Annotated in this window: 95 protein-coding genes, 2 pseudogenes and 1 riboswitch (2 of these 98 cut by a window edge); of the genes and pseudogenes, 80 read left to right on the top strand and 17 right to left on the bottom strand. The window is 47.3% G+C overall.

Features of this window, described 5'->3' with window-relative positions; genetic code table 11:
• A protein-coding gene (locus B4V02_RS18470) for an MBL fold metallo-hydrolase (RefSeq protein ID WP_094155891.1) crosses the window boundary here: on the top strand, nucleotides 1-369 show its 3' end. 402 nt of this gene lie to the left of the window's left edge; only the last 369 of its 771 coding nucleotides appear in the window; the start codon falls outside the window, past its left edge; it ends in the stop codon at nucleotides 367-369.
• A gap of 9 nt (nucleotides 370-378) precedes the next feature.
• Here B4V02_RS18470 and B4V02_RS18465 read toward each other — a convergent pair whose 3' ends face one another.
• The gene (locus B4V02_RS18465; RefSeq protein ID WP_094155890.1) at nucleotides 379-1,902 is read right to left on the bottom strand and encodes an aminotransferase-like domain-containing protein; all 1,524 of its coding nucleotides are present in this window, start codon (nucleotides 1,900-1,902) and stop codon (nucleotides 379-381) included.
• A 132-nt stretch (nucleotides 1,903-2,034) separates the two neighbouring features.
• On the opposite strand from B4V02_RS18465, the gene B4V02_RS18460 reads away from it, so the two are divergent.
• Nucleotides 2,035-2,946 carry a DMT family transporter gene (locus tag B4V02_RS18460; RefSeq protein WP_094155889.1) on the top strand — a complete coding sequence of 304 codons (912 nt, stop codon included), beginning with the start codon at nucleotides 2,035-2,037 and terminating at the stop codon, nucleotides 2,944-2,946.
• Between the two features lie 124 nt (nucleotides 2,947-3,070).
• Here the strand turns inward: B4V02_RS18460 and B4V02_RS18455 are convergent, their stop codons facing one another.
• Both B4V02_RS18455 and lplA read right to left on the bottom strand, forming a co-directional pair.
• The gene (locus B4V02_RS18455) at nucleotides 3,071-3,871 is read right to left on the bottom strand and encodes a Cof-type HAD-IIB family hydrolase (RefSeq protein ID WP_010349389.1); all 801 of its coding nucleotides are present in this window, start codon (nucleotides 3,869-3,871) and stop codon (nucleotides 3,071-3,073) included.
• Between the two features lie 162 nt (nucleotides 3,872-4,033).
• Nucleotides 4,034-5,035, bottom strand: coding sequence for a lipoate--protein ligase (gene lplA / locus B4V02_RS18450; protein WP_094155888.1), 1,002 nt, complete (start codon nucleotides 5,033-5,035; stop codon nucleotides 4,034-4,036).
• A 161-nt stretch (nucleotides 5,036-5,196) separates the two neighbouring features.
• Between lplA and cobD the strand changes: the two genes are divergently transcribed.
• The 10 genes from cobD to B4V02_RS18400 all read left to right on the top strand — a co-directional run bounded on the left by cobD (nucleotide 5,197) and on the right by B4V02_RS18400 (nucleotide 15,701).
• Nucleotides 5,197-6,300, top strand: coding sequence for a threonine-phosphate decarboxylase CobD (cobD, locus tag B4V02_RS18445; protein ID WP_094155887.1), 1,104 nt, complete (start codon nucleotides 5,197-5,199; stop codon nucleotides 6,298-6,300).
• Nucleotides 6,290-7,261 (top strand): adenosylcobinamide-phosphate synthase CbiB, encoded by a 972-nt coding sequence (gene cbiB / locus B4V02_RS18440; RefSeq protein WP_094155886.1) that lies wholly within the window; start codon nucleotides 6,290-6,292, stop codon nucleotides 7,259-7,261. Before cobD ends, cbiB begins: the two co-directional genes overlap by 11 nt.
• Before the next feature lie 14 nt (nucleotides 7,262-7,275).
• Nucleotides 7,276-8,046: a histidine phosphatase family protein gene (locus tag B4V02_RS18435; protein WP_094155885.1), complete on the top strand. Its 771-nt coding sequence runs from the start codon at nucleotides 7,276-7,278 to the stop codon at nucleotides 8,044-8,046.
• Between the two features lie 78 nt (nucleotides 8,047-8,124).
• Nucleotides 8,125-8,334, top strand: a riboswitch (cobalamin riboswitch).
• Nucleotides 8,335-8,536: 202 nt separating this feature from the next.
• Nucleotides 8,537-9,544: an ABC transporter substrate-binding protein gene (locus tag B4V02_RS18430; protein ID WP_094155884.1), complete on the top strand. Its 1,008-nt coding sequence runs from the start codon at nucleotides 8,537-8,539 to the stop codon at nucleotides 9,542-9,544.
• Entirely contained in the window at nucleotides 9,541-10,587 is a 1,047-nt protein-coding gene (locus B4V02_RS18425; RefSeq protein ID WP_094155883.1) for a FecCD family ABC transporter permease, read from the top strand. The genes B4V02_RS18430 and B4V02_RS18425 overlap by 4 nt, the downstream gene beginning before the upstream one ends.
• On the top strand, nucleotides 10,584-11,417 hold the full coding sequence (locus B4V02_RS18420) for an ABC transporter ATP-binding protein (protein ID WP_094155882.1): 834 nt from the start codon (nucleotides 10,584-10,586) through the stop codon (nucleotides 11,415-11,417). The genes B4V02_RS18425 and B4V02_RS18420 overlap by 4 nt, the downstream gene beginning before the upstream one ends.
• A 45-nt stretch (nucleotides 11,418-11,462) precedes the next feature.
• Nucleotides 11,463-12,533, top strand: a complete 1,071-nt coding sequence (gene cobT / locus B4V02_RS18415; protein WP_094155881.1) for a nicotinate-nucleotide--dimethylbenzimidazole phosphoribosyltransferase — start codon at nucleotides 11,463-11,465, stop codon at nucleotides 12,531-12,533.
• Nucleotides 12,530-13,165: a bifunctional adenosylcobinamide kinase/adenosylcobinamide-phosphate guanylyltransferase gene (locus tag B4V02_RS18410; RefSeq protein ID WP_094155880.1), complete on the top strand. Its 636-nt coding sequence runs from the start codon at nucleotides 12,530-12,532 to the stop codon at nucleotides 13,163-13,165. Before cobT ends, B4V02_RS18410 begins: the two co-directional genes overlap by 4 nt.
• Nucleotides 13,162-14,043: an adenosylcobinamide-GDP ribazoletransferase gene (gene cobS / locus B4V02_RS18405; RefSeq protein WP_094155879.1), complete on the top strand. Its 882-nt coding sequence runs from the start codon at nucleotides 13,162-13,164 to the stop codon at nucleotides 14,041-14,043. Before B4V02_RS18410 ends, cobS begins: the two co-directional genes overlap by 4 nt.
• 38 nt (nucleotides 14,044-14,081) lie before the next feature.
• Nucleotides 14,082-15,701 (top strand): cobyric acid synthase, encoded by a 1,620-nt coding sequence (locus tag B4V02_RS18400; RefSeq protein WP_094155878.1) that lies wholly within the window; start codon nucleotides 14,082-14,084, stop codon nucleotides 15,699-15,701.
• Nucleotides 15,702-15,801: 100 nt separating this feature from the next.
• On the opposite strand, the gene B4V02_RS18395 is transcribed toward B4V02_RS18400, so the two are convergent.
• Nucleotides 15,802-17,502: a methyl-accepting chemotaxis protein gene (locus tag B4V02_RS18395; protein WP_094155877.1), complete on the bottom strand. Its 1,701-nt coding sequence runs from the start codon at nucleotides 17,500-17,502 to the stop codon at nucleotides 15,802-15,804.
• Nucleotides 17,503-17,959: 457 nt separating this feature from the next.
• Here B4V02_RS18395 and B4V02_RS18390 point away from each other — a divergent pair, with 457 nt between their 5' ends.
• From B4V02_RS18390 to B4V02_RS18235, 31 genes are all read left to right on the top strand, one after another.
• Nucleotides 17,960-19,126, top strand: coding sequence for a PTS transporter subunit EIIC (locus tag B4V02_RS18390; protein ID WP_094155876.1), 1,167 nt, complete (start codon nucleotides 17,960-17,962; stop codon nucleotides 19,124-19,126).
• Nucleotides 19,127-19,346: 220 nt separating this feature from the next.
• Nucleotides 19,347-20,180, top strand: a complete 834-nt coding sequence (licT, locus tag B4V02_RS18385) for a BglG family transcription antiterminator LicT (protein ID WP_094155875.1) — start codon at nucleotides 19,347-19,349, stop codon at nucleotides 20,178-20,180.
• A gap of 166 nt (nucleotides 20,181-20,346) precedes the next feature.
• Entirely contained in the window at nucleotides 20,347-22,251 is a 1,905-nt protein-coding gene (locus B4V02_RS18380) for a beta-glucoside-specific PTS transporter subunit IIABC (protein ID WP_094155874.1), read from the top strand.
• Nucleotides 22,252-22,487: 236 nt separating this feature from the next.
• Complete coding sequence (locus tag B4V02_RS18375; RefSeq protein ID WP_094155873.1) at nucleotides 22,488-23,885, top strand: L-cystine transporter; 1,398 nt, start codon at nucleotides 22,488-22,490, stop codon at nucleotides 23,883-23,885.
• 198 nt (nucleotides 23,886-24,083) lie between these two features.
• Complete coding sequence (locus B4V02_RS18370) at nucleotides 24,084-24,782, top strand: queuosine precursor transporter (RefSeq protein WP_094155872.1); 699 nt, start codon at nucleotides 24,084-24,086, stop codon at nucleotides 24,780-24,782.
• A 152-nt stretch (nucleotides 24,783-24,934) separates the two neighbouring features.
• Nucleotides 24,935-25,192: a hypothetical protein gene (locus B4V02_RS18365; protein WP_007429414.1), complete on the top strand. Its 258-nt coding sequence runs from the start codon at nucleotides 24,935-24,937 to the stop codon at nucleotides 25,190-25,192.
• Between the two features lie 126 nt (nucleotides 25,193-25,318).
• Nucleotides 25,319-26,371, top strand: a complete 1,053-nt coding sequence (locus B4V02_RS18360) for a hypothetical protein (protein WP_094155871.1) — start codon at nucleotides 25,319-25,321, stop codon at nucleotides 26,369-26,371.
• A 22-nt stretch (nucleotides 26,372-26,393) separates the two neighbouring features.
• Entirely contained in the window at nucleotides 26,394-26,828 is a 435-nt protein-coding gene (locus B4V02_RS18355) for a DNA polymerase III subunit gamma/tau (protein WP_094155870.1), read from the top strand.
• A gap of 125 nt (nucleotides 26,829-26,953) precedes the next feature.
• Entirely contained in the window at nucleotides 26,954-27,172 is a 219-nt protein-coding gene (locus B4V02_RS18350; protein WP_094155869.1) for a hypothetical protein, read from the top strand.
• 65 nt (nucleotides 27,173-27,237) lie between these two features.
• Complete coding sequence (locus B4V02_RS18345) at nucleotides 27,238-28,029, top strand: hypothetical protein (protein WP_094155868.1); 792 nt, start codon at nucleotides 27,238-27,240, stop codon at nucleotides 28,027-28,029.
• Nucleotides 28,030-28,084: 55 nt separating this feature from the next.
• Nucleotides 28,085-28,702, top strand: a complete 618-nt coding sequence (locus tag B4V02_RS18340) for an S-layer homology domain-containing protein (protein WP_094155867.1) — start codon at nucleotides 28,085-28,087, stop codon at nucleotides 28,700-28,702.
• Nucleotide 28,703: 1 nt separating this feature from the next.
• Nucleotides 28,704-29,753: a hypothetical protein gene (locus tag B4V02_RS18335; protein WP_094155866.1), complete on the top strand. Its 1,050-nt coding sequence runs from the start codon at nucleotides 28,704-28,706 to the stop codon at nucleotides 29,751-29,753.
• A gap of 11 nt (nucleotides 29,754-29,764) precedes the next feature.
• Entirely contained in the window at nucleotides 29,765-33,256 is a 3,492-nt protein-coding gene (locus B4V02_RS18330) for a peptidoglycan DD-metalloendopeptidase family protein (RefSeq protein WP_094155865.1), read from the top strand.
• A gap of 114 nt (nucleotides 33,257-33,370) precedes the next feature.
• Entirely contained in the window at nucleotides 33,371-33,790 is a 420-nt protein-coding gene (locus B4V02_RS18325) for a hypothetical protein (RefSeq protein WP_007429422.1), read from the top strand.
• Between the two features lie 3 nt (nucleotides 33,791-33,793).
• On the top strand, nucleotides 33,794-34,180 hold the full coding sequence (locus tag B4V02_RS18320) for a hypothetical protein (RefSeq protein WP_025682897.1): 387 nt from the start codon (nucleotides 33,794-33,796) through the stop codon (nucleotides 34,178-34,180).
• A 17-nt stretch (nucleotides 34,181-34,197) separates the two neighbouring features.
• Nucleotides 34,198-36,516 (top strand): PKD domain-containing protein, encoded by a 2,319-nt coding sequence (locus B4V02_RS18315; protein ID WP_094155864.1) that lies wholly within the window; start codon nucleotides 34,198-34,200, stop codon nucleotides 36,514-36,516.
• Nucleotides 36,517-36,555: 39 nt separating this feature from the next.
• Entirely contained in the window at nucleotides 36,556-37,980 is a 1,425-nt protein-coding gene (locus B4V02_RS18310) for a hypothetical protein (RefSeq protein ID WP_094155863.1), read from the top strand.
• Between the two features lie 37 nt (nucleotides 37,981-38,017).
• A complete protein-coding gene (locus B4V02_RS18305; RefSeq protein WP_094155862.1) occupies nucleotides 38,018-39,853 on the top strand; it encodes a hypothetical protein in 1,836 nt (611 codons plus the stop codon).
• A gap of 30 nt (nucleotides 39,854-39,883) precedes the next feature.
• Nucleotides 39,884-43,444, top strand: a complete 3,561-nt coding sequence (locus B4V02_RS18300; RefSeq protein WP_094155861.1) for a hypothetical protein — start codon at nucleotides 39,884-39,886, stop codon at nucleotides 43,442-43,444.
• A gap of 14 nt (nucleotides 43,445-43,458) precedes the next feature.
• Nucleotides 43,459-44,544: a cell adhesion protein gene (locus B4V02_RS18295; protein WP_208618733.1), complete on the top strand. Its 1,086-nt coding sequence runs from the start codon at nucleotides 43,459-43,461 to the stop codon at nucleotides 44,542-44,544.
• Between the two features lie 14 nt (nucleotides 44,545-44,558).
• Nucleotides 44,559-45,392, top strand: coding sequence for a hypothetical protein (locus tag B4V02_RS18290; RefSeq protein WP_094155860.1), 834 nt, complete (start codon nucleotides 44,559-44,561; stop codon nucleotides 45,390-45,392).
• Nucleotides 45,393-45,498: 106 nt separating this feature from the next.
• Nucleotides 45,499-46,719 carry a hypothetical protein gene (locus B4V02_RS18285; RefSeq protein WP_094155859.1) on the top strand — a complete coding sequence of 407 codons (1,221 nt, stop codon included), beginning with the start codon at nucleotides 45,499-45,501 and terminating at the stop codon, nucleotides 46,717-46,719.
• A gap of 259 nt (nucleotides 46,720-46,978) precedes the next feature.
• The gene (locus B4V02_RS18280) at nucleotides 46,979-47,473 is read left to right on the top strand and encodes a hypothetical protein (RefSeq protein WP_010349351.1); all 495 of its coding nucleotides are present in this window, start codon (nucleotides 46,979-46,981) and stop codon (nucleotides 47,471-47,473) included.
• A gap of 36 nt (nucleotides 47,474-47,509) precedes the next feature.
• A complete protein-coding gene (locus B4V02_RS18275; RefSeq protein ID WP_094155858.1) occupies nucleotides 47,510-48,127 on the top strand; it encodes a hypothetical protein in 618 nt (205 codons plus the stop codon).
• The gene (locus B4V02_RS18270) at nucleotides 48,112-50,916 is read left to right on the top strand and encodes a filamentous hemagglutinin (protein ID WP_094155857.1); all 2,805 of its coding nucleotides are present in this window, start codon (nucleotides 48,112-48,114) and stop codon (nucleotides 50,914-50,916) included. The genes B4V02_RS18275 and B4V02_RS18270 overlap by 16 nt, the downstream gene beginning before the upstream one ends.
• Nucleotides 50,917-50,952: 36 nt before the next feature.
• Nucleotides 50,953-54,957 carry a DNRLRE domain-containing protein gene (locus B4V02_RS18265; protein WP_094157032.1) on the top strand — a complete coding sequence of 1,335 codons (4,005 nt, stop codon included), beginning with the start codon at nucleotides 50,953-50,955 and terminating at the stop codon, nucleotides 54,955-54,957.
• Between the two features lie 914 nt (nucleotides 54,958-55,871).
• On the top strand, nucleotides 55,872-56,408 hold the full coding sequence (locus B4V02_RS18255) for a sigma-70 family RNA polymerase sigma factor (RefSeq protein WP_043890851.1): 537 nt from the start codon (nucleotides 55,872-55,874) through the stop codon (nucleotides 56,406-56,408).
• 168 nt (nucleotides 56,409-56,576) lie between these two features.
• A complete protein-coding gene (locus B4V02_RS18250) occupies nucleotides 56,577-57,029 on the top strand; it encodes a hypothetical protein (RefSeq protein ID WP_094155856.1) in 453 nt (150 codons plus the stop codon).
• Nucleotides 57,030-57,067: 38 nt separating this feature from the next.
• Nucleotides 57,068-57,403 (top strand): hypothetical protein, encoded by a 336-nt coding sequence (locus tag B4V02_RS18245; protein WP_094155855.1) that lies wholly within the window; start codon nucleotides 57,068-57,070, stop codon nucleotides 57,401-57,403.
• A gap of 65 nt (nucleotides 57,404-57,468) precedes the next feature.
• Nucleotides 57,469-57,816: a hypothetical protein gene (locus tag B4V02_RS18240; protein WP_007429438.1), complete on the top strand. Its 348-nt coding sequence runs from the start codon at nucleotides 57,469-57,471 to the stop codon at nucleotides 57,814-57,816.
• 86 nt (nucleotides 57,817-57,902) lie between these two features.
• Nucleotides 57,903-58,862 (top strand): sigma-70 family RNA polymerase sigma factor, encoded by a 960-nt coding sequence (locus tag B4V02_RS18235; RefSeq protein ID WP_244188555.1) that lies wholly within the window; start codon nucleotides 57,903-57,905, stop codon nucleotides 58,860-58,862.
• Between the two features lie 145 nt (nucleotides 58,863-59,007).
• On the opposite strand, the gene B4V02_RS18230 is transcribed toward B4V02_RS18235, so the two are convergent.
• Both B4V02_RS18230 and B4V02_RS18225 read right to left on the bottom strand, forming a co-directional pair.
• Nucleotides 59,008-60,096 carry a M24 family metallopeptidase gene (locus B4V02_RS18230; RefSeq protein WP_094155853.1) on the bottom strand — a complete coding sequence of 363 codons (1,089 nt, stop codon included), beginning with the start codon at nucleotides 60,094-60,096 and terminating at the stop codon, nucleotides 59,008-59,010.
• Nucleotides 60,097-60,164: 68 nt separating this feature from the next.
• The gene (locus B4V02_RS18225) at nucleotides 60,165-60,893 is read right to left on the bottom strand and encodes an MBL fold metallo-hydrolase (RefSeq protein WP_094155852.1); all 729 of its coding nucleotides are present in this window, start codon (nucleotides 60,891-60,893) and stop codon (nucleotides 60,165-60,167) included.
• Nucleotides 60,894-61,095: 202 nt separating this feature from the next.
• Between B4V02_RS18225 and B4V02_RS18220 the strand changes: the two genes are divergently transcribed.
• Nucleotides 61,096-61,617, top strand: coding sequence for a GNAT family N-acetyltransferase (locus tag B4V02_RS18220; protein WP_094155851.1), 522 nt, complete (start codon nucleotides 61,096-61,098; stop codon nucleotides 61,615-61,617).
• Nucleotides 61,618-61,714: 97 nt separating this feature from the next.
• Here B4V02_RS18220 and B4V02_RS18215 read toward each other — a convergent pair whose 3' ends face one another.
• The 3 genes from B4V02_RS18215 to B4V02_RS18205 form a co-directional block, all read right to left on the bottom strand.
• Entirely contained in the window at nucleotides 61,715-62,158 is a 444-nt protein-coding gene (locus B4V02_RS18215) for a threonine/serine exporter family protein (protein ID WP_007429443.1), read from the bottom strand.
• A 20-nt stretch (nucleotides 62,159-62,178) separates the two neighbouring features.
• A complete protein-coding gene (locus B4V02_RS18210; protein WP_094155850.1) occupies nucleotides 62,179-62,934 on the bottom strand; it encodes a threonine/serine exporter family protein in 756 nt (251 codons plus the stop codon).
• A 112-nt stretch (nucleotides 62,935-63,046) separates the two neighbouring features.
• Nucleotides 63,047-63,904 (bottom strand): hypothetical protein, encoded by an 858-nt coding sequence (locus B4V02_RS18205; protein WP_007429445.1) that lies wholly within the window; start codon nucleotides 63,902-63,904, stop codon nucleotides 63,047-63,049.
• Between the two features lie 277 nt (nucleotides 63,905-64,181).
• On the opposite strand from B4V02_RS18205, the gene B4V02_RS18200 reads away from it, so the two are divergent.
• Together B4V02_RS18200 and B4V02_RS18195 are read left to right on the top strand one after the other, a co-directional pair.
• Nucleotides 64,182-64,931 (top strand): HAD family hydrolase, encoded by a 750-nt coding sequence (locus tag B4V02_RS18200; protein WP_094155849.1) that lies wholly within the window; start codon nucleotides 64,182-64,184, stop codon nucleotides 64,929-64,931.
• A 93-nt stretch (nucleotides 64,932-65,024) separates the two neighbouring features.
• Entirely contained in the window at nucleotides 65,025-65,705 is a 681-nt protein-coding gene (locus tag B4V02_RS18195) for a hypothetical protein (protein WP_007429447.1), read from the top strand.
• Between the two features lie 82 nt (nucleotides 65,706-65,787).
• On the opposite strand, the gene B4V02_RS18190 is transcribed toward B4V02_RS18195, so the two are convergent.
• Together B4V02_RS18190 and speD are read right to left on the bottom strand one after the other, a co-directional pair.
• Nucleotides 65,788-67,206, bottom strand: coding sequence for an NAD-dependent malic enzyme (locus tag B4V02_RS18190; protein WP_094155848.1), 1,419 nt, complete (start codon nucleotides 67,204-67,206; stop codon nucleotides 65,788-65,790).
• A 224-nt stretch (nucleotides 67,207-67,430) separates the two neighbouring features.
• Nucleotides 67,431-68,237: an adenosylmethionine decarboxylase gene (gene speD, locus B4V02_RS18185; protein WP_094155847.1), complete on the bottom strand. Its 807-nt coding sequence runs from the start codon at nucleotides 68,235-68,237 to the stop codon at nucleotides 67,431-67,433.
• Nucleotides 68,238-68,801: 564 nt separating this feature from the next.
• Here speD and B4V02_RS18180 point away from each other — a divergent pair.
• Nucleotides 68,802-69,650 (top strand): hypothetical protein, encoded by an 849-nt coding sequence (locus B4V02_RS18180; RefSeq protein WP_007429450.1) that lies wholly within the window; start codon nucleotides 68,802-68,804, stop codon nucleotides 69,648-69,650.
• 79 nt (nucleotides 69,651-69,729) lie between these two features.
• Here B4V02_RS18180 and B4V02_RS18175 read toward each other — a convergent pair whose 3' ends face one another.
• The gene (locus tag B4V02_RS18175) at nucleotides 69,730-70,743 is read right to left on the bottom strand and encodes an RluA family pseudouridine synthase (protein ID WP_094155846.1); all 1,014 of its coding nucleotides are present in this window, start codon (nucleotides 70,741-70,743) and stop codon (nucleotides 69,730-69,732) included.
• Nucleotides 70,744-70,961: 218 nt separating this feature from the next.
• On the opposite strand from B4V02_RS18175, the gene recQ reads away from it, so the two are divergent.
• From recQ to B4V02_RS18160, 3 genes are all read left to right on the top strand, one after another.
• A complete protein-coding gene (recQ, locus tag B4V02_RS18170) occupies nucleotides 70,962-72,860 on the top strand; it encodes a DNA helicase RecQ (RefSeq protein ID WP_094155845.1) in 1,899 nt (632 codons plus the stop codon).
• Between the two features lie 13 nt (nucleotides 72,861-72,873).
• A complete protein-coding gene (locus B4V02_RS18165; protein WP_094155844.1) occupies nucleotides 72,874-74,787 on the top strand; it encodes a B12-binding domain-containing radical SAM protein in 1,914 nt (637 codons plus the stop codon).
• A 181-nt stretch (nucleotides 74,788-74,968) separates the two neighbouring features.
• Entirely contained in the window at nucleotides 74,969-76,282 is a 1,314-nt protein-coding gene (locus B4V02_RS18160; protein ID WP_094155843.1) for an alkaline phosphatase, read from the top strand.
• 211 nt (nucleotides 76,283-76,493) lie between these two features.
• Here B4V02_RS18160 and B4V02_RS27240 read toward each other — a convergent pair whose 3' ends face one another.
• From B4V02_RS27240 to B4V02_RS18140, 4 genes are all read right to left on the bottom strand, one after another.
• Nucleotides 76,494-76,550, bottom strand: coding sequence for a hypothetical protein (locus B4V02_RS27240; protein WP_419179378.1), 57 nt, complete (start codon nucleotides 76,548-76,550; stop codon nucleotides 76,494-76,496).
• A 207-nt stretch (nucleotides 76,551-76,757) separates the two neighbouring features.
• Nucleotides 76,758-77,048: a hypothetical protein gene (locus B4V02_RS18155; RefSeq protein ID WP_043890852.1), complete on the bottom strand. Its 291-nt coding sequence runs from the start codon at nucleotides 77,046-77,048 to the stop codon at nucleotides 76,758-76,760.
• A gap of 924 nt (nucleotides 77,049-77,972) precedes the next feature.
• Nucleotides 77,973-78,578, bottom strand: a complete 606-nt coding sequence (locus tag B4V02_RS18145; protein WP_094155841.1) for a DedA family protein — start codon at nucleotides 78,576-78,578, stop codon at nucleotides 77,973-77,975.
• A gap of 17 nt (nucleotides 78,579-78,595) precedes the next feature.
• Nucleotides 78,596-79,171, bottom strand: a complete 576-nt coding sequence (locus tag B4V02_RS18140; protein ID WP_007429457.1) for a class I SAM-dependent methyltransferase — start codon at nucleotides 79,169-79,171, stop codon at nucleotides 78,596-78,598.
• Between the two features lie 266 nt (nucleotides 79,172-79,437).
• On the opposite strand from B4V02_RS18140, the gene B4V02_RS18135 reads away from it, so the two are divergent.
• From B4V02_RS18135 to B4V02_RS18025, 23 genes are all read left to right on the top strand, one after another.
• Complete coding sequence (locus B4V02_RS18135) at nucleotides 79,438-80,271, top strand: hypothetical protein (RefSeq protein WP_094155840.1); 834 nt, start codon at nucleotides 79,438-79,440, stop codon at nucleotides 80,269-80,271.
• Between the two features lie 51 nt (nucleotides 80,272-80,322).
• A complete protein-coding gene (locus B4V02_RS18130; RefSeq protein WP_094155839.1) occupies nucleotides 80,323-80,676 on the top strand; it encodes a FlxA-like family protein in 354 nt (117 codons plus the stop codon).
• 270 nt (nucleotides 80,677-80,946) lie between these two features.
• Nucleotides 80,947-82,413: a hypothetical protein gene (locus tag B4V02_RS18125; RefSeq protein ID WP_094155838.1), complete on the top strand. Its 1,467-nt coding sequence runs from the start codon at nucleotides 80,947-80,949 to the stop codon at nucleotides 82,411-82,413.
• A 241-nt stretch (nucleotides 82,414-82,654) separates the two neighbouring features.
• A complete protein-coding gene (locus B4V02_RS18120; RefSeq protein WP_007429461.1) occupies nucleotides 82,655-83,083 on the top strand; it encodes a GNAT family N-acetyltransferase in 429 nt (142 codons plus the stop codon).
• 101 nt (nucleotides 83,084-83,184) lie between these two features.
• Entirely contained in the window at nucleotides 83,185-83,676 is a 492-nt protein-coding gene (locus B4V02_RS18115) for an 8-oxo-dGTP diphosphatase (protein WP_094155837.1), read from the top strand.
• Nucleotides 83,677-83,678: 2 nt separating this feature from the next.
• A complete protein-coding gene (locus tag B4V02_RS18110) occupies nucleotides 83,679-84,707 on the top strand; it encodes a phosphotransferase family protein (RefSeq protein ID WP_094155836.1) in 1,029 nt (342 codons plus the stop codon).
• A gap of 19 nt (nucleotides 84,708-84,726) precedes the next feature.
• Nucleotides 84,727-85,245 carry a GNAT family N-acetyltransferase gene (locus tag B4V02_RS18105; RefSeq protein ID WP_094155835.1) on the top strand — a complete coding sequence of 173 codons (519 nt, stop codon included), beginning with the start codon at nucleotides 84,727-84,729 and terminating at the stop codon, nucleotides 85,243-85,245.
• A gap of 177 nt (nucleotides 85,246-85,422) precedes the next feature.
• A complete protein-coding gene (locus B4V02_RS18100) occupies nucleotides 85,423-86,925 on the top strand; it encodes a thiol-activated cytolysin family protein (protein WP_094155834.1) in 1,503 nt (500 codons plus the stop codon).
• A gap of 235 nt (nucleotides 86,926-87,160) precedes the next feature.
• The gene (locus B4V02_RS18095) at nucleotides 87,161-88,195 is read left to right on the top strand and encodes an NAD(P)/FAD-dependent oxidoreductase (RefSeq protein ID WP_007429466.1); all 1,035 of its coding nucleotides are present in this window, start codon (nucleotides 87,161-87,163) and stop codon (nucleotides 88,193-88,195) included.
• A 205-nt stretch (nucleotides 88,196-88,400) separates the two neighbouring features.
• Nucleotides 88,401-89,090, top strand: coding sequence for an HD domain-containing protein (locus B4V02_RS18090; protein WP_094155833.1), 690 nt, complete (start codon nucleotides 88,401-88,403; stop codon nucleotides 89,088-89,090).
• 120 nt (nucleotides 89,091-89,210) lie between these two features.
• Complete coding sequence (locus B4V02_RS18085) at nucleotides 89,211-90,191, top strand: ABC transporter substrate-binding protein (RefSeq protein ID WP_094155832.1); 981 nt, start codon at nucleotides 89,211-89,213, stop codon at nucleotides 90,189-90,191.
• 10 nt (nucleotides 90,192-90,201) lie between these two features.
• On the top strand, nucleotides 90,202-91,209 hold the full coding sequence (locus B4V02_RS18080; RefSeq protein ID WP_094155831.1) for a FecCD family ABC transporter permease: 1,008 nt from the start codon (nucleotides 90,202-90,204) through the stop codon (nucleotides 91,207-91,209).
• Nucleotides 91,202-92,224: a FecCD family ABC transporter permease gene (locus B4V02_RS18075; protein WP_094155830.1), complete on the top strand. Its 1,023-nt coding sequence runs from the start codon at nucleotides 91,202-91,204 to the stop codon at nucleotides 92,222-92,224. Before B4V02_RS18080 ends, B4V02_RS18075 begins: the two co-directional genes overlap by 8 nt.
• Nucleotides 92,225-92,343: 119 nt before the next feature.
• Nucleotides 92,344-93,114, top strand: coding sequence for an alpha/beta hydrolase (locus B4V02_RS18070; protein ID WP_094155829.1), 771 nt, complete (start codon nucleotides 92,344-92,346; stop codon nucleotides 93,112-93,114).
• A gap of 317 nt (nucleotides 93,115-93,431) precedes the next feature.
• Nucleotides 93,432-94,217 carry a 2,3-dihydro-2,3-dihydroxybenzoate dehydrogenase gene (locus B4V02_RS18065; RefSeq protein WP_094155828.1) on the top strand — a complete coding sequence of 262 codons (786 nt, stop codon included), beginning with the start codon at nucleotides 93,432-93,434 and terminating at the stop codon, nucleotides 94,215-94,217.
• Between the two features lie 81 nt (nucleotides 94,218-94,298).
• Nucleotides 94,299-95,585, top strand: a complete 1,287-nt coding sequence (dhbC, locus tag B4V02_RS18060; protein WP_094157031.1) for an isochorismate synthase DhbC — start codon at nucleotides 94,299-94,301, stop codon at nucleotides 95,583-95,585.
• Between the two features lie 33 nt (nucleotides 95,586-95,618).
• Entirely contained in the window at nucleotides 95,619-97,244 is a 1,626-nt protein-coding gene (locus B4V02_RS18055; protein ID WP_094155827.1) for a (2,3-dihydroxybenzoyl)adenylate synthase, read from the top strand.
• 76 nt (nucleotides 97,245-97,320) lie between these two features.
• Nucleotides 97,321-98,370 (top strand): isochorismatase family protein, encoded by a 1,050-nt coding sequence (locus tag B4V02_RS18050; RefSeq protein WP_094155826.1) that lies wholly within the window; start codon nucleotides 97,321-97,323, stop codon nucleotides 98,368-98,370.
• A 14-nt stretch (nucleotides 98,371-98,384) separates the two neighbouring features.
• A complete protein-coding gene (locus tag B4V02_RS18045; protein WP_094155825.1) occupies nucleotides 98,385-105,839 on the top strand; it encodes an amino acid adenylation domain-containing protein in 7,455 nt (2,484 codons plus the stop codon).
• A gap of 38 nt (nucleotides 105,840-105,877) precedes the next feature.
• Nucleotides 105,878-106,096, top strand: a complete 219-nt coding sequence (locus tag B4V02_RS18040) for an MbtH family protein (RefSeq protein WP_007429477.1) — start codon at nucleotides 105,878-105,880, stop codon at nucleotides 106,094-106,096.
• Between the two features lie 296 nt (nucleotides 106,097-106,392).
• Nucleotides 106,393-107,454 (top strand): SPFH domain-containing protein, encoded by a 1,062-nt coding sequence (locus B4V02_RS18035; RefSeq protein ID WP_094155824.1) that lies wholly within the window; start codon nucleotides 106,393-106,395, stop codon nucleotides 107,452-107,454.
• Entirely contained in the window at nucleotides 107,451-108,452 is a 1,002-nt protein-coding gene (locus tag B4V02_RS18030; RefSeq protein WP_094155823.1) for an NAD(+)/NADH kinase, read from the top strand. Before B4V02_RS18035 ends, B4V02_RS18030 begins: the two co-directional genes overlap by 4 nt.
• 75 nt (nucleotides 108,453-108,527) lie before the next feature.
• Nucleotides 108,528-108,707 carry a hypothetical protein gene (locus B4V02_RS18025; protein WP_007429480.1) on the top strand — a complete coding sequence of 60 codons (180 nt, stop codon included), beginning with the start codon at nucleotides 108,528-108,530 and terminating at the stop codon, nucleotides 108,705-108,707.
• 69 nt (nucleotides 108,708-108,776) lie between these two features.
• On the opposite strand, the pseudogene B4V02_RS18020 reads toward B4V02_RS18025, so the two are convergent.
• A pseudogene (locus tag B4V02_RS18020) lies at nucleotides 108,777-109,860 on the bottom strand (LuxR C-terminal-related transcriptional regulator).
• A 141-nt stretch (nucleotides 109,861-110,001) separates the two neighbouring features.
• On the opposite strand from B4V02_RS18020, the gene B4V02_RS18015 reads away from it, so the two are divergent.
• From B4V02_RS18015 to B4V02_RS17985, 7 genes and pseudogenes are all read left to right on the top strand, one after another.
• Entirely contained in the window at nucleotides 110,002-110,844 is an 843-nt protein-coding gene (locus B4V02_RS18015) for a class I SAM-dependent methyltransferase (protein ID WP_094155822.1), read from the top strand.
• Nucleotides 110,831-111,916 (top strand): saccharopine dehydrogenase family protein, encoded by a 1,086-nt coding sequence (locus B4V02_RS18010; protein ID WP_094155821.1) that lies wholly within the window; start codon nucleotides 110,831-110,833, stop codon nucleotides 111,914-111,916. Before B4V02_RS18015 ends, B4V02_RS18010 begins: the two co-directional genes overlap by 14 nt.
• A 214-nt stretch (nucleotides 111,917-112,130) precedes the next feature.
• On the top strand, nucleotides 112,131-112,310 hold the full coding sequence (locus B4V02_RS18005; protein ID WP_094155820.1) for a hypothetical protein: 180 nt from the start codon (nucleotides 112,131-112,133) through the stop codon (nucleotides 112,308-112,310).
• Nucleotides 112,311-112,334: 24 nt separating this feature from the next.
• The gene (locus tag B4V02_RS18000; RefSeq protein ID WP_094155819.1) at nucleotides 112,335-113,048 is read left to right on the top strand and encodes an HAD family hydrolase; all 714 of its coding nucleotides are present in this window, start codon (nucleotides 112,335-112,337) and stop codon (nucleotides 113,046-113,048) included.
• Nucleotides 113,045-113,653, top strand: a complete 609-nt coding sequence (locus B4V02_RS17995; RefSeq protein ID WP_094155818.1) for a GNAT family N-acetyltransferase — start codon at nucleotides 113,045-113,047, stop codon at nucleotides 113,651-113,653. The genes B4V02_RS18000 and B4V02_RS17995 overlap by 4 nt, the downstream gene beginning before the upstream one ends.
• Nucleotides 113,654-113,834: 181 nt before the next feature.
• Nucleotides 113,835-114,343 (top strand): annotated as a pseudogene (locus B4V02_RS17990) (ribosomal maturation YjgA family protein).
• 60 nt (nucleotides 114,344-114,403) lie between these two features.
• Nucleotides 114,404-115,343 carry the 5' portion of a rhamnogalacturonan acetylesterase gene (locus B4V02_RS17985; RefSeq protein WP_094155817.1) on the top strand. 272 nt of this gene lie beyond the right edge of the window, so the window shows 940 of its 1,212 coding nt (coding positions 1-940); it begins with the start codon at nucleotides 114,404-114,406; its stop codon lies beyond the right edge, outside the window.

Here is a 115,343-nt window from a genome sequence, read left to right as displayed (position 1 = left end):
GCCGGGTGGAATATTCGAGGCTGGCGTGTGAATCACGGCAAGAACGGATACGCTTACGCTTATCGACTGGAAAAGGACGGCTTCTCGTGGGCCTATTGTTCAGATTCGATTGGATTGAATGAGGCAGAAATCCTGCCCTTGCATAATCTGAATTTACTCGTGCTGGGAACGAGCTTTTATCATGAGGAGGCCGAGTATTCGACCCGCTCGGTATATGACATGCTGGAGGCGCAGGAGCTTGTAGGAAGGCTTGAGCCTGATCGTACGGTATTCACACATATGTCCCATGATGTGGATGTCACACGCAACTACGGGCTTCCGGAAGGGATTCGCTTGGCACAGACCGGCATGAGCCTGCCGCTAGAATAGCGATATCCATTACATCGACTGGCTGATGCGAAGAAGTCTGGAGATACCTTCTTGGATTTGCAGCTCGTTGGCGTATGAATAGGACAGCCGTATATGCGTTTTACCCTCTGCGCCAACGGGATCAAATACATTCCCTGGTACAAAGGAAATGGACTCCTGTATGCTTTTGGCAAGCAGTTCATTGGGTTTCAGCTCAGAAGGCAACTGGAGCCACAGGCTGAGTCCTCCTGATGGGCTGGTCCATGTCCAGCCGGAATCGCGGAGACAGTCTTCCATCGTTTCCTTACGAATCTGGAGCGCAATACATAGCTTTTTAATATGCTGCTGCATACGTGGAGATTGAAAGTATTGTAAAAACAGCTTTTGATTCAGCAGCGGCGATCCGTTGTCCACCAACGCTTTGACGCTTAGCAGGCTATGCATGAGCTGACGCCGACAGGCCACGGCTGCGATTCGCAGACCGGGTGCGACATATTTACTGTAGCTGCGAATGTAGACGACGCTTCCCGAGATATCATAGGCGAATATTGGAGAAGGCGGCTTTTGCCCAAAGCTGATGTCATAGGTGCTGTCATCCTCGACAATGAGGCAGCCGTAGCGCTCGGCCAGTTCGGGCAGCTGTTTGCGCTGCTCATCGGGTACCGTAAAACCGGTCGGATTGTGGAATGTCGGATTCATATAAAAGAGACGTGGTTTTTCTGTTTTCATGCACCATTCAATCTGGTCCATATCATAACCTTCCGGTCGAATATCCGTCATCGTCAGCCGCGCGCCTTGTCTACGGAATATTTCCATGGCAGGGCCATAGGCAGGACGTTCGATTAATACACGGTCCCCTGTACGGATCAGAGATCGGGAAATCAAATCGATGGCTTGCTGTGCGCCGGAGGTAATCAGCACTTCGTCCGTTGATAAAGCAAAATGCTTATCCGCGCTAAAATGCTGGGCCATGGCAGCACGAAGCTCAGCATCCCCTTGTACAGAAGAATAGGTAGCGGCCACTTTCGGATGCTTTTCAAAAACCTGCACCATTAATTCTCCCCAATAGCGGTTGGGCAGGAGAGACGGGTCTATTAGCGCTTTGGAAAATTGGAAATCGGCGTTGACGGACTGAACACGGGTAAGTCCATCCATCCCCCTCCAGGCGGAAACAGACGGATCATCAGCCGCGTGGGCAGATTCCGAGTACAAGCCTCGTTGTATGGATGAACATTCAGAGTAGGCAGCAAACTTTTTTAGTCCGGTTGCATGGGAAGCATGAGCGTAATACCCTGATTTATCCTTTACATAGATACGCCCCTGCTGCTTTAACTCCTGATATGCCCGGAAGACGGTTAACCGATGCACACCCAATTCCTGAGCCAAGCTTCGTACAGAAGGCAATTTAACGTCTGCTGGCCAGTCCCCGCGATCAATCCGCACAATTACATAATGAATGACCTGCTCATACAGCTTTAAGGACTGATCGGTCGAAACGTGCTCTGTTGAAACACGCTCTGTTGAAAACAGTAATTCGCTGTTATTCTTGCCCATGCTGTCCACGCTCCTTTGTGTGTATTGTACTATACATCACTTCAATATTGCATACAACTGTTCTGTGGTTACACATCTGTTCTGTCTGTCTCCTTGTATGCTTGTGAGTAACAGAAGGGAGAGGGAAGTGTCATGATTGGTATCGCCTTTACAGTTATGTGTCTTATTTTTGGCACAACATTTTTGGCTATAAAAGTGGGAGTGGAAGCCGGACTTCCGCCATTTCTATCGGCAGGTATTCGTTTTTTCGCGGCAGGAGCGATCTTGTTTATTGCGATGAGGCTAACCGGAAAGGTGCGATGGTCGTTATTATGGCGTAAGGAAATGGTATGGATTGGAGCAGGAACGACCTTCGGTACCTTTTCGGCCTTGTATTGGGCAGAGCAATATGTCAGCTCGGGGATCGGAGCCATTTTGTCAGCTACCGGACCGATGATGATCGTGATTATGCAATCGATGCTGCTACGGCAAAAAACGTCACGGATTACGGTCATTGGCTGCATGATCAGCTTTCTTGGTGTGGCACTAGTTGTGCTGCCCGGATTGGCAGTTCAGATCAGCGGCCTGTGGCTGGCGGGATGCCTTATCATTTTGCTGGGGGAGCTGTGTTATTCCGGGGGAGCTCTTTATTCCAAGCGGGTGATGGATGTATTTCGTGAAACAAACCCGATTGTTCTGAATGCGGTGCAAATGATTCATGGAGGATGGATGCTGCTAGTACTGTCTGCGATCACGGAACCGTGGAGCTCTGGGGAATGGCAGTACCTTCCTGCCATGGGGTCGTTATTTTATCTGATCCTGTTTGGTTCGATGATTGCACATACACTGTTCTACTGGCTCATGGAGCGTACGAATCCACTGTTTCCGACGACCTGGCTCTATATTTCACCACCGATTGCTGTAGGCCTGGGGGCTTTTTTATATGGAGAGCACGTAAGCTGGTGGATGCTGGCAGGGGTACTGCTCATTGTGATCGGGTTGATGTGCATGAACAATGGCATCATCCGTCTGGTGAGCAGACGAAAGCTGCGTACGGCTCCCTGAAAATATGAGTCATTTACATTCAGGCATCGCATTATAGACACAAACACAAACACAAAAACCTCCAAAGCTGCCGCATGTTCATGGAGTCAATCCCATGCGACGCTTGGAGGTTTTCAGCTTAAAATCATTCAACATTCAGTACGAATTTGTCGATGGCGTGCTTGACGCCGTCTTCGTTATTGCTGGTAGTGATGTAATCAGCCAGCTTCTTCAATTCAGGAATGGCGTTCTCCATAGCTATGCCGAGACCGGCACATTCAAGCATTTCATGGTCGTTCCATGAATCACCGATGGCAATCGTTTCCGACAGATCACAGCCAAAATGGTTTGCAAGGAAGGCGAGAGCGTGGCCCTTGGTGCCTTCATGATGCATGATTTCCAGAAAATGAGGCTTGGATTTCGTAATATGCACTTCACTGCCCAGCAGCTCGCGCAGCTCGGGAATTAGTTCGTCCAACACTTCCGGCTCGTCAATGATCAGCAATTTAGGAGCCGGCTGCTCTATCACTTTACTGAATACAGGCTCTACAAAATATTCCGTATTGTTCAGCGCGGTATAATCCTTGATTTTCTGATTATCTTCACGTGTGTACAGCTTGTCATCTATATAGGTTTGCAAATGCAGATTGCGTTCCAGGCAGAATTCATACAGGCGGCGTGCAGCTACGAGTGGAACATAGCGCTCATACAGCACATTTTCATCCAGCAGGTTTTTAACCAAAGCTCCCTGGTACGTAATAATCGGCACGTTCAATCCGGTTTGACGGGCAATTTTATGTGCGGAGGCGTAAGCTCGTCCAGTAGCGAGAGTAACTACAACACCTTTAGCTACAGCAGCTTCCAAGGCCTGTTGTGTCGCCGGAGTAACTTCTTTCTGGTCATTAATAAGTGTATCATCAATATCAATAGCAATTAATTTATACATATCTGTATTCTCTCCTTTATCTCTATCATGGGGCAATGCTCAAATTGTATCTCATAATATTCAAAATGACAATATCACAAAGAAAAGGGGACGACTCCTATAAGAGCCTGTCCCCTTATAACTACTGAAGTATTGGCTTGAAACCATGGGAAAAAGTAACTATTAGTCTTCCAAAAATACAAGTCCCACAAAATCGTCCAGCTCAATATTACCGAAATAATGTTTTAAATCGAGAGAGGACAAGGCTTGACGAACCTCGCCTTCATCATAGCGCTTGCCGCGCAGGGTATTCTCTATATCAGCGACGTCGCCCACACCGAAGAAATCACCGTAGATTTTAATGTCACGGATATGGCCTTCCTTAAGGTCCATGCGGATATCAATAATACCGACTGGAAATTTACGGGTGTGCTTGATATTGCTCTCTGGGGATTGACCGTAGTTCCAGTCCCAGGATTGATAGCGTTCTTTGGAAATTTCATGGATTTTAGCCCAATCGGCATCGGTGAGCTTATATTGAGGCACCTGATCCAGGTCTGCTCCGAATATGAAGCGCAGCAGCTCCTCACGAAATTGTTCAATAGTCATCTCACGATCCATCAGCTCGCTGATGTTGGCAACACGGCTGCGGACGGATTTGGTGCTTTTTGATTTAAATTTTTCAGGGTTGGCATTTAGGGATGCGGCTACATTGTCCAGATTCAGGTTAAACATCAATGTACCGTGGCTGAACATGCGTCCGCGTGTGGAAAACTGGGCGTTTCCTGAAATTTTGCGTTCACCGACTTGAAGATCGTTGCGTCCGGTCATTTCGGCTTCCACACCCATTTGGCGCAGGGCATCAATAACAGGCTGCGTAAATTTGAGGAAATTATGAAAGGATTCTCCGTCATCCTTGGTAATAAAGCTGAAGTTTAAGTTGCCGAGGTCATGATAGACAGCTCCGCCGCCCGACAGGCGACGAACGACCTGAATATGATTGTCTCTGACAAACTCGGCGTTGATTTCTTCAATGGTGTTTTGATGCTTGCCTATAATAATAGAAGGCTGATTAATGTAAAACAACAGATAGCTGTCGTCCAGCGGTAGATTCTTGAGCGCATACTCCTCAATGGCAAGATTAATGGCTGGATCGTGTATGCCCTGGTTGTCGATGAACAGCATGTCCATTCCTCCGTATATACAAACTGTGTATTTTATGTGTGCCTTCTTCTATTGTAACCCAAGTGGGCGATGTACAAAAGCTCATTTGCATTGACGGGACGCAAAAAACAGCCCCATAATGGAGCTAAATGAACAGGAACGGCCGGAAAGGATGATAGGCAATGATAGAGGTTTACGGTCATGGCGGAGACAGGGAGACGGCTGCGGCGACATTTGGCGGAGCAGCTGCGGATTTTGTAGATTTTAGCGCCAATATTAATCCGCTTGGACCGCCGCCCGAGGTGCTGGAGGTGCTGCAAAGTGCGTTGGATACGGTGATTCGCTATCCAGACCCAGGACACCGGAATTTTAAAAATATGCTGGCACGGCGACTGCAAGTTCCACCCGAGTCGCTGAGTATCGGAAACGGCGCGGCTGAAAGCATGGCGTTATTGCTGCTCGGACTGACTCCCAAACGTGTGGGCACGGTGGAGCCATGCTTTTCGGAATATGCAGAGCTGGCGGGCAAATTCGGGGCTGAGGTTAGCCGTGTGTACGGCAAGGCTTCCTTGCAATGGAAGGCGGATGTGGAGGACATACTCCAGCTCATGGAGCAGGTGGACGTTCTATTTTTGGGGCAGCCGAATAACCCAAATGGTGTACAGTACGGCGAGCAGGAACTGCGCGCGCTGGCAGAGGCGGCTGGCCAAACGGACACCGTGCTGGTGGTGGACGAAGCCTTCATTGATTTTATCCCACTGGAGCAGAGAATTTCACTGCTGCCTGTGTTGGATCGGTATCCTCATGTGATTTTGATCCGGTCGATGACTAAATTTTATGCCATTCCTGGTCTGCGTCTAGGCTATGCGATTGCTCATCCAGACTATATCCGGCGCATGACGGCCAAACAGGTGACCTGGAGTGTGAACGGATTGGCGTTGCTGGCTGGGGAGGCGTGTCTGCGAAGCGGAGAGGTCTACGAGCGGCGCACCCAGGAGCTGATTGCAATCGAACGTGGTCGTCTGCTGACCACGTTGGCGGAATGGGGCTGCGGTGTCATTCCCGGCGAAGCAAATTATATACTGGCAAGGGCGCCGGGAACGTGGAGTGCATCGGCTATACAGCAGGCGCTTGGACAACGCGGGATTCTTATCCGTAGCTGTGCCATGTATCCAGGGCTGACGACAAGCCATTTTCGGATTGCGGTCAAGGACGCGGAATCCAACGGCATACTCCTGTCTGTATTGGGTGAAGTGCTGGAGGAGGAGCGTTGGCGTGACAATTAGCTTGATCATCATGGCGGCCTATTTTCTGGACAGGCTGATTGGCGACCCGAGGTGGCTGCCGCATCCGGTCATCGGCATGGGGTATGCCATTTCAGCGTTGGAAAAAGCGATTCGCCGTCAGGTCAGCAGTGACCGGGGGTTGAAACGCGCAGGCATACTGCTTCCATTCCTTGTGGCAGGAGGCTCTTTTGCGGTCGCCTGGGGGCTGCTGCGCTTGCTTGCTTGGATTCACCCGTGGCTGTCTGTCGGAGCAGAAATCGTTCTGATCGCAACCACGATCGCTTCCAAAGGACTCAAGGATGCGGGGATGGCAGTCTACCGCCAGTTGCAGGTGGGTGACCTGCCTGCGGCACGTCGGGAGCTGGGGATGATTGTCGGGCGGGATACACAGCAGCTGGATGAGCCAGAGATTGTGCGCGGAACCGTCGAAACGGTCGCTGAAAACATCGTCGACGCGATTATTTCTCCGCTTTTTTATGCCCTGATCGGGGGGGCACCCTTGGCGCTGGCTTATCGTGCCGTGAATACGCTCGATTCGATGGTCGGCTACAAAAATGAAAAGTATCTGCATTTAGGCTGGGCCTCGGCACGTCTGGATGATGTAGCTAACTACATTCCGGCACGCCTGACAGCGGTTATGCTTGTGGCAGCGGCGTGGATGTTTCGGCATGATGCGGCAAGAAGCTGGCGTACAGTCAAGCGGGATGCTCGTCTGCATCCAAGCCCGAACAGCGGCTTCCCGGAATCGGCCGTTGCCGGTGCACTGGGGATTCGACTCGGAGGCTATAACGTCTATCACGGCGTGCGCTCCTTTCGTGCATATATGGGTGAGGGGCTACGACCGCTGGAGTCGGAGGATATCCGGCACACGATCCGGCTAATGTTCACTGTGTCCAGTATGTTTGCAGGATTGTGTCTGCTAGGAGCCGCAGGCTGTTTTGCCTTGGAATGGATACAGTGAGGAGTGACGCCATCTTGAAACAAGCTATAGAAGGAAAAAGGGAACCAGTATGCGAACAAAGTCTGAACTCGCAGCAGGATATGGAGCCGTATCATGCTAATGAAGATTCGCAATGGGATCTGGAGCTTGTGCTGGTACGTCACGGCACAACCCTGTGGAACAGAGAGCGTCGATATCTGGGACACTCTGATATCAGTTTGCTGGCGGGAGCAGAGCAGGAATTGGAGCCAATGCGTGAGAGGCTTCAAGGTCGGTCATTTGCTCGAATTTATTGCAGTGACTTGATGCGGTGTCGCCAGACCTTGCAGATCATTTTGCCGGAATCAGCATTGAAATCTGGACGTGCCCTATCGGCTAAGCCTCCTATTATGGACCCACGCCTGCGAGAGCTTGATTTTGGCGAATGGGATGGAAAAACGTATGACATGCTTAAGAGTGTGGCATTGTATCGCGCTTGGATTGATGAGCCGCAACGCATCACGCCTCCTGGAGGAGAGTCTTGGACAGATTTTGAGCATCGTTTGCGCGATTTTCTGGACTCTCTGTATGAGTGGCGTTTTGCTATGGAGGCTCAGCCAATAAGTTTGGCTGATGCTCCTCCCTCTGTTCTGGTCGTCACGCATGGCGGCGTCATTCGTCAGTTGGCTTGTATGCTGAACCCTGGGCATGATTTTTGGAGCCTAAACCCGGAACCGGGAGCTGCACTCAGCATCCAGTTGAGGTTGGCAGAGCCGCACAAGTTCATAGCGAATATACTTTCTCATTCGTTAGACAAGGGCTGGTAAATAGGCTGTTTGGGTTGTAAGCAGTCTCTTTTTAACCTATAATCATCAAGTAAAAGAACGGCTTGACTAACACTACATCAAATATCCAGCAGACGAGGTCAGCGCAGTGTAATCGAATTTCCCTTCACGCGCTGTTAAAAGGGAAGCCGGTGTGAATCCGGCGCGGTCCCGCCACTGTAAATGGAAAATGCCTGTTAAAGCCCTGCTTTATGTGCCATCAAGCATATAAAGGACATAGGCTGCGGCATCTGCCATAAGTCAGGATACCTGCCCGTCCGCCTCTCACCATAATCCTTCGAGGAAAGGATGCGTGTTCGCAGTGACTGTCCATGCGGAAGAAGCTGCCGCCTGCGCAATGATCTGCGCTAACGTGACCCCTGTGTCCTGATATAAGGATACGGGGTTTTTTTGAAGGGAAGGAAGGCTGGATTTAGAAGATATCGGATGAGGTTCAAGCGCTCTTACGATTTATTATGGAGGGGTGTAAATCATGTCAGAGAAAAAAATAAAGGTCTGGACAGCAGGCTTATTGGCTTTAGTCTTGGCGGTTGTACTGAGTGCATGTGGCGCGAATGGAAAAAACGCCGAAAATCAAGGGAATCAGGCTTCTTCGCAGCAGGCAGGACAGACAGCGACTGCACAAGAGCCTCCGGGCAAAACGGTTTACCCGTTAACGATTAAGGACGCAACAGGGCAGGAGTTTACGTTCAAAAAAGCGCCGGATAAAATCGTTTCCGTCTCCCCGGCAGAAACCGAGGCTTTGTTCGCTATCGGGCTGGATAAAGAAATTGTCGGCGTAGACGACTATTCCGATTACCCGGAAGCGGCTGGGAAGAAGCCCAAAATGGGCGGTATTATGAAGCCGAATGAAGAAGCGATCATTGCTGCGAATCCAGATGTTGTTTTTGCAGGGATATCTCTTAGCGAGCAGGCTACGACCAAGCTGCGTGACATGGGAATTATGATTTTTAAAACTGAACCCAAAACAGTTGAAGATGTCATAGCCAACATCGAATTATATGGGAAAATCACCGATCATCAGAAGGAAGCAAGAACGGTGACCGACAAGATGAGAGCAGACGTAGCGGAAGTGAAGAACGGTGTTAAAAATATCGGCAAAGGGCAGAAGCTGCGAGTGTACGTTGAGTTTTCACCTGGCTGGACGGTTGGCAAGGGTGAGTTTATGGACGAGCTGATTACGCTGGCGGGCGGCGAAAATGTAGGTGCGACGCAGAAGGGCTGGTACCAGATCAGTGAGGAAAATATTATTGCTGCGAATCCAGACGTGATTTTGTATAGCAAAAGTGTCAAGGATGACAAAACAGGTCAAACGCTCGGGGAGATCATCAAAGCCCGCAGTGGATGGGATCAAATCTCGGCTGTTCGCAATAACCGTGTTTTTGCCGTGGATGATAATTTGGTCAGCCGTCCGGGTCCACGCGTGACAGAAGGTCTCAAGGAAGTGGCCAAGGGCGTGTATCCTGAAATTTTCAAATGAACCGTAGACTGATCGGCTTTGGAGGGACAGGTCTGGTCTTGCTGCTGTTGACGCTGCTGCTCTGTCTCGGCATGGGCTCAGCCAGGCTTCCGGTCAGCCAAATCATAGGTATTCTGATCAATCATCTACCGGGGTTAGGTGAGACGTTTACACCGGATTGGAATACGTCCTCAGAACAGATTATTTTGAAGGTCAGACTGCCACGGGTGTTACTCGGAATGCTGGTAGGCGCTGCGCTTGCGCTGGCAGGAGCCGGATTTCAAGGTGTGCTGCGCAATCCGTTGGCTGATCCGTACACGCTTGGGGTGTCCTCGGGTGCTTCGGTAGGAGCGGCGGTGCTGATTTATTGGGGGCTTCAGTTTTCTTTTGTTGGCATATGGACGCTGCCGCTGGTGGCGTTTTTCACCGGAATGCTGACGCTGTGGATGGTGCTGACGCTGGCACGGGAAGGTGGAAAGATTCCGACACAAAGTCTCATTTTGTCGGGTGTGGTGATGCAATCTTTTCTGGGAGCGGTTGTTTCCTTCCTGACAGCCATGTCGAAGGAGACGGTCAATGAAATATTGTACTGGACGATGGGGAGCCTTAGTCTGCGTGGTTGGTCGTATACGGGAATCCTTTTACCTTACGTGGTTATAGGCTTGGTGTTTCTGTGGAACCGGGCACGGGTGCTGAATATTCTGGCTTTGGGTGAGCGTCAGGCGGCTCATATGGGCGTTCATGTAGATGCCACGAAGCTATCTGTGCTGATCGTATCCACGCTGCTGACCGCTGCTGCTGTCTCGGTATGTGGAGTCATTGGTTTTGTAGGACTCGTCGTACCGCATATCATCCGTCTGGTCACAGGTCCCGATTATCGGATGATTGTTCCGCTATCCGCGCTGGGGGGAGCTATTTTTATGGCTTGGGCAGACACTGCGGCTCGCACACTGCTAGCTCCAACAGAAATCCCTTTGGGTGTAATGACGGCCTTCGTCGGTGCTCCGTTCTTCGCGTACCTCCTGTATCGGAACAAAAAGCTGCGCAGGGGGGAACTGCTGTGACAGAACAAAGTGAATCACAGAAGACGCATATTCGAGCATTAGAGGTAGCTGGCCTGACTCGTGCTTTTGGAGATTTCCATGCGTTGAAGAATATAAGCTGGAGCGTAGATGAGGGGTCTTGGTGGGGGATTATTGGTCCGAACGGCAGTGGAAAATCGACCTTGCTGCATTTGCTTTCCGGTGTAGATCAGCCAACCTCGGGCAGTGTTCATATCTATGGTAAAAAGGTCGGCAGCTACAGCAGAAAAGAGCTTTCCCGACTTGTAGCCGTACTCCAGCAGGAGGGACTTCCTCCCGTAGGATACACCGTCAGGGAAGTTGTAGAAATGGGACGGTTTCCTCATCAGGATTGGCTGGGCAGGGAAAAGGGGGTGGATGTTGGCTTTATCACGGGTCGCGTGCTGGAGCGTTTGGGCCTTGCCTCACTGGCGGACAGAGCATTGGATCGCCTGAGCGGGGGGCAGCGGCAGCGTGTAGCTTTGGCAAAGGTGATGGTGCAGGAGCCACAAATATTGCTGCTGGACGAGCCCACGACCTATCTGGACCTGCGCTATCAGCTTGAATTTATGGAGCTGCTGGCAGAATGGAGGCAGGAAACGGGTGTGACGATCATTGCGGTCCTGCATGATCTTAATTTGACGGCCCAATTTTGCGACGATTTGCTTGTGCTCAAGGATGGAATGATTGAAGGGGTGGGAGCCTCAGCGGAGTTGTTAACCGAGGAGCGAATTCGCCGTGTATACGGTGTTGAGCCTGTGATGCTTCCTCATCCTGACAGCGGTGTACCGCAGCTTTTGCTGCGCAGAAGCGCTCGTAATACATGTAGATGAGTAGGAGATTTTATAACACTATAAAAGAAGCAGGGAGTGGAAGGTATGAGCGAAAAGCTGCGTCAGCTGATTAATAGCATAACCCCGCCGGATGAGGTGGCGGCTTCGGCCGCATCACAGCATCTGGACCAATTAACAAAGCCGCCGGGAAGTCTTGGAAAGCTGGAAAGCCTGGCCATCCAGCTGGCAGGAATTACAGGGGTGGACAAGCCAGAATTTAATCATAAGACCGTTATGGTTATGGCTGCGGATCACGGTGTATGTGAAGAAGGGGTCAGCGCCTTCCCGGCTGAGGTTACGCAGCAAATGCTGTATAACATGCTGTCAGGAGGCGCTGCTATTAATGTGCTTGCACGTCATGCGGGCGCAGACGTCAAGGTTGTAGATGTTGGCGTCAATGCGGATGTCGCACACCCGGATTTGGTGAGCCGCAAGGTGCGCATGGGCACTTCGAATATGGCCAAAGGGCCAGCCATGCTGCGTACGGAAGCGGAGCAGGCGATTTTGGCCGGAGCTGAAGCTGTAGCCGAAGCGTTCGAAGATGGCACACGGCTATTCGTTACCGGGGAGCTGGGCATCGGGAATACGACAGCCAGTGCTGCGGTCGTATGTGCCCTTACCGGACTGGAGCCGGAGGTTATCGTAGGCCGGGGCACGGGGGTAGATACGGCTGGGCTTGCCCGTAAAATAGCGGTGGTCTGCCGCGCATTGGACGTGAATCAGCCGGATGGAAATGACGCGCTCGACGTGCTGACCAAGGTCGGCGGTCTGGAGATTGCCGCCTTGGCGGGCGTCATCCTCGGCGCAGCCGCACATCGCTGTCCAGTCGTGCTGGACGGCTTTATTTCCGGCGCAGCTGCCCTCGCTGCGCGCGCTCTGGCGCCCGCAAGCGCGGCGTACATGCTCGCCTCGCACGCCTCGGACGAGCGCGGGCACGCAGCGGTGCTACGCCAGCTCAAGCTGGAGCCCATGCTGCATTTGGACATGCGGCTCGGGGAGGGCACAGGTGGGGCGCTGAGCCTGCACCTGATTGATGCGGCGTGCCGCATTATGCGCGAGATGGCGACCTTTGCCGATGCTGGCGTATCGGACGGTCAGGGAGCCGCGCAGCGATGAAGGCGCTCGTGACCGGCGGGGCACGCAGCGGCAAAAGCGGCTTTGCCGAGCGCTTATGCATGACGCGCGCGCCGCGCGCCTGCTACATTGCCACGGCACAAGCCTACGACACGGAGATGAAGGAGCGCATTGCCCTTCATCGGTTCCAGCGCGAGTCTGCCGGGTATGACTGGCAGACGCTGGAGGAAGCGCAGGCACTGCCGGAGCTGCTGCGGCGGCTTGGCGGCCTCCCTGAAATAGCACAAGTAGAGGCAAGGTCGGCTGCGCAAGGCAGCCAGCCTGTCAGCCTGCACGCCAGCCGAGCACCGCAGCCATCACCCGCGCCTATGGTGCTGGTCGACTGCCTGACCCTCTGGCTGTCGAACGTGCTGCTGGCCGCTGGCGAGGACGGCGAGGCTGCGTCCCGAGCCGCCATTGATGAATTGGCGGCAGCTGTGGCGCAGTATCCAGGCCCGCTCGTCATCGTAACCAATGAGGTCGGTGACGGGATCGTGCCCGAATATCCGCTAGGACGACTGTATCGGGATTTGGGCGGAATCATGAATCAGCGAATCGCCCGTCTGTGCGATGAAGTATTTTTGGTGACGGCGGGCATTCCCATAGAACTTAAACAGTTGGAATATAAGCTATGAGCCGCGAACGTCAAGCTGTCGCTGCGGCCTTTCAATTTTTGTCCCGTCTTCCCGTCAAGGCGGAGCTGGACTTTTCCCCGGAATTGCTTAAGCATAGTGCAAGCTATTATCCACTGGTTGGAGCAGTGATTGGCCTCATCGTCTGGTGCTTTGCAGCGCTCGTTTCTTTGGTGCTGCCGCCGTTGCCATCTGCGGTTCTTACGCTCGTCGTGTGGGTTTGGCTGACGGGTGGACTGCATTTGGATGGCTGGATGGATGCGGCTGATGCTTTGTTCAGCTACCGATCCCGTGAGCGGATGCTGGAGATTATGAAGGATAGCCGTGTAGGAGCAATGGGCGTCATTGCTTGTGTGCTGCTGCTCATGCTTAAGGCTTCCTTACTGTATATTGTACTGGATAACACGCTGAATGAAGGGAATCTGTCCGGCTTGCTGCTGCTTCCGATGGTTTGGAGCCGCTGGTTTATGGTGCATGCGATGAAGCGCTGGCCCAAAGCACGCAACGATGACGGACTGGCAGCACGTTTTGCCGATATGAGCGGTGGACGTGTCGGATTGGCTGTATTTTGGGCTGTTCTGGTGACTCTGGGAGCGGCCGCAGGACAGTATTTTCTTGCAGCGTTACCCGTAGGAACAGGCGGCATCGGGAATTTGTCAATGGCAGGAGCGTATCTGCGGACGTTCCTTTTGTATTCAGAGAACCTTCCAATCTGGATAGGCTTTGTGCTGCTGCCCTGGTTGGCTTACGGTGTTGGAACCTTCACGGCCAATCGTATTAACCGCCGTTTGGGCGGGCTGACGGGCGATATTTATGGAGCCTTGAACGAATTGCTGGAGACTGTTTTATTGCTGCTTATTGTAATTTTGTACGGGCTGTGATCTGTTTTAAAATGAATTCGTTAAAGGGGAAGAGTCCATTGTCAACTTTCGAACCGTCCTGCACAAACCCGGCAGCCGTGTTGATGCTTCAAGGAACTGCATCGGATGTGGGCAAAAGCGTAGTGACGACTGCCCTGTGCCGTATATTTGTACAGGACGGCCATCATCCCGCACCGTTTAAGTCACAGAATATGGCGCTCAATTCTTATGTCACAGAGGACGGCAAGGAAATTGGACGCGCTCAGGGGGTGCAGGCTGAGGCCTGCGGTATTGAAGCGACCACCGATATGAATCCAATTTTGATTAAGCCAGTCAAGGATATGCACTCACAAATTGTTGTACACGGTGTACCTTTTGCCTATATGAGCGCCTCTGATTATCGGAAGGACTTTTTGCCAAAAGCCAAGCAGACGGTCATGGATGCTCTGAATCGGCTGCGTGATACCTATGATATCGTGCTTATGGAAGGGGCGGGCAGCCCGGCAGAGATTAATTTAAAGGATCGCGATATTGTAAATATGAATCTTGCAGGCTGGGCGGACGCTCCCGTATTACTTATTTCGGATATCGACCGGGGCGGCGTTTTCGCTTCGCTGGTAGGAACGATCGAGCTGCTGGAACCGCATGAAGTGCAGCGTATCCGGGGATTCATTATTAACAAATTTAGAGGCGATCTGTCTCTGCTTCAACCGGGACTGGACTGGCTGGAGAAACGAACCGGTATTCCGGTACTCGGTGTACTGCCTTATCTGCCGGACATTCGCATTGAGGCAGAGGATTCCGTGGTACTGGACAAGAAGCCCCGGCTGTCTGCAAAGGATAAGGAACTGGACATTGCGGTCATTCGATATCCGCGTATTTCCAATTTTACGGACACGGATGCTTTGGCTGCTGAGCCTGATGTGAGCGTACGTTATGTCACGGAAGCCGGAGAATTGGGCGTGCCGGACGCCATTATTTTACCCGGGACCAAAGACACGATCGGCGATCTGCTTGAATTGCGCGCAAGAGGTCTGGAGGAAGACATAAGACAGGCCATGAAGGCAGGACGCACGCAGCTGGTCGGTATTTGTGGAGGCTATCAGATGCTGGGCACGGCTTTATATGATCCCCAAGCAGTAGAATCCGGGTTGCCACAGCAGGCCAGAGGCTTGGGGTGGCTGGCTTTATCCACGACCTTTTTAAAGGAAAAACAAACCGTGCGCGTACAAGGAACCCTGTCTATTCATTGCCCGCTGTTGCTAAGCACTGCATCTGATTCGGCGTTTGATCCCAAGCCCAATATTGAAGGCTATGAAATACATATGGGTGTTACAGAATGTGTTACGGGACCGCTATCGTCTACAGAGGGAACTTCAGGTATGGAGAAAATGCGTTCGCTATTCCATATCCGGCGTGGGGATGGAACAGGCTTTGAGGAAGGCTGGGGTACGACAGATGGTAAAGTATGGGGAACCTATTTGCATGGTGTGTTTGATAATGACCGTTTTCGTCGTTCCTGGCTGGATGGGTTGAGACAGGCCAAGGGCTTGACACCGCTTGATAGCACCTTCACCGTGCGTGAAGCCAAGGAACAGGAGTTTGACCGTGTTGCAGAGGTGGTACGGGCTCATTTGGATATGGATCAAATTTATCGCATTATGGGGATGAACTCTTAGACGCTATAGGTGCTCCAAAGAATATGCTTAAAAAAATAAAGAGGTATCTCTATAGCCATTGTATTCATGACTAAGAGACACCTCTTTTTAGGTTGCCTGCTTACACAATTTTGAATTTTTGCACGGCTGCTTGCAGTTCAGTCGCTTGCTTGCTTAGTTGACGTACTATTTCGCTGTGACTTTCCATTTCATTCAGTTGCTCATCTGCATTTAAACCGATTTCCTGGATCATGTTCTGTGCATTGGCAGCGATAAGGGCCGTCTCCTCTACGGATGCCGATACCTCCTCCGAGCTGGCGGATACTTGTTCCGTTGCTGCGGATACCGTTTGAATCGTAGCATTGATTTCTTGCATAAGCTCGCTGAGCTGGTTAAAGGCTGAACTGGCTTGCTGAACCATTTCCGTGCCCGAATGAATTTCACGACTGACTCGGGTGACGGAATCCACGGATTGCTGCGATACTTCCTGAATGGCAGCCAAATAGTCGGAAATCTCCTGTGTTGCTTCCTTGGATTGCTCGGCGAGCTTGCGTACTTCTCCGGCTACTACGGCGAAGCCGCGGCCATGCTCACCCGCACGTGCAGCCTCAATCGAGGCATTCAGGGACAGCATTTGAATCTGTTTCGTAATATCGAAAATAGCTGAAACGATGCTGCCAATGGCTTCGGAGCGCTCATTCATACTATGAATGTATCGCAGCGATTCATCGGCGGCTCGTCCTACCTGTGTCATTTGGGCTACCGCATTTTGAGCGAGCGTATTACCGTTAACCGTTTCCTGGGTCGCTTCACTGATTTGATCGGATACATCATTGGCAGAGGAGGCAATATGCTGCACTCCTTGAGCGATTTCCTCCATGGCTTGTGCATTTTCGGCAGCAGCCGAAGCAATGCTGGTACTTCCCTTGGCCACTTCCTCTGCAGCAACTGTTGAATCCTGCACTTTAACACTCATAACCTCAGTTCGACGAAGCAACTCGTTGGAGCCTTCTACAACCGCACCGGATGTAGAAAGCACATGACCGATCATCTCCTTGAGGTTATAAGACATGGATTGGAAGCTGCGGGCAAGCTGAGCAATTTCGTTGTCGCCATGAACCTTCGCTTCCTGTGAAAGGTCTCCTTGAGCGATTTTTTCACTATGACGAACCAATTCGGCAATGGGCCCCACCACATTACGCACGATGAGGGTAGAAATAATTCCGCTCAACAGGAGCGTTGCGATGGTAATACCTATGCATATCCATAAAATTTGTTGGGATTTTTCCTGTACAAAACCGACATCTTCGTTCACACCAAGAATCAGATTACTGCCCGATATAGCAAAGAAGGCGGTTTTGTGTACCCCGTATGCGTCGCTGTAAATTTCACTGACATTCATCTCGCCTTGTTTGGCCTTTTTAATATCCTCTACAGGAACGAGAGCATCCTTGATCTTATAGGCTGATTTGACATTACGTGCGACAATTTCGGCTTTGCCATCCTTCTCCACCGCAAGATATGCCGATTCTAACTTGAGGGTATCGATCTTCTCCTGAAGATAAGATTCCATCTGTATAACGGAGCCTGAATCAGAACCGCTTCCTTGCCCAGCCTGAACAGCTAAAGAAATATTGAGATCCTGATACACATTTTTGGCTCCGGTTTCCAGCATTTGATCTACCTGAGGCAAGACACTATTATTAATGATATTCATGGATACTGCATAGAAACTGATGCTGAACAGAAGGGATGCAAAGATTTGAATCAATAAAAACATAACTCGCAATCTTGCACCAATGGAACGATTAAAACGCTTCATGAAAAATCTCCTCTCACATAATGGTAGTAAAAAACAGACGAATTCCCCTGCTTGATGTAGTCTGCTTGTCCATTTGCAATACTGGACATGCCATGATCTACTTGTTTTCCTTTCTTTGCTTGAAGAAGAAACTGAAAATGTTCGGGTTCTATGTATATTTCAGCTATATTCAAGAGACAAGAATGAGAAAGGGAAGTAATCCATGATTTACTAAAAAGTAGGATAGACCTATTTTACCTAATTAACAAGCGGTTGAATAGTAAAATTTGCCCAAAAACAAACAAAAAACATATAACTATGGTCTTGGGTAATTTCGCTCCTTCTTAAAAACTATTGTAAAAAAGAAGTAATATAAGTAGTATAAGGAATAGAACTTTTTATAGAGCTTCTTTTAAGCTTGCTTTAGTAAGTTCGAGTGTGGTCTTCAATATACATATAAAAGGGGAAAAAGGCATCTATGAATCAGGAACTACTTTCCAAAAGAATAATTTCACAGGTAGAAGGAGAAGATAGACAGGAGCCGACTTCCGGTAGCCCTAAAGCTGCCGCAGAAGGAAATCCGATAAGTCGCCTGTTTGATTTTATATCAGGTGCATTCACTCCGATCTTGCCGGCAATGATTGGAGCAGGAATGATCAAGGCAGTTATATATGTTTTAATGTCCTTCGGCTTTTTGTTGTCTGATCCGCAGATGTATACTATTTTATTGGCCATCAGCGATGGGATATTTTATTTCCTGCCCATTTTTGTGGCGGCAAGTGCGACAAGAAGGCTGGGCAGCAATATGTTTGTTGCGGCAGCCGTCGGAGCATCCGTATTCCATCCTCAACTAACAGCTTTGCTCCAGTCGGGTGAGGAGGTCCGTTTTGCTGGTCTGTCAGTTATTGAGCCGCAAGCTGCTTCTTCCATAATACTAATACTTGTTGTTGTCTGGATTGCATCGTATGTGGAGAAGTGGTTGGACAGATATATCCCTTCTTGGCTTAAATTGATGGCTGTCCCAACTTTGACACTGGTGATCACTATACCTTTGATGATGTTCGCTTTTGGACCGCTGTGGACTTATCTCGGCCAACATATATCCGATGGACTCGGCTGGTTGTTTGACAATACAGGAGTGCTTGCAGGGCTGTTGCTCGGGGGCATAATGTCTGTGCTGATTATTGCAGGCATGCAATATATCATGATTCCGATTATGGTTAGCTCGCTTGCAGCCTTGGGTTATGATCAAATATTCCCTGTGGTAGTGGCAGCGGCCCTTGCTCAGGCGGGTGCAGCATTTGGTGTGCTGTTTAAATCCAAAAATGGCAAAGTGAAAACGCTGGCCTTTTGGACAGGCCTGCTTGCCTTGCTGGGGGTGACTGAGCCAGCGATGTATGGGGTCACCATGCGCTTGAAAAAGCCTTTTGTTGCAGTGTTGATCGGAGGAGCGCTGGGTGGCGCTTTTATGATTCTATTTGAAACCAAGTCAATTGCTATTGGTGGTGTATCAGGTCTGCCCAGCCTGGGACTAATTCTCGGATCCACATGGGCATATGCCATTTGGGGGATGTTGATTTCGTTTGTTAGTGCAGGCGTAATTACGTATTTTATGGGCTTCGTGGATAAGAACATAAACAGCTAAAGTGCACCAATCGTCCGGAAACCACATGCCAGAAATCACATGAAAGTGTTTACAAAAAAATGTTGTAGGCTGTGTTTTTATGTGATATTATGGTGACAGCTTTTCAAAACTGCACAATCGTGGGTTGTTACTGAGCATATCGGGCAAAACCATAAGCAGGCACTGAGTGTCAGTTTTGGTATTGCCTTTTTTACTACTCCAAGTGGCTTAAGGTGATGGAATGAAGATAGAAAAGGTGCTGAATAATAACGTCGTGACGGTGATTGATGAGCATCAGAAAGAACTGGTCATCATGGGGAGAGGAATTGCTTTTAAGAAAAGCACAGGCGATGAGATCGATGAAGCGCAAATCGAGAAAATTTTCAAGCTTGAAAGCACCGAGGTTTCCCGCAAGCTGATGAGCCTGATGTCTGATATCCCTATTGAATACGTTGAAATTTCTGATGAAATCATCCAATATGCCAAAACGATACTTGGTGTACAGTTGCATGACAGCATCTATATTTCGCTGACGGATCATATCCATTTTGCCATTGAGCGTTATCGTTTGGGTATGGATATCAAAAATGCTCTTTACTGGGAAATCAAACGCATGTACCGCAAGGAATTCTCAATCGGGACCAAAGCACTACACATGATTCAGGACAAGCTGGGAGTTACACTTCCGGATGATGAAGGAGCGTTTATCGCTCTGCATTTGGTGAATGCACAGCTCAACAGTGAAATGCGTGAAACGATTGCCCTGACGAACATCGTCAAGGACATTATGAATATTGTAAGCCGCTTTTTTGTGATGGAGCTGGATGAAGAGTCGCTAAGCTACTACCGCTTTATTACACATCTCAAATTTTTCGCTCAACGGGTAATGAACGGGACCCCAGTACAACATGCAGACAATTCCCTTCATGATATGGTTAAGGTCCAATATAAGGATGCTTATGCCTGTGCGGAGAAAATAAGGGATTATACAACTAAAATCTATAGTCGAAGTTTGTCCCAGGATGAGATGTTATATCTCACCATTCATATCGAACGTATCGTTAAAAATCAATGATGTATCGATAATCAGGGATTTAGGATTGCTACTTCTAACCGGAAGGCAAAACCTGAATGCTGAAAGAAGATTGGCTTTCTATAAAGCTGACTGCTTTCTGTATTCAGGTTTTTTTTATTGGCAAATTCGCGTGTTATATACCTTAAATAGAAAAGAGGAACACCTCATGGATCGAAATCAATTATCCAAAGAGATACTTACACTGGTCGGTGGTGAAGAAAATGTTGAGCAGGTAGTTCACTGCATGACCCGCCTGCGCTTTAACCTTCATGATGATAAGAAAGCTCAGAAGGAGCAGCTGCAAAAAACGGATGGCGTCATGGGAATCATGGAAAGCGGCGGCCAGTTCCAGATCATTATTGGTAATGATGTAGCTAATGTGTACAAATCGTTGGTAAGCAACATGTCCAAGGCGCCACAAAGTGAAGCAGGCGCAAGCGATGTATCGAAGAAAAAGCAAAACCCGATCAGCAGTCTGTTTGACTTTATAGCTGGTATGTTTACACCGATTTTGCCGGCGATCACCGGCGCAGGTATGATCAAAGGGATTATTGCCCTCTTGGTGGCTATGCACTGGATGTCCGACAAAAGCCAGACCTATACGATTTTGGCGGCCATAGGTGACGGTGCATTCTACTTCCTGCCGATTATTCTGGCTGTGAGTGCTGCTAGAAAACTGGGAAGCAATCTGTTTATCGCAGCAGCGATAGGTGCCTCTATTTTGCATCCGACGATTACGGCCTTGCTGGCATCCAATGTGAAGGTTAGCTTTATCGGTCTGCCGGTGACGGCAGCCACTTATTCTTCGACCGTTATCCCAATCGTTATCGCGATCTGGCTGGCGTCCTACGTTGAAAAATTCATTGATAAGTATACACATGCCTCACTGAAGCTGCTTGTTGTTCCGACACTGACGCTATTGATTATTGTACCCTTGACGTTGATTGCAGTAGGGCCACTGGGCTCCATTATTGGGAATGGCCTGTCGGGCGGTATTTCCTGGCTGTTTGAAAATACAGGTGCGCTTGCAGGTCTGCTGCTTGGTGGTACCTTCTCCCTGATCATCATGACAGGTATGCACTATGCGTTGGTTCCGATTATGATTGGCTCGATTGCAACGTTGGGCTTTGACTACATGATTCCGATTATGGGCGCAGCTAACCTGGCTCAGGCCGGGGCTGCACTGGGTGTATTTTTGAAATCCAAAAATGACAAAGTTAAAACAGTGGCTTTCTCCACGAGCTTGACAGCTATTATGGGTGTAACCGAGCCTGCAATGTATGGTGTAAACATGAGGTTTAAAAAGCCATTTACTGCAGCGTTGATCGGCGGAGCCGTCGGCGGGGGCTTCATGAGCTTGTTTGGTACAAAAGCGTATGTTATGGGTGGATTGGTTGGTTTGCCTGGTCTGGCAATGTTTATTGGACCGACTTTCTTGTACGCAATCCTGGGTCTTATTATTGCTTTTGTAGTTGCTGCGGTGGTTACCTATTTGATTGGTTTTACAGATGAAAAGAACGAAGAAGCACCACAAACAACAACAGATGCTGCTGGAGACACCACTGCTGACGAAGCAGCACAATCTGCTGTAGCTTCATTGCCGAAAGGCGAGAAAATTTCGGTATACAGCCCGATTATGGGTGAAGTTAAGCCGCTCAGCGAAGTCAATGACCCTGCATTTTCTCAAGAAATCATGGGCAGAGGGTGGGCTATCGAGCCATCTGAAGGCCGCGTTGTTTCTCCAGTTGAAGGCACCGTATTCTCTATTTCCAAAAGTGGACATGCCGTAGGTTTAGTGAGTGATTCAGGACTTGAAATGCTCATACATGTTGGGATGGATACGGTTAAGCTGAAAGGCCTTCATTTTACGGCTCATGTGAAAGCGGGGGATCGAGTGAAGGTAGGCGACCTCATGCTGGAGTTTGATCTGGTAGAAATCCGCAAGGCTGGCTACGAAACGATTACACCTGTTATTGTTACGAATGTAGCTCAGTTTAGCGAGCTGGAGCCTGCTGGAAATCAGCATAAGGTGATTAAGGAACAGGAGCTTTTATATACCGTGATCGTCTAACGACAACAAAAGGCTTTACGTAAAAGCTGAACATCAAGCGTTGGATTCAAGAAAAGGCAAGTCTTCGATACAGGAAGGCTTGTCTTTTTGCGTTTTCAATTTAACCCGAAGAAGCTGAGCTGGCTTCAATTCATTTATTGGAATAAAATCCTACAAAAATAGTTGGCTTTGTGATATAGTAATTAACGGATTTGAGGGTCATCTTACACAACATCATCTGTCTGGAGGAAAAATATATGGATACCTTCTTTATTATTTTGAATGTGCTCGTGCTGCTTGCACTACTCGGCGTGTTGGTCTGGATGCAGAAGAAGCATATCTCCTTTACAAAAAGGGTATTTGCCGGTCTGGGCTTCGGTCTGGTCTACGGGGCTATTCTTCAGTACGCCTATGGCTCCGGTTCCGAGGTGATTACGAAATCGGTTGATTGGTTCAACATTGCAGGCAATGGTTATGTCCGTTTGCTGCAAATGGTAGTTATTCCGCTCATCATGGTGTCGATTTTTTCGGCTATTATGAATTTGAAGGGAAGACAGAACCTTGGCAAAATAAGCGTGTCCATTATTGCTGTACTGCTGATTACAACGGCTATTGCTGCTTCCGTCAGTATTGTAACCAGTCTGTCGTTCGATCTAAAAGCGATTGAGATTCAAAGCGGGGAAAAGGAGCAGGCGCAGGGCCTGAAGATGGAAGAGCGTCTTGGAACGGTTCAGGATATGACCATTCCACAGCAGGTGCTGGAATTTATCCCTTCCAATCCTTTTGAGGATATGACGGGCGTGCGTCGTACTTCGACGCTGGCAGTGGTTATTTTCTCGGCCTTTATCGGGGTGGCTGTGCTTGGGCTGGATCGCAAAAAACCGGAGCAGGCGCAAACCTTCCGCAAACTCATCGATGCCGTATACGCAGTGGTGATGCGGATTGTGGCGCTGGTGCTAAGATTGACGCCTTACGGCATTTTGGCATTGATCACCAAAGTTGTAGCTACGACCAATCCGGATGAAATCTTGAAACTGATCAAGTTTGTACTCGCTTCCTATGTGGCTTTGCTGGTTATGTTCGTCATTCATCTTATTTTGCTGGCCTTGTTCGGCTACAATCCGGTGACCTATGTGAAAAAGGTATTGCCTACACTGGTTTTTGCCTTTACTTCCCGTTCCAGCGCGGCGACCATTCCGTTAAATGTTGAAACACAAACGAAAAAGCTCGGTGTGTCCGACGGCATCGCGAATCTGTCTGCGACCTTGGGAGCGACCATTGGGCAAAACGGCTGTGCAGGGATTTATCCGGCGATGCTGGCAGTCATGATTGCTCCAACCGTGGGCATTGATCCGACGAGTTGGGATTTTATCCTCACGCTCATTCTGGTCGTTACGGTCAGCTCGTTTGGCGTGGCCGGGGTAGGTGGTGGTGCCACCTTCGCTTCCCTGATCGTGCTTTCTACGATGAATCTTCCAGTGGCTTTGGCGGGTCTGCTCATTTCAGTCGAACCGTTGATTGACATGGGACGTACAGCGCTGAATGTGAATGATTCGATTACAGCAGGACTCATTTCCGGCAAGGTGCTCAAGGAGAATGATCACGACGTGTTCAACGACCGTGGTCTGGATTTAGATGCGACGGCACGCTCTTAAGTAAACAATAAAACGTATCGTGCACCTCAATGTTCAGAGTCGGCCATCAGGCCGGCTCTTTGTTGTGGTTTTATCGCAATGTAATTATAGCTGTTCACAAATCCTGATCTATGATACATTAAAATAATGTTTTTCCGGCTTGCTTCGGATGAACCGCGGTTCGCAACCATCCCGCGCTATCAAAACTAGGAGGATTTCATGTTTAATCTGTTATGGGGGGCAGCCTTTGTCCTCGTCAATTTTATGTTCTTTTTGTTATGCTATCGTTTGTTCGGTAAAAAAGGATTGTACGCCTGGATCGGTGTTGCTACTGTACTGGCCAACATTCAGGTTACCAAAACCATTGATCTGCTCGGCATTACCACAACCTTGGGAAATACGATGTATGTTTCCATGTATATGGCCAGTGATTTGCTGAATGAGAAATACGGGCCTAAAGAGGCGCGCAAAGCTGTGTGGTTTGGCTTTTTTACACTGATTATGACGACGATCACGATGCAGATGGTTCTGCTGTTCCAGCCGACTGCAACGGATTTTGCCCAGACGCCGATGCAACAGCTGTTCGGATTGCTGCCTAGACTTGCGCTTGCCAGCTTGACAGCCTATGCGGTCAGTCAATTGCTGGATGTGCGTCTGTACGCCTGGATTCGCAAATTTTTCCCGAAGCGTCATCAGCTCTGGATTCGCGGCAATGGCAGCACGATGATCAGCTCGTTTATAGATACGCTTATTTTCTGTAGTATTGCATTTTACGGTTATGCATGGGGAATATGGCTGGAGCTGTTGTTCACGACCTATATTCTGAAATTCGTACTGACTGCGGCGGGTACACCGGTTTTGTATATCGCGCGCAACTTCCGCTTTATAGAAGAGGAGGGGCAGACTCTCAAGCCATAATTGGCTTGGGGGCGCCCCTCCTTTTTTTTGCATAATTATGTAATCGCTTTCGAAATTGTGTATAGATGAATTGTTCAATGAAGCTTACAGTTGCTTATATTGAAGTATGTGGCTCGTCTAATCAAACTTTTGCCAAGAAGGAGGCCATGGGAATGAAGCAGTTTACCCTATGTACCCAATGTAAATTTCGCTATGTGACGCAGAAGGCCAGAGAAAGTTTTACACAGGAGAAAATGGCAGGAGAAGCCTTGCTGTGCCTGCATTGTATCGCCGAACTCACAGGTAAAGTAATAGATCAGTCCGGGAGTCTTGTTTATCCTCATGAGGTTGAAGCGTCTAGCCGGCAGCAGCATATTCCAAGGTCGTCTATTAAGGGCTGCAGACCCTGTATGAAGAAACGTAGGAAATGAAGGGGATCAAGTACGCCGATACAGTTAAAACCTCGAATGCTTCACTTATATTGATACCGTCAGGAAGGTGGTTTGCTCAAAATCGGGATGCCATTGGAATGGAATAATAAACTGGAGGTTTTAAAGATGGGGATAACGAAGAACAAAAAAATGTTGATTAAAGGCGCGGGCAAGTTTATGGCTAAAATTCCGAATCGAGATGAACTCATCACGATCGGAACACTGAACAACATGCTTCTGGACATCCAGCTTGATATGCAGGATATCGAGGGTGGAGATTCCAGTGTGCCCTTGGATGCTTTGCTTCGTAAAAAGACGATTGATATTACGGCACAAGATGCCAAATTTGACTTAAATCTGGTCCGTCTCGTCCTCGGTTCCAAGCTGCGTGAAGGTGTTAGCGGAGCGTCTTACCGACTGGTAACGGAAACGGTGACGGTTCCGGGGGAATCCCCATACCAGGTGCTGCTCACAGAAGCCGCAGCGACAAGCCCCGCTATTAAGGCCTACGAGGATGTGATTACTGGCACTGATGTAACCACAGGAGTTACCGTGACAGGTAATAAGGCAGTATTCGAGACAGCCTTGGCCGGGAAAAAAGTAGTGATTGTTTATCCTGTTGCTTTGAGTGGAGTTCAGCAGGATGACGATGGATTTGTGTGGGAACTGGAAGAGAAGCACGTGATTCAGGAAGTGAACGGGAAGTGTGAGGCAGAGCTTGTCTTTGGCACCTCGCTGTACACCACGCCTGAAATTTCAGTGCGTACGTTAACAGGAAACAAGCTTCTCAAACAATTGTCCAACGGAACCCCTACCGAGGAGCAGTATCTTGTTGAAGGGGGCAAGCTGATTTTCAATGCGGCTTTGAAGGATGTAGCCATCTATGTCAACTATAAACGCAATGAAGTGGTGGATGTTCTGGATATTTCGAGCAGGGATTTACCATTGACGGTTCATCTGGTTCATGATGGCCGTTTTGAGCAAAAGGACGGTTCTGTACAGGGATACCAAACGGAACTGTATCAATGTCGCGTGAAATCCAATTTCACGATTGATGCTCAGCGCCAGCAGGCGTCTACGCATAGTGTAACCTTGACGGTCATTGATCCGGAACGCTTTGATAACAAGCTAGGTACGATCAAGCGTTATGAGGTTGCAACGGCATCTGCTAACAACTGATACGTAAGGATGTGTGTTCAGAATGAACGATAGAGAGCTCACCATTCCATCTCAAAATGAGCTTCCCAAATCAGCTGAAGTTGCGGAAGATGCAAAGAAGATTTTGACAGAAGAGGAAGCTCAGATCAGAGAAAAAGCATTCTTTGAAGAAGATGAACAGGTGCGTCTACGTGACGGTAAAACGTATTATTTACCCCCGCTTGGGTTAAAGGATGCGCGCAAGCTGATTAAAAAGCTGAATGCTATTGATTCCGGCATTATTATTGCAAATCTGATCCCGGATGATCCGGAAGGTACGGATCGTTATCATGAGCTGATCGATGTGCTGATGATGGGCTTCAAGCCTTATTACAGCTGGATGACTCCTGAGCATTTGGAAGAGTATGTTGACCTCGAAACGGCCAAACAAATTATTGATGCCATGATCGGACTGAATGGAATAAAAAAGTCCATGTAGCCACTGAGGATGAGGAGCTGGAGTATGATCGGCAAGCTCCCATTGACTGGGCGGATCTTTTTTTTAAGCTGGCCCATTATTGTCACCTGGACAAGCATCAGGTTTGGGACCTTACCCTCCCTCAGTTGGGCTACTATCTGGAGCAGTGTCATGACCATATCGAATTTACAATTAAAGTATCCTCTATGTCTGCCTTTGGGCTATGGAGCGGGGCTGATCAAATGGATCGTTTGGATACCCGCCATACAGGCCGTGAAGAAGTCAGGGAAGACGGCTCATATATGGGCAGCTATAAGATAGCGGACGAAGAAGATATGGCATTTCTGGCCAATATGCTTGGTTGAAGGACACTCCTGCTCTGCTCCATATGGAGGGGCGGGAGTTTCATTTTATAAAAGGTGGTGAAAGTATGGGCAATATAGAGACTGATGTGCTTGTGGAGCTGCAGGCATTTATTCAGACACTAAAGCATTCTTCTCGTGAGGAGAGGCAGGGATTGGAATTACGCTTTGAGCGTTTGGAGGAACACAAGCGTACGTTAAGTACCTTTTTAAATTTTAGGACAAGGCCGGAAGCAAACCAGCAAGAACCAGATCAGGCACCAGCAGATCCGAGTCAGAGTATGCAATATGAGATGAATGGTACAACGGAGTCGCCGACCCTCCCCATGCATGAATATGTGAGCAAAATGCAGAGGGCTCAAAGCAGGAAGATGCAAAACGCTGAAATAGCAGCTGTACGAACAGACGCAATGGAGTACATCCGTATACGAAAGCATCAAGCTCAGGGCTTGCAAAGTGTACTCAGTCAACAGCGCACATTTCGTATGAAGCCGGAAGCTTCATGGAACTTCCAGGAGCAGTACAGCGAATGGAGAGGGCAGTCCCTGCAAGCCCAATTGGGGATTTGGGCTGGGATGGAGTCATTAGCGGGAACGTTTCATATGCCAGGGGGCGTTACGGAGCTGACCCAAAATGAATATCTGACACGTACAAACGTGCAGCCATCGTATACGATCAACTCCGGTGATGTTGTTGTCCATGTGACATTGCCTAATGTTACGAATAACGTAAGTCCGACCCAACTGGAGACGATTGGTAACAGGCTGGGAAGAGGTCTACAAAACGGTAGAGTGGGAAGCTTGCGCGATCAGCTTCTTATGAATCCGACCACTGCTTATCGTAGCAGTACATCCTATTAATCCATCATCCGTCGTAGCGGAGTAAACATCATTTTTAATGACAGGAGGTATACATTTGACTCAGCAAAGTCCCCATAAATCAGAAGATATGATCTACAAAAAGCGACTATTTTACGATAATGGAATTCGTTTTGTCGAGGTCAAGGCTAAGCTAATCAACGAGTACAAGCCACCGGCTCCGAATCTGAAATCATATGTTCATGAGACGTTTTCCTACTCGGCAGGTCTAGTCAATCGTGGAACCTCGCATTATACAGCTACCCTAACACTTTTATTTTACAGTAAAAAGGAATATGCGGACTGGCTATCTTTTATAGGCTCAGAGCACAAATATTATGATGAAAAAGGCGCAATTTACCTGGGGATTGTGACAGGTAAGCCAGATATTCAAACAGCGGAGATGGAGACGAAATATATCATCAAAGTCCAAATGTCGCTTATTCGCAAGCAAAGCAATGATTCCCGTTGCAAAAGCCAATTCATCGACCTCAAAGGCCATTGGGCATCCAGCTATATCGAGGAAATGGAGCAGCGTGGTATGGTCACCATCCCTGCAGATGAAGGGGAGGTTAGCCCTTATTTCAGGCCGGACGAGAGCTGTACCCGGGCAGAGGGAATCACCTTTTTGATGAGGTCCTACAGGTATGTGGACCGGATTCTAAGGGGGTATTGAGATGAAACGCTGGATTGATGCAGATCCACTGGATTGGTTTTATAGAGATATGCTGGATATCGCACGATTAGGTCTGGATGCTCCAAGCGAGCACAGCTTTATAGAGGGAATGGCCTACGACACTTTTGAACAAGGACATGAACGCATGATCAAGCGCTATGTCACGTTCGATGGTCAACAGGAGTTTGCTATTCCCGGCTATCAGGTGCATATTGAAAATCCGGTTTTTGTTCTCATCGATGGAGTTCAGGTACAGCCTGAAAAAGTGGAGAACGAAAAGATAACGATGCCCAATCCTTTATCTGGCGGACTTGAGGTGCTATGCATCGCATATGGCAGGCCTGCTTATCGGGAGGATGGCTGTGTTCAAGGGCCTTATGTTGAGACGGACGAAAGTGCGATTTTCCTCCCTTCTGCGACCTTGTCCATGGCGGCTGATTATCAGGACCAAACGAAATATCAGGCGGAGACGGTCACAGTTCTGGGAACCAAGCTCAAGCGGCTGTCTGTGAAGATTTTATCGGAAGAAGTTCCGAGTGAAGCTATAAAGAAGGCATTCGGGTTCAGACAGGATGTATTTGCGATTCATCAAGGAATTGTATATCTCCCCTTCAACTATAACGGATTTACCGCAATTGTCGGATATAACTATCGTAATGCCGGAAGGGTGCAATTCAAACAGGAGACCATTGTTGTAAGCACTGCACACGCCCGCTATCATGATCGTTTCTTTCCGAATGTTCGTATGAAACGAGCACAATTTCTTGTGCTTCTTCAACAGATGCGGGTGGATACCTATAACAGATATACCGACCGTGGATTGGAGAGCAGTACGTATCCACAGAGAATCATACAGGATCGAAGCTCCTTATCAGGCCAATGGTATGAGCAGGATGTTATGGACTTGATGAGTGAGCAGTTCCTGGACGGAAGCTGCGTATTTCCACTTTATGAAAACAATATGCTGGAGCCTGAAAAATGTATTACACGTGCGGAAGCCGTTGTATTTTTAAACCGGTTCATAGAATGGGCCTTGGAAAAATTTAGATAGGAGATGAAAAAATGACTTTTGTATCCGATGTACGTAATCCCTCTAACCAATTGCTTGAATCCGCGATGAAGCGTGTACAGGCTCTAGGCCGTCAGCCACGCGTCATTGTAGAGCTGGACAAAATGTCCTATGTCCGCGGATCGCGGCCAAACCAAGACGTCGTTCAATATGTAAAAGATACGTCCGTTAAAGACTTTTTATCCATTGATGGTGTGACCCAACTAACAAGTGAAAAGGAAGCAATAAAGATTAGCGAGATAGCACGTCTCTCCAATTTTCCGATGTCCATGCCTATCCTTTCAAGTGCAAAATTGCGTGAACATGTTACCGATTCGAATCACATTCAGGGCATGCTGGTCACCAGCCGCCACTGGTCAGTGAATCCCAAGCGTCCTCTCCACAAAGGATTGGACCTGGATTGTAACAAGGGTGACACCATCCATGCTGTATGGGACGGAAGAATTACTGCCGCAGGTGCCGTAAAGGGTTATGGTCACGCTGTATATATTGATCACGGCAATGGCTGGACGACCCGTTATGCTCATTTGAAACCGGGTGCCATGATGGTCAAGGTTGGAGATCATGTGAAGGCTGGAGACCCGATTGCTGTAGCATGGAACTCGGGTCACAAGAATAGTAGTGGAGACGGAGATGGAGATAGAGCACATCTTCATTTTGAGGTTCGCAAGGATGGCAAGGATTTGAACCCCGAAGCTTTCCTGCGTGGGGAAAAAGCCATACAATTGCCCATTCGAACGCTGGATACGGCTGTTCAGAATAAAAGCGTGGCCGCTTCATCGTTGGAAGCCAGCGCTGCCGAATCCTACACCGAATATAGCATGGAAGCGTGGGCTTATTATGTGAATCCTGCAAACTCTGAAGGCATTACAAGAGGCGGAACGGATGTACGGGAGTGGAAGGACTACAAAATTATCGCTGTCGATCCTTCGGTCATTCCTTTGGGAAGCAAGGTTGAGCTATGGATAGAGGGGGAAAATTGGGGTGAATATGTGGCCGATGATACGGCTGGCTCCACGAAGGGCAAACGCATTGAGATTTTAATGGAAAATGCGGAGAAATGCCTTCAATTTGGACGAAAACCTGTCATTGCAAAAATCAAGCAGTGGGGAGACGGAAGAACTCGCAGCGCAAATTCAGAAGTAGATCAAGCCCTCGTATCCTACCAGATCAATCGGACCACGGAGAAGGTATCGTACTTCAAGGATTTTACGGCTCAAAAAACGAGTCTTGATCCTTCGAAATTTGTGGATATCGCAGGTGCTACACAATTTTTCACGAATGAGACGCCTAATCAGGTCCGTAATGTTTTAGGTTTTGACCGAACAGAAGGGGCAGGCCAGGTGAAGAAATTCACGTTTGTTCATGACTGGTTCAAGCCAGGCTGTTTGAGCTGGGCCTATGTTTCGGATATGGATATTGAGGACAGAGTAGAGGTGAAGGTGGACGACCATGTAGTTGCGACCATTGAAGGGATCAATGCCAAAAATGGACTGGCTTATCCTCCCTCTATTCCAGTGACTGGTGGACACCACAAAATTGAATTTTCCATGTCGAATCCTTCCAAGGCGTCAAGGGGCAATTTCGGGATCACTTTGCTGAAAGCCAGAGAATTTGATGTGGAATCCATCTCGGCCAAAACCGTCTGGACGTTTGAAGACCCGATGTGCACAATCAATAATTGGACTCCCGATCAGCAGGTAGTGGTGACGGATCTGGGAAACCAGCAGAAAATATCCACCGCACGGGAAGAGGTCGGTATTGAACGGGCTGGGAAGATCAACAAATTTCCATTTACGATGCAGTTCCGAATCAAGGCCGATCAGGGAACACAAGGAAAAATCATGATGTCCAATGGCTCCAAAGCTTTTGTGATCCAGGTTACAGATCAGGGGATCTCTACGAATGTCGGCTCCTATAGCCATAACCATGTGAGCGAGTACACCGATTATGTTGTAACCTGTCATAACGAAACAGATATGGATGTATATATAAAAAATATGCAGCCGGGCGGTATCGAACAATGGGAAAATACCCGGGTACGCGGCGTATCCGGCGATGATACGACGAACAGACTGCGGTTTTCCGTATCCAGTGGCGGCCTATATATTGCAGAGGTAAAATATGCTTTTCATGATTACTCCATTGAGCAGTTTGCCACCCATATCTCAGATACGTATAAGGAGAAATGGTATGACGTTGGCGGGTTTCAGTATGAGGATACCGCTACACTGGAACGGGATGTGATGAACTGGGAGGTTCATTCTCACATGGACATGTCCTCGACCTCAGCCACCGTAACTTTAAATAATGCCAAAGGGATCTATTCCCCATTCTTGGAACGGTATGCTTCACTTCCTGATGGAAAGAAGCAGCCGTCTAATGAATTTACCTATTGGGAGGAGGGAGAACGACGGCACCTGATTAGTGAAGGGACACCCATCCGTATTTATGCAGGTTATGGCGATGAGCTGGTACGTGTATTTACAGGCATGATCAAGGGTGAAATTGAGGAGGATGCCAAGAGAAGAACGCTTACGTTTCACTGTGTAGACCGTTATGACATGCTGGAGGAATTTGTTTTTTATAAGGATATGGTCTACCCTTCAGAGGAAGCGTATGCCGGGGACGGCGGCGCCTTTGCCTGGATGAAATCCAGCATTGTCAAGGATATTGCGGTTGCAGCCGGTCTTGATTCATGGCGTGTGCACAGAGAAGATTGCCGATACCCTGATTTGGATATAGACGAAACGGTGTATGTTGATGTGAAGAAGGGCGAGCATTCCTATATGAAATTTGACCCCAAGACAGGAGAACTTCAGACGATCCAAGATCAAGAACGTGTGAAAACAGCAGAAGGCTGGAAAAGTCCTATCGTAGCAAAGGTATCCTTCAAGGCGGGGACAAGGGCAGCAGATGCGATACAAACGCTCATACAGGATTTGCCCTATGATGTCAGATGCGATCGCTACGGAACGTTTGTTTTGAAACGAATGGATTTTCTGGATACTCCGGATTGGGATCAGGTAGCGCGTTCCAAATGGAAATTTACAGATAATCATTTGCTTGAAATGACGTCTTCTACCGACTATTCGCGTGTTCGTAATCATCTGATGATTACTGGTTCTGCGGGGTTAACAGAGCATTTTCTCGATAAAAGCCTGATTCTCGCCACCAAAGGGAACATGAGAACCGTGGGATTGCAGCTGCCATGGATTGAAGAGCAGGATGAGGCATCCATGCGCGATCTTAAGCAGCAGATAGCGAATAAAGTATTTTTTGATATGAAAAGACAAGCCCGCACCAAAAATATTGCCATTCAGGGCAACCCGAACATAGAGCTTTTGGACGGGTGTTATGTGTATGACAACCATACCTGTAATGGAGGATATTACCTGATTAAAGGCAACAGACTGGTCGGTAATGAATGCGGCATGGTCAACTATCTGGAGCTGACCTGGACCGCTCTTCCTGCAACATCCTGATTTTGACGGTATAATCCATAATCCATAGCACAAGTAAAGGAAATGGCATTACGCAACCTGCGTTAATTGTCATTTCCTTTTTCTTATATTGAAGGAGAAGGGGAGGTGTGAACTTTGGAAAACCAGAATTTTACGAATTCCAACGAGGTATTTCCGATTATTGATCTGATTCGACGTGAAGTACGCAAGGAAAAGGTGCATGCAGGTCAGGCGGACGACTTGTTGGATAAAAAGGCTCAGGAGGAGCCTAATGTCATTACCATTGACGTGGCCCGTGAAATGCCTCAATATCCTGCATTGGTAACGTCAGTGCTGTACACCTATGATAACGGTTTGTCGGAACGGCTAACGCTGTATCGAGACAATCTGCTGCAGGTGACCGGATTTTTTATTGAATTTAAAGCCTCCACAACCCTGAACGCAGAAATGGAAGAAGAAGCTGATATTCTGACGTTAAACGCTATACGGGGAAGCATTATCCGGGAAAATGGCTTGTTCAAAAATCTGACGATTGATTATGTAAGGGCGGTGTAATCGTTGTCCAGTGGTGCTAATTTTGCAAGCTATATGGTAGGCGGGCGTTTGGACCCGCCTTTTATGCCAACGAAGACCCAACCGTACATTGTGGGCAATCGAATTGAATCGAGAGGAATTGGCAAGGTAGAAAGCACAATGCAAGTCAGTCATGATTGCGAGCTGCTTGCGGTAGCTGTGGGAGCGTCCTTTTATGAGTCCAGTGATTATTGGAATTTATATGTGGGAGATAAGCTGGTATGCCAACGGATCTTCACAAAGGACCTGCCTGAAGGAATGTATTTTACCGCCGTTATTCCTTGTCCGACGGGGACTGAATTTCGTTTTGAGTTCTTTAATGAAGGCGGCAGGAACAAGGATATATGGGTGAACTATCAAATGCTCCAATAGAAAGGTGGTGAAACATCATGCCAGAGGATAGTCCTTGGCTGGAAATGCTCGTTAACGAAGACCAGCTGTTGAGCCAGATTGTGGCCCTTTGCGCTAAAAATGGATGGGATATGGTGGATGAATTTCATAAGGTCGTGTATTCAAGCAGATTGACCAAACCCACAATTCAGCGCTTCTCTCTTCCACTCGCGAGCTCCTATGTAGATATTCCCAAGCTTGCGCATAAGAGTGACTATTATGTGTATTTGGATGGCGAGCTTATGCCGTCTTCCTATTATTCAGCAGAAGAGAAAAAGGATGGCGGACAACGCATTACCTTCGCGTCGGGCGTTTCAGGAGAGGCCGCTGTTTATTACAGTGATCTGAACGGCTCGGAGGAATTTGAATTTGTTGTAGCCAAGCACTATATTTTGCGAAATGTATCGGGGCATCTTTTTGGTCTGGCCATGCTGGGCAGTGTGAAGGAAAAGCTGCACAATACAGGCTCAAAAATCCCTTTCGCTATTCACAGGAACCATGCCGGTTGGGGAACGCAGTTGGAGCCGCAATCTGATGGTATATTCTCTTGGGCTGTCCAGAAGGTCGAAGAGGACAACCTGTTTGAGCGTCATACGATGTATTTTTATCAATTGGAAAAGTTCGTGAATACGAGCAGAATGATTGTGGGCTGGGAACAACCCGCTGATTTTAAGCGGCTCGCTTTGGACGTAGAGATTCAATCCTCTATGTGGGGGCTGCACGAGGCCACCCAAGCGCTTCAGTTCAGGATCACGCATCAATTTCCTCAATTCTACCAATCTCCTTACGTTGCTTCGCGGACGCGGATTCCACAACTGGATCGTTATGAACAGGTAGCCTCCATGAATGTGAAATTCACCAACTGGTGGCAGGACAGCAAGGTCCAGCTTAGAGGCTATGTGGATGGAAAGTCTGCCATGCTGGTTTTGCTGGCAGATACAGCACCTGCCTGGGAGCGTAATGCAGTACCTTCGATCCCGATCTATATGGGGGATTTTGATATCAAGAGCAATACCAATTCAATAATGAACGAGAGTCGCATATTTGAACTGAATAGCGGTGAGGAAGCTCGCAAAGCAACCTTTTTCTCGGAGAGTCCTATGGTTAATACCGGATCGACGATGAAGGTGTGGTTATCGGGAGATGTGGCTGCGGAGTCAGACTATATTTCTCTGCGTATTGCAGGTCAGGAGCTTGTAAAGCTGCGAACCACAGAAGCCCACACCCCTGTCGATTCCAGAGATCAGGCAGAGTACCTTGGAGAGTTCTCTGTATACGGGGTGGATGGTAAAAATTCATTCGACTTGGAAGTGGTTTCTTCTTCTGGAGTTAATGGTTTTAGTCCTGTTTCCGCAAGGGTCTGGGTGGATCTTCAAATCTACACAGAAAACGCGGGTGCTACAGCTGCTCTATTCGCAGGGACTGCATTTGCAAAAGACGGCTTGAGTTTAGAGAATGCGCTCAGTCAATCGGCCCGGTTTGACTATGATGATACAGATCCAAAGCGGCATCAGGATGTGCTTATGCCGATCTTAAAAGAATATCCTGCTCACCCGAGTAACGGTATTGATTCTGTCATGGTGAAGAGAACAAAGTATGGTGCGCGTTATCAATCGTACTATTTTGCCTGGAATGTTCCGTCGAACAGGATGCCTCCCTTGCGGGAGGACACGACGGGAGCCAAGCATGTCCGAGCCTGGAACAACAGCGATATGAGCAATGCCTATCAATATGAGTTTAATCCATCCCGCTACACTGAGCAGGTCCATTCTTCGAGAGCCTTATTAATACATCCGGAAGATGGTACGCATGGAACACTACGAAATGTTATTTTACTGTCGCCCTTAACTATAATGAACGGGGATGAGCTGGAGGCCGTTGATGAGCACTGCAACGATGGAAAGGGTCCTAAGCATCAGACGTATTCTTATTATCTGACAGAGGGCATATCACCGTTGACCAAACGGGCAGCGACACCTTATCGACCAGCGGGCATCGGTATTTTGAAGGCTGGAAATCTTCGAAGACCGGAAAAACGGCTACCTATTTCGCCGCCTCCGTTCGTTGTATCCCTAACTCCGTCCCATATCTCTGCTCATGTCGGGGAGGGAGTGGAATTGATATCTTCCTATAACAAGCATTCACCGATACTTATCTCCAACTGGTTTGCTTCAGATGGCGTAAATCCAGAAGGTCGTACGGTGAATAATGCCCGCTTTACTTTTCATAAAGAGGGAAAGTATACCGTCTCCTTCACCTTAACGAATGAATTGGGACAGACAGGGACGGCGTCAGCGGACATCGACGTAGTGAAGTAGCAAAGAACAAATCGTAATTCAAAGAAAGGGGAGAAACAAATGTCATTCATTGATACGACAGCAGCAGCATTTACTCCAAAAGTAACAGAATCGGACTTACAGCCCCGTATGGGAGAGCTGCTCGCTACCGCAGGCTGGAAAGTCGCGGCCAATTACAAAAGGGTCATTTTTGATGCCAATATTACCCATCCCTCGGATTTAGTGAGGAACTATACCAATTATCGGATCACGGTTGCCGAACATTTTATATATTCCAATAAGGAAAATCAAAGCTTCGGTATCGCCATCGCCGGAACATGGTACCCTCGGTTGGCCGATTATGTGAAGCGCCCGGATAAAGATTCCTACAAACAGTTTGGGGAATGGGCAACGAATGAATTCCGCAAATACCGGCTTTCCCATACTTTATATGTGTATATGTTGGAAGATTTGAAAGGATTAAAGCCAGACGGTGCGGATCTTGTACTGGCCTGGAACGATAATTCTGAAGCCGGACAGCTTCGAGCAGCGCTAGATATTGAAGTAGAGGAATCTACTTGGAAGACAACGACCAGCGGTCCCATGTTTACAGTGACGAAAGCAGAAGGTGCACGAATGCAGTCTCCAATTATGCAAGCAGGTCTGCGTTATAAGCTGATGGAGTCTTACTACAACAACTCTTTTAACTATCCTGTTCAAAATACAAACTGGTGGAATGATTCTGAAATTTCCGTAAAAGGGACTCTTTCAGACACGAATTTCTTTTTTACCATCCAGTGTGATAATGTACCGGCTCCAGAAAATAATCTGGTTCCGATCATTCCGCTCTACTTTGGCAAGCTGGACCCGGTCGAGGAAGGCGATAAAGTTTATGCTTTATTTGCAGGAACGGTTCCGATCAGGGATACGGTGAATGGAGTCGCTACGTATGACTTTGACGATACGACATCCAGACAGCCCCATATTATGCCATTATTAAAATCATATCCTAACTTTCCGGCTAACGGTCTGGATAATATTATGGTTAATCGTGCCAAGCAGGGTGCGAGATACCAAGCCCATTATCTTTCCTGGAATTCGCCACCCAATCTCATGCCGCCGGCCAGAACTTCGGTTGACGGCAAGAAGGATTACCCGCGAGCCTGGAATAATGCTGAAAACCCTTTGTACAAATACACTTTCAATCCTTCTCGTTACAGTGGCAAGGTGCATACTTCCAAAGTATACGTTATTCACCCCGAAGAGGGTGTACGCGGAACGTTAAAAGATGTGATCTCCTTGGCGGCCTTTTCCTTTAATGCCAACAAATTGAGAGTCAAGCGGGCCCACTGTCCAGATGAATTTGATGTTTACCGTTACTTCCTGGTAGAGGGAATTTCCCCATTGACCAAAAAACCAGGTACTCAATTCAGGCCTGCGGGCATTGGCTTGTATGTGAACACAGTAGATGATGAAGGAAATGAAATAAAACCAACTACCTTATAGTGTAGCTTGGCTAATCTAATATTAGAGGTGATTGATTGTGTCGTGGTTTGATGGAGATGCTACTTTTCAACTGTTTCCGCAGGAATTGGAGAAACAATTCAATGCTCATGGCTGGAATACGTTTATTAAATACCGGGCAGTAACCGGGAACCCTAGAAATACGGCGACCAAATTCGCTGACGTTCGATTGTTCAGATCCACAGGCAGTGACGGTCAGATACGTAACTTCGGTATGGCTTTTGGTTATGGCGGGACGGTCAAACAGCCAGGGGAGATGGACTTCATTTCGCAGAACTCCGTGCTCGGAGAGGCTAAGCGGGTAGAAGGCAGTGACACGCAATTGCAGGTCGTTGTGCGTCCTGTAGAGCCAGATTCTGAGATGTTATATAAGAATGGTGTATTCGTTCAAAAAACGGAATATACCTTTGAACCTTACAGTGGCGTATTTAAGCTCAATAAAGCAGCACTGGCAAGCGATCAATTTACCGTATCCTATGCGCCTGCTGCGAATGCTCCGAGTTTGCCCAAGCGATTATTTTTCTTTACCTTCGATGATGTACGCTCGGAAAAAATTGTAGAAGCTGTCAATAACGGAATCAGGGTAGGCGATCCAGAATCCATTCTTCCTGACGGAGATGGAACTCGTCGAGAATTTAAAATACCTGCGGACACGACCATCAAGGCAGGGAGCGTCCGGCTATATATTAATCAGGTAGAGGTTTCTCCTACCGATTTTACGGTTGACTACGCGACGAATACGATTAAAATCCCGACGACAGTTAAAGCACCGGACGCTGGCAGTGAGCTTCATGCTTCTTACATCAGAGTACTGGCGGGTACGGGAACAGAAATGATTAATTTCGGGGATGTGACTACCCGGAACTTTGACCCGGATTCCGGAGCGAGCTTAATGAGCGCTGTATACTCCTGTATTTACTATATCTATCCTTCGTTGCCAACAGCATTGTCCTTCACTTCACTAGATAATTATACCCGGGGCTGGCAGCGAGACTCCAGCATATATTATTGGGGAAACTTCAACAAAGACCGTATTGTCATGTTCCTACGTCCCGATCCTACCTCGGGTCCTGAGAACACATACTTTGCACCACTTTACATTGGCAAAATGACCACGCTTGGCAAATCGCCAAGAAAAAATCACGTTCTGATCTCTGGCTGCCGGGAAAAGGACGAAGTGAAATGGGGAAGGGATATGAAGCTGGGGGCCACATACGTAGACTATGGGCCGAATACTTCGAACGGTAACAGTTCGGTACAGCTTCAACAGTCCATTGGCGGAACGTATTACCAGCAGCATTATCTCGCCTTCATTACACATGACAAGCGGGTGGACGCAGGTGAGTCCCGGTTTAACCCTTCGGTGTACAGCGGGAAATACCATATTTCTCCTATGTATGTGGTTCACCCAAATGACGGCTTTGTCGGTAAGCTGGATGAGTGCTATGCTGTTCATCCGAAAAATATCTCACAGCTCGATGAGCTGGAGGTGGCAGAGACGACAGATCATGAAATTCTGGGCACAGGTGATGGGAAAAACAAGGTGTTCCATTTATCTCATCAGCCTTCCTTAAAAGATGATGGTACACCATTCAATCTGGTAATCAAAGTCAATTGTGTTGAGGTCAAATTCGGCACGGATTACACATTGGATTTGGAAACCAAGCAAATCACATTCCTGGATGGCAAAGCACCGAAAGCGGATGAAGAGGTTTTGGCCACCTACGAGTACAAGCAGATTTACCGTTATACCTTGGCGGATACACCTGTGAGTCCGTTCACGTTGGCTACCATTAGTCCATTCGCTCCGATCGGCTTGGGTATTCTGAAGGAAACGCTTGTTAAGAACAGTTAACCTGCAGGGTTAAAGGAGGTCGGCGGTGACATGCTGGACGGTAAAAAATCTTACCTGATCAGTATCACCGCCCTTTTTTCTAAAAAGGGCTATGAACTGGCATTTGGTACAGACATGATCTTGGATACACAGCGGGATACGCGTTACCATCTGTCTGCTCCTGTGAATAGTACGTACCGAACGCTGAGGCAGGATACGTTAAAGAATGCATCCAAAGCTCCCTATCCCGCTACAAGTTTATTCGGGAGAGATTGGAAAGAGGCAGCGATTGCTGGTGAATTCGAGGGTCAAACCGTGGAAGCTGTTCACTCGACGATTGTATCTTACTTATCCGATATTCACAGGCATTTTAGAGGAGAAGTCAGACAGAAGGCGCAGCAGCCTTCACGTTCCACCGCGTCAGAGGCTCGTTGGAAAATGGGCGGCAAGATCCATTCCATGGAATATGCAGATTCTATACAGCAGGGAGATCGGCAGAAGTCCATTCAGGCTGATTTTATTGTTAATGCGGTGCGGGAGAAAGATGCCGTTTCCCAAATGAGGCCACAGGTAGAGACTTCAAATGATACCTATGAATTCGCAAATGTTTTGCCTGCCTATGAGGGGCTTCTTGATGCAGGCTCTGTATCCGAGCAGCGTCAGGGTAACGGATCGCCTTCTTCTGAGTCAGCAATTCACGGAGAAACCGTGAAACAGGGAGATACCGCTGAACAACAGACGGTTATTCAACAGATATTTCAGGATCGTGCAGCGGTGGTAGAACTGCCAGTCGCGGCTGAGGGGCTGGCGATGGAATCTATATTCCAGCCGGCAGGTGAGGCGTTGCCCCATCGAACCGATATTCGGGATGCCCTGATTGAGACATCACGGTCAAGTGTGAAGGAACAGATTTTAGATTCGGATGAAATCAACGCTTTAACCAGAGCCGGAAAGCTTGAACGGGTAGTCGGGACTATTCCTGATGATGTGCTGGAGACCGAGGCCAGTGCCAAAAATGATAATACTCCCGTGGAAGCACGTGCAGCAAAGTCTGACAAAAGCAAGGATGCCATCATAGATTGGCAGATGCTTGTCAAACAGCGCCAATTTATGGATTCCACCAACGAATATGGCACTGCTGCATCGATGCGTTCTGCCACTGGTGCTGGGCATGGACGAATGCGCACAACGGAGTTGAAACAGGACAAGTTCCTGATGATTCATGAGTCCGGGACAGGTGATCGTATATATCTTCCAGATGCTGCGGAGCCCCAAGACATGCTGAAGGCGGAGCATGGCGTATTTTCTATACAACCGGAGAACACTTCGTCCATTACAGCAGACCCAACGATGGGATCGGTCACCGGGTCACCCGAGATGGGCACGTTATCTGAAGGAATCCGCTCTGTATATGGCGAGTACGCGACAGAAGTGGTCGAAGCGGGAATGGAAAATAACCTGCCAGAGGGCTTGCAGCACGTTGATGTACCAGCTACACCAAGCCCGATTGAAAGCGTGATTCATCGAATGCAGGAGACTTCGAACGGCGGCTCACTTGAAGGGCTTCAAGGTCATTCAATAGCAGGCAGCATGGAATTCGCTGATGGCAGGATAGGTGTACAGACTGAAACGGTTACTAGCGGTCTCGCATCTTCAAGCGGGAACAGCTTGAACGAATCTACGAGCGTGGCTAGCTACAATAGTGAACAAGTCTGTCCTGCCAGTCCAGATCAATATAGAGTAGCTTCAAACTACGATGACTCTAAAGGGGTGCCAGAGGAGCAAAGCATTACAGCCTACATCCATTCCTCGGCAGATGCCGACAATGAGCATCTAAGCTCTGGTATCCCTGAGCACCACGCAACGTTAGATGAATCTCAGCGTGGAGAGCGGATATTCGTCAGCCAAGAAGGTGAGTTGGACGACCTTGGTTCTGCACGTTTAAATGGATTGGAGCTCGAGGGGCAGTATGAAGAGCTGCTTGCAGCCGATGTCCTGAGAGAAATCATTGCAGATTCTCCTGAAATCAGCAAGATGGCTCGAATGCTCCGGATTATGTATGGTGAGCAGGCGATGGAACTGATTGAAGCAGGCATTGAAAATATTGTGGCAGAGGCTGTGAAGGAAGGGACAACTCAGACTTCGATTCATCAAATTACAGATAGCGTCATTCATCAGTTGGAAACGTCATTGGCCAGTGGTTCGCTGGAAGCTATCCAGACTCGTTCGAATCAAGCCTATATCGAGCATACCGAAGGGACGCTGCAAACAAGCGCTGAGCAAGGCAGCAAGTCTCTCGCTGAAGAGGGACTGCTTATCAGCTCCGAATCTGGTAACTCCTTCTTTTCCTACGAAGGTGCATATCATGCGATGGGAGATGCAGAAAGACACACGTCTGCCGAAGCCGAAATCCAGGCGTTGGATAAGGCGCTTATGAGCTCGAATAGTACGAATGCCATAACACAGGATATCGAAACAGGCAGAACCTTCTCCAGCACTACAGGTGTTACAGAGTCCATGGAGCAGGGCATTCTTTCCCAATCCCTTCTGGATGGTGAATATAGTCATTTGGAGAGGGCAGCCATGAGCACTGGGAATTTTGATGCAGCGGAATCAGGACCACTGGAAAGCGCACAGTATATTGGCGAATTGGAAGCCGAGAAAGTGGCGTTGGTTCCAGCAGAGCGGACAAGTATAGAAAGCCTGGAGGCGGAGGAAGTCACACTGGCTCCATCGGAACGTGTAAGCATCGTGAACCTGGAAGCCGTTCGGCATGAGATCAAAGCCAGCGAGCTTTTAGAGCAAACGAAGGAAGCTGACGTTACTTCATCAGAGCGCGCGCTTATTTATCAGGATATTCAAGAGGGCGTTATCAATGGCGGCACTTACGCTGACAATCAGGAGCATAACCAGATCTCCGACGCTATCCTCCTTGACGGAGATCGAGCAGTTCCTATGGAATCTGTTCAGGAGACGATGACAGATCAGATCGATCGGGCGGACAGCATTATGAGAACGAATGAGACTGTGGTTGAGCAGACGAGTGGAACAGGTAACCAGGTTGAAAATGTGCTTGAAGCAATATGGATTCATCAGGAACGTGCCAGTGGTGAGGAGAAGGAATACATCGGTGTCAGAGATGGTCTTGAAACTGCCCAGCCGGGAGATATCAGCAAAATGGTGGATATGCCGGAGCTGGAGCAAGGCCAAGCCATCGAAAAAACGCTGCCAGCAGTGATACCTGCACATATAGCTGCAGAGCCTGTTTTTGAAATAGAAGAAACCGAGCTGCATGCTATATCTGAAGGTGCTCGCAAGAAAAAGGTCATGTCTACAAATATCGAGGATGAGCACGAACAAGCTGCCAGAAAGAAAAAAGTAATAAAGACCCAGATTCCAGATGCAGAAGATGGTACTCGTTTGAAAAAAATAGCTGCTGTCCGTATCGAAGCCCCAGAGTCGGCCAAGCGTCATAAAACCTTGAAGACGGTGATTGAGGCCCCATCCGAAGCTACGAATCAATCGATACCGGCCATGTCCAAACGAAAAATATGGATGATTATGGGCAAGATCGCTTCTTGGAACATCTGGAACTGGAAGAAGACAAGGTAGGTGATAAAAATCTCATGGGGATCTACAAGAAATGGAGTGGATTGATTTTTGATGACACATTTCAAAGTGGAGAAATCCACTCCCGCTACCAAATATCTCCGACAACGGCTTGTACCCTGGATACAGGCTTGCAGCAGTTAATCATGTCCCACACAGAACAGGAAACCATGCTTTTGTTTGATGCACCAAAGGATGAGCCTACCCTGCTGTTAGAAGTTACTGCTGACTATGTTCCTATTGCATATGGCGACGAGGGCGGGATTGTCATCTGGCAGGATGGCTACCATCGGCTGGAATTTCTGGAGAGTAAGGATACAACTACTCGGGAGTATAGCCGCTGGCGGGCAGAGAAGAAGGGGAACCGGTGGACCTTTTATGCCAATCGCGGATTGGGGTGGGAGCTATTTGACTCAGCTGATCTGGTGGCTGAAAAAATAGGTGTCCTCTTAAAAAATCCACAATGTGATGAATACGAGAACCTCGGTTTAGACAGGCTTGTGCTATGCAAAAGCAACAAAATAACGCTGGGAAATTTGCCGGAAGGCTATTCCGTATTTTTATGCGATCCCGATGGATATGCCATTGCTTCCTCCAAAGTAGAGCCTACGTGGACAGGGGTACAAATGGAGCTTCCGACCGTACCCTTTAGCGGAATGCTGAGAGTCTATGATGAGAATGGCGTTCTTTTATCCAGCCTTGGCGCTATGGATATGTACGGAGGGGATCTGTATCTGTATGGTACCGATCTTCGTGTGCTGTGGAAGGATAAAGAGCTTAGCTTAAGCGGGGAAACCTACCTGGGCACAATGTATGACAATACCATTCAGGTACAAATGGAGTTATATAATCCCTCCAAAAATAAAAAGGCTGAGCAAATCTCGATGGGGATTCTGAAATATTTGGAGGAATTCGGCTATGAATGGGCAGATTTGAGCCATGATGATGGAACGGATCATCCGCAAGGGGACTATATGCAGCGACTCCCTATGGGGACTTTGCCACCCGAAGGCAGGATGAAATTCTGGATGAAGGTAGAGCGCAAAAATGAGCATTTTGGCATCAAGCCTCTTCATTTTATTTTGGATATTACTCATGTATAAGGAGGTGTTGGATTTTGGCAGGTACGAAGATGATGTTGCGCAGATATGGAAATGAAATCATCTATTGGGACGAGCAGGAGATTATTGTGGATCAGGCCTACCTGGACAAGCATAAAGACTTGTACATCCGTCTGACACATCCTTATATATTGGGTACAAGGATGCTGGATGTATATTTGAATGGGCAGCATTTGCTGGCTCAGGGCGGATATGAGGAAGTAGACGAAAACACGATTCGCCTCGATTTGGGCATTTATCCGCAGGAGCATCCACTGGCAGGACAGCACATTCCGCTTGTGATGGATGATGAAATATACATCCGTACCTGGAAGCCTGAGTATCGTCAGGGGGGCGGAAGCGGTATTGATGATCTCAGGTTCAAAAGGCTGGAGGAAGAGATCGTCTCGGCCCGTAAATATACGGAGCGTGATGTTCAGTTTCACCAGTTGGATGACAGGCTGGATTATATTCAGGAGCGGGCAGAGGCCAAAACGATGGTATTTGTGCTGGAACGGGTTCCGCTAGGACCCTGCAAATATGAAATGAGATTCCCGTTTGAAGGGAAGATCAAGGAAATATACGCCTCTTGCGGAGTATACGGGACAAGTAAAAGTGAGTTTTCCATTGAAAAATGCTCCCAGTTCGACTATGAAACGTTACCGAGCTGGACTAATATTTTCAGCCGCAACCTGACCATTCAGGCAGGTGAAAAATCCAGCAATACGAGTCGTTTACCTTATATTCTTTCTGATCCTGTGATTCACAAGAACGATCATTTTCGTATTAACACTCTTGCGGCAGGTGAGGGATTAAGAGGCTTGACGCTGGAAATCGTCGTTATTATATAAAAATATTACTGCAATATCGGATAGAAATGCATAAAGAAAACTTATATTGCATTCGTAACAAAACATAAAAGTGGATTTGTAAAATCCCGATAAGGAGAGATGAGTTATGGCAGGTACGAGAGGTATTGCCAGATTCCGTGGTGAGCAGTTGAACAACAAACTGTTGCGGAATCAACATTTTGATGAAGCGAATAAAATTGCAGAGAAGTACATTGACCTCCAGTTTCATAATCACCGTGAAATTTTGGAAGACACCAAGATTGATGTATTTGTACAGGTGAATGAAAAGGCGGTTGCCGGCAGCACACAACTGGATGTATCGGGCGATATCGGCACAAGAACCGTCTCGACCGGAGACAAAGTGGAAGGTGTCGTGCTGACCGAGAAGGTGCAGCTTCGCGCTGCAGGTACAGACAGCCCGATCGGAGACAGCGACTCTGACGTGGTATACGGTCGTCTTGAAGAAAGTAAAGGCAGCTACCTTCTGAAATTTTATAGTGTAGAAGGAGGCAAAGAGCAGCCGTACACATTTGCTGCAAAAGCGGACAAGATTGATTATCGTTTTGTCATTCGCACGAATTTGTCTGTCATTCCTTCGGATGCAATCATTCGAGGCGGCAGCGGTTTCGTGGAAGGGGCCACTGATGCCAAAGCCTATATGAACCTGATTCAGTTGATGAAGGATGTGTATGGCTCGACGGGCACGCTCGACAATGACGGTAATTCGAATCTGGGAGTTTCAATTCAAGACCAGCTTAGCCAGGAGGTACAAGATCGCAAAGATGCGGATCAGGCGATCCAGGATCGGTTGGCTTCTGCTACAGGTGCACAATTGATCGGGGTTGCAACAGATTCCAACTATAGCGGAGTGACTTTACAAGCTGCTCTGAGCAATGTAGCGAAGCGCTTGAAGGCTTCTGAGGATTTGATGATTGGAATTAGTGATCGGGATGCTGATTCTGCAAGCGGCTATTTCAAAGCAGGGGCTTTTGGCAATGCAGAAGGTCGTATTCTTGATTTGGAGAAGGCGGCGGATGCTGCATTCAAAGCATTGAGTGTGAAAGTGGGCACGATCGAAGCGGCGGCTGAAGAAGAGGTATTTGAAGCCGTTGGGGGCGAGACGGAATACACGCTAAAAAAGGGAAAAGCCAAAGATAAAACGGTACGTCTGGCCATCAACGGGCAGCTCCAAACACCAGGTATTAACTTTACCTATATCAAGGATGAAGGCGGATTGATTACAGGCTTTAACTTTACGCCGGATACGTTGAAGGTTGTCGAAAATGTACCGGATGTTCTGTTCATTCAGTACCAAAAGGCTGAATAAGCAATAAGCAATTTTAATCCTATTTTCTCGAAAAATAGCTCTTTATATCAGTTATAGCAGCACCCCTTGGAAGCGTTGAACGAGTGCATGCTCATTCTCAGCATCTAAGGGGTGTACTTATATCCATCTCTAAAGAATTTTGTAGGTTTTATGTCCACATAATGTTAGTTTTCATTGCAAGTTACTTATATTGAGTATGCCATGAAGAATGTGGCGAAGGGTTTTATTTTATCTTTTCTAAAATGAAGGAGGAAAAAACATGCCAGCACCAGCAGTATCATGGCTTAAAACGGACAACGTAACAACATTGTCAAAATGGGAAATCGGGACGATAGACGCGGGATCTTCTTCCCCATCTTTGGGTGTACTTATTTGGAACAACCGTGGGAATGCAAATAACGATTTTTCAACCATGACCAATTGTACTATTACAACCAAGGATAGCTCGGGAGGAGATAGTGGTGAGTTGGTCCTGAATACATGGATTCAGGTACGTGTAGATAGTATGGGGGAATCCAGCTTTACTTCCATTGGCGGGACAGCAACGAAAGTCATTCAGGCTGGCGGGAATACGGTCAATTCCAAGGGAACCTTTTCGCCAGGAAACAAGGAAATTCTGGGCGTTATCAACGATGGCTCTGTAGGGAATTCCAAAGGCAACTACACACAAGTGACACTACAAGCAAGCGTTCCGGCTACGGCCACGGCAGGTAATGTCAACTTTCTGACACGCGTGGCCTACCAATACGTCTAACAACTGATATCCAATACAATGGGAGGAAGAATATCTATGTTTGCACAATGTAACGGATATTCTCCTGTGTCACAGGATTTTATTTGGCTAGGTGAGTACACGGACGGTACTCACCTTTCTGAGTATGATTTTGTCACGCAGGCAGAAAACAGCTTTTACACCATTCAAAGAGATAAATTGATCCGCTTTGGTATGATTGGGCATGGTCAGACCTTCTTCTTTGAAAGTGACGGTATTTTCAAACTGGCTGGCAGGATGGTGGAATTGGTATATTCAACGCCGGACAAAGACTATCACTTGACAGGTAATGTGTTTCAATCCTACAGAGATATTATTGCATATAAGGATGCGGAGGCATCCGGATTACCCAACTACAGCCCTGCTGCGGCTGGAGAAAATGGTGTAATGAGCAGTACGATTACCCAATTTAATTTTGGATACAAGGCGGCACTCGTGTTTGACCAGGTTGAATTTCATGTCAAAGCGATCTGTAAGATTCCATTCAACGCACCCGTTCATATGGCATTGAGACTAGTGTCCAATACGGAACTGAATGGCAAATTACAGGTCAAGGTAAACGGCTTGGTTACACAGGAATTCGGTGCTCCATTAAAACCCGATATCGGAGGTGAATTGAATTGGCTGGTTCAGTAATCCGTAATTATACGATTGAAGTAGATAAAATCAATAAAAAGTCAGTATTCAGTATATATCCATATCCTGTAGAAGTCCTTACTCCAAACGGCTGGGAGAACATCCAAGAAGAATTTGAAGAGCTGCAGGCAAAAAATCTGGACGATAATTATACATTAACACCTGATGAAGAGCAGCTGTATCAAGAATATAAGCAATTGGCTGATTCCTTTTATGAAAATAAAATAGCATCCACGATTATTTTGGATACCGTCGATCCGACGGGAATTGACATCGTGGGCAGAGACCGGGTGCAGCATGTATTGGATGCAGAAACCCGTGAACAGATTCCATTTGGGCGTGAATTTGCTTATGTGCACGGAGCCTCCAAGCTGAGTGGAACGATTATTTTACCCTATGACGATTATTCGGATGTATATGTCGTCAGTGATGTGGATGAAGACGGTATTGCCGAGCTGACCTACGTGAAGACGAAGGAAGAGACGGATGGCGTAAGACCTTATTACGAAAAGGTAGAGGGTCAGACCTATATTTATGTGGACCATTTCTCGGGTGGTGGCGGAACACAGGCCGATCCTTATATTGTATCTACTGAGCAGGACTTGAACGATGTCCGTAAAAAGCCTAATGCCTGGTATTTGCAGGATAGGGACATTGTGATGGGAAGCTTTCAGAGCGGAGAAGGCTTTACGCCCATAAAGAGCTTTACGGGAATTTATGATGGAGGTGGTTTTTATATAAAGAGTCTTTATATTAACTCTTCTACCTCTGAAACTGGATTATTTGGTGTCTGTGGCTGGGGCGGGCTTATTCGTAATTTAAGGCTGATACATCCCAATATCTCTTCTTCTAAATCTAATGTTGCGGCATTGATAGGAACTGCGTATAATGCCAAAATTTATAACTGCAATGTAGTTGGAGGAGAGATTATCGGCGGGGGCAATGTAGGTGCCATTGTTGGATACGGTAGCAGTGATCTAAGACAAGCAGGTTACTTAAATACAAACACAGAAATTTACTATTGTTATAATTATAAGTGTGTTATTAGGACTACAGGAAACAATGCAGGGGGTATTGCCGGGAATTTGACTAATGGATATAACGGGTATATTGGAATAACCAACGTGTATTCAACTGGACTGGTCGAGGATATTACTGTAGCTAAAGAAAGAACTGGTATTGGAGGATTAATAGGCTTTAACAGCGGCTCCAGCTTCACAAATGGATTTTGGGATATGGAGAAGTCAACCTGTACGTATAGCGCACTGGGTAAGGGTTTATCTACGTCAGAAATGAAAGATATGAGCTCCTTCTTGAACTGGTCATTTGATATCTATTGGTACATGAGTGAAGATTATAATGAGGGTTATCCAGAGCATAGACAATTTATTAGATATAGCCAAGGACTTGGAGAAGAAGCTAACCCGTTTATTATAACCACTGAATTTGATCTCAATCAGATGAGATGGTTTCGACAGGGCTACTATTTTCGTTTTGAAGATGATATTAAGATGACAGAGCATCAGACAGGTAATGGCTTCATGCCCATTGGCTTTGATTTAGTTGGTAAAGAGCAGTATGTAAAGGCTTATATTAATGGTAATAATCGCAGTATCGCTAATTTGTTTATTTACAGACCTGCTAACACTCATGTGGGTTTATTTGGAGTTATCAGTGGTGGTTTAATTGAAAACCTGGATATTATAGATCCCAACCTTACTGGAAAACAATATGTGTCTCCTTTCGGTTATGTTAGTAATGCTAAACTTTCTAACTGTCATACAGACACCTTTGCTTCAAGTATGATAAAAGGGACTTTTGTAGGTGGTTTAGTAGGTCAAGTACATGGAGGAGCAATTATTGAGGATTGCTCCTCCAATGTGAACATTTCAACAACAAATTATGGCGGCGGGTTTGTATCATCCCTTGGTGGAAATCCTATTATCAGAAGATGCTATGCATCAGGTAAAGGTGAGAATACGGGTGGATATATAGCTGGTTTTTTTGGGAATATTGAAGATTCCTCCACTTGTTTAGTTGAAGACTGTTTCACCAATACAGAGTTAAATGGTACCAGCGTAGGTCTCTTTGGCGGATATGTTGGGAGATATTCACAAGGAGCTATTGTACGACGCAGTATAGCTTATGGTAAAGGATACTATTCAGAAGGATTTTCAGGTTTTTTGGCGAGTAAATCGACTTATGAATCTCCTGCTTCCTGGACACAAAATTTTTGGGATAGGACACTAAACTCAAATGCAGCGACGAGTTTTGGAGCAGCAGGAATAACAACAGCTGAGCTGAAATTCCTTGGAACATATAATAATTCTAGTGGTTGGGATTTTACGAGCCTATGGCTGTTAGAGCAGAAGTATAATAATGGATATCCTGTTCTACGTAAACTTTTACCTGTTGATACCCCTATTTTAGGATTTAGAAATGAATTTGGCAAATACTATACGGATAATGCAGGAGAGCGGCTGCGCTACCTGGAGTTCGGTACATTAGTCGCCAGCCAAACCTCTTCTCCCAAACCGGTATGGGTGCAAAACAATGCTGATTTCCCGGTGAATCAACTCAAAGCATGGGTGGACAGTGCGACGGTAGCTAAAGGGATGGAAATTGATTTAAGCATGTCGGATACTCCGTTTTTACCTGCTCAGGAATTAGCCTTTAATGGCATCTTGGCCAGGGGCGGCGCGGAAAAGTTCTATGTCCGAATCAAGTCGGATATTACAGTGAAGACGGGTGGAACGTTTGATCTAAGGGCGAAAGCAAGCCCCATGTAATGATGTTCCAATACAATGGAATAGGGCGTGATGTTGATGTTTAGCAAGAGAGGATTAATCCTTTCCCTTCACGCTTCCCTTGCAGATCAAGGTTTGGAGTTTGGCTCCAACTCAAAACCCACTTCGCAATGGCATGATTTGAGTGGTAAAGGAAATCACGGCATACTGAACGGCTTCCAATTTACGAAAAATGATGGCTGGGTAGGAAAAAACACTCCCATCCAGCCCTATGCCCTGTTTTTTAACGGGACGAGTCAATATATCCAGTGTACAGGCGCGGATACCTCTAAGCCGATCACCAGCGTTACCTTTGAAGTTTGGATATATTATATTGGGGGCAACGTTATTTTGTCCTCCGGGGGACAACTTGACAATACGGAGGGGAACGATACCCAGGGCATCTCGGTCAAGTTTAATCCTGCTGGGGAATTGGAGTTTCAGATTGCAACCAGTACGAGAAAAGCGTATGCCAACTTGGGGAGATTACCCAGAAATCAATGGTATCATATTGTTGGCGCATATGACGAAATTACAGGCAATCTATCTACTTTTCTAAATGGCGCTCCTCAGGGAAACGTGCAGGCTGAATTCGCTGAACATAGCGAAGGGCCAAATGGACTTTTTATAGGCAAGCAAAGTACAAAGGATAGCCAAGGTTTTCGTGGCTATATTCCCGTTGTACGATTGTACAATGTTGCGCTAACTATGGATGAAATCGTTGAAAACTATATGGCTGGTTACCTTTTGGGGATAAGTCATTCTGACATGCGCATTCACGCGAGCGTACCAGAAAGGCAGAATCTCACAGCATCCCTGCAAGTGGGAATTAGCTCGGGAGCTCAAGGGAAGCAGACCATTATTCCTGCCGACATGGCTGACATGTCTTCACATATAGTAGTTAGAAGGCCTATTGATGTAGTCAGCAATATGCATATCAATACTCATGTTTCCGTAACATCGCACTATGCGATCCATCCCGTGGATCAGGATGATATACAGAGTGCTATTGAAGTAAAGACAGCGGATAACCTTGCAGCTGTGCTGGGTGTTAGTGCATCGGGGAAAACGAAAGTAAAGGCTCGTTATGATGTCCTGCCTGTGGATTACAGTGATGTTCAAGGCAGGATGGCAGTTACGGTGTCCGATAATCTCACTGCTATGCTGAGTGTTAATTCAACAGCTACTGCCATAGTCAGGTACGATGTGAAGCGGCACATACCGGATGATTTGCGATCCAGCCTGATTGTTGTGCAGCAGGGATTACCTTCCTGGATATCGGTAGAAGTCAATACGATATTAGCCGCTCAATATCAGATTCATGCTGTTCAGGAGCAAAACTTCAAAGCTGTAATCAAGGTCAAACAGCCGAATGATATCGTCGGCAGCTTGATAGTCAATTTTCAAGCAAGAGGCAACGGAAAATATCAGGTACGGAGAATTGAGTCTGTTAATCTCAGCTCCAACCTGCAAATTAAGTCTATTGATCAAGTACATTCATCATTGTCTGTACAAACGCATACTCACCTGGTCGTGAAATATGGGATAGAGCCACTTGGGGATGGAGATTTAACTTCCCTCCTAACGGTACCCCATATATCCAAACTACACAGTAGCATTCAGATAGGCACTCATACCCGAATCATGGGGCACTACCATATTCATAAGAGTCATGTTACAGATTTAGATTCTAGTCTGCAAATTAAGAAAACGGAGAATCTACTTTCATTCTTATCTGTTTCATCCTGTACCCAGTCTACCGGCAGATACCGGATAACTTCCCGAAGTTATGATGATCTCCCATCTGCAATGACGGTTCGGGAAGTTTCGAATATGGCCTCATCCATAGGAGTTGCACCTTATACATGGATGAAAGGCAGATATGATGTTATTGAGCCTCCGGCGTACACGACGAGCATTTATGCTAATAAAGATGCTTTTGTTCGTGAATCTCAGCCCAGATTAAACTATGGGGTTGAGGAACAAATGTATGTCGGATATTCTGCTTCTGCTCAGGAAAGATACCGGGCTTATGTCGGCTTTGATTTGAATACTGCTTCTATTCCCGAGAAAAATACGACGATTAAATCTGCCGCGCTCAAGGTGTATTTCGATGGTCGCAACGTTCCCCTGAAGGGGATACAGCTCATTGAAGCATCCAAGGAATGGTCAGAATACGGAGTTACATGGCAAAATCAACCGTTTCCGTTTGGCTTTAGCAACCCGGATTCAACCTATAACGGTATAAACATCGTTCAGGATGTAGGTGGAGATTCAGGGTACATTTCTTTTGATGTGACGGATTCCATTCGTGCATGGTATGAAGGAAAAAGGGCGAATTTTGGATATATCTTTAAAGCTCTGGATGAATTTGAACATGGAAGTATTCGTTTTTTTACCAAGGAGCAAAAGTCGTATCGTCCTATATTAGTGATTAGCTACTATGATACTCGTATCTATAGTTTAGGCAGAAATAGTGTAGAGGGTGCCCTTACCACTTGTGTAAGCAAAGAGTCGCAGCTTAAAGGCTCGTTACGCATTAAACAGTCCTATGGAGCAACGGTTTGGAAGGGAAGCCTGTTTGTCCATAACCAAAGGGAGATCCTGGCCGATATTACAGTGACGGTACCTAACGTAAACGGTAAAGTGTCCGTAAGACGTAAGGATAATCATTCTTTAGAGGCTCAGCTTGTTGTTGCTGTTGCACGTGAGCATTCAATAGACAGCGCTCTATGGGTGAGTAGGAAAATAATACCTTCCAATATGTATGTCTTTTACAGGGAGAACATGGCTTCCAGGCTGAGCGTTGCCCGCTGGGCAGCTCCGTTTCCCGAACTTCCGGCAACGATTCTTGTCAACCGTAAGGAAACGCTTGGGTCGATCCGTGTAAGAAGGACAGCGCATCAGGATATCACTTCTGGTATGGAGCTGAGTATCCCTAATATATTAGGGAGCTTAACCGTCTTTCAGGGAGCAGTAAAGAAAAGCTCTATCTCAGTCCGTAGATCTCGTGAGGCGGATCTGATGGTGGAGGGGCATATACTTCATAGACAAAATATGCCTGCGGATATGAATGTCCACAATCCTGATTTTTACGGCAGGCTTCAAATTGTGTTTAGTAGCCAGCTCATGTCTAATTTGTCTATTAGAACAAGAGCACATTCCGGGCTGCCTTCAACGGTCACTATACCGCATTATACTTCTTTGAGATCATGTATAGCGATTTGGCCGAAAAAAGATGTGCCTTCAAGTCTCACCGTACTTTCAGGAAATTTGTGGGCCTCTATATCCATCCCGTACCATCAAAGAATGGATATGCAGTCACGGATTACAGTGCGAGTGAAGCTCATTTCTGATCTGGAGATTGCAGTAGGAGTAAGATCCGGCAATTTAGGCTCTAACATAAAGGTTCAAGTGGACAGCTATACGGATCAGCCTTCTCACCTGCGAATCAGACGTAGTCATTTGGACAATATCTTAAGTGAGCTTTACGTAAAAACTTGGGAGAAATCTGAACTTAAAGGCAGGATCAGTGCACGGAAAAGCCGTGAATCTGATCGATGGTTTCGAATCTCGGTGCGTCTTTCCGATCAGCAGGATTGGGATAGCGAGCTATCGGTTCGTATTGTGGAACACCATGATCTGAATTCTGAAGTGGGCATTAGACGTGATGCAGCGTATGATCAATTTTCTCACGTTACCATTCGACATTCAGAGCAAACAGAGCTTCCAGCAGATTTAGGGATTCGGGAGCATAGTCATATCACAGGCTATCTTACTGTGAGAAGGACAGCACAAAAAAGCTTACAAAGTGGTATGAATGTGTGGGAGAAATCCGTTGTCGCTGGTTCAGTGGTGATCAGACAGTATCGACAAAATGATCTTCACGGCTCCATGGATATTTGGAAAAGATCTATAATGAAAGGTCATATTTCCGTATGGCAAAAATCATTGCTTTCTGGAGCTATACAGATTCAGGTTTATGACGATGTAGCATCCAGTATAGAAGTGGCTACCGAATACGGATACTGCTATATCATGTAAAATTAACCCCTGCTATCCGTAGTAGGGGTTAATTTTTACCGATTTTTACTTATATTGATCCTGACGGGAAGAAAATAGACAACAGGTAGGTGATATGAGCTGGACATAAATATAATAACCGCAGTTATTGGAGTCATCGGTACAGCCATTTCAGGAGTCATAGGCTACGCCAGCGGTCGTAGTAATAATAAGGTTACAGATCGAGAGCTATTGTCCAAAGATGAGCAGGCTTTCCGGGTTTCCTTAATGGATGCCTTGTCGAGCCATAGGGAGGAAATCCATCGCTTAAGAGAAGAGGTAGCGGTGCTTCAGGCTGAAAATTTAAGCTTGATCGCAGAAAATAGATCCTTGAATGCAAAGGTAGAGGCATTGGTAGCCAGACTTGAAGGTGGATAGGTAGCAGATTTTTAGGTTGGCAGCTGGAAATAGAGGGTTATATCCATATATCCCCTCTGTTTCTATTAAAATATTGAAACAGGTCTTGTGAAACATGAAACGTTTCTTTTGATTGATTCAAAAGACTTATTTCAAAAGGTTGTATACACAAAAAAGTAGAACAATATAACCAATTGAAATAACATCAACCAATTCTAGGAATTGACAAGGTTATATATACCTATTAGAATGAGAACAAAGGTTCGCATTTTTAAAAAAAGTAATAGATATATTGCAACTCTTCTGATAGATATGACGACTATTAGAGTAGAATCCTAAAAATTATAAATTTTTTTAGGTAATTGGAACTGATACAAATGTATTACGTATTAAAAAAGAGTAAGGTATAATAAAGAAAAAAGTGGAAACTAATTGCCGAATGTTGAAATTCAGAAAGGAGACGTGATACACATTCTTGGGGAGGGAACAGAGTGAATTGAACCTATTTAATTAAAATAAACTAAAATAGGAGAGCCGCAATGATAACGACAAATGTTAGTTCATTTAACCCAGATACCTTAAATCATATTTTTAACTTTATACTTCGTGGTGTTAACGAGGAGGATCGAGAAGATGTGAAACAGGATTCTATCGTTCAAATTCTGACAGCAATCCACAAAGGCAACATAAAAAAGGATATATCTACTTTTTCACATACAGTCATTAAACGTTCTGTAGTTGACTATTATCGTAAAAAAAAACGTAAAATTACACAATACAGTACAATCGTTAACTTTTGCGATGGCGTAGATGAAGAAGACTCAATGGCCAATTATTACTCGGTTCAAGTGAATGATTACGGATTTAAATTAACAGACGTAAAAGTAGACTATTTAAGCAATCGTGACAGATTCACAAAACAGGAGCAACGAATCTTAAATTTTATGTTATTCACTGAAGAGGGAATGGACATGAAACCTACAGAAATCGCCCATTATCTCGATATTCATAAATCCCATGCTTGTCGAGCTATGAAAAAACTAAGAGAACTCTATAAAACTGAGCTTGAAAAATAAATAATCTGATATACGACTATCAGAAAAAAAATCCAATCCAAAAGGAAATAGAAAAGCACTACGCACTGCCCCTTACTATACATTCTAAGTATACATATCTGACTGAGGCATTGCAAGTGAATGATTCTGAAAATTTAATGAAAATTGTTAAAAAGGAGGGTAATTTACATGCTGAGTCGCTATATCGTTGGTGGAAGATTAGATCCACCTTTCTATCCTACCAAAACAAAGCCCTGCATAGCAAGCCGAAGAGTTGATATAGATGGTTTAAGGGCTTTAGAAAGTAAAAGGATGGTAACAGACACCTTTAAGATATCCAATGATCTGGAATTTTTCGCTATTTCAATAAAGGCAGATACGATTACCCCTGCCGATTACTGGTCCTTAGTGGTTGATGAAAAGCTAATTGTTAACCACGTATATTGTAAAGATTATAGTGAAGGCCTCTATTTTCAAGTAGCTCATCCTGTAAAGGGAGGGCGAGAATTTCGTTTTGAATTTTACACGGAGAGTGCTGAACGCAAAAGAATAGAAACATCCTACTATTTTTTGATAGACCCGGAGGTTGTTCTTCATATGAATGGTCTAACGGACCAAAGCTATGATCTATTCTCTATCTGACCGGGTCTAAAAAAAGTGGTCTAGGGAGGTTATAGAACGTGATCGGCTATATGAATAAATGCCCCCTCTGTGGGGCGGAATCTTCTTTTGTTCCTGAAGAGATGGAATGTGATCAATCCCTTGTTCTTTGGTGTAAGCACTGTGGGGATTATATTAATCAGACCATAACGCTGGAATCTCTGAGAAGGTGGTGGGCAAGATACGACGCAGGCGAAGATGCATATAAGCCGCCGGTGAGCAAGAATACCCTGCTGAAGTTTGAAAAGCTGGAACAAACGCTAGCAAATGAACCTGACTGTAACCTGAATCGGGTGGAAATACATCTCAAGGATTTTACGAATTACCACTACACTGATGTTGAAGAAACACAGTAGACAGCGTTAATTGTATCACCATATAAATTTTAAAATGCAGCTAAATCAACTGTGGAGGAAATGATATGAACCATATGAACAACAACATGTATCAGCCAGATGGGGAAGATTCTGATTCAGTAGAATTTATGCAAATTATTAGCAAAATTCAGAGAGTTGTTAAAGAGAATAAGGAGCTTAAAAGGAAAAATCATCACTTAATTTCCCAAAATAGACAGCTTGCAGCCCGTCATCAGTTACTTGAACTACAAATGAATGAATATATGTCTCTGGCTCAGGAAATGGAGCAGCAGCTTCTTACCCAGCGTGAGTATGTATTGGATTCTATGCAAACTAATCAGGCGCGTTCAAAGAATTTTTTATACTTGGATGATTCCGGCCATACGTATCTTATTAACTATTCAGATGAATAAATTCTAAAAAGGTAGACCAGCCAGTGAAATGTGAACGTGATCAATGTAGAAGGAAATTCATTATACTGATATCGCTAGAAAACGGGGTGAACGAATTGCTCAGTGATACGTATGTACAATTAAGAAAACCTGCTGTGAAGGATATGCATAATATAAAGCTGATCTGTGCTTGTAAAGAGAACAAAGACCTTCTTGGAGAATTTTTGCAAGAGAATCGGAAGTTTATGTTTTCGATTATTATGCGATATAAGGGAAGTATAGAAGAGCTAAAAATGAAATTTAAGGTTACTGAAGACGACTTATACCAGCATGCATGTATAGGATTACTAACGGCACTCAAGGATTTTGATATTCATCGAGGAATTAAATTTACTACGTATGTAGTACGGCCTATTTTATGGGAGGTTAATCAATTATTATATAGCAACTCACAAGAGGTAAGACTTAGTCGGGGAGCTATTGATATGATCCGAAGGATGGTAGAAATTGAAGACACGCTAGGCTACAGGCCGTGTGAGCAAAAAATGGCGAAGTTTCTTCAAGTCCCTATAGAGCGTTACAGAGAAGTTGCTCAATTCAGTGATGCAATGGAACATATTGAATCCATAGATAACTTTGAAGCTACAGACAACTCACAAAGTAACATTGATGAGTATGTGATTAATAGGGTTTATGTTCAACAACTGTTATGTAGTTCTCTATTTACAGAACACGAAAAAACGGTAATGCGCTTAATTATGCAAGGAGCTAATAACTCCCGGATATCCGAAATACTCCACGTGTACCCGATGACAATTAGCAGGACACTAACACGCATCAGGAACAAAATAGACAAGCAAAAACAGGATGCAGAGAATATCCAAATTGAAACTCAATCCAAATACAGAGATGAAATTGACTTAATTGTAGAGAAAAGTAAAAAGCAAAAACAGGTGTTAAATGTTACAGACATTCAAGATGCACTTGAAATATCCGGCTACGATATTTCAAAGTATTCAAAGCGAGTTCTTTACTATATCCGTAAAAAAGCAAAACTAGCTATCTGAATTATAGCAAAGTTACACACAAATCACAACTGCTCTCGGGATAAAATAAGGAAAATAAAGTGTATTTTCATTGAGTACTAGGATCAAGGGGGAAAAAGCCCATGCATTTTAAGCATGAGCTTTAATATGAAAAAAGAATTCAAACTTATCCCAGTACCGTCAGCTCTTTTGGAAAAGAGGTCAATACTTCTACACCATCAGAGGTAACCAGAACGTCATCTTCAATCCGCACACCGCCGAGACCTGGCACGTAGATGCCCGGTTCTATCGTGAACACGAAGCCCTCATGAAGCAGGTCATTATTGCCACCGTGGACAGATGGGTATTCATGAACACTCATGCCAAGACCGTGTCCAACCCGATGGTTAAAGGCAGGCCCGTATCCGGCGGCTTCAACAATAGCCCGTGCGGCCTGGTCTACAGATGCGCAGGTTACTCCCGGGCGAGTAGCGGCAATCCCGGCTTCGTTCGAGCGGAGAACCGTATTATATATCGTTTCCAGCTCAGCCGACAGCTTTCCAAAAGCAAAAGTACGCGTAATATCCGAAGCATATCCATCGGAGTACACACCCATATCAAACATGAGCAGATCGCCGTACTGTAGCTTGCGGGTGCCTGGAACACCATGGGGGAGAGCTGTTTTGGGTCCAGACAGCACCGTGGTGTCGAAGGAAGGACCATCTGCTCCGATTTTTTTCATCTGGTATTCGATCTCAGCCACCAGTTCGACTTCCGTCACGCCTTCACGTACATGGGTTAGGCCGTGCCGAAGAGCATCTTCCACCAACCGGGCGGCATGTTTGAGTCGTTGTACTTCCTCAGGAGTTTTTCGCACACGCATTTCTTGAAGCACAGGACCCAAATCCACATATTGAGCGGCACCAATGGCAGTATGTAGTTGTTCGTAACGTAGAACAGAGACGTGTTCCTTTTCCAGTGCGAAGGCTTTCACTCCGCTGCCTGCACGTTGACGCAGCAGATCATATGGATTGTCCGTATCGGTGTGGGTGGATATGCGGGTTACGGAAGAAGCCGCTTGGGCGGCCTCTGCATCCAGGGCAGGGACGATCAGTTCAGGCTCTTGATCGCGAAGCAGTATCAGACCGAGAAAGCGTTCATGCGGCTCGCTGGCAAAGCCTGTCAGGTAGTAAATATGCTTGGGATCAGTTACGAGTAGGCCGTCCCATGCTTGTGACTTCAGTTCATTATACAGCCGGGTTATTTTATCATTCATTCAGATTCATTCCTTTCTATTTATTCATTATAGCTCTTCATGTATAACGATTTGTAGCTTTGAATCACTTATCCCCGTTCCTGACTTAATGCTTGGAGGCGAGCCTGTACATTCCGATCATAAAAACCACCATGGTAGCAGAGTACCTTCTCAGCATCCAAAACAGTCAATTTATCTAGACTCTTCAAGGCCAGTGGCATATCCGGCGTAGCTGATTCAGCGGGGCCAACCAGTTCACCTTCGACTACACGCAGCTCATCCGCTGCCAAAAGCAGCTTTTGTGCGGGTACATACAAGCTGATATGCCCTGGTGTGTGGCCTGGTGTATGAATAATCTGTACTCCTCCACCATAAGGCAGATGCTCGCCGTCCTCAAGAATATGGGCAAAGCGCAAATCTGGCAGGCGTCGAATCATATCCTCGGCTTGCTGCTTGAGCGCAATATCCATCAGATTTATCCGTTCCGGCGTCAGCTTCACAAACGGCCTTTCCCCTGTCATGTAAGGAACGTCATCTTTATGAGCCAGCAGAGCCGTATTCGGCAGCAAGTCCAGCAATGCGTGAACATTCCCGATATGGTCAATGTCCTGGTGTGTTAAAATAATTCTCTTCAGGCGGTTGATATCTTCCCCCGCATCAGCAATGGCTTTGCGCAATGGTTCCAATTGGCCGAGCATCCCTGTGTCAATCAGCGTAAGTCCGTCCTGATCCTTGAGCAGCACAGGATAAATGGTTGTTTTTCCAAAAAAGGATTCCATAGGTACTTCCAGAATCAAGATTTGAGTTCCAATATTCATGTTAAGTTGCCCCAGAATCCTTTGAATTCTGAAGCATACCTCCTTGTCTCATGTTGTTAAATGGGTTGACTATGTTGTTGTACATCTTAAATTCTATTATAGAACCCTTTGTATCTAATCCGCAAAAACAACTCGATATGGCTGTTCCGGCGCTTATCTTGTACAATGAATAAATCATCACTACGGGAGGCGGATGTGAACAATGAATCAGGAACAATCTTTTTCCATTGAATTTGCACGCAGGGAGGACCTTCCCGATATTGTGGACATCTATAATTCTACGATTGCGAGTCGAATGGTCACAGCAGATCTGGAGCCGGTGACGGTGGAAAGCCGTATTCCGTGGTTTGAAGCTCATCAGGAAAACCATCGGCCGTTGTGGGTTTTGAGGCAAAAAGGGGGCATTGCCGGGTGGGCCAGTCTTCAATCCTTTTACGGGCGTCCAGCTTATAACGGTACGGCAGAAATCAGTATTTATGTTCACGAAACTTCCCGTGGAACCGGAACAGGAAGTCGTCTGGTCCAGCATATGCTACATGAATGCCCAAGACTTGGTGTTGCAACGCTGTTGGGATTTGTATTTGGTCACAATGAGCCGAGTATTGCGTTGCTACGGAAGTTTGGATTTGAACAATGGGGTTATTATCCACGTGTTGCCATACTGGATAACGTTGAGCGGGATTTGGCAATATTGGGTAGACGAGTGGATGATGTTGAGGGATAACCGGAACAACAAACGAACGTGCAAAGATAGTTAACGTAGAAGGCTGTCTCCAAGGCTCATACACTGAAAGGTGCGTGATTTTGGAAGCAGCCTATTTTCATTGCTTTTTAATGTGAGGTCTAAAACGTATGCTGCGAAAAATTTGATTGATTACTTCGGATAACACCAACCCGACAGCAATGGCCCCTGCGATCATCAGTGTGCTTATGGCCAGCTCCAGTGCCTGGGGATAATTATGCTGTACAAACTGACGCATGGCATTATAGGCCATGCCTCCTGGAACGAGTGGAATTATGCCTGCCACGCTGAAAATAATCACGGGCATTTTGTACAGTCTCGCAAAGCCTTGACTGACAATGCCGATAAGGACCGTTGCCAAAAGGTTTGCACTCACAGGTCCCATACTACCCGTGGTTGAATAATAGACGAGCCAGCCCAGCATACCGACAAAACCGCATTGCAGCAGCGAGCGCCGGGGAGCGTGGAAAAGAATGCCGAAAGCAGCGGTGGCAATAAAGCTTGTGAATAATTGTGCAAGCATAAGCCTGGATCTCCTCCGAATCACATATACGTAATGATAACTGCAACGCCAGCCCCGATGCCAAAAGACGTCAGGCATGCATCAGCACCCTTGGAAAGTCCCGAAACGAGATGTCCGGCCATTAAATCACGGATGGCATTGGTAATTAACAAGCCTGGCACCAGTGGCATGACAGAGCCAATAATGATTTTGTCCATCATCTGTCCCCAGCCTGCTATCGTGAGCAGAGCCGCCAGCAAGCCGATCAAAAAAGATGCGGAAAACTCTGAGAAAAACTTAACCCTAACAAGCCTGTGAAAATATTGCACAGATGCGAAGCCAATACAGCCGCACAGCACGGCTGCGGGGAAGTCTCGCCAGACTCCACCAAACATAATCATAAAACAACCGCTAGCCAGAGCCGCGGCTACCAGCTGTACACGATTGGAATAGCGGAGAGGACCGCATTCAATCTTCGAAAGCTCCTTTACGGCATCGCGCGGAGACAAGTTACCTGTGCTGATTTTACGTGAAATGGAATTCACCTCGGTCACCTTGTGCAAATCGGTGGTCCGCTCTACGATGCGGATGAGTTTGGCAGGCTCCGAGTTGTTAATGGCAAAAAAAATCCCGGTCGGTGTTACATAGCTATGGGACTCGGGTATACCGTAGGCCAAGGCAATGCGGGACATTGTGTCTTCGACGCGATAGGTTTCAGCTCCATTTTGCATCATGAGTTTGCCGGCCAACAGACAAACCTCGACGATCTCAGGAGTAGGATAGGAATGATTATTCATGCTCGCTCTCTTTCATACGTACCGGGTCGTTTGACCCTATTATTTTCGTTTATTGTAGCACAAAAAGCCGCCTTTTCAGAGGCGGTGATGCTGGGGAAATTCAAGAATTCCATTAAGATTCCACCGTGTCCGGAATAACTGTATAATAGGACTCTTCCAAATATGCTGCGGCTTTAGACAGGCCCATAGATTTAAGCTGTCCTGCGACAAAAGCACGAAGGGCGGAATGGGTGAACAGATGCCGTGTCTGGGCATCCCGAATAAAAGCCAGCCTGGCTTCATACGATCCGCTGCGAAACAACTCACGCACAGCTTCACCTTGCTCTTCCCAATGGAAGGGCTCTGCCACGCTCAAAAGGGCGCCTTCTGCATTAAAAGAGTGATGCTTTGCAGTAGAAAATCTCCGAATGCCCAAGCCGTTCAACGTAGGAGCCGCTTCATTTTGCTTCCGTTCCAATCGCAAACGGTCGATGTAGACAGCCATATCCCGAATGGGCTGGATCCCGAAGCGTTCCCGAAAGCATTCGCGTACAAATTGCGTTCGTTCATCTGTAGCTTGAGGCACTCGCTGACCCACATATCCAGAATAGTCCTCACCATTGGCGAAGTACCGTTTTAATGAACTATTTTCTGTGTAAACCACGCTTAAAAAATCCTGCAAATGGCGGGCAACCACCCATACACCTGTCCAATCAACAGGGGATACGCACACAATGGGAGTCTGTAAAAGATCCTTTTCAAGTCCAAAATCGGTTAAAAATCCATAATGTATTCCGTCTACACCTGCATGGGCAAAAGGAATGACATCTGGCGGTGTAGCCATATATCGGGGTGCCGGCCCCTGCTCCATAATCAGTCCCAAATCAAAACCCAGAGAATGCCGGTTCGCTTCAAGCTCCTGTTCAAATTCGATAAGTGCCTCAATCAAAGGTGTAGCTGATCCATAGGCTAAGTTAGAACCGGAATTCATCGTGTATGCCTCCCTTTTCCAAGTACATCCGTAAAGCGTTCATCCCTAAAAGGTACGTGATTTTACACGAAATGTAAACCTGTATAATGGAACTTTAACAAAAATGTGACCTTTTACCTGTGTGTGGTCTTTTCAGTGTATGTTGGCAGCTGTGAAGCGTGAATGCGATAGACAGAATGTGAAAGGGCGGGGTGCAACGCAACAGGTGGGCGGGTATAATATCAGGACAAGGTGAAGATGAGCATCATCCAAAGATTTTACAGAAAGTAGTGGGTATATGGATTTGCAAAAGAAGGCAGTCTTTTTTGATGTAGATGATACCATGTATGATCATTTGCACCCTACACGCGACGCGCTGCGTACAGTATTAGGCTTAAGTGAGCGTTTTCCTTATGAGGAAGCCTATCATCGTATCCGCTATTATAGTGATCTATTGTCGGCCCAAGGAGGACTATTGGAAGGGAAGGCAGGACCGGATGAATTGGACGATATGAGGGAGGGGCGTTTCGTCCTGGCTTTACAGGAATTCGGGGTAAATATCACCCGTGAGCAAGCAGTACATGTTCAAAAAGTATACCTGGATCGTCAGTATCGGATAGAGCCTTTTGAAGGAGCAACTTCCTTAATGGATGCATTGAGCTCGGCTGGATATTTGGTCGGCTTGATTACGAACGGTCTTGAAGAGCACCAGATGAGCAAAATCAAGGCGATGGCGCTGGAAAATCATGTTGCACCAGAGCATATCTTTGTCTCTGGAACTGTTGGCTATGCCAAGCCTGATCCACGCATTTTTGAAGTGGTGAACGAGCGGACAGGAACTTTGGCAGAGCATTGCTGCTATATCGGGGATTCCTGGCGGAATGACGTGGCGGGAGCTACAGCCGCGAATTGGCGGACGATCTGGTTCAACCACCGGAATGCTTCCCCGGAATCTGACGTGCTGGGAGCCTATGAAACAGCGTCCAGCTATGCGGATTTAAAGAAATTACTGCTGCCATGTTCCCAAACCACTCCTGCATCATTGTGAATCCGTTTCTGAGGATGACCCGTAATACAACTTATCCAGCATATGTCTAACCTCATTTGAAGTGGTATAGAACAGAGAAGGAAGGGGTTGCACATGGTTGAACAATGGAGACAAGCAGACGATATCATACGTCAAGTGACCGTTTACAGTACGGAGGATAATGACCCGGTTACCATTAAAACAGTCACTCAGGACGTCCGCTGTATTGGCATCGGGACCGATGCGGCCGTATTTACACTTGATTCATTACCCGGCTACGCGTTCAAGGTGTACTCAGACATGGCGATCGAGAAAAAAGATGCGGAGGCCCATGTATATGAGCTTTTGCAGGGGTCCGATTTTTTTCCTCGTTATTACGGGAAGGGCGATAAATACATTGTTATCAGCTATGAATCCGGCATTACGCTGCTAGATTGTCTGCTGCAAGGGATTCCGGTGCCGGAACAGGTCATTCTGGATGTGGAAGAGGCGAGGGAATTTGTCCGATCCAAGGGATTGAACCCGCGTGATATTCACCTCAAGAATGTGCTGATGCAAGATGGACGAGCCAAGGTATTGGATGTATCCGAGTATGTCAAGGAAGGCGATGACAAACGATGGGAGCATCTAGTATGGGCGTATCACACGTTTTATTCAGGTATATCAGGGGTTAAAGTCCCGTCCTGGATTTTGGATACGATCAAAAAGTGGTATTACAGGCTGGATAACTCCAGCTTCAATCTGGAGGAGTTTGCCCAGCGGGCCAGTCAATTGTTCTCTAAATGGAGATCATAACAGCTGTTGCGATAACCCATTTAGCGCCTGAATTTTTCATAAAAAAGGATTGCACCCGTAATAGGGGAGCAATCCTTTTCTTTTATCTGAAATCTCGGGGCACTCTTCTGGCAACACCGCTCGCAATGGCGGCTTTAATGACCATTTCCCGTACCCGCTGAACCGCAGTCTCGTTGAATACACCGGGAATAATATACAGCTTGTTTAATTCCTCGGGACGGATGGTGTTTGCGATGGCTTCTGCTGCCGCCAACTTCATCTCCTCGTTAATTTCACGGGCACGGCAGTCGAGCGCTGCCCGGAAAATACCGGGGAAACAAAGCACATTGTTAATCTGATTCGGATAGTCCGAACGTCCTGTGGCGATGACACCTGCAATATCCTCGACTTCCTCTGGCGCAATCTCGGGCACCGGGTTAGCCATGGTGAAGAGCACAGGAGCCTTGTTCATACGCTTCACGTCTTCTCGTCGCAGCACTCCACCTGCCGATAGACCGATAAACACGTCAGCGTCCTTCAGAACCTCAGACAGCGTGCCAGACAATCGTTCGGGGTTGGTATGCTGCGCATACCAGTTCCACATCGAATTCTCATAGGCCTCATCAGCTGTAATCGCTCCGTGACGGTCTACGCCGATGATGTTGACAGCTCCGGCCGATAGCAAAATCTTGGTGCAAGCCACACCCGCCGCCCCGATACCGCACACGACAATTTTAACATCGGACAGTGATTTGCCGACGACCTTGAGCGCATTGATCAGGCCTGCATATAGAACGACAGCTGTGCCGTGCTGATCGTCATGAAAAACAGGAATGTCCAGTTCTTGTCGCAGCCGCTGCTCAATCTCAAAGCAACGTGGTGACGAAATATCCTCCAGATTAATGCCGCCAAAAGCTGGGGCCATTTGCTTAATGGCCTTGATGATTTCCTCGGTATCCTGCGTATCCAGGCAAATCGGAAAAGCATCAACGGAACCGAGCTGCTTGAATAGCATGGCTTTGCCTTCCATGACCGGCATGGCTGCATAGGGGCCGATGTTACCCAGCCCGAGAACGGCGCTTCCGTCAGAGACGACAGCAACCGTGTTGCGCTTGATCGTCAACCGAAAGGCTTTGTCCGGCTCCTCATGAATGGCCATGCATACACGTGCCACATCCGGGGTATATACCCGGGACAAATCGTCGCGGTTCTGAATCGGCACCTTGGGCTGCATCTCAATTTTACCCCCAAGGTGCAGCAGAAAGGTACGATCAGAGATGGACAATACTTTTACGCCTTGTGCCTTTTTGATCCGGGCAGTCATTCGGTCGATTTCTGCTGGATCGGCCATGGTAACCGTAATATCCCTAACCGTGACGTTCTCAGAGGTACGAATGACGTCAATCGCAATTACATCTCCGCCATGTTCGTTTACCAGCGTAATCAATTGACCAAATTGGATGTGCTCGGTGGAAATTTCCAGTCGTAAAATGATGTTTTTACCGCCAATACCGCCTTGCATACAAATTCCTCCTTTATGTTGCATAACAAAATCAATTGATTGCGCTTACAATCGATAGCGCGCTTAAAACTGGCTGTTGATATTTCAAATTAGTGGTTTCTTCCCCTATCATATTGAACATTCTCCCACTTGTACAGATAAAGCTGGAAGATATCGATGACTTTGTATCAAAAAAAGGACAAAAGCCCGGCTATATCCCAGCCCAAGCGATCGTCCTTATCTGGTCACATCATATTTTTACCGTAGTAAATTTCGTCCATTTCAGTTTTGAGGCGTGTAGATATGTTTCGCTGCTCGCTCACGCTCAGACTTTCCTTGGTATACCCGAACAGATAATTGTCCAAATCGAATTGCTTTAGCTTGCATTTGGTATGAAAAATATTTTCCTGATACACGTTCACGTCTATCATGTCATACTCACTGCGCACTTCGTCAGGGATATAGTTTTGAATGGAGGCGATGTCATGGTCAATGAACAGCTTGTGTCCATGCGTATCACGCGTAAAGCCGCGTACCCGATAATCAATCGTCATAATATCCGTGTCAAAAGAATGGATCAAATAATGGAGTGCCTTCAGCGGGGAAATTTCTCCACAGGTAGAGACATCAATATCTGCTCGGAATGTACTAATCCCCTCGTCTGGATGATACTCCGGGTAGGTGTGGACAGTAATATGGCTTTTATCCAGCTGCATTACGATAGAGTCAGGCAGAGGGCCGGGGGATTCCGCGTATGATTCAGTTGGCACCTCCACAATAGGCCCTTCCGATATAAGCACTGTTACGCTTGCTCCTTGAGGAACATAGTCCTGCTGGGCCACGTTGAGCACATAGGCGCCGATAATGTCGGATACATTTTTCAGGATAGCTGTCAGCCGGTCCGAATTGTATTGTTCATCAATATATTCAATATAGGCTTCACGTTCTTCTTTGGTTTTGGTGTAACAGATATCATACATATTGAAGCTTAATGATTTGGTCAGATTGTTAAATCCGTGCAGGGTAATCCGCTGTTCCGATGTGATGGTCATAGGCTATTTCCCCTTATGGTTGCAGTATTCATACATAATATTCCCAACGTTTCTGTTCATATACCGATTCATCAAATCAGTTCAGTTATGTAGCTATGTATATACTTTATTTCTTCCTCAGTGATTTTTAAGTAACAGGATTTATAATGTTGAGTATGCACATGAGGAAAAAGGCTATATGTGCCTCCGCTCAAGTGTGGAAAAATGGTACGCTAGAGGATTGATTACTCTATTTTTGGAACAGAATAAACAATGGACTCGTAGTAAAACAGAAAATCCGGGTTAGTGGTCGCTCATTCTAAACACACTTCATTTTTTGACGTTTAAAAAGCATATGTCATCTTCACAATACTAAAAATTTAACCGAATATGATTATAGACACCGGAACAGTGATTTTGTATATTGCATAAAACAAGAAAAGCAACTTCAGCTAATCATATGCGTATAATGGAATAAACGTAAGAAGCTAAGAATTATGAAGTTAAAATGAATGTTGATCGTAAAAGGAACTGTACAACCCTAGCCTATGTTACTGTAAGAAAAACGGTGGAAGGAGTATCAAGATGCTGGCTTTGTCCGATCCGGTCTGGAATTTGCTCCAAGGCCCTTACGGTTCTTCTCAATACGTTCCGGAAATGTTGAACCAGCTCCAAGCCGGATATGACGGCGAGATAGCTGACACCTTGTATTGGGAGGAACTGTATCACCAAAACACGTTGTATTCTTGTACATTTGCAGCCGTACCCTACCTTGTAGACATTGCATTAAACAGCTCTGATGTAGGTATTCGTGCGGATATATATAACATTTGCGGAATATTCGAGGCGAAAAATTACAATCCCTTACATACCAAAGTTCCACTGGAATTTGCAAGGGATCAGATAGAAGTGGATTCTAGTGTGGCTGAATATATTTATGAGCAATATCGACATGCCATTGTCCGACTTGCACAGATGACCGAAGAAATGGTGCTTTATGCGAAAGAACACGAGGGAAATATAGGCAAACGTTATGTTTTGGCTGCAGCTGCTGCCTTTCAAGGCTATCGCAGTATAGCTTATATGCTTCAAAGTTTCGATACAGGTGATGAATATACGCTGGATTGTCCACATTGCGGTATTCCGCTCTATATTTGGCCTGCTGAACAGAGTGATGCCCTGATCGTTTACGATAAAGATCCTGTGCATTCAAACAGCCTGATTCCCCATCCGATTCACCCCGGTTTATTGGATCACAGAGGTTCTGATGTACAATGGCTACATGAGTATGCTCTGAAAATCGAAGAAAACAAGCTTCCAAGCCATCTGCCCTATTTAAACGGCTGGCTAAATTGTCCAGTATGCAATACTCCCGTTTACATATGGGATGAGCTGATGAAAATGGCTGACGGTGTTCGGAAGCATACCGCTTAATCCTCAAAACCAGGAGCTGCCCACAGCCCCTGGTTCTCCATTCATATTTCCATCCAATCTCTGTATGCCCTGTACAATTTTAATCTCGAAACAGATTCAAAAAGGTCTTAGGCGTGTCGGATTCAAAACGCAGCAATACCCCGGTAACGGGATGAACAAATGACAATACTCGCGCATGCAGACCAAGGCGGCCAATCGACTTGGATTTGGAGCCGTATTTTTTGTCTCCAACAATCGGATGACCGATATCCTCCATGTGTACGCGAATCTGGTTCTTGCGTCCGGTCTCCAAACGTACTTCCAGCAAGGAAAAATGCCGATTGGCCTGAAGCAGCTTGTAATGAGTGACCGCGTGTTGCCCGTCATTTGGATAAGGACTGGAGTACATTTTCAGCGTTTTGCTTTCCTTCAGCCATGAGGAAATCGTGCCCTCCGGTTTTTTGATCTGACCTTCTACGAGAGCAATATATGTTCGTTCATACACAACTTCCTTCCATGCTTGCTGCATTTGCTGCTGTACGGCTTCGCTTTTGGCAAACATCATGACTCCTGATGTATCACGATCCAAACGATGCAGCACAAAAATACGATTGTACGGATGTTCTCGCCGCACATGGGCCGTAAGCTGGCGGTAGGCGGTCACTTCCTTTTCCTGCGCAGAGGCGACGGACAGAAGCCCGGCATCTTTATGAATGACGATGATGGCTTCATCCTCATGTAAAATACGCAGCCCGGTCAGCGGCACCTCGGGAGCAATTTTTTCCTTGGAGAGTGTGACGGTTTGACCTTGCTCCAGCGGGAAGTTGTGCACTGTGCGTGCCACGCCGTCTACAGACACTTGTCCCCGGGCAAGCGCTGATTTGATGGAATTACGCCCCATGCCGGTGACATGCTCTACCAAAAAGCTCAGCAGCTCGGCAGGCTTTTGTACGATGTATGTTTTTGCAGGTGTTTTATCAAGAGTGCTCGCTTTGCCTCGTGCTTCCGGTCTAGGTGAGCCGGGTTTTCCGGCAGATGTGTGGTTGCGCTTGGAGCCAGCTGAGTTAAACGTTGATTTTGTTCGATTTTTTCGTTGAGGTTTCCGATTGTTCATGGATTCTTTCTCCTTCTTGGTACCGTATCTCATGATCGTGTACAACTGCGGCACCGTGTCCACTATATCATGAGAAAACAGCGAATGCCATGGGGGAGTAAACTTGCCTGACAGTCTTCCAGCGGTTGAACATTACCCTGAACCCCGGTAAACTAAAGGTAACGAAAGAAAAGCTGATATGCGCCCGAGGCGCTGGAAATTATGAGGGGTTTAAATCTATGAGTGTACAAGCACCGATGTTGGAACGGGCGCAGGATTTACTGCAAAAGTTTTATGGCTATCCCGACTTCCGGGAGGGACAAAAGAAAATTGTCGCCAGTATGCTGGAAGGCAACGATACGTTAGGAATTATGCCGACAGGCGGCGGAAAATCCATATGCTACCAAATTCCTGCCTTGTTGCATGAGGGTTTAACGATTGTAGTGTCACCGCTTATCTCGCTGATGAAGGATCAGGTGGATGCGCTGACGACGATGGGAATCGCGGCTGCGTATATTAACAGCACGCTGAGCGGGCGAGAAGTGAATGACCGCATCCGCGCTGCACGGAATGGTGATTTGAAGCTGCTGTATGTCGCACCGGAGCGGCTGGAGCTGGATTGGTTCCGCGATGAGATGACCCAACTGCCGATTTCCTGTGTTGCGGTGGATGAGGCTCACTGTGTATCCCAGTGGGGCCATGATTTTCGCACCAGCTACCTGGCCGTGGCTCCGTTCGTGGACGGGCTGCATGAACGCCCGATTGTAGCTGCGTTTACAGCAACAGCAACACCGCAGGTCATGGACGATATCGTGCGGCTGCTTCGTCTGCGCTCACCGGAGACGTTCGTCACAGGCCTTGGACGACCGAATTTGGCGTTCAGCGTGATGCGCGGGGAAGACAAGCGCAGCTTTTTGCTGAATTATACCCGTGAGCACGAGGGTGAATCAGGCATTATTTATGCGGCGACTCGTAAAGACGTGGACGATTTGTACCAACGTCTGCGTGATGCAGGCATGGCAGTTGGACGCTATCATGCCGGGATGACAGATCAGGAGCGCGCAGATAGCCAGGAAGGCTTCCTGTACGATGATATCCGGGTCATTGTTGCGACCAACGCCTTCGGCATGGGGATCGATAAATCGAACGTGCGCTACGTCATTCACTATAACATGCCTAAAAATATGGAGGCTTACGTTCAAGAAGCGGGACGTGCAGGACGTGATGGCGATCCGAGTCAATGCATTTTGTTGTTCGGACCGCAAGATATTGTCACTCAGAAGTTCCTGATTGAGCAAAATCCGCAGGATGAAGACCGCAAGCGCAACGACTACCGCAAACTCCAGCAGATGGTGGACTATTGCTACACAACTCGCTGCCTGCGCACGGCGCAGCTTGAGTATTTTGGCGAGGCGGAGGAGCATGAAGCTTGCGGCATATGCAGTTCATGCACGGATGAGCGGGAACTGGTCGATATGACCATAGATGCGCAAAAGATTTTTTCCTGCATTCATCGCATGCGGGAGCGTTTTGGGGTTTCGATGGTAGCCTCGGTGCTAAAAGGCTCTCGCAACAAAAAGGTGCTGCAGTATGGTTTTGACAGCCTTCCAACCTATGGGGTGATGGGCAACCGGACAGAAAAAGAAATTGCTGAAATTATCAATGTGCTCGTTTCGGAAGGTTATTTGATGTTATCTGAAGGGCAATATCCGGTCGTTCGTTTACAGCAGCTTGCAGCTGAAGTGCTGAAGGGTCAGCGTGAGGTTATGCAGCGTGTAGTGCGACATGCCACGGCTTTTGCAGGTGGGGCGGGCTCACGCGGACGACAGGGACGCGATGCATACCCGGCAGCAGTCAACGAGACTGTATTCGAACAATTGCGTCTGATTCGCCGTGATCTGGCCGCTCAGGAGCATGTGCCGTCTTATATTATTTTTAATGATGCCACGTTGCGTGAGATGAGTGTGGCGAACCCGCAATCTGAGGCAGATATGCTGCGGATCAAGGGTGTCGGTGAAGTGAAGTTCCGCAAGTACGGCAAGCTGTTTCTTGATTTTTTTCAAAATCAGGGGAATAGCGGAGGCACGGTGAACGAGGACGAGATTTATCCAGATGATGTGTATGAGGATTTTGAATAGAAGGTTGTGACCTATGAAAGTTATTTTATCAACGTTAAATGCAAAATATATCCATACCTCGCTGGCCATCCGCTGTCTCAAAGCCTACAGCGAAAAGGACTTTGACATCGAGCTGGCGGAGTACACGATCAAGGACCCGGTGATGAACATCGTTTCCGATTTGTTTCAGCGGGGAGCAGATGTCATCGGCTTCTCCTGCTATATTTGGAACATTGAAGAGACGATTAAAGTGATTGACGTGTTGAAAAAGATTATGCCCGAGGTCAAAATCGTACTCGGTGGTCCAGAGGTATCCTACGATACGGAGCACTGGATGAAGCGCTTAACGAATGTAGATTTCATCGTTGTTGGTGAGGGAGAAGAAACGTTTCATCAACTGCTCCAGGAGCTGGAGGGGGATCGCAAGTTCCATTTTGTGTATGGACTGGCTTACCGCAAGGGAGAAGAGGTCATTCTGATGCCGGGCCGCCCGAAGGCGGATTTGAACGAGCTGCCGTCGCCATACCGTTTTGCAGAGGATATACCGGAACTCGGGAAACGGGTTGTTTATTTTGAAACGAGCCGGGGTTGCCCGTTCAGCTGCCAATTTTGTCTGTCGAGCATTGAGGTTGGGGTACGTTATTACGATATTGAGCGCACGAAGTCGGATATTCTGTATCTGATTGACAACGGGGCCAAATTGATCAAGTTTGTAGACCGTACATTTAATATTAAACGGGACTATGCGCTGGAAATGTTCAAGTTTCTGATTGAAAACCATCGCGGCTGTGTCTTCCAGTTTGAGATTACGGCAGATATTATGCGTCCCGAGGTGCTGGATTATTTGGCGGAAAATGCGCCGCCAGGCATCTTTCGCTTTGAAATTGGTGTCCAATCGACGAACGACCCGACCAATGAGCTGGTTAAACGCCGGCAGAACTTTGCCAAGCTTTCCCGCACCGTTACGAAGGTCAAGCAAAGCGGCAAAATCGACCAGCATCTGGATCTGATCGCCGGACTGCCTCAGGAGGACTACAACACATTCCGCAAAACGTTTAATGACGTTTTTGCGCTTGGCCCGGAAGAGCTCCAACTCGGCTTCCTTAAAATGCTGCGCGGAACGGGGCTGCGTATTGACGCCGCCAAGTACAATTACACATACATGGATGTGGCACCTTATGAGATGCTGAGCAACGATGTCCTTTCCTTTGCCGATATCGTCCGGCTCAAGCGCCTGGAAGATGTTTTGGAGAAATACTGGAATTCCCATCGTATGGACCATACGGTGAACTATTTGATCGAGCGTGAATTTGCATCTGCCTTTGATTTCTTTCAAGAGTTTGGAGATTATTGGGAGGGGCAAGGCTGGCAAAAAATCGGCCACCAGCTCGAAGATTTGTTCACGCGTCTCCAGTCCTTTCTGGAATCGCGCGGAACGAAGCGAATGGATATCGTGCTTGGGCTGATGAAGCTCGATTATTTCCTGAACCATAAATACAAGCCGCGTAAGATCTGGTGGGAGCATACCCTGGAGAAGGACGACTGGTCCAGCTATATGAAAATGGTTCTCCAGCACCCGGATGCACTGCTGTCTCCTGTGGCTGCGGACGGTGTGGCAGAGACAGGCAAGCAACATACAGGTGGAACGAATGCTGCACAGGCTTCTTCTTCTACAGCTGCGGATGTTGATTCAGCTAAGAGCAGCCAGCAGTCGCAGCCATATCGCGAGATGATCCCGGCCTTCGCTTCCTTGAAGCTGGGTGAAAAGGAACTGCAAAAGCACGCTGTGCTGGATATTTTGCCGTTCAGTCTGGACCATATCCTGAGCGGGGGTGGCCCATTGACTGCTGAAGGGCGAACGCTGCTGCTGGTAGTCTATCAGCAAAACGAGCAGCAAAAGCCGCTGTATTATACCATGCCGATCGGCAAGGAAATTGCCGCGATTTAGCTGAAAATAGCTTTTAAAATTACAAAAGGCACCGACCTTGATTACAAGAGTCGATGCCTTTTTTGTGCTTTATGAAAACAATTTTTACATTCGCGTAATCTATTGCTTCATAAAATTTCACAAAACAAATATATGATTATTTCATCATGTATGAATAATAATCCTATTGGAGTGTGAGCCTGTGAAAAAGCGTTCAATGAAAAAGAGTATCCTTGCTTTAGGTGCAATTACCGTTTTGAGTGTGCCATTGTTATCCGCAGATATCCCTAACGCTTTTGCAGCCTCATCTAAAGCCAAGTCTACAACTGCACAGGCATCCAAAGGACAGAGCACAGCATCAGCTAAAGCCGCTGCTCCTAAAAATGTCATTCTTTTTATCGGCGATGGTATGGGAGAAGCAAGTCGCAACGCGATTCGTCTGGCCACGGTTGGAAAGTCGGGATTGCTTGAAATGGACAATATGCCTGTAACAGGCTTGGTCAGCACGAGTTCGGGGGACAACCTGGTTACGGATTCGGCAGCCGCAGCTACTGCAATTGCAACAGGTGTCAAAACATATAATGGCGCGATCGGGATGGATATGAATAAAAAACCAGTCACAACCATCATGGAGCTGGCCAAAAAAGCAGGCATGTCCACAGGTGTCGTGACGACAAGTCAAGTGACAGACGCAACCGGGGCAGCCTTTGGTGCGCATGTCGAGAAGCGTTCCGCTCAAAGTGAGATTGCCAAGCAGTATCTGGAAAAGAGCAAGCTGGATGTTATTCTGGGCGGTGGCGAGGATTTCTGGTATCCTGCAGGAACAGCAGGTAAACATCCAGATGCGCCAGCAGAAGATCCTGAGGAAGCTAGTAAGGGAACTCAAGGAAATCTGGTGGAGCAGGCCAAGAAATTGGGCTATAGCTATGTGACGGATCAGGCGGAAATGAAAGCAGCCAAAGGCTCTAAACTGCTCGGATTGTTCGCCAATGAAGAAATGTTCCAAGCTCACAACAAGCTCGGCAACTCATACAATCCAACGGTTTCTTTGCCGGATATGACAACAAAAGCGATTGACGTTCTTTCCAAAAACAAAAAAGGTTTTTTCCTGATGGTGGAAGAGGAAGGAACTGACGAGATGGCGCATGATAATGAAGGTGAATTAACGATCAAGGCCGGGCAACAGCTGGATAAGGCTGTTAAAGTAGCTAAGGACTATGCCAAAGCACATCCAGATACATTAGTTCTGGTGACGGCAGACCATGAAACAGGCGGTTTGGCGATTGAAGGTAAGGATGCGAAAGATGAAGTCGACGATGGTACAACCAATGAAGACGGTCCTTTCACCATTCACGGCACGGACGAAACGTTTTATATTGATTGGACGACAAAAGGACACACCGCAGTAGATGTGGCATTGACTGCAATGGGACCCGGCTCCTCTCAATTTACCGGCAATTATCCGAATACTGCCATTCATGACAAGCTGATTAAGCTGCTTCAATTAAAGAAGTAGCTCAGGGTGTGAAAGCCGCCCCTTAAAAGATTTTCCATATTGGCAATATGGTTTTTCCTGTGATAAACTAAAGCTAATAAGTATATACTGAAAAAGAGTAAGGATGCAGCCAACATCCTCACTCTTTTAACAACAGCCGCTTATAAGGGCGGTGGCTGTTCAAAAAGTTTTAGTCAGTGAAATAGACCGCTAACCTTTTCCAGAGGGCGGTCTACTTCTTTTTGTTGAAGGAAATAATCAAGATCACCAACGTTGCAAATTGAATCATCAACATCAGCGTATCTTTAACCTCCACAGGCCTCACCTCCTTTGCAGGAGACTAGCCGACCGCCCATCTAAGCCATTCTGTTGTTAGTTTATAGTATATCATATGGATAGTATTGCTAAAAAGGACAAAAATGAAAACGCCTGTTTCTAGGCGTTTTTTGTTTTTCCAAAAGATATATTTATAAAGTTAAAAATCATTATGTAGTTCTTAACCAGTATGGGTGTTACGTAACTCATCTAAAAATTGCATAGCATCTTTGAATCCCTGTAAATATATTTGGTTCTCCAGAATAGATTGTAGAGAGATTTGGGCATCTTCATATAAAAACAGGGTATGTTCGAGATGCTCGGGAACGGATTCACGGATTTGTTGAAAATACTGGTTGCTCTCCGTGGAAAATTGGTTGTATTCCGGTATGGTCTTAGAAAGATTATTATACAATGTTTCTAAACGGTTTCTGATTATGGGTTCAATTAATATTTCTAAAGAATTAGACATGATTTGCAAACCTCCGGAGGGAAAATATTTTAATGTGGGATGACAAAATATCATGTAAATATTGTATCATTACATAGCAGTTTGGTATACCGAAAGGTGACATCATAGTGACATCAAATCAATAGGAAATTTCAATAAATATCGAATATTTTGTGAACATTCTTAATTTGACTTAAAATGATAAGTAAAAAAAGGAAAATTATATCTTTTTCAGTCGATCATTTTTATTATTGTACACAATTGTATCCTTTGTTTTCTTCTATTTCGATGAAATGATCTTGGACGTGGATGAAGAGTACGAAAACGAAGGATCTCCCAACTATTATTGAATGCTGCTCAGCAACATGCAAGCTTACAGGAGCTAGGGTATAGGGTAACGACAGGAAAGAATAATGTTACAGCCCAAAGAGTGTATGAAAGAAGCCAATATATCAAGGATGGGGAATTTTATCATTATGATCTGGCTCTATAGTCCTGTCATATGAGGAATAAAGTCTATATAAGCCGAACTGAAAAAATGTATATGGAAAACGGAGTAGACGGAATGGTGCTGTACAAGCGAAGCGGTCGCTTTTGTCCCCGGATTTCTACCGATGAAAGACTTAATTCAAGAAATCCGGGGGCGGTGGCGATGGGAAGCACTATCCGTCTGCGTAGTGGCACTAAGGTAACTTTTAAACTCGCTTATATAATTATCCAAGCAATAAAAACACGCAATTACGTAAAATCGGTTATAATGAGGTGAGAATAATTAAGGAGCCGTGCTCTAACACGGCTCCAGCATACAGCAACTGCATAAAGAGCAGTCGGCCGCGAAAGATAAGGTCGAGAATAGACCGTTTACCTTTGGTCAGGGCGGTCTATTTCTTTTTCATGTAGGTAAGTAACGCCAGAATGAACATGCCGAACATGCTTTACCCCAAATTACTCCTCTGTTGCTTTCTTCCCCCACACATATTTCATGATGAAAAATATAAAGGTCAGTACAATGAGAAGCAAAGTGACCTGCAAGCCATAATGATGTATCAGTTCTCCAACTGTCTGTACATGCTTGCCAAAGAAACGTCCGAGCAGAAAGAAGATCAGCGTCCAAACCAAGCCGGTTGAATAAGAGAAAAGCGCATAGCGTTTGAAGCTTATTTTATTGATCCCGACAATGTAAGGAATAATGTGACGGACGATGGGCAGCAAATAACTGATGCAAATCGTGAAATTTCCATACTTATGTACTAAATTTTCCGAAAACGTAATGTACTTTTCCATTTTTTTCTTTCGTCGTAAACGGTCCAAAACGGATATACCTAACATTCTCCCCAATACATAACCTAAGGATAAGCCCGATATAACCCCAAGATATACCATTACAAAAGCGGGTAGCGGATGAAGTATACCCATGCTTGTTACAGCCCCGCCAGTCATCACAACAACTTCGTCTGGAATGGGCAGCCCTACGATTCCGAGCCATAGAGTAAAGAATAATGCCGCATAGCCGTACTGTTCAATGATGGAAATTAAATATTCAACATCCATACCCATTACCCCCTTGCTTATGCTTTCTTCCGGCATACATAGACGAATGCGGGGGGAATGTTCATGGGCACAAACTTGATCTCTTCAATATCAAACCATTCACCTAACTGCTGCTTCATTTGTTTAGAATATTGAAAGGCGACGAACATTCCTCCATCTCTGAGCGATAGATGAATTTGCTCTACGATCTGATCTCGCATGGCTTGTGGGAAATTAAAAAAGGGCAGCCCGCTTATTATGCAGTCTAGCTGCTCAATTTCGGCATTTTTTATGGCAAGCTGAAGCTCGCGTGAATCGGAATAACACAGATAATTCGGGAACCTTCTTTTTAGGCTCTGCTGCATGGTCTGATCCTTCTCGAACAGCAGCACCTTGGTTTGAGCTCTTGCGGCAGGAGAAATATATTGTGTAATCGCTCCCGTGCCAGCCCCAAGCTCGGCGACGGCATGAACTTCACTCCAAGGAATGGATTCAATCATTTTTTTAGCCAGAAATCTGGAGCTTGGTGTTATGCTTCCCACATATGTAGGTGAATGCAAAAATTTGAATAAGAACATAAATCTCTCGTGAACCAAATGACTAATACGGATCATGAACCGTTCCCCTTCTTTCAGTTTTCTGAATACGTTCGTTTATTCTCTGCTAAGAGTAACAAATTATCCCTATACTTACTCCTGTCTGGAGTAGGGTTCATATCCCCGCCCTGCGGCGGGGATTTTCCTTGACTATAGTCTAGGTCTTAGGAGGGGGATGATCATTCAGTTATCCTTCAGCGTATCCTCAGGCTATATTCAGTTTTGCTACCGATGAAAGGTAGGTGTACTGCTAAAAATTTATGTACACAGAGAGGGGACCTACTTTGTCACTATCCATTAACAGGCATCTAATCACGACTTCCTACGATCATTCGAATACGGTGAAGTCAAACGAGAACGGGTTAAATAACACGGCTCACACTACACACAGGAAATCTAACGATTCACTCGAATTGAGCAAGGAATTTGCAGAATACGCAGGAGGAATGCAGACACCGCTACCTACGGAAAACTACAGTAACGTTTACGACAGAAGCCAGGATACTTTTACACTAACTATGGACCAACAAAAAACGCTGTTGTCTGATCTGCAAAGTTATTTGACGTCTTCAAGTACGACTTCTGAAGCAGATGAACTCACCAACAGCACGAAAAATCCATTGGCTTCGATTACTGACTTATTATCGGGTGTGGATCTTTCCACGGCAACGGATGAGGAGGTATCAGATCTATTTGATAAGGTAGCAGAAACGATTCAAAATAATCGTCCTGCACCGCCGCCTGAAGGGGGCCCATTCCAGCCAGAAGCTGATAGCAGTGGTCTGCCACCTATGATGCAAGCCATGGGCGGAATTATGCCTCCATTTGCATGGAATATCCAGGAGACCTCCAACCAAGAGGATCATAGTACCTCATCTGAACAAGAGCTTACGATAGATGAAAAAAGATCCTTGCTGAGTGATCTGCAAAGCATCCTGAGCTCCAGTGCTGTATCCGGGTCGACCACTTTGGAGAATGATCCAGAAACAGATCTGCTCTCTGCCCTGAAAAACGCAATGGGAAATACTGACGAATCGAATGCGTCCGATGAGGAAATATCGGCTTTATTTGATAAAATCGCTAAGATTTTTGAGCAATCTGTTTCATCGTCATCGTAAGTACTTTTATAAAGGTGAGGATTTTTCCAAATCCTGAAAGGGGAAAATGATATGAATATTTCGTCGACATCCAGCAGTCCTATATCTGTTGCAAGCACTTCATCTTTATCCAGCACTAACGATACAGCCAGCCTGGAAAAGCACAAAGCTCAACTTGAAGCGGAATACAATAAAGTACAGCAGAGTAAGGATAATAAAGAAACAAAAGAAACGAAAATGAAGCAGATTCAGCAGCAGATCAAACAAATTGAAGCTCAAATTGCACAGCAAAGCTCTCAATTCAGCAGCACATCAGCTGCAAAAGTGGAAAAGTCCGTTCCAAGCAACACAGAAGCGCCCCGTATCAACAATGCTAACAGCAGCGATATTACGGGCATTGGAAAATCACTGGATATTTCGATTTAAACCATTCGCCACTTCTCTTGTACGATAGACAATAAGCCGATAGATTTTTGAAGTTAGCAGGCTCTCCGCTCACCGGAGGGTCTGCTTTTTTAGCATTCAGCAAACCTTCAGTGAGCGCTCATTTTATTTTCAACCTGCTGTTCTAAGATGAATGTGTAGCCGATAAGGACAAGCATTGCACGCCCTATGAGCTACTCACTACCTTGTAAATACATCAAGTCCAAGCATACAGTTCCACCCAATTAAACTCTATGAAAAGGGATGATTGTAATGAAAAAGAAATTGAATGTTATGGCTACAGCTGTACTGCTGGCTTCCATTACTGCATCATACGCTTATGCCAGCTCATCGACAGACGATACGACCGAAGTTTCTACTTCGACGTCTGTAGCTGCCACTCAAGAGGACTCCTCTACAACAACTTCTACAGACAGTACCACCACAGATACCAGTGCAACGGTAGAGGCACCTCCTGAGGGAACACCCCCGGATGGCGAACCGCCAAGCGGAAAACCAGGTGAAGGCTCAGACAGCTATACAGACAACGGAACAGCAAAGTACACACAAAGCGGTAAAAGTGTAACCCTGACCAAGCAGACGATTGCAGCTGATCAGGCAGATCAGTCAATTGTCAAGGTAACTGATAGTGGCAAATTAACACTTACCAAGTCCACCTTGTCTAAAAAAGGCGCAACATCATCGGATGATTACAGCAACTTTTATGGCCTGAACGCCGGAGTTTTGGCCGCTTCTGCCAGCACTATTCAGTTGTCGGATTCTACCGTTAAGACGGATGCCGATGGGGCCAATGCTGTTTTTGCAACAGGCGAAGGTTCTACCATTCATGTGAAAGATGTGACCATTCAGACCAGCGCCAATTCCTCGCGTGGACTGGATGCTACCCTAAAGGGAACGGTTAATGGAACGAATGTTAAAATCAAAACGGCTGGGGAGCATTCCGCCGCTATTGCGACAGACCGGGGAAATGGTACGATCAATGTAACCAAGGCAACAGGCAAAACGACAGGAAAAGGTTCCCCTGGTATCTATTCAACAGGCACTATCACAGTGTCCAATTCGGATTTAAAAGCAACCGGATCGGAAGCTGCCGTCATTGAAGGCAGAAACAGCATTACAGTTAATAACACCAGTTTGTCCGGAGAGGTAGATCGTGGAGTTATGCTGTACCAAAGCTTCTCGGGTGATGCCGAGGTCGGAACCACCGTCTTTACGATGAATGGCGGTACATTGACAGCCAAAGCAGGCCCTATCTTTTACTCTACCAATACAGAAGCGGTGGTTAATCTGAAAGGGGCCACATTAAAAGGAAATACAGGCGTGCTGCTGAACGCTGCTGCGGATAGATGGGGGACCACAGGCTCTAACGGAGCTAATGTAACGCTTAACGCAGACAACCAAACATTGCCGGGCAGCATCACTGCTGACAAAATCAGCTCCATTACAGCTAACCTGAAAAACAAGACAACCCTGAAGGGGGCTATTAATCCGGAAAACACAGCCAAATCGGTTGACTTAACGCTGGACAAAACGAGCAAATGGATCGTTACAGCGGATTCCTATCTGACCACTTTGACAGACAGTGATGCTAAACTCTCAAACATCGTAGATAACGGACACACGATTTATTATGATGCAAGTGCGAGTGCAAATAGCTGGTTGAACGGGGAGACGATTTCGTTGTCCGGCGGCGGCAAACTGACTCCAGTCAGCAATTGATGAGCAGCTAGATGATAGAGGTCAGTCATTAAATCTATCCTCATAAAGCAGTTGCAGGTCTAACAACCCGGCAGCTGCTTTTTACGTCTACTTAAGTATTTTGCATACATACCTCCAAAGATCGCCCCTGAATCCAGACTTTCAAAAATGAAGTAAGTGACTAGGCTTGCAAAAAAATATACAATATATAACAGTAGAACCCTGTTTTAATGACACATTGGAAAATTGGAGGATTTATGTCATGACGCTGAGAACTCAAATGAGTCGGAGCAGTAGAGATGAAGCGCGTTTGGTCAGAAACAAATTGATTGAATTTAATGCGAAACATGTACCTGCAGATATTCGAACCCAGTATGAAGAGATTAATCTTATTCTCAAAGATGAAGACGGCCAGGTCATTGGCGGCCTCCTAAGTGTACTGTGCTGGAACTGGGTAGAGGTTGATATTTTGTGGGTAGATCAGCGCTATAGAGGAGCGGGCTATGGCTCGCAGCTGCTTGGTGAAATCGAACAAATCGCTAAAGATAAAGGCTGTACGTTTATTCAGCTTAACACGTTTACTTTTCAAGCACCCGAATTTTATGAAAAGCATGGATACGAAGTGGTCGGTGTCATTGATGACGCTCCCCGAGGCTTTAAACACTACTATTACAAGAAAAATATCTACTGAGGCGTTGCCTTTGAAATCATAGGATTACAATTGTTTGACGAGGGATTGTGACAACTCGTAGCGATTGCGCTAGAGTAAGAGAAGAATGAATAAAGAAGGGTTTGATCGGATTGACCACGGAAGTGACACACAAATTATATACCATGTGTATGGTTCAGGACGGAACCAAGGTATTGCTCATTAATAGACCGGATAAAAAGGGTTTTCCAGGCTACATTGCCCCAGGAGGGAAAGTAGAGTTTCCAGAGAGTATTGTGGATGGGGCTATTCGTGAAGTGAAGGAAGAAACGGGATTAACGGTTAAGGAAATTATATTTAAAGGAATTGACGAATATTGTGACCCGAGCCAAGGGCTGAGATACATGGTATTTAACTATTTGGCTACAGCAACGGAAGGTGAACTATTGAATAATCCCCCCGAGGGAGAGCTGCTATGGGTGGATATGAAGGAGGCGCTCAACCTGCCGATGCAGGATTGGTTCAAGCGGAGATTTCCCTTGTTTTTCGAGCCGGGAACGTTCGAGAATAGTCTCGTGTGGCTGGCGGATACGGACGAAACCCTCGAAGCAACGATTAAAAATTATGGGGTATAGAGATGACGACGACGATTTATTTTTCATCTAATCGGCTAGGAGAGGTTACGGATAATCAATTGCAGAGGGTGCTGGATCGTTTCGATTTGGGGCGTCTGCTGTCTTCCGAAAAAACGGCAGAAGGAGTGATGGGACAAACCCTCTATATTTCGTCAACGGCCGGACAGTTTGTGTTAAAGGGAAACCCGCTTTTTTCGGGACAATGGGTGGAAGAAAGGTATATGGTGGAGCAGCTGCACAGACGGACTTCAATTCCTGTGCCGGCACCGTATCTGGTGGATGATACGGAGGACATTTTTGGCTGGAGCTACGCCATTATGCCCCGTTTATACGGGGAGCACATACATACACTTGAACCGCAAGCCAAGCTGACTTCACTGGATAAACAGCAAATAGCTGAAAAGCTTGCTGTTGCCCTGCTGGAGCTTCATAGCTGGAAGGTTAAGAACAGTGGGGAGCTGGATACAGCGACTCTGGCCATTCGCCCTTTTGAAATCTCTTATCAGGCATGGTTGTATGCAAGAATTCGATACTGGCTAGAGGATGCCCAAAAATACTCGGACATTACTGCACAGGATCTGGAATGGGTAGAGGAAATGTTGGAAGGCTCACGTCAAGCATTCGATCAACTGGAAGCGGCCGCATTTGTGATGGGGGATTTTAAACCGCAAAATGTTCTTGTGCAGAACGGGGAAAACGGCTGGAGAATTAGTGGGCTTTTTGATTTTACGACAGCTTATTTTGGCGATGGGGTTGCAGACCTTCCGAAGATAACTACCATGTATCTGGAAAACGGGGAGAAAGAGCTGGCCCAACATTTTCTTGCCGTTTACTTCAAAGGGATGAACGCCAAAGAAGGATTTATGGAGCGATTCCGGGTACATATGCTGCATCAACAAATTCTCAACTGGGGATGTGCCAAAGCGATGAAGCAAGTCACTTGGGATGACAAGCTCTCTTTTGCAGAATGGGCCCAAACATTCACGGACGTTGACATATTTAAATCATGGGCAGATCATTCAAACATATAAAGTGAAGGAAGTGAGTGGCATGCAAACCGTCCAATTGGTAGAGCCTGCTCGGGAATGGAGGAAAGCGTATCTTTCATTTTTTGAAGAATGGAAAAAGAGCCAGGAGCCAATGGTGCCTTGGGTGATTTCTATAGAGCCGTATGATTTTGAAGGAATGCTGACGTTTTTAAGTAATCAGAAACATGGAATTGACCTGTCTGCAGGCTGGGTTAAAAGCTCCACATACTGGCTTGTAAATGCAAGTGAGCAGGTGGTTGGTGCGGTGAATATCCGGCATGAACTCAACGAACACCTATTCAATGCAGGGGGACATATTGGTTACGGTATCCGTCCTTCGGCACGGGGAAACAGATACGCTGTTCGCATGCTGGCCTTGGCGCTGGAGAAAGCAAAAGAGCTGGGTATTACGAAAGCCTTGGTCGTATGCGACTCCGAGAATATTGCCTCCAGAAAAACAATTATCCGCAACGGCGGAATGCCGGACACAGATTACATAGAAGAAGACGGAAACCGTGTAAACCGGTTTTGGATCGAATGATAGGCTGAACACGCTATAGATGCAGGACATGCTTGATTATGAAAACGATTACAAATTGGAAAAAAATAAAAAATTAATGTATAAATTACAGGAGTGTTTCTGGACATCTAACATTTTTTAGGCGAGTACCGATAAAACAAAATATAATACCATTTTTTTGTATAAGGAGAGTTTCAAATGAAAAGTAAAAGTTTTATGAAGGGAACAAGGGTACTCGTTAGTTTACTGGTAAGCTTTCAGGTGTTTACTTACTCAAGTATTTCTTTCGCTGCTCCAAACGAACTCCATGATATTGATGCCGGAATCGCTAATCTGAATTATGATCGCAACGTGGTCTTGAGTACAAAAGGCGATCAAATCAACAGCTTTGTTCCCAAAGAAGGCCGCCAAGCAAATGATAAATTTATCGTAGTAGAACGGACTAAAAATACGATCGCAACTTCACCCATGGATATCTCCATTGTTGACTCAATTGCAAATCGTACTTATCCAGGCGCCATACAGCTTGCAAATGAAGACTTTGTGAATAATCAGCCCAATTTGGTTATGACTGCCAGAAAACCGTTGGATATCAGCATTGATCTTCCTGGCTTAAAGAGTGAAAATACAATAACGGTTCAAAATCCAGCATACGGCAGCGTTTCTGGGGCCATTGCTCAACTCCTGTCGACCTGGGATGAAAAGTATTCCAGTACCCATACATTGCCTGCGAGATTACAATACTCGGAAGCTATGGTACACAGCGAAAGTCAAATTGCCAGTGCGCTGAATGTAAACGCCAAGGTGCTTGACAATACGCTTGGAATCGACTATAGCGCAGTAGCAAGCGGTGAGAAAAGGGTAATGGTTGCTGCTTACAAACAAATTTTTTATACCGTAACCGCTGCTTCTCCCAACAATCCATCAGACCTGTTTGACGACAGTGTGACGTTTGCCGAATTAGTCCGTAAAGGGGTAAGTGATGAAACTCCGCCATTAATGGTATCCAATGTCGCTTACGGCCGAACTATTTACGTGAAGCTAGAAACGGATTCAAAGAGCAGTGACGTACAAACGGCATTTAAATTACTGCTCAAAGATCCTAGCATACAAACTAGCGGAAAGTACAAGGACATCTATGAAAAAAGCTCGTTTACAGCTGTTGTATTAGGCGGAGATGCGCAAGCACATAACCAGATTGTCTCGAAAGACTACTCCGTTATTCAGGAAGTAATCAAGGACAATGCAGAATATAGCAGCAAAAATCCAGGTTACCCTATTTCGTATACGAGTGTTTTTTTGAAAGATAATTCCATAGCTGCGGTTCACAACAATACAGAGTATGTTGAGACGAAAACAACGGAATATACCAAAGGGAAAATCACACTTGACCATAGTGGCGCTTATGTGGCCCGCTTTGAAGTATCCTGGGATGAGTTTACATTTGATGAAAATGGGCAAGAGATCATTACTCATAAAACCTGGAAAGAAAATAGAAAAAATAAAACAGCGCATTACTCGACAGTGATCCCAATTCCGGCTAATGCCAAGAACATTAGAATTTTCGCCGAGGAGTGCACAGGGCTTGCCTGGGATTGGTGGAGAACCGTTATAGATGAGACTAACGTTCCGTTAACCAGCGATATAAAAGTATCCATTTGGGGAACGACATTATATCCTAAATCATCCATTAATCACTAGAAGAGCCCCCGCTTGTTCGCTTATTGTTGTATGGAATAAATAAAATGTGGCGAAAACTTATACATTCTTTACGTGTAAACGGAACCTGTCAGGCACTGGCCTGACGGGTTATTTAATTAAGCAACAGCAATATCAATAAAACTTTGTCATGTTTTTATTTCTTAATTGATATTGATAATTATTATCACCTATAATAGAAGCAGACAGATTACGCTAAGATAGGGAGAGTTGCAGAGTGACAGAGTCCTTGGAATTATATGATGTAACGATTATCGGCGGTGGTCCTGCCGGAATGTATACCGCATTTTATAGTGGAATGAGAGATATGAAAACCAAGCTGATCGAAGCCAAGCATGAGCTGGGCGGACGGATGCGCATATACCCGGAGAAGATGATATGGGATGTTGGGGGAGTAACCCCGATTTTATGTGAAAAGCTGATCGACCAGTTGGAGCAGCAGGCGCGAACATTCGAGCCTACGATTGTGCTGGGGCAGCAGATTACAGGCTTGGATCGGCAAGATGATGGAACCTTCCTGCTGACCTCTGCAACAGGGGAGCAGCATTGGACCCGTACCGTTATACTGGCAGTAGGCTATGGCATTCTCAAAATGGCCAAGCTGGAGATTGAAGGGGCCGACCGTTATGAGGTTACGAACCTGCATTATACCGTGCAGGAGCTGGAGCCGTTCCGGGGCAAGCATGTTCTGATTTCCGGCGGAGGCAATTCGGCGGTGGATTGGGCGAATGAATTGGAGTCTATTGCGGCGAGTGTGACCGTCGTACATCGGCGGGATCATTTTGGCGGACATGAAAAAAATGTAGCTCGTATGAAAACGTCTTCGGTCCAAGTCCTCACGCCTTATGCAGTGAGTCAGCTACATAGCAGCAACGGAGAAACGATTGAGCAGGTGACGATCAGTCATGTAGAGACGGGTGAAACCCAGATACTGAATGTCGATGCTGTTATCGTGAATCATGGTCTGAAATCCGATTTCGGTCCGATTCGGGATTGGGGACTGGATATGGGAGAGTGGCATGCCCGGGTGAGTGAAAAGCTGGAAACGAATGTACCTGGGATTTTTGCCGCAGGTGATTTTGTCGAGTACGGAAGCAAGCTGTATCTGATTGCAGGTACGTTCACGGATGCTGCCCTTGCACTGAATAGTGCCAAGCTATACATTGATCCTTCAGCAGACAAAGCGGCTTATGTATCCTCCCATAACAGCCGTTTCAAGGAAAAGAACCGTGAGTTGGGTGTCTTGGAGTAGGCAACGGGAACAGGCTGAATATGAATAGAATAAGCAGGGCATAAAGGAGCTTCCAGGACCATTAGATGTGGTTCTGGAAGTTTTTTATATACATTTTTTGAGTTCAGCCTATATAGTAGATGTGGAGCTGCTGATGAGGATATGTATGCTTTGAAACATTATATTAGCCTGCCATGGAATGTATGGCGGGATCGGAAGGTGACCTATGGAAAAACGAACAGAGCAACAGGCAGCTGTTATGGCAGATATTATTCAAAAGGCTGAACACTTTGTACAGCAGCAGCTGGAGCATGATCACAGTGGTCACGATTGGTTTCATATTGACCGGGTAAGAAAGCTATCCCTTGCTATTGCTGCCCAAGAGGGCGGAGATTCGTTTGTTTGTGAATTGGCAGCACTGCTGCATGATGTAGCAGATGAAAAATTAAATGATTCCAAACAAGCGGGGCTGGACAAAGTTGAGCAGTGGCTACGCCTGCACGTAAGTGATTCTGGAGTTATCACGCACGTGATGACTATTATTGCGACAATGTCGTACAATGGCGGCCAAAATCCACCGATGGAAACGCTGGAGGGTCAGGTTGTGCAGGATGCAGACCGGCTGGATGCTCTTGGAGCGATCGGTATTGCGAGAACCTTTATGTATGCAGGCTCAAAAGGCACTATGATGCATCACCCGGATAAAGATTTTTCACAGCACGACTATCGTGCCGCAGGCAAAAGCGCCATCTACCATTTTTACGAAAAGCTGTTGAAGCTCAAGGATTTAATGAATACTGCTTATGGCAAACAACTGGCGATGACCCGGCATCAGTGGATGGAGATGTACCTGGAGCAATTCTATAGGGAATGGAATGTGGATGATATCAAAAAGGGAGGAGAAAACATTTTTTGATAAATATTAGAAAAATTATTGCAATAGAGTGATTTCTCTCCTACTATTGATAATAGTTATCATCGATAATGATAACTATTATCAATAATTTTAAGTATATAGAGGGGAGTCATTCAGGTTATGAAGAAATTTGCAGTAGGGGTGTGTACCCTATTATCGGCAAGTTTGCTGTTGACGGCATGTGGTGGAAAGGGACAGGAGGCGGATCGCTCGGTACAAAGTAATACCAATGCATCGACGCAGACGTCCGTTTCCGATCAAGCGAGTAGCAAGACTATTACATATCTCGATAAAACGTACCAACTGATCAAGACGGATCATATTATTGTAGCTAGTCTGGAAGCGATGGAAGATGCGGCTGTCCTGGGAGTAAAGCCGACTGGGGCGGTCACTTCAGGAGGGAAGTTCCCTAAATATATGGAAAAAGCGATGGAAGGAGCCACAGATGTCGGTGACCGGATGCAGCCAAGTGCTGAAGCGATCCTGAAGCTGAAGGCGGATGTGATTCTGGGCAGTTCCAAATTTCGGCCAGCAGTGGCAGAACAGTTAGGTAAAGTGGCTACATTGATCCCAGTATCTCACATTTCAACAAACTGGGAAGCGAACCTGCTAATGATGGGACAGCTTACGGGCAAAGAGGCAAAAGCGGAGGAAATACTGAGCAAGTACAAGCAAGACGTGAAGGCGGCCCAACAAAAACTCAAGCCATTATGGGAAAACAAAAAGGTGCTTATGGTGCGGATTCGTACAGGCAATCTGTATGTATATCCTGCTAATGTGTATTTCAATCCTTCGCTGTATGTTGATCTGGGAGCTAAGGTGCCGGAAGAGTTAAATGGAGTCAAAGCACAAGAGGCGGTTTCCCTGGAGAAATTGGCTGATATGAATCCGGATTATCTTTTCGTGCAGTTTTCAGAAGGAGAAAACAAGGACCAGCCGCAGGCATTGGCTGATCTTGAAAAGAATCCGATCTGGAGCAGTATCAATGCCGTTAAGAACGGGAAAACCTTCGTCAACATTGTAGATCCCAATGCTCAGGGCGGCACCTCATGGAGCAAAATTGCCTTTTTGGAAGCGGCTGTAAACCGACTTTCGCAGTAAAGGAAGGAACATGGGAAAAAAGCTGATTTCTCCTTACCTTGTCATCTTCATTGCCCCCTTGTTTATCGTTTTAACCATGCTGCTTTCTGTGATGTATGGAGCTAAAACGATAGGATGGGAGACGATAATTGCTGCCTTTTTCCATTTTGATGCCGGAAATGTGGATCATCAGGTTGTTTTAAGCTCGCGTCTGCCCAGAGCAGTCGGCTCTATATTGATTGGCGCTTTTCTCGCTATTTCAGGTGCCATTATGCAAGGAATGACGCGAAACTTTCTGGCTTCACCCTCTATTATGGGCGTGTCGGATGGGGCTGCGTTTGTGATTACACTGATGATGATTTTGGCACCGAACTCCACTTCCATGAGCCTGATCGTCAGTTCTTTTGTGGGATCAGCCCTGGGGGTAGCAGTTGTATTTGGTTTAGCCTGGATGATCCCCGGTGGCCTTGCTCCTGTTCGCATGGCTATTCTGGGAACGATCATCGGCACGTTTTTAAGTAGCCTGTCGGCCATTCTTTCCATTTATTTTAATGTATCGCAAAATGTAAGCTTCTGGTTTAATGCCCGTCTGCACCAAATGGACCCCGGACTTATTCAACTGGCTATTCCTTTTGCCATGGTGGGAATTGTGGGGGCGACGCTGCTTGCCAAGTCCATTACATTGCTGTCGCTGGGTGACGAAGTCGCCACAGGCCTGGGACAACGGACACTGCCAATCAAGCTGGGGGCCATGCTCTGCGTTGCATTGCTGACGGGTGTTTCTGTAGCGCTGGCAGGGAAAATTGCTTTTGTGGGCTTATTGATTCCGCACATCACCAGATATGTAATCGGAGTGGATTATCGGTGGGTCATTCCATGTTCTGGCTTGATCGGTGGCGTTTTTTTGGGCATGTCTGATGTGTTGAGCCGTTTTCTTAATTATCCGTTTGAAACGCCCATTGGTGTGGTTACCTCGGTCATTGGCATCCCGTTCTTTCTGTATTTAATACGCAGAAAAGGAGGGGGAGAGCATGCGTAAAATCAGTGCGATGCGGCTGTGGCTCGTTCTGACAGGCGGAGCTTTGCTTATTTTAGCGGCCGCCTATATTAGTCTGACCCATGGAGAGTTCGACATGACCCTTCAGGAAGTGGTTCAGACACTGTTCCGTACCAGCCCTACTCCGCAGATGGATTTGGTTATTTTTGATTTTCGACTACCGCGTATTGTGATTGCGGCCTTGGTCGGTCTGGGGCTTGGGATTGCTGGAGCAGCGGTACAGGGGGTTACGCGGAACGGCTTGGCCGATCCCGGTATTTTAGGCATTAATGCAGGTGCGGGGGCGGCAATCGTTATATTCATGTTCTTTTACCAAGGACAAATGGAGACGACGGGCTGGACTACAGCCCTAGCTATGCCTTTTTTTGGCCTGATTGGAGGCTTGGTGGCTGCGCTGCTAATCTATTTATTTGCCTGGAAAGCAGGGCGTCTTGATCCGCAGCGTCTGCTTCTCGTGGGCATCGCGATTGGCTCCGGCTTCGGTGCCTTGACCTTGTATCTGTCACTGAAGATGAAAGCCACGGATTTTGAAATGGCGACAGTATGGATGTCGGGAAGTATTTGGAGTGCTGATTGGAAGCTGGTTGCCGCCGTCATTCCTTGGCTGGTCATTTTAGTCCCCGTCATTTGGCTAAAATCGTATGTTCTGGATCTATTTCAATTGCATGAAAATACGGCCCAAAGTCTCGGTGTTGCGACCGAAAGGGAAAAGTCCGTTCTCCTATTGTCCAGCATTGGACTGGTTAGTGCCTGTGTGTCTGTTTCGGGGGGAATCGGTTTTGTAGGCTTGTTGTCCCCTCATATTGCCAGAAGGCTGGTTGGACTTCATCATCGTCATGTCATTCCCGTATGCGGTATGGTGGGGATGGTGCTGGTACTATTATCTGATTTTGTGGCCAAAACGGTGGTCGCGCCTGCGGAAATTCCCGTTGGGCTGATTATTGCGGTGATCGGAGTCCCTTATTTTGTAGTCTTGCTTATGAAAAAAACGGCCTGATCCAATTCTGGGTTAAGGCTCCAAAGGAGGTAATCCCCATCAAAAACCAATTTGTTCGAAGTCATGGTTTCAGCGATGCTGACGCACTTGTGTACATTCCCCGCAGTCAGCATCGAGTGATGCGCTCACGCATTGCAAACCGTGAATATCATATTTTTATAGCTATTCCTTCTGAGGAACCTCCGGCATCAGGTTATCCGGTTATATATGTATTGGATGCTAATTCTGTGTTCGGAACAATGGTGGAAGCGGTGCGTGTTCAGGGCAGACGGCCTGATAAAACGGGCGTTGTTCCAGCTATCATTGTCGGTATAGGCTACCCGACTGAGGCACCGTTCCATCCTTCTCGATATTACGATCTTACATTGCCAGGAACGGAAGTAGAGCTTCCCGTAAGACCAAACGGAGAAGCATCTATGGAAAGCGGGGGAGCTGAAAATTTCCTGTCATTTATTGAAGATGAGCTAAAGCCTGAGATGGAGCGTGATTTTCACATCGACCGCAGCCGACAGACGATCTTCGGACATTCATTGGGGGGGCTGTTCGTATTACATACCCTGTTTACAAGACCCGACTCTTTTCAGGCCTATGTGGCGGGAAGCCCCTCTATTCACTGGGGCGGGAGAGCCCTTATGGAGGAAGAGAAAGACTTTGTAGCCTCCACAGCTCAGGAGCAGCAGAATACAAGGCTGTTAATTGGGGTGGGAGAGCTGGAGGCAGGACATTCGAGTGGTATGCAGGAAAAGGCCAAGGAGCTTGCCGAGCGCTTAACAAATGTGAAGGATTCGAATTTGCATGTTGAATTCCGTGAATTTGCAGATGAAGGCCATATATCCGTGTTACCGATACTGGTGAGCAGAGCCGTTCGTTTTGCTTCGATTTGTCACTAAATAGATAAAAAAGACCAAAAAACGAAGATATTTAAAGGAATATAGAGCAAATAAAGGGATAAAATTCAAAAAACCTTCTCCAATGCTACCAGGAGAGGGTTTTTTGTATTGATAATCCGCTTAAATGTATAAATATGGACTAAAATATACGATTATCAACATTGACTGTAATTGATGGTTTAGTTATCATATTTTGTAACTTGTTATTGATAATGATTATCATTATTAATTATTTAAATTCAAAATGAATGACGATTACAGCAGAAACTGGGCATTAAACTGCTTCTTTTGATTTCGCTGGAAAGGATGGAATGAACATGAGTGATGACGGAATACAGGGGAAGGTAGCCCTGGTTACAGGTGCCGCCCAAGGTATCGGTGCTGCTGTGGCGCGTTCTCTGGCCGAATTGGGAGCAACCATTGCTGCTGTAGACCAGAATGCGGAGGGTGTGAGCAGGCTGGTGGACGAGCTGGTGCGTGACGGCTATCGCGCAACAGCATTTCCCGTCGATGTCAGCCAACGTGTGGCTGTCGACGAGACGGTGGAACAGATTGAGCATCAGCTCGGGCCAGTCGGCATTTTGGTGAATGTTGCAGGTGTGCTGCGAATGGGGCAAGCAGACACGCTCCGTGACAGCGACTGGACGGAAACCTTTGCTGTAAACACAAACGGTGTCTTTTACATATCCCGGGCTGTGGTGAAGCATATGATACCCCGGAAATCGGGTTCGATTATCACGGTAGGGTCCAATGCGGGAGCTGTGCCTCGAATGTATATGGCAGCTTATGCAGCTTCAAAGGCCGCTTCGGCGATGTTTACCAAATGCTTGGGATTGGAGGTTGCCTGCCATCACATTCGCTGTAATGTGGTGTCCCCAGGCTCTACGGAGACAGAAATGCAGCGGTCCCTGTGGTCTGATGAGAATGGTGCACAAGCAGCTATTGACGGATCACCGAACGCTTACAAGGTTGGCATTCCACTGCAAAGGCTGGCTGATCCGGCAGATATCGCGGATGCTGTTGTTTTTCTTGCTTCGGACAAGTCACGCCATATAACGATGCATGATTTGCGCATTGATGGTGGCGCTACGTTAGGTGTCTAAAGTGGAGTGTAGCAGTTTTGTATGGAAATAGATAATGGCAATCGTAACAGAAAACAATTGAAAAAGGGGGCAATTGAACGTATGAAATCCAATACTGCGTTTGAAGTGCAAGCGACTCAGTTGCTAAAAGATTACAAGCCAGGCTCTTCCTTCTTTTTTGCGTCACCTAGCCGGACTTTACTGGCTCAAGGTACGTTGGGAGCATTGCCGCATGGGGAGGCAAGCGATACGGAGGGCGGATTGGCCGAGCGTGTAGCCACGCTGCTTGAGAGTGTGCGTCAGTCCCACGGTGGACATCCGATTGTGGTGGGCGCTATTCCCTTTGATGATTCACGGGCAGCACAGCTGCTGGTTCCGGCGGAGACTCGATGGGCAGGGCCGCTTCATTCTGACTCTACGAGCTGGCACTCCGAGAATGGGAAAGCTGTTGGTTCGGCGAATGCTGCCGACAGTGTGAACCCGACGAAGCTTGGGCAGGCTCCGGCCTACGGCATTCGTTCCGTACCCGAACCGTCGGAGTTTGTACAAGGGGTGGAACAGGCCTTGAAATATATTGCGTCCGGGGAGCTGAACAAAATCGTGCTGTCCAGAACGCTGCAGCTGGATACTTCGGAACAAGTTGACATTCCCGGTTATTTGCATAATTTAGCCAGACATAATATCAAGGGCTATACCTTCGCTGTTGATTTACCTGCTTTGGAGGCGGTAGAAGCAGGCTCGGACAGGGCTGATGTGGGTGTGGAACAGCGAACGCTGATTGGAGCCAGCCCCGAGCTGCTCGTTTCCCGAGAGGGACTGCATCTGACGGTTAATCCGCTGGCTGGCTCTGCACCTCGCAGTGATGATCCTGTCGAAGATAAGCTACGGGCTGCGGCACTGCTGGAATCAATCAAGGACCGGCATGAGCACGCGGTAGTCGTTGAAGCGGTGGCCCTGGCACTCAGACCGCTATGCCGGAGACTGGATGTGCCGCAGGAGCCTTCGCTGATACAAACAGAGACGATGTGGCATCTTTCGACTGAAATTACGGGAGAATTGGCAGATTTGTCGGTTTCATCTCTGGCCATTGCCCTGGCGCTGCATCCTACGCCAGCCGTGTGCGGTTCGCCTACACAGCAGGCCAAAAAAGTTATCCAGGATATCGAATCGTTTGATCGGGGCTTTTACACGGGGATTGTTGGATGGTGTGATGCAGCGGGAGATGGAGAATGGGTGATTACGATCCGTTGTGCAGAAGCTGCAAAGCATTCCTTGCGTTTGTTTGCGGGGGCAGGCATTGTGGCGGCTTCAAACCCGGAAGACGAACTGGCGGAAACAGCAGCCAAGTTTGGAACCATGCTTCAGGCATTGGGACTGAAGCATGAATAATGAGAACGATACAGAAAGAGGAGGAATATCATGATGTTGCCCGGATGCCCTACATGGCCGCAGGAATTTGCCGATCGTTACCGGAAGGCAGGCTACTGGGAGGGAGTGACCTTTGGAGAAATGTTGCGGGAGCGTGCAGTATCGCAAGGTGACCGGACGGCAGTGACAGACGGTCAAAAAAGTACAAGCTACCGTGAATTGGATGAAAAAGTAGATCGGCTGGCAGCCGGATTTTACCAATTGGGAATTAGACCGACGGATCGGGTCATCGTTCAGTTGCCAAATATCACGGAGTTTTTTGATGTATGCTTTGCGCTGTTCAGATTGGGGGCGCTGCCCATATTCTCACTTCCGGCTCATCGCAGTAGCGAGATTGCCTATTTTGCCGAGTTTTCCGAGGCGGTCGCTTACATCATTCCAGATGTATATTCGGGCTTTGATTATCGTGGACTGGCCAGAGAGGTACAAGCCAGAGCGGCAACCCTGCGTCATGTCATTGTCGTAGGCCAGCCGCAGGAATTTACACCTCTATCCGGATTGTATATCGAGCCCGATCAGTCGTTACCCCAGGTGCTTTCGGGGAATATTGCCTTTCTCCAGCTTTCCGGCGGGAGTACAGGCTTGCCCAAGCTGATTCCAAGGACACATGATGACTATATTTACAGTCTGCGAGGGAGTGTTGAAATATGTGGCCTGGACGAAAAAAGCGTATATTTAGCCGCGCTTCCGATGGCTCACAATTATCCGCTCAGTTCCCCGGGTGTCTTTGGAACCTTGTATGCGGGAGGCAAAATTGTACTTGCGCCTACGCCCAGTCCAGATGATGCCTTTCCATTGATTGAACAGGAGCAAGTGACGATTACTGCTTTGGTCCCGCCGCTTGCGCTGGTATGGCTTGATAGTGCTTCGTCGAGAAGCTGTGATTTGTCCAGTCTTCAGGTGCTTCAAGTAGGGGGGGCCAAATTCAGTGAGGAGGCTGCTCGTCGGATCAAGCCGGAACTTGGGTGTACCCTGCAACAGGTGTTTGGCATGGCGGAGGGGCTGGTCAATTATACCAAACTGGATGATCCGGAGGATATCATTGTAGCAACTCAGGGACGTCCCATTTCAATCGACGATGAAATTAAAATATTGGATGATGAGGACAAGGAAGTGGCACCGGGAGAGCTAGGCCATTTGCTTACACGCGGACCTTACACGATTCGGGGTTATTATAAGGCGGATCAGCACAATGCGAGAGCATTTACACGGGATGGATTTTATCGTACGGGCGATTTGGTGAGGTTGAGTCCTGATGGCAATGTGATTGTGGAAGGCCGAGCCAAGGATCAAATTAACCGGGGCGGGGAGAAGGTGGCAGCTGAGGAAATTGAAAATCATTTGCTGGCCCATCCTGGTGTGCATGATGCAGCGATTGTAGCCATGCCTGACGAATATTTGGGTGAACGCTCCTGCGCTTTTATTATCCCGTATGAGATGGTGCCGACCGTGACGGAGTTGAAGAATTTTCTGCGTGAACGTGGTTTGGCGGCTTACAAAATTCCTGACCGAATTGAGTTTATATCAGCGTTTCCACAGACCAGTGTAGGCAAGGTTAGCAAAAAAGCATTGCGGGAAATGATTGCACAGCAGTTATCATCTGCACCTGAAGTGCATTGAGACGTAACGATGAGCAAGAACACATAAAGCAAGACAGACACGCGGAATGAATCGAAAAATGAAAGGAAGCGATATGATGGCTATTCCTCCAATTTCAGCTTATCCGATGCCGGGTGCTTCGGATTTGCCCCAAAATAAAGTGGCATGGCGGCCTGATCCCGGACGTGCAGTGCTGTTGATTCATGATATGCAGCAATATTTTGTTACTGCTTTTGAGGCTGGACAATCTCCGGTCAAGGAGTTGATCGCTAACATTCAGCTGTTGAAAAGCCACTGCCAGCAGCTTGGAATACCTGTAATCTATTCGGCGCAGCCGGGAGGTCAGGCTCCGGAGAAAAGGGGGCTGCAGCAGGATTTTTGGGGCAAGGGGATGGATGATGGACCTGTTCAAAAGGAGATTGTGAACGAGCTTGCCCCTTCGGATCAGGATATGGTTTTGACGAAATGGAGGTATAGCGCATTTCAAAAAACCAATTTGGACGATATATTGCGGCAATATCATCGCGATCAGATCATGATTACCGGTATTTACGCACATATTGGCTGTCTAATGACCGCGACTGAGGCATTTATGAAGGATATACAGCCTTTTTTTGTAGCTGACGCCTTGGGGGACTTTTCACTGGAATACCACAAAATGGCCCTGACTTACGCTGCCGAGCGTTGCGCAGTTACGATGCTGACTGCCTCCTTGATTGACGAGTTGGAGGCTGCGAAGGGGACGGCAACGGAAGGTGCACAGGTGCAAAGTGGAAATATGGCAACAGCTCAGACAGGCATAGCTGACCAGAAGCCTGGTGAAAGAGAAAGCGCGGCAAAGACTTCAAAGTCAGCAATGGCTGAAAAGGAAGTGACTGCGGCTCCGCAGTTAACTGAACAATTGGTACGCGAGCAGGTCGCAGGATTGCTGCATGAATCGCCGGAAGGATTGGCTGCCCACGATAATCTGATGGATAGGGGACTGGATTCGATTCGCATGATGAGTCTTGTGGAAAAATGGCGCCGCTACGGGGCAAAGGTGACGTTCGTGGAGTTGGCTGAACGCCCGACACTTGCTGATTGGTGGAAGCTATTGTCTTCGCGAATTAGGAAGGTATTGCCTAATTACGACTATTTTTCCCTTTAAAGGAGGGTTTGTGTATGCTCAAGCATCAGGATATTCGTCTTCCTTTGTCGGGAGCGCAAGCGGGTATTTGGTTTGCCCAGCAGATGGATTTGCAAAATCCGGCCTATAATACTGGTGAATACGTTGAAATTCACGGGCCAGTCGATCCCATTTGCTTTAAGGAAGCACTTCGCCGCACGATGGCAGAGGCTGAATCACTGCATTTGCGGTTCGGAGAGGATGAGGATGGACCCTGGCAGGTGATTCAGCCTTCGGAGGAATGGACGCTGCACCAAATCGATGTGAGCGCAGCGCCTGATCCTCGTAAAGCTGCTGAAGTCTGGATGAGGGATGATTTGCTCAAGCCGATTGACCTTACCCAAGGGCCGCTGTTTACACAGGCATTGTTCCGGGCAGGCCATCATCAATTTTTCTGGTATCAGCGTGTTCATCATATTGCATTGGATGGCTTTGGCTTTTCGCTCATAGCGCAGCGGGTGGCTCAATTGTACACATCTTTAGCGGAAGGCCGCTTTGAAGAAGAGGGTCGCTTTCCGCGGTTTAGTCAATTATTGGAGGAAGATTCGGCCTATCGTGCCTCGGAGAAGTTTGGACAGGAGCGTGAATTTTGGAACAAACGCTTTGCCGATGGGTTTGAGGTGGTCAGTTTGGGAGACCATGCGACGAGAAACTCCGGGCATGTAACTTCGAAAGAAGTGATGGCTGGAGGTTTCGTACGCGACACAGCTTATGTCACCTCTGCGGAGCGTGAACGTCTTCGGAAGGCTGCGGAACGTCTCAATGTGAGCTGGCCGGATTTAATTTTGGCGGCAATGGCTATTTATATTCACCGGCTCACAGGTGCACAGGACGTTATACTTGGTTTGCCGATGATGAACCGATTAGGCTCAGCCTCACTCCGTGTGCCGGGTATGGTGATGAATCTGCTGCCGCTGCGTTTGTCCGTTCAGCCAGAGATGAAGATAGCCACATTGCTCCGCCAATTGGTGCAGGCGTTGGGTGAGATACGGCGTCATGCAAAATACAGGCATGAGGAGCTGCGGCGTGATCTGCGCTTGCTTAGTGAAAACAGGAGATTGTTTGGTCCATTGGTCAATATTATGCCATTTGACTATGAGCTGAATTTTAACGGTTCTCGCGGAACTACACATAACCTGTCGGCAGGCCCGGTTGATGATCTGTCCTTGAATGTCTATGACAGGTCGGACGGATCTGGGTTGCGCATAGATTGGGATGCCAACCCTGCTATGTATAGCAAACGAGAGATAGAAGAGCATCAACAGCGTTTCTTGCAGTTGCTTACAAAGGTCGCAGCTTCGGAACCAGAGCAGCCGATTGGACAAATCGACCTCCTGCTGCCTGCGGAGCATCAGCTTATCCTGGAGGGCTGGAATTGTTCTTCCAGTCCGATGCTAGTCGCTTCCTTACAGGAAATGCTACAGCAACAGGCGGAACTTAGACCTGATGCTGTAGCTGTGGAATGTGGCAACGACATGGTTCTTAGCTATAAGGAGCTGAATAAGAGGGCGAACCGATTGGCCCATTGGTTGATTGCTCATGGGACAGGACCTGAGCAGGTCGTTGCCCTGATGCTCCCACGCTCCGTCAACATGGTTATAGGGATGCTGGCTGTGCTTAAAACGGGCGCGGCTTATGTTCCACTGGACCCTGATTATCCGCAGGATCGTGTTGCTTATGTGCTGGAGCATGCGTCTCCAGTTTGCATTTTAACAAATGCCGAAGTAGCAGATCGCATTCCGACAGAGATTTCTGTGCCACGTATGCTTTTGGATGGAGGAAGCGGCCAAGAGGATTTGACAGCCGTTTTGAACGGACACAGCAATGAATGTTGCGCAGCCTACCCGGATACGAATCCTACGGATCGCGAACGTGTTCAGCCTCTATCCACGGACCATCCTGCGTATATGATTTATACCTCTGGCTCGATGGGCAAGCCGAAGGGAGTCGTTATTACTTTCAAGAGCCTGACGAATTTTTTGCTCGCCATGCAGGATCAATTCACGTTGTGTGAGCAGGATCGACTGCTGGCAGTTACGACGATATCCTTTGATATTTCCGGGCTGGAAATCTATTTGCCTTTACTGAATGGTGCGCAACTGATTATTGCCCGGAAAGAAACGGTTCAGGAGCCTTCTGCTTTGGCCGAACTGATTAACCGTTCACAGCCTACCCTGATGCAGGCGACGCCTACGCTGTGGCATGTGCTGGCAACAGAACATGCAGGGTCTATTCGGGGCTTGCGGGTGCTGGTTGGAGGCGAGGCTCTGCCAGAGGAATTGCTGCATATACTCCAGCGTCTGGATTGCCGCATTACGAATCTGTATGGTCCCACTGAAACGACGATTTGGTCTACCGCAGCTTCCATCGAAAAAGAGGACACGGGAACACCAACTATCGGCAGACCTATCCGCAATACGCAGGTATATGTGCTTGACGGTAGTCTTCAGGCAGTTCCGGCAGGGGTAACAGGGGACCTGTACATTGCCGGGGATGGGCTGGCTCGGGGATATCACGGCCGCCCGGATTTGACAGCGGAGCGTTTTGTAGCCAATCCGTTTGGTCCTCCGGGGAGTCGTATGTATCGAACTGGAGATTTGGCCCGCTGGAGATTGGATGGATCTCTTGAATACGGGGGGCGTGCGGACCACCAGATTAAAATTCGCGGCTTCCGCGTAGAACTGGGTGAAATTGAAGCCGTTTTGGCGCGGCATTCCGATGTAGCCCAGGTTTCTGTGATTGTTCGTGAGGACCGGGAGGGCGATCAGCGGCTGGTTGCCTATATCGTACCGAACGCTGCTACAGCAACGTCGGTGCTAACCGGAGCCGAGACAGAGACGATTCAGCAGAAGCTGTGTAAGCCATCGGTACAAAGCGAGCAATCTGATCAAAAAGCACCTAACGAACAAAAAGCACCTGCCGAACCAGCTGGATATCAAAGTATAAGAGGGGGCTTGGGCTCATCGCCTCATCGTTTGCATTCACTGGCGTTACGTGAATTTGCTGCTGCGAGTCTGCCTGATTATATGATACCCTCAGCGTTTGTGATGCTGGAGTCCTTGCCGCTCATGCCCAATGGGAAGCTGGACCGTAAGGCATTGCCTGCCCCTGTTATGGATAAGGATTTCCACGCTCGTACTCCCAGAACACCGCAGGAAGCCATATTGTGTGACCTGTTCGCAGAAGTACTGGCACTACCGAAAGTTGGTATTGATGACAGTTTCTTTAATCTGGGGGGGCACTCACTGCTTGCCGGACGCTTGATGGCCCGAATCCGTGAGATATTCGGGGTAGAGCTGAATATGGGCAGCCTGTTTGAAACTCCTACGGTTGCCAGCTTTGCGGAACGACTGGATCATGGGCAGAGCTTAAGGCCCTCATTGCTTCCAGCCGTACGTCCACAACGTATTCCCCTCTCCTTCGCCCAGAGTCGATTATGGTTCCTGCATCGGATGGAGGGACCAAGCCCTACATATAATATCCCACTCGTTATCCGTATGTCGGGGGATGTAAATGTGGAGGCGCTTCAAGCCGCCTTGGGAGACGTCGTGGCCCGCCATGAGACGCTGCGTACGATTTTTCCAGATGTGCAAGGTGTATCGCAGCAGGTCATTCTGGAAACACAGCAAGCTTGGCCTCTCCTGCGTGTGATGAAAATCTGTGAGACAGAGCTGCCACATTTACTTGCAGAAGGGTCCCGTTACTGCTTTGATCTTGCAGTGGAGCCGGCTTTGCGAACGGAGCTGTTCACGCTGTCTGCTGACCGGCATGTGCTGCTCGTGCTGCTGCACCATATTGCCGGAGATGGCTGGTCGCTAAATGCACTCACAAGTGATTTGGCTACAGCCTATGCTGCTCACATTGAGCGTTATGCACATGCGGCGGAACAACCCGGGCAGCCTGAAAGTATAACACCGGTGTTGCCGAAGCTGTCTGTACAATATGCAGATTATGCACTATGGCAGCAGGAATTGCTTGGCAAGGAGAACGAAACCGACAGTCTGATGAACAAGCAGCTTGCTTATTGGCATAACGCATTGAAAGGCCTGCCGGATCAAATAGACCTGCCTACAGACTATCCGCGTCCATCCGAGGCGAGCTACCGGGGGGATACCGTTGCATTGCGGATAGCTCCCGAATTGCATGAGCAGTTGCTGCGTTTGAGTCGTGAAAATCGGGCCAGCCTGTTTATGGTGATGCAGGCCGGGCTCGCCGCATTGCTGACCCGATTAGGAGCAGGGACGGATATCCCGGTGGGCAGTCCGATAGCGGGACGCAGCGCAGAGGGACTGGATCAACTCGTGGGCTTGTTTATCAACACGCTGGTGCTTCGTATCGACACATCGGGCGACCCTACTTTCCGGGAACTGTTGGAACGGGTCCGTCGTACTTGTCTGGATGCGTATGAACATCAGGATGTACCCTTCGAGCGCCTCGTAGAGATGCTGAACCCAACACGCTCCAGATCGAGACATCCATTGTTTCAGGTGATGCTTGCTTTACAAAACACTCCTGATCTTGAATTGCCATTACCGGGTGTGGAAACTCAGTTGCAATTGGCCAGCGTGGGTGCAGCGAAGTTTGATCTGACGGTGGAGCTGCGAGAATATCGGACTGCAGACGGGCTGCCTGATGGAATCGAGGGCTGGATCGAATACAATACCGATTTATTTAAAAGGGAAACGATAGAGGCTATGAAGGTACGGCTGGAGCGGCTATTGGCAGCTGCGGCGGCTAATATGGAAGAACCGATAGGGGCCCTGGATATTCTGGGACCAGAGGAACGACACGAAATTCTCGTGAAGTGGAACGGTGACCCGAACGCGAGCACTCGTCTTAACCAAGCGTCTATCTTGAGCTTGCCTGTTTTATTCGAACAACAGGCTGCCCGTACCCCGGGAGCTGTTGCAGTTTCATACGAAGGCAACCAGCTAAGTTATGAGGAATTGAACGCGCGTGCCAATCGACTGGCACATCTGCTGATCGCACGTGGTGCAGGTCCAGATCGCATTGTGGCACTGGCGCTTCCCCGGTCACTGGATATGGTTATTGCGTTGCTGGCTGTGCTTAAATCGGGCGCCGCCTACTTGCCGCTAGATCCTGATTATCCGGCAGACCGTCTCGCTTATATGCTGGAGGATGCTGCACCTGCTCTGATGATTACCAGCATTCACGTGCCAATATCCTCAACTCCGGCCACAAGCACGGTGTTCCCGATTGTACTGGAGGATGCTCAGATCAATAAGGAGCTGAAGTCATATCCTGACTGCAACCCGGTGGATGCAGACCGTCTGAAGCCTTTGTTGCCGCTTCATCCTGCCTATATTATTTATACGTCCGGTTCTACCGGAAAACCAAAGGGTGTAGTTATTCCCCATCAAAATGTCGCGCGTTTGTTTGATTCGACGCAGCACTGGTTTCATTTTGGTCCGTCGGATGTATGGACTCTGTTCCACTCCTATGCGTTTGATTTTTCAGTATGGGAAATTTGGGGACCATTGCTTCATGGAGGGCGTCTTGTCATTGTGCCGTATACTGTCAGTCGTTCTCCGGAGCAGTTCCTGCAATTGCTGGTGGACGAGGGCGTAACGGTGCTCAATCAGACACCTTCGGCTTTTTATCAACTCATGCAGGCTGATCTTGAACAGCCTGCCCTTTCGCAAAAGCTGGCGTTGCGCTATGTGGTATTTGGTGGTGAGGCGCTGGAGCTGGGCCGGTTGACTGCATGGTATGAGCGTCATGCAGACGATGCCCCTACCTTGGTGAATATGTATGGGATTACGGAGACGACTGTACATGTCAGCTACATTGCGTTGGACCGTGATATGGTGGCTGTAAAAGCGAACAGTCTGATTGGGCGTCCCATCCCCGACCTGCGAGTGTATGTACTGGATCATCGATTCCAGCCTGTCCCGCCGGGGGTAACGGGTGATTTATATGTCGCCGGTGCTGGATTGGCACAAGGCTATTTGGGAAGACCCGCTTTGACGGCAGAGCGTTTTGTAGCCGATCCGTACGGTATACCGGGGAGCCGGATGTATCGGACAGGTGACTTGGCACGCTGGCGGTCTGACGGCTCGCTGGAGTATGCCGGACGTGCTGACCAGCAGGTCAAAATACGTGGCTTTCGCATTGAGCCAGGGGAAATTGAAGCGGCGCTGGTTCGGCATGAGGATGTGGCTCAGGCAGCGGTCATTGTCCGCGAAGATCAGCCGGGGGACAAACGACTTGTCGCCTATATTGTTCCTGTACCCGGCGGCGAACCGGAAGCATCCAGACTCCGACTGCATGCAGGAGCCAGCTTGCCTGATTATATGATACCGTCAGCTTTTGTCACGGTATCCAATCTCCCGCTTACACCTAATGGCAAGCTGGATCGTAAAGCACTACCCGCTCCCGTGCAGATGGCTGCAGGTGGAGGGAGAGGACCGCGAACGCCGCAGGAGGAAATCCTGTGTGATTTGTTTGCCGAGACGCTTGGCATGGAGCGAATCAGTATAGATGATGGCTTTTTTGATCTGGGCGGTCATTCATTGCTGGCGGTGAAGCTAATTAGTAGAATCCGCGAGGCCTTGGGTATCGAGTTGGGCATTGGCAACCTTTTTGGAACGCCAACAGTGGCTGGCCTAGCCGAGCAGTTGAACGTAGGTGCCAGTCAAGGGGCTTTGGACGTGTTGCTTCCTTTGCGTGCAAGCGGCGTGCAAGCTCCGTTGTTCTGTGTACACCCGGCAGGCGGATTAAGCTGGTGTTATGCGGGCTTAATCCAATCCATGGGCAAGGATTTTCCTATTTATGGCTTACAGGCTCGCGGGATCGCCCGACAGGAGGAATTGCCCCAGACACTGGATGATATGGCAGCCGATTATATTCGTCATATTCGCACTGTTCAGCCCAAAGGACCGTATCATCTGTTGGGATGGTCTTTGGGAGGGAATGTAGCGCATGCAATAGCGACACAGCTTCAATACGAAGGAGAGACGATTGCGATTCTGACTATGCTGGATTCCTATCCAAGCAATCATTTGCCGCTGCGGGGAGGACCGGATGAGGAGGAAGCGCTAATCGCTCTGCTGGCTCTGGGTGGTTATGACCCGGATAGTCTGAATGATGAGCCTTTGCGGCTTTCCACCGCCCTGCATATCTTGCGAAGCGATGGGAGCGCCTTGGCCAGCCTTAGCGAGGAGACGATTTTAAACCTCAAGGATACGTATGTAAATTCTGTGCGTATCTTGGGGAAGTATGTTCCGAGACGGTATAAAGGCGATATTTTATTTATCCGATCTACAATTATCCCGGATTGGTTTGAGCCGATTGCTCCGGAAACCTGGCTTCCCTATATTGATGGACAGCTAGAGCAACATGAACTGGATTGCCGCCATAAGGATCTGTGCCAGCCGGGACCTTTGGCGCATATTGGAAAACTGCTTGCAGCCAAACTACAGGCTTTCTAGGTCAAATGACGCCACAATCGAAAGGAGGAAAATAAATCATGGTTAACCCTTTTGAGCAGAATGAAGGTGGTTATTTGGTGCTTATGAATGGAGAAGGACAATATTCACTCTGGCCTGATTTCCAGCATGTGCCGGCCGGATGGGAGGTCGTTCACCAGACAGACAGCCGTGAGGCATGTATGGATTATATCAGCACACATTGGACAGATATGAGACCGGATTCCTTGCGTCCCAAGGCTGATGCAGTTCGTCGCTAATCCGGGGACATCATATCTTTATACAACTACACAGCTGTTGTGCATTATATGATCCGTGAAATGATGCAAAATGTAGAACCTTTTGATAATCTTATTTAAATTTTTGAAAATTTATAGAACAGGCAGTGAGACGAATCAGGCTGTTTCCTCTAACCGAGCATATCGGAGAGGAAGCGGCCTTTATTTTTTTTATAAATGTCATATTGAAATTATTGAAAAAGTGTGCTATTTTATTGTTAATAACAAAATGATAATAACAAAATATTATAAACTATAAGGAAGGCAGGGAAGCGACTATGTTTGGATTTAATTTTGTTAAATTTCAGCCCAGTGAGTATGTGATGAAGGTGAAGAACGGTAAGGTGGTCCGTGAGGGTGTCGGGCTATCCTTTTATTATTACGCTCCGACAACATCGGTCGTCGTCGTGCCTGTCTCTTCCATTGATGTGCCGTTCATGTTTGAGGACATGACGAATGATTTTCAGGCGGTAACGGTGCAGGGACAGCTGACTTATCGAATTGTGGATTATCGGAGAACGACACAGATCTTGAACTATACGTATGACTTGAAGGAAAAACGCTATATTTCAGATGATCCAGCTAAGCTGGCACAACGTGTGATAAATATCGCGAAGGTGCTTACCAAAAAGTATTTGGAGCGTGTCCCGCTCAAGGAGGCTGTTCAGTCTAGTGAGCGTTTGGCGCAAAATATGACGAAGGATATGGCTCAGCTTACAGAAATGGAAAATCTGGGAATCGAAGTCATGGGGCTGTCGATCCTGGCGATTTTACCGAATAAGGAGACGATGAGAGCGCTGGAGGCGCAGGCGAGGGAGGAAATTCTTCGCAATGCGGATCATGCGCTGTATGAGCGTCGTAATGCTTCCATTGAGCAGGAGCGGCGTGTGAAGGAGAACGAGCTAAACACGGAAATTGCGGTGGAGACGAAAAAGAGGCAAATCCGTGAAGCCCAGCTTGATGCCGAGCGTTCCGTGAAGCAAAAGCAAAGCGAGATGAAGGAGGAGCAGCTACGCTTTGACACGGCCTTGGAGGAGAAAAAACGCGAGCTGATTGAGCTGACGGTGACGAATAAAAAGGCAGAAGCCGACGCCAAAGCCTACGAGCTGACGGCAGTGATGAAATCATTGCAGGATGTGGAGCCGAATGTGCTTCAGGCTATGGCCAATATGGACATGAGTCCGGATAAGCTGATTGCGATTGCATTCCAGGAGCTTGCAGAAAATGCAGGCAAAATCGGTCAGTTGAATATTACGCCGGATCTATTGCAAGGTCTGATGTCAGATGGCGGATCAAACAGATCAGCAGGATCGAGAGGAACTGGAGGAAGAACACGATGAGCAGTCAGATGACAGAGCGCAAAATTATTCTGGTGAAGCGTAAAACGCGGCTGGAGGAGCTGATTGTCCGATATAATACGATCCAGCAGGCTCGCTTCTTTATGGAACGGCTGGGTGCGGATTTCAGCGATTATGTGCTGGAGGATGAGAATTACCGCAGGGCGGTGACGACGGCAACGTCTGAATTAACGGCCTTGGGCCGTGTTCAGATTGTGGAGCGGGAGCATGTGCCGAATTTTATTTTTGGCGAGCAGGACACGATAGTGGTGCTGGGTCAGGATGGGCTGGTAGCCAACACGTTAAAATATTTGAACGAGCAGCCGCTTATTGGCGTGAATCCAGACCCATTGCGCTGGGACGGGGTATTGCTGCCTTTTACCGTATCGGACCTGCACTGGGTGGTGTCGGATGTGTTCGTGCACAAGCGGCCGATTAAGGAAGTCACGCTGGCTAAGGCCCAACTGAATGATGGCCAGTCGCTGTATGCCGTGAACGATTTGTTCATTGGGCGCAAAACCCATGTCTCCGCGCGATACGAGCTGAGACTTGAGGATCAGGTAGAGCAGCAATCGTCCAGCGGCATTATCGTTTCTACGGGGCTGGGGACGACGGGCTGGCTGACCAGTGTGCTGGCCGGAGCGGCCGGAATTGTCGGCAGCGCTACGCGGCATCCGATTTCGCTGACTCCAGACCATCTGGTGCCGGGTGCAGCGTCAGGTCAAGAAGCAGCGATAGAACGAATGAACCATGATCATCGCGCAGTCTGGAGCTCGCCATCGCTTTATTTTACGGTGAGAGAACCGTTTCCCAGTCGGACGACCGCTGCGGAGCTGGTGTTTGGTCAGATAGCAGCCCAAAGACCGCTTCGAATTGCTTCGCAGATGCCGGAAAATGGGGTTATTTTCAGTGATGGAGTGGAAAGCGACTTTCTGGAGTTTAATGTGGGCATTGAGGCGACCATTGGTCCGGCGGAGAAAAAAGGGCATCTGGTTGTGTAGAGGTTTGTACAGGACGGCAATGGGTAATTATGAGTAAGGTACAACAATCCGATGAAACAAAAAGGAGGAATCAACATGAGCGACCACACGCAAGACGAAGCGAAAATCCGCAATCAGAAGAACGAGGACGGAGATTCCTTGATGGAAAAAACGAAGCTGGATAACGGCGTGGATATCGAGCCAGAGGCTGACGAATGGATTGCGAAGCCTTCCCCAGTGTCATACGATGATACGAAATCCTCTTCAAAGCAATAGGCCCTGCATTTTGATAGAGCAAATATGCAAAGACAGATGATCCTTGATGGTCATCTGTCTTTTTGGCATTTAATTGAATCTGGAATATACCTTCCATACCAGCTCACGACGGCTGCTTACATCCGTTTTTAAGAAAATGGCTTTCAGATGATCCTGCACTGTGTAGGCTGAAATATGAAGTTTGGTTGCCAGTTCTTTGGTCGAAAAGCCTTGAACAATGAGCTGGACAATCTGTCTCTCTCGCTCGGACCATGCATACACCTCTGCCATAAGCGGTAGCATATCGTTTGCCTTGGCAGGCTCAAACCATACGGCTAGCTGGTTCTCGCCTATATGTCCCTGTCTCCCTTGAAGGAGGGTGGCCCTGAGTGTTACCCAAGGGATTCCAGCGTCTGCGGAGGGAATACATAATCTGGCCTTTGGAGTGGATGTGACGGAAGCTTGCCCGAACGGCGGGAGGGCTGTGGATAGCGCTCGCAAGCAGACCGCTCGGACCGGGAAGTACGCTCCCATCGATTCCCTCCTGCTGACGAAGCAGCTTTAGCCACTGCTCTGCTGTTATATTGGACGAAATCGGAATTAATTTGTCAGAAAGCACCAGAACCCCTGGCTCCATTTCATTTTCCGTAGTCGTGCTGGGAACTGGGCACAAGCCGACACTGGCTTGACGTAGATGATAGGCTATGGACGGCGCCAGTGCTTCAAGCAGTTGTTGCTCCTCGGTACTGAACGCAGGCTGTGTATGGTGGCGGAACAGCGTAAGGAATCCCCAACAGCTTCCCTTGTACATAAACGGAACACGCAGCTCATCCACGAATCCGGCGGGGTGTAAAACCTCTCTAAACCGTCTGCTCCGATCCGGCTGCCCTTGTGTAGCCCCGTGTAGTGTCGCTATGGATCGTCCTTCTCGCACTAACTGATCGTATTTCATCATATCGTCGTGCAAATATTCGTATTCCAGCAGCTTGTTATGGATGTGTCCCACACCCGATTCCGTAAATGCCCCCGTAGAAAGCAGTGTATGCGGATCTACCGAGGTGCAGCACGCAGCATCGAAAGAAACCTGAGTACGCAAGCGGTCGATTAGCGTATGCTTGTACGTTTGCTGTCGAGCGTCCTTAAGCTGTGCCAGTTGTGTAAAGTGTACGTTCATAAGCTGCTCCCATCGAAATCCCACATTTATGGGATGGTGGATATACGTATGGCCTTTATAATTGAGAATGATTCTTAATTAAATCTACATTATAGGAATGGTCGGGGAAGATCAAGGCCAAATGTTTGGAGGGAGCCATCAATGAAGCATATCCATACCGAAAATACAGATTCATCCCAACCCATGAGCTGGAATCATCCAAGTGTGCATAAGTACGCCGATACGATTGCTTTAAAAATACCGGGATACGCCCATTTATATGAAATGACAGATCGTTTGATATCCGCACAGCTGGAGACACAAGCCTATGCGCAGACCACAGAACCGAAGGTCCTGATTGTCGGAGCGGGAGGGGGGCAGGAGCTAATTACGCTTGGAGGACGGCATGAAACGTGGTCCTTTACGGCAGTTGATCCCTCTGAGTACATGCTGGATTTGGCACGCAGGCGTGTGACGCAAGCGGGTATCGGTTCAAAAATATCGTTTGTTACAGGTACGTTGGGAGATTTGCTGTGTATACAGCGCAATGAGCAGTCTGAAAAACAGTCCAAACAGTCCAAACAGCCCAAACAGCCCAAACAGCCCTACGAAAATCCGTTATATGACGCTACTACCTGCCTGCTGGTGCTTCATTTTCTTCAGGGCTTGGAGAGCAAACAGGCATTGCTACACCAGATATCCGCTCGTCTCAAGCCGGGTGCGCCTTTTTGTCTAGCTTCTATCAATGGGAATCCGCAAGAGCCTGCATTCTCAATACAAATGCAGGCGTGGAAAGGCCATATGCTGAATCAGGGCATTCCTCTGGAGGACTGGGAGCGATTCGCCGCATCCATCGGCAGTGGGTCAGACCCGGTGTCCAATACGGTAATACAGGAAATGCTGGCGGATGCAGGCTTTTCCCACATTACCCGGTATTATGGCGCTTTTTTAGTGAATGCGTGGTTTGCGGTTAAGGGGGGAGAGGCAGCTCATGGCAAAGGATAATATCATCATCATTGGCGGATATGGTCATGTCGGAAAAATAATATGCATCGAGTTAAGTAAATGGTTCCCCGGCAAGGTGTTTGCCGCAGGACGTAGTCTGGAGCGCGCCACTGAATTTAGCCAGCAAACAGCAGGTAAAGTACAGCCTATGCAGCTAAATATTCATGAGCCAATTGCTCCGTCAATACTAGAACAGGTTAAAGTCGTTATCATGTGTCTGGATCAGGAAAATACAGCCCTGGTACGTGCCTGCCTGCAGCATGGCGCGCATTACATGGATATTACCGCCAATGGAGCTTTTTTGCATCAGGTGGAGCAGTGCCATCAGGAGGCACGAGCTTATCAGACCACAGCCCTGTTAAGCGCGGGATTAGCTCCTGGACTGACCAATCTGCTGGCGTTGCAAGCGACACAGCTTATGGATCAGACGGAAGAGCTGAACATATCTCTGATGCTGGGCTTGGGGGATGAGCACGGTCAGGCTGCTATTGAATGGACAGTGGATCAGATTCATACGGACCTGGAGGTTATGGAAGAGGGACGTCCGGTGATGCGAAAAAGCTTTACCGACGGCAAAGTGGCTGATTTCGGTGCAGGAGTGGGCCGCCATCGGGCGTATCGTTTTCCATTCTCGGACCAGCAGATACTTCCTCGTACACTCGGTATTCCCACGGTTAGCACACGCCTTTGCTTTGATTCGCGGTTGACTACCCGGCTGCTGGCAGGACTGCGAACCACAGGGTTATCAGGCTTGCTCCGACAGCAATCCGTGCGGGATGTAGTGGTTCGCAGCTTCAGCAAACTGCATCTTGGAGGGAATGGTGTAGCGGTCAAGGTAGATGCACGGGGAACCCTCAAAGACAAGCAGACGGAGGTCGAGTGCCAACTAAGGGGGCACCAGCAGTCCAATTTAACCGCCAAGGCAGCTGTGTTTGCAGCGCTGGCTTTGTACCGTTCAGAACTTCCCTATGGTGTATTTCACATGGAGCAGTGTTTTGCGTGGAGTCGTATGCGGGATTGGCTGGGACAGCTGGTAGCCGTAGAGATTCAGGTGAATGGACAGCATGTTTAGAAGTTATATATTCTAATAAAAAGATCCTTCATATCATCCAAGCCTTATTCAGCAATGCATTGCGGATAGGTCTTGGATTTCTTTTCCTATTGGATTACACTAGAAAGAAGTACATATTTTTGGGAAAGACCGGTGGGGATGATATGAAATGTGGAACCCCAATCCGGTCGATAACGGTCAGGAGTAAATCAAAACGAAAGAGAGGGAATAGGACGTGAAGGTGGAACAGGATTTGGAAGAAATCAAACAAAGATTGGCTCACATCGAGGCGAAGCTGGAACGCAGATCGACCTCCGGGAGACTCATGAAGTATATGATTATCATCCTCTTGTCTGTTTTTTTCTTGTTTTTTGCGCTCGGAGTTGTTCAATTTGTTTCCAGTTCTTCGGTGTAAGAGGATGGAAGAGGGGAGTTGCTTATGTCTGTAGAAGCGATTATTTTTGATTTGGATAATACGCTAATTCATCGTAAACAGGCGTTTGCGGCATATGCGGAGCGCTTTGTGGAACGATTTATTGTGGCAGAAGGTCCGGAAAAGCGGGAAGCTGTAATCGAACGGATGCGTCTGGCGGATCAGGACGGATATCGGGACAAGAGGGAGCTGTATACCGAGCTGCATGCAGATTTGGAGTTGAAAAATCCCGATACGACAGTACAAGAGATGCTGGGCTTTTGGTATGGTGAATTTCATAAGTTTACGGTACTGATGGACGGGGCCAAGGAAGTGCTGTCCGAGCTGCGGTCACGCGGGTTGAAGCTGGGTATTATCACCAACGGCTCACTCCGCTCGCAGCAAGCGAAAATCGACCGGGTGATGCTGAGGGATTATGTGGATTCCATTATCGTATCAGGCGGCGTGCACATTGAGAAGCCTAATCCCCGAATATTCGAGCTGGCTCTACAGGAGCTGGAAATTGCCGACCCTGGTCATGCGTGGTATGTTGGGGATCATCCGACAAATGATATTCGTGGTGCGCAAAGTGCAGGCCTGCATACCATCTGGCTGGAAGGTTTTATGCCGTGGGAGGAAAAGGGCATCGTACCAGACGATCAGATTGGGAGTCTGCGTGAAATCATCACTTGGCTGGATCGTCAAAGCTATTCGGCGAATACGGAGGAGGGAGCATCATGAGCATACAGCATCATAGGCATGAATCAAACGATCATACCAAGCCTATCCTGCTATCGTTTCCAGAGCAATTTCAGACGGAACGATTGACGATTCGCGCTCCGCAGTGGGGGGATGGAGCAACGGTCAATGAAGCGATCCGTGAGAGTGTGAATGAACTTCGACCGTGGCTTCCTTTTGCGAGAAACCTTCCTACACTGGAGGAATCCGAGATCCGGTCACGCGAAGCCAGACTTCAATTTCTGGAGCGGTCTAACATGATGCTGTATGTATTTGATACGGCTTCGGGAGAATTTGTAGCCAGCAGCGGCTTGCATCGTATCGATTGGGATACACGCAGATTTGAAATCGGGTATTGGCTCAGAACATCATGGACCGGGAAAGGCATTATAACGGAGGCAGTTCATGGTATTACGGATTTTGCTATACAGCATTTGGAGGCAAACAGGCTGGAGATTCGTTGTGATTCCAAAAATACACGCAGCGCCAAGGTAGCGGAACGAGCAGGCTTTACTTTGGAGGGTATTTTAAGGAACGTCGAATATGACGAAGAAGGAAAATGGGCACACCAGATGGTTTTTGCCAAGGTGCGCGGTATTGAATTTTAGCATCTATTGCGGAGGCTCATGATGATTAATTATAAGATGAAAAATATAGACAAGCTGGTGTGCATACAATATGACATCAGCATAAGGTTTGGCATTTTTGCAAGCGCTATCCCAAGGAGAAGCTTGACGAATTTCCAGCAGCCTAACGGAGATTTTCCAGTGTTAGGACAGGTGATTTAGCTTGATAAGCGTTCGTAAAAGCGTCAGCAGGCACGCAAATCGGGCAATACAGGTGAAGTCTCGCTGGAAAAAACGCGCTGTGTATCTGGTTGTCGTACTGGTCGCTATCTTATTGGGCTTGGGAAGCCGGGTATTCTCCTCCCGGTTGCCTGAATTCGTTGCCAGTCACTTTGGAGATGCCTTGTGGGCGTGCATGATTTACTTTGGGCTGAGAATGCTGTGGGTAGATCGTCAATTGTCTGTAGCCCTGTGGGGCAGCTTGCTGTTTTGCTTCGCCATTGAGTTCAGTCAGATGTACCAGGCTCCTTGGATCAACCACATTCGGGCGACAACGCTGGGCGGACTGGTGCTTGGCAGAGGATTCCTGACCGCTGATCTGATCAGGTATACGGTTGGTATTGTGGTATCCTGGACGCTGGATCAAATCTGCCAAAAGCTGGCAGGGAACAATCACGAATAGACGACGACAAATCACCCAAATCACTCAAACCACCTAAATTATTCAAATAACTTGAAAAGCGAGGGTTGCGCTTGAAACAAAAGGGAAAACGTCACAGGTTGTTCGGCAAGATGATTGGATTATGCGCAGGGTTTAGCTTATTGTTTGCGACCATACTTGTTCCAGGGCAGGCACTGGCTGAAAAACAGCTTGCGGCGTCTCTTCGTTTTGACTTTGGTCCGGGGAACGTTGCTGACGGATATACCCAGGTCACCGCCAAGGATGCTTACACGCCTGAGCGAGGCTACGGATTTATGGATCTGTCCAAGGTAAGCGAAGAGGATCGTGGTGGAAGTGATGCTATTCGCTCGGATTTTGTTCGTGTTCACGGCTCATCCTTTGTCGTCAATTTACCACCTGCGGATTACACGCTTTCCCTGATTGCCGGAGATGCAGCCGGAAACACAGATATCACTGTAAAAGCCGAATCCATCGTTAAGGTGGAGCCAACCACCAAAGCAGCAGGCCAATTTGTCGAGGCAGGATTTGAGCTCGCCCTTATTGACGGTCAGCTGGAATTGTACTTCTCGGGAAATGATCCGAAGGTTAACGCTTTGGTTATTACGCCCAAGGAAGCTCGAACGGCTGGAGAGCATCCTTCGGTATACCTTGCCGGAGATTCTACGGTTCAAACCTATAAGCCCTCCATGAAGCCCCAGGCGGGCTGGGGTCAAATGATTGCGCCGTTTTTTACGGATGAGACTACATTTGTGAACCGTTCTATAGGTGGACGAAGCACGAGGACCTTCCTGGTGCAGGGACGGCTGGATGATATATTGAGAAATATCCGGCCCGGGGATTATCTGCTCATACAGTTTGGTCATAATGATGCGGCGATCAACAATCAAGAGCGCTATGTTTCACCCGCAGATTACAAGGTTTACTTGAAAACCTACATTCAAGGAGCCACACAACGTGGGGCGATACCAGTGTTAATTACTCCTGTGGGTCGTCGGGATTATGATGCGGCAAGTGCTTCCTTTCGGATTAGCTTCCCGGAATATGTGAAGG

Origin of the sequence: Paenibacillus kribbensis, assembly GCF_002240415.1 — a bacterium.
Lineage (GTDB): Bacteria > Bacillota > Bacilli > Paenibacillales > Paenibacillaceae > Paenibacillus > Paenibacillus kribbensis.
The sequence above is the reverse complement of the archived record's forward strand: the minus strand, read 5'-3'. Positions and strand labels throughout refer to the sequence as shown.

Bases quoted from the DNA above. Each gene is read 5' to 3' on its own strand.
- B4V02_RS18205 (WP_007429445.1), bottom strand. From the start codon at position 63,904: ATGAATTCCGGTTCTAACTTAGCCTATGGATCAGCTACACCTTTGATT.
- B4V02_RS18240 (WP_007429438.1), top strand. From the start codon at position 57,469: ATGAACCATATGAACAACAACATGTATCAGCCAGATGGGGAAGATTCT.
- B4V02_RS18220 (WP_094155851.1), top strand. From the start codon at position 61,096: ATGAATCAGGAACAATCTTTTTCCATTGAATTTGCACGCAGGGAGGAC.
- B4V02_RS18280 (WP_010349351.1), top strand. From the start codon at position 46,979: ATGCCAGCACCAGCAGTATCATGGCTTAAAACGGACAACGTAACAACA.
- B4V02_RS18070 (WP_094155829.1), top strand. From the start codon at position 92,344: ATGCGCTCACGCATTGCAAACCGTGAATATCATATTTTTATAGCTATT.
- cobD (WP_094155887.1), top strand. From the start codon at position 5,197: ATGATAGAGGTTTACGGTCATGGCGGAGACAGGGAGACGGCTGCGGCG.
- B4V02_RS18140 (WP_007429457.1), bottom strand. From the start codon at position 79,171: ATGATCCGTATTAGTCATTTGGTTCACGAGAGATTTATGTTCTTATTC.
- recQ (WP_094155845.1), top strand. From the start codon at position 70,962: ATGAGTGTACAAGCACCGATGTTGGAACGGGCGCAGGATTTACTGCAA.
- B4V02_RS18215 (WP_007429443.1), bottom strand. From the start codon at position 62,158: ATGCTTGCACAATTATTCACAAGCTTTATTGCCACCGCTGCTTTCGGC.
- B4V02_RS18455 (WP_010349389.1), bottom strand. From the start codon at position 3,871: ATGTATAAATTAATTGCTATTGATATTGATGATACACTTATTAATGAC.
- B4V02_RS18250 (WP_094155856.1), top strand. From the start codon at position 56,577: ATGCTGAGTCGCTATATCGTTGGTGGAAGATTAGATCCACCTTTCTAT.
- B4V02_RS18355 (WP_094155870.1), top strand. From the start codon at position 26,394: ATGAACGATAGAGAGCTCACCATTCCATCTCAAAATGAGCTTCCCAAA.
- B4V02_RS18275 (WP_094155858.1), top strand. From the start codon at position 47,510: ATGTTTGCACAATGTAACGGATATTCTCCTGTGTCACAGGATTTTATT.
- B4V02_RS18120 (WP_007429461.1), top strand. From the start codon at position 82,655: ATGACGCTGAGAACTCAAATGAGTCGGAGCAGTAGAGATGAAGCGCGT.
- B4V02_RS18050 (WP_094155826.1), top strand. From the start codon at position 97,321: ATGGCTATTCCTCCAATTTCAGCTTATCCGATGCCGGGTGCTTCGGAT.
- B4V02_RS18040 (WP_007429477.1), top strand. From the start codon at position 105,878: ATGGTTAACCCTTTTGAGCAGAATGAAGGTGGTTATTTGGTGCTTATG.
- B4V02_RS18430 (WP_094155884.1), top strand. From the start codon at position 8,537: ATGTCAGAGAAAAAAATAAAGGTCTGGACAGCAGGCTTATTGGCTTTA.
- B4V02_RS18110 (WP_094155836.1), top strand. From the start codon at position 83,679: ATGACGACGACGATTTATTTTTCATCTAATCGGCTAGGAGAGGTTACG.
- B4V02_RS18125 (WP_094155838.1), top strand. From the start codon at position 80,947: ATGAAAAAGAAATTGAATGTTATGGCTACAGCTGTACTGCTGGCTTCC.
- B4V02_RS18045 (WP_094155825.1), top strand. From the start codon at position 98,385: ATGCTCAAGCATCAGGATATTCGTCTTCCTTTGTCGGGAGCGCAAGCG.
- B4V02_RS18210 (WP_094155850.1), bottom strand. From the start codon at position 62,934: ATGAATAATCATTCCTATCCTACTCCTGAGATCGTCGAGGTTTGTCTG.
- B4V02_RS18365 (WP_007429414.1), top strand. From the start codon at position 24,935: ATGAAGCAGTTTACCCTATGTACCCAATGTAAATTTCGCTATGTGACG.
- B4V02_RS18460 (WP_094155889.1), top strand. From the start codon at position 2,035: ATGATTGGTATCGCCTTTACAGTTATGTGTCTTATTTTTGGCACAACA.
- B4V02_RS18345 (WP_094155868.1), top strand. From the start codon at position 27,238: ATGGGCAATATAGAGACTGATGTGCTTGTGGAGCTGCAGGCATTTATT.
- B4V02_RS18390 (WP_094155876.1), top strand. From the start codon at position 17,960: ATGAATCAGGAACTACTTTCCAAAAGAATAATTTCACAGGTAGAAGGA.
- licT (WP_094155875.1), top strand. From the start codon at position 19,347: ATGAAGATAGAAAAGGTGCTGAATAATAACGTCGTGACGGTGATTGAT.
- B4V02_RS18225 (WP_094155852.1), bottom strand. From the start codon at position 60,893: ATGAATATTGGAACTCAAATCTTGATTCTGGAAGTACCTATGGAATCC.
- B4V02_RS18465 (WP_094155890.1), bottom strand. From the start codon at position 1,902: ATGGGCAAGAATAACAGCGAATTACTGTTTTCAACAGAGCGTGTTTCA.
- B4V02_RS18360 (WP_094155871.1), top strand. From the start codon at position 25,319: ATGGGGATAACGAAGAACAAAAAAATGTTGATTAAAGGCGCGGGCAAG.
- dhbC (WP_094157031.1), top strand. From the start codon at position 94,299: ATGAAATCCAATACTGCGTTTGAAGTGCAAGCGACTCAGTTGCTAAAA.
- B4V02_RS18300 (WP_094155861.1), top strand. From the start codon at position 39,884: ATGCTGGACGGTAAAAAATCTTACCTGATCAGTATCACCGCCCTTTTT.
- B4V02_RS18175 (WP_094155846.1), bottom strand. From the start codon at position 70,743: ATGAACAATCGGAAACCTCAACGAAAAAATCGAACAAAATCAACGTTT.
- B4V02_RS18315 (WP_094155864.1), top strand. From the start codon at position 34,198: ATGCCAGAGGATAGTCCTTGGCTGGAAATGCTCGTTAACGAAGACCAG.
- B4V02_RS18255 (WP_043890851.1), top strand. From the start codon at position 55,872: ATGATAACGACAAATGTTAGTTCATTTAACCCAGATACCTTAAATCAT.
- B4V02_RS18085 (WP_094155832.1), top strand. From the start codon at position 89,211: ATGAAGAAATTTGCAGTAGGGGTGTGTACCCTATTATCGGCAAGTTTG.
- lplA (WP_094155888.1), bottom strand. From the start codon at position 5,035: ATGCTGTTCATCGACAACCAGGGCATACACGATCCAGCCATTAATCTT.
- B4V02_RS18130 (WP_094155839.1), top strand. From the start codon at position 80,323: ATGAATATTTCGTCGACATCCAGCAGTCCTATATCTGTTGCAAGCACT.
- B4V02_RS18330 (WP_094155865.1), top strand. From the start codon at position 29,765: ATGACTTTTGTATCCGATGTACGTAATCCCTCTAACCAATTGCTTGAA.
- B4V02_RS18375 (WP_094155873.1), top strand. From the start codon at position 22,488: ATGGATACCTTCTTTATTATTTTGAATGTGCTCGTGCTGCTTGCACTA.
- B4V02_RS17995 (WP_094155818.1), top strand. From the start codon at position 113,045: ATGAGCATACAGCATCATAGGCATGAATCAAACGATCATACCAAGCCT.
- B4V02_RS18265 (WP_094157032.1), top strand. From the start codon at position 50,953: ATGTTTAGCAAGAGAGGATTAATCCTTTCCCTTCACGCTTCCCTTGCA.
- B4V02_RS18025 (WP_007429480.1), top strand. From the start codon at position 108,528: ATGAGCGACCACACGCAAGACGAAGCGAAAATCCGCAATCAGAAGAAC.
- B4V02_RS18180 (WP_007429450.1), top strand. From the start codon at position 68,802: ATGCTGGCTTTGTCCGATCCGGTCTGGAATTTGCTCCAAGGCCCTTAC.
- B4V02_RS18285 (WP_094155859.1), top strand. From the start codon at position 45,499: ATGGCAGGTACGAGAGGTATTGCCAGATTCCGTGGTGAGCAGTTGAAC.
- B4V02_RS18035 (WP_094155824.1), top strand. From the start codon at position 106,393: ATGTTTGGATTTAATTTTGTTAAATTTCAGCCCAGTGAGTATGTGATG.
- B4V02_RS18065 (WP_094155828.1), top strand. From the start codon at position 93,432: ATGAGTGATGACGGAATACAGGGGAAGGTAGCCCTGGTTACAGGTGCC.
- B4V02_RS18425 (WP_094155883.1), top strand. From the start codon at position 9,541: ATGAACCGTAGACTGATCGGCTTTGGAGGGACAGGTCTGGTCTTGCTG.
- B4V02_RS18105 (WP_094155835.1), top strand. From the start codon at position 84,727: ATGCAAACCGTCCAATTGGTAGAGCCTGCTCGGGAATGGAGGAAAGCG.
- B4V02_RS18145 (WP_094155841.1), bottom strand. From the start codon at position 78,578: ATGGATGTTGAATATTTAATTTCCATCATTGAACAGTACGGCTATGCG.
- B4V02_RS18195 (WP_007429447.1), top strand. From the start codon at position 65,025: ATGGTTGAACAATGGAGACAAGCAGACGATATCATACGTCAAGTGACC.
- B4V02_RS18395 (WP_094155877.1), bottom strand. From the start codon at position 17,502: ATGAAGCGTTTTAATCGTTCCATTGGTGCAAGATTGCGAGTTATGTTT.
- B4V02_RS18055 (WP_094155827.1), top strand. From the start codon at position 95,619: ATGTTGCCCGGATGCCCTACATGGCCGCAGGAATTTGCCGATCGTTAC.
- B4V02_RS18000 (WP_094155819.1), top strand. From the start codon at position 112,335: ATGTCTGTAGAAGCGATTATTTTTGATTTGGATAATACGCTAATTCAT.
- B4V02_RS18080 (WP_094155831.1), top strand. From the start codon at position 90,202: ATGGGAAAAAAGCTGATTTCTCCTTACCTTGTCATCTTCATTGCCCCC.
- B4V02_RS18310 (WP_094155863.1), top strand. From the start codon at position 36,556: ATGTCATTCATTGATACGACAGCAGCAGCATTTACTCCAAAAGTAACA.
- B4V02_RS18100 (WP_094155834.1), top strand. From the start codon at position 85,423: ATGAAAAGTAAAAGTTTTATGAAGGGAACAAGGGTACTCGTTAGTTTA.
- B4V02_RS18410 (WP_094155880.1), top strand. From the start codon at position 12,530: ATGAAGGCGCTCGTGACCGGCGGGGCACGCAGCGGCAAAAGCGGCTTT.
- B4V02_RS18010 (WP_094155821.1), top strand. From the start codon at position 110,831: ATGGCAAAGGATAATATCATCATCATTGGCGGATATGGTCATGTCGGA.
- B4V02_RS18090 (WP_094155833.1), top strand. From the start codon at position 88,401: ATGGAAAAACGAACAGAGCAACAGGCAGCTGTTATGGCAGATATTATT.
- speD (WP_094155847.1), bottom strand. From the start codon at position 68,237: ATGACCATCACATCGGAACAGCGGATTACCCTGCACGGATTTAACAAT.
- B4V02_RS18230 (WP_094155853.1), bottom strand. From the start codon at position 60,096: ATGAATGATAAAATAACCCGGCTGTATAATGAACTGAAGTCACAAGCA.
- B4V02_RS18030 (WP_094155823.1), top strand. From the start codon at position 107,451: ATGAGCAGTCAGATGACAGAGCGCAAAATTATTCTGGTGAAGCGTAAA.
- cobS (WP_094155879.1), top strand. From the start codon at position 13,162: ATGAGCCGCGAACGTCAAGCTGTCGCTGCGGCCTTTCAATTTTTGTCC.
- B4V02_RS18335 (WP_094155866.1), top strand. From the start codon at position 28,704: ATGAAACGCTGGATTGATGCAGATCCACTGGATTGGTTTTATAGAGAT.
- B4V02_RS18075 (WP_094155830.1), top strand. From the start codon at position 91,202: ATGCGTAAAATCAGTGCGATGCGGCTGTGGCTCGTTCTGACAGGCGGA.
- B4V02_RS18370 (WP_094155872.1), top strand. From the start codon at position 24,084: ATGTTTAATCTGTTATGGGGGGCAGCCTTTGTCCTCGTCAATTTTATG.
- cobT (WP_094155881.1), top strand. From the start codon at position 11,463: ATGAGCGAAAAGCTGCGTCAGCTGATTAATAGCATAACCCCGCCGGAT.
- B4V02_RS18190 (WP_094155848.1), bottom strand. From the start codon at position 67,206: ATGCAAGGCGGTATTGGCGGTAAAAACATCATTTTACGACTGGAAATT.
- B4V02_RS18295 (WP_208618733.1), top strand. From the start codon at position 43,459: ATGGGGATCTACAAGAAATGGAGTGGATTGATTTTTGATGACACATTT.
- B4V02_RS18165 (WP_094155844.1), top strand. From the start codon at position 72,874: ATGAAAGTTATTTTATCAACGTTAAATGCAAAATATATCCATACCTCG.
- B4V02_RS18015 (WP_094155822.1), top strand. From the start codon at position 110,002: ATGAAGCATATCCATACCGAAAATACAGATTCATCCCAACCCATGAGC.
- B4V02_RS18380 (WP_094155874.1), top strand. From the start codon at position 20,347: ATGGATCGAAATCAATTATCCAAAGAGATACTTACACTGGTCGGTGGT.
- B4V02_RS18155 (WP_043890852.1), bottom strand. From the start codon at position 77,048: ATGTCTAATTCTTTAGAAATATTAATTGAACCCATAATCAGAAACCGT.
- B4V02_RS18200 (WP_094155849.1), top strand. From the start codon at position 64,182: ATGGATTTGCAAAAGAAGGCAGTCTTTTTTGATGTAGATGATACCATG.